Origin of the sequence: Pseudoalteromonas marina (genome assembly GCF_000238335.3) — a bacterium.
Taxonomy (GTDB): Bacteria; Pseudomonadota; Gammaproteobacteria; order Enterobacterales; family Alteromonadaceae; genus Pseudoalteromonas; species Pseudoalteromonas marina.
This window is the reverse complement of record NZ_AHCB03000007.1, coordinates 115,344-230,686: the sequence shown is the minus strand read 5'-3', so window position 1 is coordinate 230,686 and position 115,343 is coordinate 115,344. Positions and strand designations below refer to the sequence as shown.

The 115,343-nt window shown below is 40.3% G+C and carries 106 protein-coding genes, 10 tRNA genes, 1 other RNA gene and 1 riboswitch (1 of these 118 only partly in view); of the genes, 77 read left to right on the top strand and 40 right to left on the bottom strand.

What is annotated here, in order from left to right:
• Positions 1 to 112: 112 nt before the first annotated feature.
• The 4 genes from gshB to PMAN_RS12250 form a co-directional block, all read right to left on the bottom strand.
• Positions 113 to 1,063 (bottom strand): glutathione synthase, encoded by a 951-nt coding sequence (gene gshB / locus PMAN_RS12265; protein WP_008132396.1) that lies wholly within the window; start codon positions 1,061 to 1,063, stop codon positions 113 to 115.
• Between the two features lie 76 nt (positions 1,064 to 1,139).
• The gene (rsmE, locus tag PMAN_RS12260) at positions 1,140 to 1,874 is read right to left on the bottom strand and encodes a 16S rRNA (uracil(1498)-N(3))-methyltransferase (protein ID WP_008132394.1); all 735 of its coding nucleotides are present in this window, start codon (positions 1,872 to 1,874) and stop codon (positions 1,140 to 1,142) included.
• A gap of 74 nt (positions 1,875 to 1,948) precedes the next feature.
• Positions 1,949 to 2,425 carry a hypothetical protein gene (locus PMAN_RS12255; protein ID WP_006793185.1) on the bottom strand — a complete coding sequence of 159 codons (477 nt, stop codon included), beginning with the start codon at positions 2,423 to 2,425 and terminating at the stop codon, positions 1,949 to 1,951.
• 73 nt (positions 2,426 to 2,498) lie between these two features.
• Entirely contained in the window at positions 2,499 to 3,392 is an 894-nt protein-coding gene (locus PMAN_RS12250; RefSeq protein WP_006793184.1) for a DUF350 domain-containing protein, read from the bottom strand.
• Positions 3,393 to 3,469: 77 nt separating this feature from the next.
• On the opposite strand from PMAN_RS12250, the gene glnE reads away from it, so the two are divergent.
• Complete coding sequence (glnE, locus tag PMAN_RS12245; RefSeq protein WP_010556576.1) at positions 3,470 to 6,262, top strand: bifunctional [glutamate--ammonia ligase]-adenylyl-L-tyrosine phosphorylase/[glutamate--ammonia-ligase] adenylyltransferase; 2,793 nt, start codon at positions 3,470 to 3,472, stop codon at positions 6,260 to 6,262.
• Between the two features lie 96 nt (positions 6,263 to 6,358).
• Here glnE and PMAN_RS12240 read toward each other — a convergent pair whose 3' ends face one another.
• From PMAN_RS12240 to tolC, 3 genes are all read right to left on the bottom strand, one after another.
• On the bottom strand, positions 6,359 to 6,931 hold the full coding sequence (locus PMAN_RS12240; protein ID WP_006793182.1) for a toxin co-regulated pilus biosynthesis Q family protein: 573 nt from the start codon (positions 6,929 to 6,931) through the stop codon (positions 6,359 to 6,361).
• A 44-nt stretch (positions 6,932 to 6,975) separates the two neighbouring features.
• Positions 6,976 to 7,902 (bottom strand): LpxL/LpxP family Kdo(2)-lipid IV(A) lauroyl/palmitoleoyl acyltransferase, encoded by a 927-nt coding sequence (gene lpxL / locus PMAN_RS12235; protein WP_010556574.1) that lies wholly within the window; start codon positions 7,900 to 7,902, stop codon positions 6,976 to 6,978.
• 98 nt (positions 7,903 to 8,000) lie between these two features.
• Positions 8,001 to 9,341: an outer membrane channel protein TolC gene (gene tolC, locus PMAN_RS12230; RefSeq protein WP_010556573.1), complete on the bottom strand. Its 1,341-nt coding sequence runs from the start codon at positions 9,339 to 9,341 to the stop codon at positions 8,001 to 8,003.
• Between the two features lie 151 nt (positions 9,342 to 9,492).
• Between tolC and PMAN_RS12225 the strand changes: the two genes are divergently transcribed.
• The 9 genes from PMAN_RS12225 (at position 9,493) to rraB (ending at position 18,578) form a co-directional block, all read left to right on the top strand.
• Complete coding sequence (locus PMAN_RS12225) at positions 9,493 to 10,131, top strand: NUDIX domain-containing protein (protein ID WP_008110587.1); 639 nt, start codon at positions 9,493 to 9,495, stop codon at positions 10,129 to 10,131.
• Positions 10,132 to 10,164: 33 nt separating this feature from the next.
• Positions 10,165 to 10,623 carry a DUF1249 domain-containing protein gene (locus PMAN_RS12220; protein WP_008128954.1) on the top strand — a complete coding sequence of 153 codons (459 nt, stop codon included), beginning with the start codon at positions 10,165 to 10,167 and terminating at the stop codon, positions 10,621 to 10,623.
• A complete protein-coding gene (locus PMAN_RS12215; protein WP_010556572.1) occupies positions 10,610 to 11,395 on the top strand; it encodes a metallophosphoesterase in 786 nt (261 codons plus the stop codon). The genes PMAN_RS12220 and PMAN_RS12215 overlap by 14 nt, the downstream gene beginning before the upstream one ends.
• Positions 11,380 to 11,940 carry a YqiA/YcfP family alpha/beta fold hydrolase gene (locus tag PMAN_RS12210; RefSeq protein ID WP_010556571.1) on the top strand — a complete coding sequence of 187 codons (561 nt, stop codon included), beginning with the start codon at positions 11,380 to 11,382 and terminating at the stop codon, positions 11,938 to 11,940. Before PMAN_RS12215 ends, PMAN_RS12210 begins: the two co-directional genes overlap by 16 nt.
• 42 nt (positions 11,941 to 11,982) lie before the next feature.
• On the top strand, positions 11,983 to 13,872 hold the full coding sequence (gene parE, locus PMAN_RS12205; protein WP_010556570.1) for a DNA topoisomerase IV subunit B: 1,890 nt from the start codon (positions 11,983 to 11,985) through the stop codon (positions 13,870 to 13,872).
• A gap of 29 nt (positions 13,873 to 13,901) precedes the next feature.
• On the top strand, positions 13,902 to 14,996 hold the full coding sequence (locus PMAN_RS12200) for a PQQ-dependent sugar dehydrogenase (RefSeq protein WP_010556569.1): 1,095 nt from the start codon (positions 13,902 to 13,904) through the stop codon (positions 14,994 to 14,996).
• A gap of 10 nt (positions 14,997 to 15,006) precedes the next feature.
• Positions 15,007 to 17,304: a DNA topoisomerase IV subunit A gene (gene parC, locus PMAN_RS12195; RefSeq protein WP_006793173.1), complete on the top strand. Its 2,298-nt coding sequence runs from the start codon at positions 15,007 to 15,009 to the stop codon at positions 17,302 to 17,304.
• A gap of 225 nt (positions 17,305 to 17,529) precedes the next feature.
• The gene (locus PMAN_RS12190; RefSeq protein ID WP_006793172.1) at positions 17,530 to 18,243 is read left to right on the top strand and encodes a 1-acylglycerol-3-phosphate O-acyltransferase; all 714 of its coding nucleotides are present in this window, start codon (positions 17,530 to 17,532) and stop codon (positions 18,241 to 18,243) included.
• Complete coding sequence (gene rraB, locus PMAN_RS12185; RefSeq protein ID WP_006793171.1) at positions 18,243 to 18,578, top strand: ribonuclease E inhibitor RraB; 336 nt, start codon at positions 18,243 to 18,245, stop codon at positions 18,576 to 18,578. Before PMAN_RS12190 ends, rraB begins: the two co-directional genes overlap by 1 nt.
• Before the next feature lie 219 nt (positions 18,579 to 18,797).
• On the opposite strand, the gene PMAN_RS12180 is transcribed toward rraB, so the two are convergent.
• Entirely contained in the window at positions 18,798 to 19,769 is a 972-nt protein-coding gene (locus PMAN_RS12180; RefSeq protein ID WP_010556568.1) for a zinc transporter ZntB, read from the bottom strand.
• A gap of 266 nt (positions 19,770 to 20,035) precedes the next feature.
• On the opposite strand from PMAN_RS12180, the gene PMAN_RS12175 reads away from it, so the two are divergent.
• The 3 genes from PMAN_RS12175 (at position 20,036) to PMAN_RS12165 (ending at position 22,484) form a co-directional block, all read left to right on the top strand.
• Positions 20,036 to 20,458, top strand: coding sequence for an ATP-dependent zinc protease family protein (locus tag PMAN_RS12175; RefSeq protein WP_006793169.1), 423 nt, complete (start codon positions 20,036 to 20,038; stop codon positions 20,456 to 20,458).
• A 75-nt stretch (positions 20,459 to 20,533) separates the two neighbouring features.
• Positions 20,534 to 21,439, top strand: coding sequence for a 30S ribosomal protein S6--L-glutamate ligase (gene rimK / locus PMAN_RS12170; protein ID WP_006793168.1), 906 nt, complete (start codon positions 20,534 to 20,536; stop codon positions 21,437 to 21,439).
• Complete coding sequence (locus PMAN_RS12165) at positions 21,426 to 22,484, top strand: succinylglutamate desuccinylase/aspartoacylase family protein (protein ID WP_006793167.1); 1,059 nt, start codon at positions 21,426 to 21,428, stop codon at positions 22,482 to 22,484. The genes rimK and PMAN_RS12165 overlap by 14 nt, the downstream gene beginning before the upstream one ends.
• Before the next feature lie 60 nt (positions 22,485 to 22,544).
• Here the strand turns inward: PMAN_RS12165 and PMAN_RS12160 are convergent, their stop codons facing one another.
• The 4 genes from PMAN_RS12160 to recQ all read right to left on the bottom strand — a co-directional run bounded on the left by PMAN_RS12160 (position 22,545) and on the right by recQ (position 27,258).
• Positions 22,545 to 23,117: a mechanosensitive ion channel domain-containing protein gene (locus PMAN_RS12160; RefSeq protein WP_010556567.1), complete on the bottom strand. Its 573-nt coding sequence runs from the start codon at positions 23,115 to 23,117 to the stop codon at positions 22,545 to 22,547.
• A 120-nt stretch (positions 23,118 to 23,237) separates the two neighbouring features.
• Positions 23,238 to 24,947 (bottom strand): BamA/TamA family outer membrane protein, encoded by a 1,710-nt coding sequence (locus PMAN_RS12155; protein ID WP_010556566.1) that lies wholly within the window; start codon positions 24,945 to 24,947, stop codon positions 23,238 to 23,240.
• A gap of 195 nt (positions 24,948 to 25,142) precedes the next feature.
• Positions 25,143 to 25,427 (bottom strand): DUF3630 family protein, encoded by a 285-nt coding sequence (locus tag PMAN_RS12150; RefSeq protein ID WP_008128966.1) that lies wholly within the window; start codon positions 25,425 to 25,427, stop codon positions 25,143 to 25,145.
• A gap of 7 nt (positions 25,428 to 25,434) precedes the next feature.
• Complete coding sequence (gene recQ / locus PMAN_RS12145) at positions 25,435 to 27,258, bottom strand: DNA helicase RecQ (RefSeq protein ID WP_008128967.1); 1,824 nt, start codon at positions 27,256 to 27,258, stop codon at positions 25,435 to 25,437.
• A 107-nt stretch (positions 27,259 to 27,365) separates the two neighbouring features.
• On the opposite strand from recQ, the gene PMAN_RS12140 reads away from it, so the two are divergent.
• Entirely contained in the window at positions 27,366 to 27,821 is a 456-nt protein-coding gene (locus tag PMAN_RS12140) for a thioesterase family protein (RefSeq protein ID WP_006793162.1), read from the top strand.
• A gap of 51 nt (positions 27,822 to 27,872) precedes the next feature.
• Entirely contained in the window at positions 27,873 to 28,793 is a 921-nt protein-coding gene (rarD, locus tag PMAN_RS12135; RefSeq protein WP_010556565.1) for an EamA family transporter RarD, read from the top strand.
• An 8-nt stretch (positions 28,794 to 28,801) separates the two neighbouring features.
• On the opposite strand, the gene PMAN_RS12130 is transcribed toward rarD, so the two are convergent.
• Both PMAN_RS12130 and PMAN_RS12125 read right to left on the bottom strand, forming a co-directional pair.
• Positions 28,802 to 30,037, bottom strand: a complete 1,236-nt coding sequence (locus tag PMAN_RS12130) for a diguanylate cyclase (protein WP_010556564.1) — start codon at positions 30,035 to 30,037, stop codon at positions 28,802 to 28,804.
• An 85-nt stretch (positions 30,038 to 30,122) separates the two neighbouring features.
• Complete coding sequence (locus PMAN_RS12125) at positions 30,123 to 30,497, bottom strand: MaoP family protein (protein ID WP_006793159.1); 375 nt, start codon at positions 30,495 to 30,497, stop codon at positions 30,123 to 30,125.
• Between the two features lie 91 nt (positions 30,498 to 30,588).
• Between PMAN_RS12125 and PMAN_RS12120 the strand changes: the two genes are divergently transcribed.
• The 8 genes from PMAN_RS12120 to ung all read left to right on the top strand — a co-directional run bounded on the left by PMAN_RS12120 (position 30,589) and on the right by ung (position 38,223).
• On the top strand, positions 30,589 to 31,443 hold the full coding sequence (locus PMAN_RS12120) for a LysR family transcriptional regulator (RefSeq protein ID WP_006793158.1): 855 nt from the start codon (positions 30,589 to 30,591) through the stop codon (positions 31,441 to 31,443).
• Between the two features lie 185 nt (positions 31,444 to 31,628).
• Positions 31,629 to 32,558, top strand: a complete 930-nt coding sequence (locus PMAN_RS12115; RefSeq protein WP_006793157.1) for a porin — start codon at positions 31,629 to 31,631, stop codon at positions 32,556 to 32,558.
• 48 nt (positions 32,559 to 32,606) lie between these two features.
• Positions 32,607 to 32,745: riboswitch (cobalamin riboswitch) on the top strand.
• A 76-nt stretch (positions 32,746 to 32,821) separates the two neighbouring features.
• Entirely contained in the window at positions 32,822 to 33,622 is an 801-nt protein-coding gene (locus PMAN_RS12110; RefSeq protein WP_006793156.1) for an ABC transporter ATP-binding protein, read from the top strand.
• A gap of 1 nt (position 33,623) precedes the next feature.
• Positions 33,624 to 34,628: a FecCD family ABC transporter permease gene (locus PMAN_RS12105; RefSeq protein ID WP_021032394.1), complete on the top strand. Its 1,005-nt coding sequence runs from the start codon at positions 33,624 to 33,626 to the stop codon at positions 34,626 to 34,628.
• Between the two features lie 2 nt (positions 34,629 to 34,630).
• Positions 34,631 to 36,112 carry a cobyric acid synthase gene (locus PMAN_RS12100; RefSeq protein WP_010556563.1) on the top strand — a complete coding sequence of 494 codons (1,482 nt, stop codon included), beginning with the start codon at positions 34,631 to 34,633 and terminating at the stop codon, positions 36,110 to 36,112.
• Entirely contained in the window at positions 36,105 to 36,704 is a 600-nt protein-coding gene (gene cobO, locus PMAN_RS12095) for a cob(I)yrinic acid a,c-diamide adenosyltransferase (RefSeq protein ID WP_010556562.1), read from the top strand. The genes PMAN_RS12100 and cobO overlap by 8 nt, the downstream gene beginning before the upstream one ends.
• Complete coding sequence (locus PMAN_RS12090; RefSeq protein WP_010556561.1) at positions 36,704 to 37,561, top strand: cobalamin-binding protein; 858 nt, start codon at positions 36,704 to 36,706, stop codon at positions 37,559 to 37,561. Before cobO ends, PMAN_RS12090 begins: the two co-directional genes overlap by 1 nt.
• Positions 37,561 to 38,223, top strand: coding sequence for a uracil-DNA glycosylase (ung, locus tag PMAN_RS12085; RefSeq protein WP_010556560.1), 663 nt, complete (start codon positions 37,561 to 37,563; stop codon positions 38,221 to 38,223). The genes PMAN_RS12090 and ung overlap by 1 nt, the downstream gene beginning before the upstream one ends.
• Before the next feature lie 69 nt (positions 38,224 to 38,292).
• On the opposite strand, the gene PMAN_RS12080 is transcribed toward ung, so the two are convergent.
• Together PMAN_RS12080 and tal are read right to left on the bottom strand one after the other, a co-directional pair.
• Positions 38,293 to 38,481 carry a DUF3545 family protein gene (locus PMAN_RS12080; protein WP_006793150.1) on the bottom strand — a complete coding sequence of 63 codons (189 nt, stop codon included), beginning with the start codon at positions 38,479 to 38,481 and terminating at the stop codon, positions 38,293 to 38,295.
• 301 nt (positions 38,482 to 38,782) lie between these two features.
• Positions 38,783 to 39,733, bottom strand: coding sequence for a transaldolase (tal, locus tag PMAN_RS12075; protein ID WP_010556559.1), 951 nt, complete (start codon positions 39,731 to 39,733; stop codon positions 38,783 to 38,785).
• Positions 39,734 to 39,954: 221 nt separating this feature from the next.
• On the opposite strand from tal, the gene yaaA reads away from it, so the two are divergent.
• Entirely contained in the window at positions 39,955 to 40,734 is a 780-nt protein-coding gene (gene yaaA / locus PMAN_RS12070; RefSeq protein ID WP_010556558.1) for a peroxide stress protein YaaA, read from the top strand.
• A gap of 125 nt (positions 40,735 to 40,859) precedes the next feature.
• Positions 40,860 to 41,816: a mechanosensitive ion channel family protein gene (locus tag PMAN_RS12065; protein WP_010556557.1), complete on the top strand. Its 957-nt coding sequence runs from the start codon at positions 40,860 to 40,862 to the stop codon at positions 41,814 to 41,816.
• Between the two features lie 768 nt (positions 41,817 to 42,584).
• Here the strand turns inward: PMAN_RS12065 and PMAN_RS12060 are convergent.
• Complete coding sequence (locus tag PMAN_RS12060) at positions 42,585 to 42,905, bottom strand: BON domain-containing protein (RefSeq protein WP_006793146.1); 321 nt, start codon at positions 42,903 to 42,905, stop codon at positions 42,585 to 42,587.
• A gap of 240 nt (positions 42,906 to 43,145) precedes the next feature.
• On the bottom strand, positions 43,146 to 44,372 hold the full coding sequence (gene srmB, locus PMAN_RS12055; RefSeq protein ID WP_006793145.1) for an ATP-dependent RNA helicase SrmB: 1,227 nt from the start codon (positions 44,370 to 44,372) through the stop codon (positions 43,146 to 43,148).
• A 75-nt stretch (positions 44,373 to 44,447) separates the two neighbouring features.
• Between srmB and PMAN_RS12050 the strand changes: the two genes are divergently transcribed.
• Positions 44,448 to 45,149, top strand: a complete 702-nt coding sequence (locus PMAN_RS12050; RefSeq protein ID WP_010556556.1) for a tRNA1(Val) (adenine(37)-N6)-methyltransferase — start codon at positions 44,448 to 44,450, stop codon at positions 45,147 to 45,149.
• A gap of 151 nt (positions 45,150 to 45,300) precedes the next feature.
• Positions 45,301 to 47,310, top strand: a complete 2,010-nt coding sequence (locus tag PMAN_RS12045) for an alpha-amylase (protein WP_010556555.1) — start codon at positions 45,301 to 45,303, stop codon at positions 47,308 to 47,310.
• A 136-nt stretch (positions 47,311 to 47,446) separates the two neighbouring features.
• Here the strand turns inward: PMAN_RS12045 and fldB are convergent, their stop codons facing one another.
• Positions 47,447 to 47,968: a flavodoxin FldB gene (fldB, locus tag PMAN_RS12040; protein ID WP_006793142.1), complete on the bottom strand. Its 522-nt coding sequence runs from the start codon at positions 47,966 to 47,968 to the stop codon at positions 47,447 to 47,449.
• Positions 47,969 to 48,062: 94 nt separating this feature from the next.
• On the opposite strand from fldB, the gene xerD reads away from it, so the two are divergent.
• The 16 genes from xerD (at position 48,063) to PMAN_RS11960 (ending at position 63,390) form a co-directional block, all read left to right on the top strand.
• Positions 48,063 to 48,989, top strand: coding sequence for a site-specific tyrosine recombinase XerD (gene xerD / locus PMAN_RS12035; protein ID WP_033035088.1), 927 nt, complete (start codon positions 48,063 to 48,065; stop codon positions 48,987 to 48,989).
• A 62-nt stretch (positions 48,990 to 49,051) separates the two neighbouring features.
• Complete coding sequence (gene dsbC, locus PMAN_RS12030) at positions 49,052 to 49,780, top strand: bifunctional protein-disulfide isomerase/oxidoreductase DsbC (protein WP_006793140.1); 729 nt, start codon at positions 49,052 to 49,054, stop codon at positions 49,778 to 49,780.
• Between the two features lie 80 nt (positions 49,781 to 49,860).
• Positions 49,861 to 51,582 carry a single-stranded-DNA-specific exonuclease RecJ gene (recJ, locus tag PMAN_RS12025; protein WP_010556553.1) on the top strand — a complete coding sequence of 574 codons (1,722 nt, stop codon included), beginning with the start codon at positions 49,861 to 49,863 and terminating at the stop codon, positions 51,580 to 51,582.
• 144 nt (positions 51,583 to 51,726) lie between these two features.
• Positions 51,727 to 52,825, top strand: a protein-coding gene (prfB, locus tag PMAN_RS12020; RefSeq protein ID WP_096801177.1) for a peptide chain release factor 2 whose coding sequence is annotated in 2 segments (ribosomal slippage) — positions 51,727 to 51,801 and positions 51,803 to 52,825 — 1,098 coding nt in all. Because the reading frame shifts where the segments join, the coding sequence is not laid out codon by codon here.
• Positions 52,826 to 52,851: 26 nt separating this feature from the next.
• Positions 52,852 to 54,387, top strand: a complete 1,536-nt coding sequence (gene lysS / locus PMAN_RS12015) for a lysine--tRNA ligase (RefSeq protein WP_006793137.1) — start codon at positions 52,852 to 52,854, stop codon at positions 54,385 to 54,387.
• A gap of 279 nt (positions 54,388 to 54,666) precedes the next feature.
• On the top strand, positions 54,667 to 54,849 hold the full coding sequence (locus PMAN_RS12010; protein WP_010556551.1) for a hypothetical protein: 183 nt from the start codon (positions 54,667 to 54,669) through the stop codon (positions 54,847 to 54,849).
• A gap of 128 nt (positions 54,850 to 54,977) precedes the next feature.
• Positions 54,978 to 55,070: transfer RNA gene (locus tag PMAN_RS12005), tRNA-Ser, on the top strand.
• A gap of 35 nt (positions 55,071 to 55,105) precedes the next feature.
• Positions 55,106 to 55,182 (top strand) — tRNA-Arg (locus tag PMAN_RS12000).
• 47 nt (positions 55,183 to 55,229) lie between these two features.
• Positions 55,230 to 55,306 (top strand) — tRNA-Arg (locus PMAN_RS11995).
• Between the two features lie 49 nt (positions 55,307 to 55,355).
• Positions 55,356 to 55,432 (top strand) — tRNA-Arg (locus PMAN_RS11990).
• 666 nt (positions 55,433 to 56,098) lie between these two features.
• Entirely contained in the window at positions 56,099 to 57,274 is a 1,176-nt protein-coding gene (locus PMAN_RS11985; protein ID WP_010556550.1) for an exo-beta-N-acetylmuramidase NamZ family protein, read from the top strand.
• Positions 57,275 to 57,283: 9 nt separating this feature from the next.
• Positions 57,284 to 58,936: a penicillin binding protein PBP4B gene (gene pbp4b / locus PMAN_RS11980; RefSeq protein ID WP_010556549.1), complete on the top strand. Its 1,653-nt coding sequence runs from the start codon at positions 57,284 to 57,286 to the stop codon at positions 58,934 to 58,936.
• Between the two features lie 177 nt (positions 58,937 to 59,113).
• Positions 59,114 to 60,490, top strand: coding sequence for a Na+/H+ antiporter NhaC family protein (locus PMAN_RS11975; protein ID WP_006794362.1), 1,377 nt, complete (start codon positions 59,114 to 59,116; stop codon positions 60,488 to 60,490).
• Positions 60,491 to 61,026: 536 nt separating this feature from the next.
• Positions 61,027 to 62,307, top strand: coding sequence for a hypothetical protein (locus PMAN_RS11970; RefSeq protein ID WP_010556548.1), 1,281 nt, complete (start codon positions 61,027 to 61,029; stop codon positions 62,305 to 62,307).
• Between the two features lie 2 nt (positions 62,308 to 62,309).
• A complete protein-coding gene (locus tag PMAN_RS11965) occupies positions 62,310 to 62,627 on the top strand; it encodes a hypothetical protein (protein ID WP_010556547.1) in 318 nt (105 codons plus the stop codon).
• Between the two features lies 1 nt (position 62,628).
• Complete coding sequence (locus tag PMAN_RS11960) at positions 62,629 to 63,390, top strand: hypothetical protein (RefSeq protein ID WP_010556546.1); 762 nt, start codon at positions 62,629 to 62,631, stop codon at positions 63,388 to 63,390.
• Positions 63,391 to 63,469: 79 nt separating this feature from the next.
• On the opposite strand, the gene PMAN_RS11955 is transcribed toward PMAN_RS11960, so the two are convergent.
• Genes PMAN_RS11955 through PMAN_RS11945 form a run of 3 tightly spaced genes read right to left on the bottom strand, consistent with a single transcriptional unit; the run spans position 63,470 to position 65,308 of the window.
• A complete protein-coding gene (locus PMAN_RS11955; protein ID WP_010556545.1) occupies positions 63,470 to 64,081 on the bottom strand; it encodes a hypothetical protein in 612 nt (203 codons plus the stop codon).
• Entirely contained in the window at positions 64,068 to 64,658 is a 591-nt protein-coding gene (locus tag PMAN_RS11950; RefSeq protein ID WP_010556544.1) for a sigma-70 family RNA polymerase sigma factor, read from the bottom strand. The genes PMAN_RS11955 and PMAN_RS11950 overlap by 14 nt, the downstream gene beginning before the upstream one ends.
• A 14-nt stretch (positions 64,659 to 64,672) precedes the next feature.
• Complete coding sequence (locus PMAN_RS11945) at positions 64,673 to 65,308, bottom strand: energy transducer TonB (RefSeq protein ID WP_008129029.1); 636 nt, start codon at positions 65,306 to 65,308, stop codon at positions 64,673 to 64,675.
• Between the two features lie 146 nt (positions 65,309 to 65,454).
• Between PMAN_RS11945 and PMAN_RS11940 the strand changes: the two genes are divergently transcribed.
• The 3 genes from PMAN_RS11940 (at position 65,455) to PMAN_RS11930 (ending at position 67,040) form a co-directional block, all read left to right on the top strand.
• Positions 65,455 to 65,961, top strand: coding sequence for a DUF3087 domain-containing protein (locus PMAN_RS11940; RefSeq protein ID WP_008129031.1), 507 nt, complete (start codon positions 65,455 to 65,457; stop codon positions 65,959 to 65,961).
• 21 nt (positions 65,962 to 65,982) lie between these two features.
• The gene (locus PMAN_RS11935) at positions 65,983 to 66,432 is read left to right on the top strand and encodes a low molecular weight protein-tyrosine-phosphatase (protein WP_010556543.1); all 450 of its coding nucleotides are present in this window, start codon (positions 65,983 to 65,985) and stop codon (positions 66,430 to 66,432) included.
• Positions 66,433 to 66,527: 95 nt separating this feature from the next.
• On the top strand, positions 66,528 to 67,040 hold the full coding sequence (locus PMAN_RS11930) for a hypothetical protein (RefSeq protein ID WP_008129036.1): 513 nt from the start codon (positions 66,528 to 66,530) through the stop codon (positions 67,038 to 67,040).
• Positions 67,041 to 67,099: 59 nt separating this feature from the next.
• On the opposite strand, the gene PMAN_RS11925 is transcribed toward PMAN_RS11930, so the two are convergent.
• Complete coding sequence (locus tag PMAN_RS11925; protein WP_010556542.1) at positions 67,100 to 68,212, bottom strand: energy transducer TonB; 1,113 nt, start codon at positions 68,210 to 68,212, stop codon at positions 67,100 to 67,102.
• A gap of 646 nt (positions 68,213 to 68,858) precedes the next feature.
• Between PMAN_RS11925 and PMAN_RS11920 the strand changes: the two genes are divergently transcribed.
• The 6 genes from PMAN_RS11920 (at position 68,859) to csrA (ending at position 74,927) form a co-directional block, all read left to right on the top strand.
• The gene (locus PMAN_RS11920) at positions 68,859 to 69,482 is read left to right on the top strand and encodes a GTP cyclohydrolase II (RefSeq protein WP_006794352.1); all 624 of its coding nucleotides are present in this window, start codon (positions 68,859 to 68,861) and stop codon (positions 69,480 to 69,482) included.
• 77 nt (positions 69,483 to 69,559) lie between these two features.
• Positions 69,560 to 70,348, top strand: a complete 789-nt coding sequence (locus PMAN_RS11915) for a BPSS1780 family membrane protein (protein ID WP_010556541.1) — start codon at positions 69,560 to 69,562, stop codon at positions 70,346 to 70,348.
• Positions 70,348 to 70,800, top strand: coding sequence for a regulatory protein RecX (locus PMAN_RS11910; protein ID WP_006794350.1), 453 nt, complete (start codon positions 70,348 to 70,350; stop codon positions 70,798 to 70,800). The genes PMAN_RS11915 and PMAN_RS11910 overlap by 1 nt, the downstream gene beginning before the upstream one ends.
• Positions 70,801 to 70,819: 19 nt before the next feature.
• Positions 70,820 to 73,420, top strand: coding sequence for an alanine--tRNA ligase (alaS, locus tag PMAN_RS11905; RefSeq protein WP_008129392.1), 2,601 nt, complete (start codon positions 70,820 to 70,822; stop codon positions 73,418 to 73,420).
• A 6-nt stretch (positions 73,421 to 73,426) separates the two neighbouring features.
• A complete protein-coding gene (locus PMAN_RS11900; RefSeq protein WP_006794348.1) occupies positions 73,427 to 74,644 on the top strand; it encodes an aspartate kinase in 1,218 nt (405 codons plus the stop codon).
• 91 nt (positions 74,645 to 74,735) lie between these two features.
• On the top strand, positions 74,736 to 74,927 hold the full coding sequence (gene csrA / locus PMAN_RS11895) for a carbon storage regulator CsrA (protein ID WP_004587515.1): 192 nt from the start codon (positions 74,736 to 74,738) through the stop codon (positions 74,925 to 74,927).
• 51 nt (positions 74,928 to 74,978) lie between these two features.
• On the opposite strand, the gene PMAN_RS11890 is transcribed toward csrA, so the two are convergent.
• From PMAN_RS11890 to PMAN_RS11880, 3 genes are all read right to left on the bottom strand, one after another.
• Entirely contained in the window at positions 74,979 to 75,446 is a 468-nt protein-coding gene (locus tag PMAN_RS11890; RefSeq protein ID WP_010556539.1) for a YcxB family protein, read from the bottom strand.
• A gap of 130 nt (positions 75,447 to 75,576) precedes the next feature.
• Positions 75,577 to 75,768 carry a hypothetical protein gene (locus PMAN_RS11885; RefSeq protein WP_006794346.1) on the bottom strand — a complete coding sequence of 64 codons (192 nt, stop codon included), beginning with the start codon at positions 75,766 to 75,768 and terminating at the stop codon, positions 75,577 to 75,579.
• Positions 75,769 to 75,819: 51 nt separating this feature from the next.
• Positions 75,820 to 75,993 (bottom strand): DUF1328 family protein, encoded by a 174-nt coding sequence (locus PMAN_RS11880; protein ID WP_006794345.1) that lies wholly within the window; start codon positions 75,991 to 75,993, stop codon positions 75,820 to 75,822.
• 512 nt (positions 75,994 to 76,505) lie between these two features.
• Here PMAN_RS11880 and PMAN_RS11875 point away from each other — a divergent pair.
• The 5 genes from PMAN_RS11875 (at position 76,506) to PMAN_RS11855 (ending at position 80,988) form a co-directional block, all read left to right on the top strand.
• Positions 76,506 to 76,751, top strand: a complete 246-nt coding sequence (locus PMAN_RS11875) for an OadG family protein (protein ID WP_006794344.1) — start codon at positions 76,506 to 76,508, stop codon at positions 76,749 to 76,751.
• Positions 76,752 to 76,762: 11 nt separating this feature from the next.
• Positions 76,763 to 78,544, top strand: coding sequence for a sodium-extruding oxaloacetate decarboxylase subunit alpha (oadA, locus tag PMAN_RS11870; RefSeq protein WP_008129399.1), 1,782 nt, complete (start codon positions 76,763 to 76,765; stop codon positions 78,542 to 78,544).
• Positions 78,545 to 78,557: 13 nt separating this feature from the next.
• Complete coding sequence (locus PMAN_RS11865; RefSeq protein ID WP_010556538.1) at positions 78,558 to 79,688, top strand: sodium ion-translocating decarboxylase subunit beta; 1,131 nt, start codon at positions 78,558 to 78,560, stop codon at positions 79,686 to 79,688.
• Positions 79,689 to 79,827: 139 nt separating this feature from the next.
• Positions 79,828 to 80,799: an aldo/keto reductase gene (locus PMAN_RS11860; RefSeq protein WP_006794341.1), complete on the top strand. Its 972-nt coding sequence runs from the start codon at positions 79,828 to 79,830 to the stop codon at positions 80,797 to 80,799.
• 12 nt (positions 80,800 to 80,811) lie between these two features.
• A complete protein-coding gene (locus PMAN_RS11855; RefSeq protein ID WP_010556537.1) occupies positions 80,812 to 80,988 on the top strand; it encodes a hypothetical protein in 177 nt (58 codons plus the stop codon).
• A gap of 148 nt (positions 80,989 to 81,136) precedes the next feature.
• On the opposite strand, the gene PMAN_RS11850 is transcribed toward PMAN_RS11855, so the two are convergent.
• Positions 81,137 to 82,450, bottom strand: coding sequence for a peptidoglycan DD-metalloendopeptidase family protein (locus PMAN_RS11850; protein ID WP_010556536.1), 1,314 nt, complete (start codon positions 82,448 to 82,450; stop codon positions 81,137 to 81,139).
• A 323-nt stretch (positions 82,451 to 82,773) separates the two neighbouring features.
• Between PMAN_RS11850 and tyrS the strand changes: the two genes are divergently transcribed.
• The gene (tyrS, locus tag PMAN_RS11845; RefSeq protein ID WP_006794338.1) at positions 82,774 to 83,973 is read left to right on the top strand and encodes a tyrosine--tRNA ligase; all 1,200 of its coding nucleotides are present in this window, start codon (positions 82,774 to 82,776) and stop codon (positions 83,971 to 83,973) included.
• Positions 83,974 to 84,040: 67 nt separating this feature from the next.
• Here tyrS and PMAN_RS11840 read toward each other — a convergent pair whose 3' ends face one another.
• From PMAN_RS11840 to folE2, 4 genes are all read right to left on the bottom strand, one after another.
• On the bottom strand, positions 84,041 to 84,985 hold the full coding sequence (locus tag PMAN_RS11840) for a cobalamin biosynthesis protein CobD/CbiB (protein ID WP_010556535.1): 945 nt from the start codon (positions 84,983 to 84,985) through the stop codon (positions 84,041 to 84,043).
• Entirely contained in the window at positions 84,986 to 85,693 is a 708-nt protein-coding gene (mtnN, locus tag PMAN_RS11835; protein ID WP_010556534.1) for a 5'-methylthioadenosine/S-adenosylhomocysteine nucleosidase, read from the bottom strand.
• A 113-nt stretch (positions 85,694 to 85,806) separates the two neighbouring features.
• Entirely contained in the window at positions 85,807 to 86,400 is a 594-nt protein-coding gene (locus PMAN_RS11830) for a DUF2726 domain-containing protein (RefSeq protein ID WP_006794335.1), read from the bottom strand.
• A gap of 106 nt (positions 86,401 to 86,506) precedes the next feature.
• Positions 86,507 to 87,427: a GTP cyclohydrolase FolE2 gene (gene folE2, locus PMAN_RS11825; RefSeq protein WP_010556533.1), complete on the bottom strand. Its 921-nt coding sequence runs from the start codon at positions 87,425 to 87,427 to the stop codon at positions 86,507 to 86,509.
• 214 nt (positions 87,428 to 87,641) lie between these two features.
• Between folE2 and arcB the strand changes: the two genes are divergently transcribed.
• Positions 87,642 to 89,960, top strand: a complete 2,319-nt coding sequence (gene arcB, locus PMAN_RS11820) for an aerobic respiration two-component sensor histidine kinase ArcB (protein ID WP_010556532.1) — start codon at positions 87,642 to 87,644, stop codon at positions 89,958 to 89,960.
• 7 nt (positions 89,961 to 89,967) lie between these two features.
• Here arcB and arcA read toward each other — a convergent pair whose 3' ends face one another.
• The 4 genes from arcA to trmB all read right to left on the bottom strand — a co-directional run bounded on the left by arcA (position 89,968) and on the right by trmB (position 94,685).
• Positions 89,968 to 90,684, bottom strand: a complete 717-nt coding sequence (gene arcA, locus PMAN_RS11815) for a two-component system response regulator ArcA (RefSeq protein ID WP_006794331.1) — start codon at positions 90,682 to 90,684, stop codon at positions 89,968 to 89,970.
• A 452-nt stretch (positions 90,685 to 91,136) separates the two neighbouring features.
• Positions 91,137 to 92,741 (bottom strand): sensor histidine kinase, encoded by a 1,605-nt coding sequence (locus tag PMAN_RS11810; RefSeq protein WP_010556531.1) that lies wholly within the window; start codon positions 92,739 to 92,741, stop codon positions 91,137 to 91,139.
• A 147-nt stretch (positions 92,742 to 92,888) separates the two neighbouring features.
• Positions 92,889 to 93,914, bottom strand: coding sequence for a methyltransferase (locus PMAN_RS11805; protein WP_010556530.1), 1,026 nt, complete (start codon positions 93,912 to 93,914; stop codon positions 92,889 to 92,891).
• Positions 93,915 to 93,959: 45 nt separating this feature from the next.
• Entirely contained in the window at positions 93,960 to 94,685 is a 726-nt protein-coding gene (gene trmB, locus PMAN_RS11800) for a tRNA (guanosine(46)-N7)-methyltransferase TrmB (RefSeq protein ID WP_006794328.1), read from the bottom strand.
• Between the two features lie 162 nt (positions 94,686 to 94,847).
• Here trmB and mutY point away from each other — a divergent pair, with 162 nt between their 5' ends.
• Entirely contained in the window at positions 94,848 to 95,909 is a 1,062-nt protein-coding gene (gene mutY, locus PMAN_RS11795; RefSeq protein ID WP_010556529.1) for an A/G-specific adenine glycosylase, read from the top strand.
• Positions 95,910 to 95,943: 34 nt separating this feature from the next.
• Complete coding sequence (locus PMAN_RS11790; protein ID WP_006794326.1) at positions 95,944 to 96,216, top strand: oxidative damage protection protein; 273 nt, start codon at positions 95,944 to 95,946, stop codon at positions 96,214 to 96,216.
• Between the two features lie 63 nt (positions 96,217 to 96,279).
• Here PMAN_RS11790 and PMAN_RS11785 read toward each other — a convergent pair whose 3' ends face one another.
• Entirely contained in the window at positions 96,280 to 99,054 is a 2,775-nt protein-coding gene (locus PMAN_RS11785) for an ATP-binding protein (RefSeq protein WP_010556528.1), read from the bottom strand.
• Positions 99,055 to 99,393: 339 nt separating this feature from the next.
• Here PMAN_RS11785 and PMAN_RS11780 point away from each other — a divergent pair.
• From PMAN_RS11780 to PMAN_RS11740, 9 genes are all read left to right on the top strand, one after another.
• A tRNA-Phe gene (locus PMAN_RS11780) sits at positions 99,394 to 99,469 on the top strand.
• Positions 99,470 to 99,526: 57 nt separating this feature from the next.
• Positions 99,527 to 99,602, top strand: a tRNA-Thr gene (locus PMAN_RS11775).
• A gap of 211 nt (positions 99,603 to 99,813) precedes the next feature.
• Positions 99,814 to 99,889 (top strand) — tRNA-Phe (locus tag PMAN_RS11770).
• A gap of 57 nt (positions 99,890 to 99,946) precedes the next feature.
• Positions 99,947 to 100,022 (top strand) — tRNA-Thr (locus PMAN_RS11765).
• Positions 100,023 to 100,071: 49 nt separating this feature from the next.
• A tRNA-Phe gene (locus PMAN_RS11760) sits at positions 100,072 to 100,147 on the top strand.
• A gap of 78 nt (positions 100,148 to 100,225) precedes the next feature.
• Positions 100,226 to 100,301 (top strand) — tRNA-Thr (locus tag PMAN_RS11755).
• Between the two features lie 885 nt (positions 100,302 to 101,186).
• Entirely contained in the window at positions 101,187 to 102,602 is a 1,416-nt protein-coding gene (locus tag PMAN_RS11750) for an efflux transporter outer membrane subunit (RefSeq protein WP_010557866.1), read from the top strand.
• Positions 102,592 to 103,887 (top strand): efflux RND transporter periplasmic adaptor subunit, encoded by a 1,296-nt coding sequence (locus tag PMAN_RS11745; protein WP_010557865.1) that lies wholly within the window; start codon positions 102,592 to 102,594, stop codon positions 103,885 to 103,887. The genes PMAN_RS11750 and PMAN_RS11745 overlap by 11 nt, the downstream gene beginning before the upstream one ends.
• A complete protein-coding gene (locus tag PMAN_RS11740; protein ID WP_010557864.1) occupies positions 103,884 to 106,967 on the top strand; it encodes an efflux RND transporter permease subunit in 3,084 nt (1,027 codons plus the stop codon). The genes PMAN_RS11745 and PMAN_RS11740 overlap by 4 nt, the downstream gene beginning before the upstream one ends.
• 158 nt (positions 106,968 to 107,125) lie before the next feature.
• On the opposite strand, the gene ssrS is transcribed toward PMAN_RS11740, so the two are convergent.
• A non-coding RNA gene (gene ssrS, locus PMAN_RS11735) (6S RNA) lies at positions 107,126 to 107,308 on the bottom strand.
• A 193-nt stretch (positions 107,309 to 107,501) separates the two neighbouring features.
• On the opposite strand from ssrS, the gene PMAN_RS11730 reads away from it, so the two are divergent.
• Genes PMAN_RS11730 through PMAN_RS11715 form a run of 4 tightly spaced genes read left to right on the top strand, consistent with a single transcriptional unit; the run spans position 107,502 to position 111,788 of the window.
• Entirely contained in the window at positions 107,502 to 108,065 is a 564-nt protein-coding gene (locus tag PMAN_RS11730) for a UPF0149 family protein (protein WP_008131954.1), read from the top strand.
• A 33-nt stretch (positions 108,066 to 108,098) separates the two neighbouring features.
• Entirely contained in the window at positions 108,099 to 109,421 is a 1,323-nt protein-coding gene (gene pepP, locus PMAN_RS11725; protein WP_010557863.1) for a Xaa-Pro aminopeptidase, read from the top strand.
• Positions 109,422 to 109,437: 16 nt separating this feature from the next.
• Positions 109,438 to 110,625, top strand: coding sequence for a 2-octaprenyl-6-methoxyphenyl hydroxylase (gene ubiH / locus PMAN_RS11720; RefSeq protein WP_010557862.1), 1,188 nt, complete (start codon positions 109,438 to 109,440; stop codon positions 110,623 to 110,625).
• Complete coding sequence (locus PMAN_RS11715; RefSeq protein ID WP_010557861.1) at positions 110,622 to 111,788, top strand: FAD-dependent monooxygenase; 1,167 nt, start codon at positions 110,622 to 110,624, stop codon at positions 111,786 to 111,788. The genes ubiH and PMAN_RS11715 overlap by 4 nt, the downstream gene beginning before the upstream one ends.
• A 96-nt stretch (positions 111,789 to 111,884) precedes the next feature.
• Here the strand turns inward: PMAN_RS11715 and PMAN_RS11710 are convergent, their stop codons facing one another.
• The 3 genes from PMAN_RS11710 to PMAN_RS11700 form a co-directional block, all read right to left on the bottom strand.
• Positions 111,885 to 112,757 (bottom strand): hypothetical protein, encoded by an 873-nt coding sequence (locus PMAN_RS11710; protein WP_010557860.1) that lies wholly within the window; start codon positions 112,755 to 112,757, stop codon positions 111,885 to 111,887.
• Positions 112,758 to 113,027: 270 nt separating this feature from the next.
• On the bottom strand, positions 113,028 to 114,227 hold the full coding sequence (locus PMAN_RS11705) for an alpha/beta hydrolase-fold protein (protein ID WP_010557859.1): 1,200 nt from the start codon (positions 114,225 to 114,227) through the stop codon (positions 113,028 to 113,030).
• Positions 114,187 to 114,426, bottom strand: a complete 240-nt coding sequence (locus PMAN_RS11700; RefSeq protein ID WP_010557858.1) for a hypothetical protein — start codon at positions 114,424 to 114,426, stop codon at positions 114,187 to 114,189. The genes PMAN_RS11705 and PMAN_RS11700 overlap by 41 nt, the downstream gene beginning before the upstream one ends.
• 167 nt (positions 114,427 to 114,593) lie before the next feature.
• On the opposite strand from PMAN_RS11700, the gene rpsF reads away from it, so the two are divergent.
• The 3 genes in view from rpsF to rpsR are tightly spaced (at most 44 nt apart) and all read left to right on the top strand, a layout consistent with a single transcriptional unit that may run on beyond the window.
• Entirely contained in the window at positions 114,594 to 114,935 is a 342-nt protein-coding gene (rpsF, locus tag PMAN_RS11695) for a 30S ribosomal protein S6 (protein ID WP_006793724.1), read from the top strand.
• Between the two features lie 44 nt (positions 114,936 to 114,979).
• A complete protein-coding gene (gene priB, locus PMAN_RS11690; RefSeq protein ID WP_006793722.1) occupies positions 114,980 to 115,297 on the top strand; it encodes a primosomal replication protein N in 318 nt (105 codons plus the stop codon).
• 12 nt (positions 115,298 to 115,309) lie between these two features.
• Positions 115,310 to 115,343, top strand: the start of a protein-coding gene (rpsR, locus tag PMAN_RS11685) for a 30S ribosomal protein S18 (RefSeq protein ID WP_006793721.1). 194 nt of this gene lie beyond the right edge of the window; only the first 34 of its 228 coding nucleotides appear in the window; it begins with the start codon at positions 115,310 to 115,312; its stop codon lies off the right edge, out of view.

Here is a 115,343-nt window from a genome sequence, read left to right as displayed (position 1 = left end):
TAAATAAGTTAACTGATTTTATTAAAATATTAATACAGCAAGTGCTGCATTAATATTTAAACGTTAAACGCATTGTGTTCAGTCACTTTAACTTATTTAACCTGAGGCTAGACTATTTAGCTAATTTTCTCTCAATAGCATCAAAAAGAATACCTGTGATTGATATATCATACGCGGCTTCAATTTCACGCACACACGTAGGTGCTGTTACATTAATTTCGGTTAGCTTGTCGCCAATAATATCAAGGCCAACAAATACAAGGCCTTTTTCTTTAAGAGTGGGCGCAACGGCCTGTGCAATTCTCATATCTGACTCGCTCAATGGGCGAGCTTCACCACGACCGCCAGCTGCTAGATTTCCGCGAGTTTCACCGTTTTGTGGAATACGCGCTAAGCAGTAGGGAATGACTTCGCCGTCAACCACAAGAACGCGTTTATCGCCTTGTGTAATAGCAGGAACATAATTTTGTACCATGGCATAACGGCTGCCGTGTTCGGTCAAGGTCTCGCAAATAACACCTATGTTTGCATCATCTTCTTTTACACGAAAAATAGATGCGCCGCCCATACCATCAAGTGGCTTTAAAATAATGTCTTTATGCTCAGCTAAAAATTCACGAATTTGTTTTTGGCTGCGCGTAACTAAGGTGTCTGGCGTGTGTTCGCTAAACCATGCAGTAAACAGCTTTTCGTTAGCATCACGCAAGCTTTGTGGTTTATTAATAATTAACGTGCCTTCATCTTCAGCGCGCTCTAAAAGGTACGTTGCGTATATGTATTCAGTGTCAAACGGCGGATCTTTACGCATTAATATTACATCAAGATCGGCAAGGGCAATGGTGGTTTTTTCTTCTAGTTCGTACCATTTTTCTTCGTTGTTAAATACACGCGCTTTGGCAGCGGTGGCATACGATTTACCTTTACGAAGTGATAAATCATCCATCTCCATATAGTAAATTTCGTAGCCACGCTCTTGCGCCTGCATCATCATTGCAAAGCCGGTGTCTTTTTTGATGTTAAACCCACTAATAGGATCTGAAATAATACCTAATTTAATTGCCATGCGCTGTGCCTTAATCTATGTGTAATTACTACTAGAGTTTACTAATAGCTTTGATATGAGGGTGTTTTTAGCTATTTCAATTAGCTAAATCACCAAATTGTAGCTGTAATGCACTTAAGACCGTTAAAGCGGCGGTTTCAGTTCGTAAAACACGTGGCCCTAAACGAATATCAACAAATTCTTGTTGTTTAGTTTGTGCCATTTCTTCGTCAGTAAAGCCGCCTTCTGGGCCGACTAAAAACCGAACGCCATCTTTAGGTACAGTAATGGTTTTAATGCTGTGTTCTGCGCGAGGATGAAGCGTGAGCTTTATCGCGTTAGTTGATTGCTCAAGCCACTGTTTTATGTCTATAGGGGGGTGAACAACCGGTACATAATTACGCCCCGACTGCTCGGCTGCCGCAATCGCTATTTTTTGCCATTGTTGATGCTTTTTATCAAGGCGGTCGCCAATGAGCTTTACGCCACAGCGCTGACTAAAAATAGGGGTGATTTCGGTAATACCTAACTCAACGGACTTTTGAATTGTAAAATCCATTTTATCGCCACGCGATACGCATTGGCCTAAGTGAATTTTTAATGGTGATTCTACGTCGTGAGGATTAAACTGCTGTGGCATAACCACTACATTTTTTTTACTCACTTCTATAATTTCACTTAGGTATTCACCACCTTCGCCATTAAAAATAGACACATGTTCGCCTACTTTCATACGAAGTACTCTGCCTATGTGGCCAGCTGCATCGTCATCGAGTGACACGGGAGTGTTTAGTGTAATAGAAGACGCTTGGTAAATATGAGGAACTCGCATGTGATTTCACTTATAAGTTGGCGATAAAGTTATATACCGCTATGTTAAGTAAGCTGCGAGCTAGGTGCAATTATTTATTGTTTATTAAGTAACTCTGTTAACTCAATAATATCGACTGATGTATCGGCTATGTCGGTATGACAAGATAGGTGGTTTGAAAAGCCTTCGTCTTTTACAGGGCTAAAAGCAAAACCGCTTTCATCTTGAGTGACTAAAAAACGTTTTTCATGCAGTGAGTTATAAATAAAACGTTGTTTTTCATCAGCCAGTAAATAATCGGTTTGATTAAACAATACACCTTTAATGTCATGATGTTCATGCAAATAACTGGCAAGCTCAGAAACGCTAATTTCGTTTTCAAAATCGCAATAACAATAATCTTTAATGAGTTCATCAAACATCATTTTAACTAACTGGCGAGTATTGGCACCTGCAATGACTAAGGTACTTGGGGCATCTCGCTTTGCACTATTAAAATAGTGACCAGCAAACGCTCTGCTAAATTCGTTATCTATATCGATTAATAGATAGTTAGTAACTTCAAATGGCATAATGTCCCAGTGCAATTAAGCAAAGTGTTATGTAAGCAAGTTTTGTGTAAGCCCAAGCGAAAAATGTTTAATGTTAAATAGAAAACATGCTAATTAGTAAATAGCCTATTGCACAAAAAACAGCAAATTCAATACAAGCAATACCTATGTTGTCTTGATGATCAACTTCAAGTGCTGCATCAATATTGGGTAGTGATATTTTTTTTACAATAAATGTTAACGCATATAACAGTATCCACATTACACCGCAATGCATTACCAGTGTAAACAGGTTTTCAACCATTTTACCGTTTTGAAACGTAGCACTCGACAAGCCTGCATACGAGGCAAGCGCTAAACCAATTGATTTACCAGCATAACGAATACCAATAGAGGTATTTTCTAAATTAAAATTACTTTGTAGCGACGCGCCTTGATTGGCTTTTGCAAAACGGTGTTCGCGTATTTTACTATCAAGTGCAAACATACCTTGCAGTAAAAAAAAGCTGACTAACGCGATTAATAAGTTACTGAAGCCTTGAGTGTGGGTCCATGTGTAAAGGCCTAAGGTCATAATGAAATTAGCTATTAGCATGCCAGAGTCTACTAAGGCGGCGCATACATTTTGTTTTAAAATAGCCGCTTCTTCGTTAAAACGATGCAAAATCCACTTTCGGTGAATCAAATGTCCCACTTTTATAAATGAAAACAACAGCAACACTAATATTGCTACTTTAAGTGGATTAGATTGTGCGGTACTTACACTTATTTCATCAAATAAAAAGGCAATAGTTGCAATAACAACCGAAATCTCTGAAGCAAAATTGATCCCCATGGCAAAGTTATCATGCTGGGCTAATTCATCTTTAAGCGCTTGTTTTAATTTAATTTGAGTTATTATTCTTAATGAAAAAATAGTTAAGCAAATAACAGCAAAACTAATAGTAATCGCAACAAAACTAGTGTTAGATAAAGATAAATATGACATGGTTGTCCTAATTAGAGTTAACCTTAAAGGTTTTAATCATTCTAGTACGGTTACTGATGATATAAAAGAGAGGATTGATGAGTAACGCAATACAACTTCCTATTCAATTACAAAAACTTGGGTTTAAGCGCTATGAGCAGCTGTACCCGCAGCATCCTATAGAAAACGAAGTTGTAAGGTTATTAGCGTTAAGCGACTTTGCTTGGCGCTGTATTCAGTCTCAGCCTGATTTAAAAAGCGGGTTACTATGTGAAGACGAAATTAAAAGTAGAGACATACCTTCCCCCTTCGAAAACTTAACACTGGCAGATATAAACGAAGCACAGTGTCATCAAATACTTCGCAAATATCGTGAAAAATACTGGCTTAAAGTCGCTTTTTTAGATTTATGTTGTGAAAACCCAATTGCAGATAGCATTGAGTATATTAGCCAGCTCGCTGATAAGTTAATTCAAAGCGCTAACGAGTGGGCCCATGCGCAGGTGGCCACACTTAATGGTGAGCCTGTAGATGAGCAAGGGCAATCTTTGCCTTTAATGGTACTTGGTATGGGCAAGTTAGGTGGTAAAGAACTTAACTATTCTTCAGATATCGACCTTATATTTGCATACCCTCGTAGTGTTAAAACTCAAGGCGGCCGAAAAAGTATTGAGGCGCAGGTGTTTTACACAAAAGTGGCTCAAAAGCTAATAGCAGCACTTAACCAAACAACAGGGGATGGGCAGGTATTTAGGGTTGATATGCGCCTTAGGCCATTTGGTGAAAGTGGCCCATTGGTCATGAGTTTTAACGCTATTGAAGATTATTACCAAGAGCAAGGGCGTGATTGGGAGCGTTACGCCATGCTTAAAAGTCGTTTAATTGGTAAGCCCAATCACTATTGGGATGAATTTAATCAATTGCTTAAACCTTTCGTATACCGACGGTATATTGATTTTTCAGTTATTGAATCGCTTCGTAAAATGAAACTCATGATTGCTCAAGAAGTTCGCCGTAAACGTTTAACCAATAATATAAAACTGGGGGCTGGCGGAATACGAGAAGTTGAATTTATTGTTCAAGCACTACAAATGGTACGCGGCGGGCGAGAGGCTAATTTACAGACACAATCATTACTTAATGCGTTAAACCAGTTAGCACTAAACCAAGTTATTGATGACGACGAAGCAAAAGAGCTGAAAGGTAATTATCTTTATTTACGAAAAATAGAGCAATACCTGCAAATATTCGACGATCAGCAAACACAAACTTTGCCTGATGATGAAATAAACCAACAACGATTAAATTACCTATTATCGCAACAAGACTTTGCAGCGTCAGTAAATGAAATTGAGCAGGTAATGGCGCAAGTGCACAATGAGTTTATACAGGTAATAGGGGAAGAAACAGAGCCTCTAGACACGTGTGAAGGTGCATTTATAAGTGCGTGGGATCATTGTGATGTCAGTTTTTTAAATGAACCTAGAGACGAATGGCAAGAACCACTGCAAGACTTTAAATTACGTTTGTCTAAAGTAAAAGTTGGAAATCGAGGGCGTGAGATTCTTGATAAACTCATGCCAGCCATGCTTAAACAGCTAAGCGACTTTAATGCCAGTGCCATAGTATTTGGTACTGTGTGCCAAATTCTTAATAAAATTATTTCGCGTACTGCCTACTTAGAATTGCTATATGAAAACCCAGGCACGTTAAAGCAGTTAGTTTCTTTGTGTTGTCATAGTAAGTGGATTGGCGAGCATATTTCTCGTTACCCAATTTTACTTGATGAATTAATTGACCCTGCCGTGCTTTATAAACCAACACCACTTAGCGCTTATAAAGACGAAATACGTCAATATTTTTTACGCATAGAGCACGACGATTTAGAGCTACAAATGGAGTCGTTAAGGCAGTTTAAACAAACTCATCAATTACGGATAGCTGCCGCAGACGCCACTGGCGTTTTGGATGTTATGAAAGTAAGCGATCACTTAACCGCATTGGCAGAAGCCATAGTCGAGCAGGCCGTAAACATTGCATGGCATAACACGGTAAAGCGTTTTGGCATGCCGCCAAACACTGACAATGAACACAAGGGTTTTGCCGTTATTGCCTATGGTAAAACGGGTGGTTTTGAAGTGGGCTACGACTCAGATTTAGATCTTGTGTTTGTTCACAATCACGATGGCTCGAGTCAGACCAATGGCGATAAAGCGATTGATTCTCGCCAGTTTTATTTAAAACTTGCCCAACGTTTAATGCACTTATTTAATACGCGAACGGCGTCGGGTATTTTATACGAGTTAGATACACGTCTTCGCCCAGAGGGTGCTTCGGGTTTACTTGCTATCAATTTAGAGAGCTTTAATCACTATCAACAAACACAAGCATGGACATGGGAGCATCAAGCGTTGGTTCGTGCTCGTATTATTTTAGGTCAAAATGAGTTAGCAGAACGCTTTTCGCAAATACGTAAAAATATACTTTGCCAAGCGCGTGAAACGGCTGTGTTAAAAGATGATGTCATTAAAATGCGAGAGAAAATGCGAGGCCACCTTGCAAAAGGTAACACGCAGTTATTTGACCTAAAACAAGATGCTGGTGGCATGGCCGACATTGAATTTATTACGCAATACCTTGTTCTTAAAAATGCACATGATAACGAGCAACTAAGTGTATTTTCAGATAATGTAAGAATACTTACTGATGCTGCTAAAATAGGCTGTATTACAAAAGAGCAAAAGCAGCAGTTAATTAAAGCGTATATTGACTACCGTTCGTGTTACCACGTACTCAGCTTAGATCAGCAAGGAAAGTTAGTTGAACGCGAGCAGTTTTTACAAGACATCGCTAATGTGACTGCCATTTGGAAAGCGGTTTTTGAGCTGTAGGATTTGTTCAATCATATTTGTTTGCTTTATAAGCAAACACGCTCTGAGTGATGTGCTTTGATAAAAATCACGCAAAAGCGTGATTTTTTATATAACTCAAATGTTGAGTTTTAAGCAGTTAGCACGCACAAACTCAGAGGGCAATTCAGTAATTACTGCCGCTCTTTGCTTATTACAAAAGTAGGTGTAAACCTCGTGTTCAAAGTCATCATTTATAGCTCTGCCTACTTGGTACAGGGCTGAGGTGAAATTACTGTCGACCCTAAAATGATCTTTAACGACATAGTCTTTACTTAAGTACCAATAGAGCTCAATGCCTTCGCTTTTAGCATACTCAACTAAAACATCTTTCAATGTTGAACCGTTTTCGAAGCGCCTAGGCTCCACACTTCCTGTCCAACTTGCTGGCATGGGGGTAACAGTGCGCGTTCGCTCAGCTAAAACTCTATCGACAGTTTGATCTGGCTTTTTTAAACTCAATACGTATTGGTCGCGCTCTTTGTTGCTTTTAACTTGATTTCGAATCGAGGCATAAAAGCGAGATAATCCTTCGGCAGCGGCATTTTTAGATTCTTTTAAATCTAATGTTGGAACATTTCCCATTAAAAAGTACGCAGCAAGCGCTATTAATATAACTGCAAATGACAAGTACCTAATCCAAAACCACATTACAACAACCACCCTTATTTGTTCCTGTTATTGTTATACCATTACTATTTATAAAATGAAGGAGTATTTTTATCTGGTCGCGTTTTAAAACGGCGATGTAGCCACATGTATTGCTCTGGTGCGGCATTAATTGATAATTCCATGCGTTGATTAACACGCGTGACATCGGCTTTGTCATCACCGCTTGGGAAGTTTTCAAGCTCTGGAATAATTTCTAAATGGTACTTTCCACTTTCGTCTCGGCGGGTAATCAAACTCATAGTTTCGCAATTTTTACTGCCAGCGAACATCAGTGTACCTGTTGTAGTTGCGGTATCTTGCACTGCATAAAAAGGGACGAATTCGCAGCGGTTACGGCCATAGTCTTGATCGGGTAGGTAGTAGCACACTTTTTTATTTTTTAAGGCTTTTAGTAAGCCTTTTACGTCTTTTTTACCGACCAAGTATTCATTAGAGCGAAGGCGGCCATTAGTCGTAAAGTACTCCATTAGTGGGTTGTTGTGCGGGCGGTAAAAACCGATACCCATACAGCCCAACCCCATTAATCGGCCTGCCATTTCAAGGTGTAAAACATGAGGTACTAGTAACAGTACGCCTTTTCCAGATTGTTGCACTCGTTCAAAGTGTTCAAGCCCTTTTAAAGACCCTAAAGCTTTTTTCGCTCGCCACTGCGGCCACCACCATGCCATTCCGGTTTCAACCATCGCAATGCCAGTGTTTTCCATATTTTTTAGCACCAATGCTTTTTGATCTTCGTCGCTCATATCAGGAAAACAGCGTTTAATATTTACTTCGGCAATGTGTCGGCGGCGTTTCATGTATTTATGAACTAAACGGCCAAGTAGTTTGCCCAGGGCTAATTGAAGTTTTTGCGGAAGCCAAGAAATTAGGTATAAGAAAAAAACGCCAATCCACGTTAGCCAGTATCGAGGGCCTAAAAAAGATGCTTTAAAAGGAGATGAGGTGACCACAAAAATTGCTCTAAAATTAAAAACGCTAGTTTAACGCTAAGCGCTGTAAAATACAAAAAGCCAGCATTTAGCTGGCTTTGTATGTGTTTTTTGACTGTTTAGGCTGCTTTTAAACCCTGGTTTATAGCTACTAGGTCTTTGCTTGTTAGTGTACCCGCTGCTTGCTTTAAGCGCAAAGTAGACAGCACATAACGATAACGTACATCAGCAAGGTTACGTTTAGCATTGTATAAGTTTTGTGTGCTTACAAGTACATCAACAATTGTACGCGTACCAACCTCAAAACCTGCCTCTGTTGCTTTTAAAGCACTTTGGGCAGATACAACTGCTTGCTCTAGCGCTTTATAGGTTGCAATGTCAGACACTACTTGATTGTAAGACGTGATAACCGTGCGGGTAATTGCGCGGTAATTGGCTTCATAATCTTGGCTAGCTGCCACGTAAAATGCACGTGCTTGGTCGGTAGCTGCTACTGTTGCCCCTCCAGAGTATAAAGGCAGGCTAAAGTTAAGGCCTACCGAGGTTGAGTCTTCACGTGGCTTTTTAGTTAGGCTTGTACCATTTCTGTCTGCGTCTGTTAAAGAGTCGCCATAACTTGCGCTTAGGGTTAGCTTTGGATAGTGACCCGCTCTTGCCAGTTTAATTTGATCTTGCGCAATATCTACAGTTACTTTAGCTACTTGCAAGCTAATATTTTTATCTTTAGCAATATTTAAAAAGTCGCTAGAGTCTCGAGCTGGCTTAGTTGTAGAAAATGTCTCTGTATTTAAAAAGTCTAACTTAGCGTGGTATTTACCCGTAATTTCTCGTAGTTGCTCACGCGCTGTTTCTACTGAGTTATTAGCAATAATTTCTTGTGCAACAGAGTTGTCGAACTGTGCTTGTGCTTCGTGTACATCGGTAATTGCCGTTAAACCAACAGCATAACGTTGTTTAGTTTGTTCGAGCTGGCGTTCGATGGCGCGCTTTTCCGTTTTAATAAATTCAAGGTTATCAATCGCACTTAAAACGTTAAAGTAGCCTTCAGCAACACGAACAATTAAGTTTTGTTTAGCCGAGTCGTATTGAGCATTTGCTTGCAACGCTTGTTTGTCTGCAATGTCTAACGAGTTCCATGCGCCTAAGTCGAATAAGGTTTGGCTTAAGCTAAGACCACGGGTGAATTGATCAGAGTCGCTTTCAACTTTTTCATCCACACTTTCAAAAGAGGTTGAGTCACTTTTTGTGTAACCCATTGTTAAACCAATTTGCGGCAATAATGCAGCCATTGCAGTATCTGCTTGGTAAGATTGTGCATCTGCTTGGGCTTTTGCTTTTAAAACGGTAGGATCGTTGGCCGTTGCAATTTCAAAAACTTGTAGTAAATCTTCAGCGTTTGCTGCTGTTGTGCCTAATGCGCATGATAAACTAACTAGCGCCGCAAGAATGTTCTTTTTCATGTGTTGTTCGGTCCTTAGACAATTTTTATACTAAAACCATGGTAACCTGTTTTACGTAATAACTAAAAATAAAAAGAGTAAAACAGTGCGTCGAAATGTAACAGAATATATTAACGTACTTCAAAGTTTTTAATAAGTAGAGGATGCTTACGTGCCAGATAAAAAACTTGTTCAGTTTACGCATAAAGATGTCAGCGTAAAGCCGGTCAAAAATTTGTATAAAGGCTTTTTTCAGGTTGATTTGTATCAGTTTGAACATGCCTTGTTTGCGGGCGGTAAATCAGAACTTATTAGTCGCGAGATTTTAGAGCGTGGAGACGCCATTGCTGTGTTGCCTTACGACCCCATATCAGACACTGTGCTTTTAATAGAACAAATACGTATAGGGGCTATTAAAAGCAAACATTCACCTTGGCTACTAGAATGTATTGCTGGAATGACTGACGGTAGTGACGATTATGAATCGGTCGTAAAGAAAGAAGCGTACGAAGAAGCTGGGCTTAATTTAACAGAGCTTGAATTTATGCTTTCGTACCTTTCAAGCCCAGGAGGTACAACAGAGCGGTTACATTTATACCTAGCACGAGCCGATTTAAGTGACGTTGAGTCTGGTGTGTATGGCCTTGAAACCGAAGGTGAAGATATAAAAACTCACGTACTCAGCGTTGATGATGCGCTAACTCGCCTCAACAATGGTGAAATGGATAATGCTGCAACTGTTATTTGCATGCAGTGGCTTGCACTTAACCATGAAAAAATGAAACACAAGTGGACAGACTCTTCTTCATAGCTACAAATTGGCTCACAGTATAATGGTGGTATTTTGACAGTACAATTAGCAACAAATAGATATATCCAAAGCCTCCCAAAGTATTTAACGCTTTGTGAGCACAACTACTTACGACTTTTAAAATTGTTACCGGCTGAACGAGCGATTGGCTGCAGCCGAGAAGTGAAGTTGGGGAACAGTGAGTTTGCGACTAAGGTTGATGGCAGTGCAAAATACACTATGGATATTTCTATTAAGCAGCTAAGCGGCATGGTAAAGGGGATTGCACCGCTTTATTTAACTGTGAGGTTGTATCACGATGCTAAAGTGGCTGAAATTATCCATCACGATTACCATCAGCGTATTAAGCCTTCTTATGGTTACCCTAATCCAAAAATGCACCAAAAAGATGAAAAATATCAACTTAATGCATTTTTATACGACTGGCTTGTAGCCTGTGTAGAACACGGACAAGCAACGCTGAATTGGGATGTAAATAATGGCTTGGTTTGATGAACCTTACCTCATTGATAAGTCGTCGCTACGCATAGCACATATTACCGATTGTCATTTATTCTCAAATAAAGCAGATGAGTACTTTGGCGTAAATACGGCGAATTACTTTGAACAGGCGCTGGCTCATATGGCTAAGCAATCCCTTGATTTTGTAATATTTGGCGGCGACCTTACACAAGATCATAGCCCAGAGTCCTATTTTTTATTTAGTGAGCTGATTAACCAAAGTGATTTAAGATGCCCTGTTTTTTGGGTTCCAGGTAACCATGATGACATTACCCAGCTTAATCGAATGAGTGGTGGGCAAATAAATCGCGCTAAACATATAGTGGCAAATGGCGTTGAGTTACTTCTTATTAATTCTAAAGGGCCAACGCCTGCAGGGTGGGTAACAGGCACGCATTTGAATGAAATTACCGAACGGCTGTTTGCTTCGGCGAGTTCCAAAATTATGTTTTGTCACCATAACCCACTTCCTATTGATGGCTACCTAGACAAACACATGCTCGAAAACGGGCCGCAATTACTTAATATTTTAGTTAATAGCGAAAACGTTTTAGGCTTGTTTCATGGTCATGTTCATAACGAATACATTCAAACGTTTAGAGCGCTTCCCATTTACGCGACCCCAGCCAGCTCAGTGCAGTTTAAAAAACACAGCCCCGAATGGATACAGCAAGACCATGGGCCAGCATACAGGCTAATATGTGTAAGCACGAATAAAGAGAATATAAGCACAGATATGGAAGTAGTATGGCTAAACGGGTAATCTATATTCATGGTTTTAATAGCTCAGATAAATCATATAAAGCTGTGCGCTTTGGCGAGCTTATGGCACACTATGACGTTGACTATTGTGTACCGTGCCTAAACCATGAGCCCATACAAGCCATCATAGCGCTTGAGCAATTACTTACACCTAATACTGTTTTATTAGGTAGCTCATTAGGTGGATTTTTTGCCACGTATTTATCGCAGCGTTATCAAATTCCTGCTGTGGTTATAAATCCCGCGGTTGCGCCATACACTTTATTAAAGCCGTTGCTTGGTTTAAATTATAATCCGTATCAAGATTATCATTATGAATTGAATAGCAGCCACATAGCGGCTTTAAAAGCGTTGGCTGTTGATCACCTAAAGCACCCTGAATTACTGTATTTATTACAGCAAACAGGCGATGAAGTGTTAAATTTTCAACACGCAGTAAACTATTATTCGCAATGTAAGCAAAGGATCGAGTTTGGTGGCGATCATAGCTATCTTGGCTTTGAACAAACCTTTGCAAGTATTGTAGATTTTCTTAAAATCACGTAAAACTAGTTAAGCATAGCCTTAGCGCATATAAAGATAAAAACTATGAGTGATCAAAATTATAACGCCGAAGCCATTGAAGTACTTAATGGATTAGATCCGGTAAAAAGACGCCCCGGGATGTACACCGATACTGTGCGCCCAAATCATTTAGGCCAAGAAGTAATCGATAACAGTGTCGATGAAGCTATGGCGGGCCATGCAACTAAGATTGATGTAATTCTACACGAAGATAACTCGCTTGAAGTCAGTGATGATGGTCGTGGTATGCCCATTGATATTCACCCAGAGGAAGGTATTCCAGGTATAGAGCTTATTTTTACTAAGCTGCATGCCGGGGGGAAATTCTCAAACAAAAACTATCAGTTTTCAGGTGGTTTACATGGGGTAGGTATTTCAGTTGTAAATGCATTATCTACACGTGTAGAAGTAACGGTTCGCCGTGATGCACAGCAATACAGAATGGCCTTTGAAAACGGCGATAAAGTTGAAGATTTAAACGTTATAGGCACTGTTGGTAAACGTAACACCGGGACTACCGTGCGCTTTTGGGCTGATGCCAGCTATTTTGACTCTGCTAATTACTCTATTACCAAGCTTAATCATTTATTAAAAGCCAAAGCGGTACTTTGCCCTGGTTTACGTATTAAATTTGTTAATAAACAAACAAAAGAAACGCAAGAATGGTTTTACGAAACCGGCTTAAAAGATTATTTAATTGAAGCGGTTAAAGGTTTCGAAACGCTGCCACAAGACCCATTTGTAGGTGAGTTTAAAAGCGCTATAGAAGGTGTTGATTGGGCTGTTGTATGGCTGCCAGAGGGCGGTGAGTCGATAGCTGAAAGTTATGTAAACCTAATCCCCACTGCGCAAGGCGGTACACATGTTAATGGTTTACGCCAAGGCTTACTTGAAGCCATGCGCGAGTTTTGTGAATTTAGAAACCTATTACCTCGTGGTGTAAAACTTACCCCAGACGACATATGGGAGCGCTGTAGTTATGTGCTTTCGGTTAAAATGCAAGACCCTCAGTTTGCCGGCCAAACAAAAGAAAAACTGTCTTCACGCACGTGTGCGGCACTTGTTTCGGGTGTTGTAAAAGATGCATTTAGCCTTTGGTTAAATGAACATACCGATACAGCAGAATTGTTAGCTGAGCTGTGTATATCAAACGCACAAAGTCGTTTAAAAGCCGCTAAAAAAGTAGTGCGCAAACGCGTTACAGCGGGACCTGCATTACCAGGTAAACTTACCGACTGTAGCGCAGCAGATAACGACCGTACTGAACTATTTTTAGTAGAGGGTGACTCTGCTGGTGGCTCGGCTAAGCAAGCGCGAGATCGTGAGTTTCAAGCAATAATGCCGCTGCGTGGTAAAATTTTAAATACGTGGGAAGTTGAGTCAGGGCAAATATTAGCATCGCAAGAGGTACATGATATTTCGGTGGCTTTAGGGATCGATCCTGATTCAGCCGACATGAGCGGGCTACGCTACAATAAAATTTGTATATTGGCCGATGCTGACTCTGATGGTCTTCACATTGCCACACTTTTATGTGCTTTGTTTGTTCGACACTTTCCGCAGTTAGTAAAAACAGGTCATGTATACGTAGCAATGCCACCACTATTTAGAATAGATATTGGTAAAGAGGTATTTTACGCCCTAGATGAAGATGAAAAAACCAGTATTTTGGCCCGTATTGAAGCAGAAAAAAAACGCGGTAAAGTAAACGTACAGCGATTTAAAGGATTGGGTGAAATGAACCCACTGCAACTTCGCGAAACCACCATGGATCCAAATACAAGACGTTTAGTTCAGCTAACACTTGATGAAGAAGTTCAAACCATGGAAATGATGGATATGTTACTTGCTAAAAAGCGTTCGCCAGACAGGCGCCAATGGTTAGAAGATCATGGTAACAAGGCACAAGTATAATGATGCGTGTTGGCCACTAGGAGATAGAAATGAATAAACTACTAGCAAGTGTATTGTTACTGAGTTTAATAAGTGCGCCTGCAATGGCTAAAAACATACTAGACAAGCTTAGTGTTGCGCCTGGTTTTGAACTTAGTTTATTTGCAGACGACGTTGAAAATGCGCGCCAAATTGCAGTATCAAAAAAAGGCATTGTTTACGCAGGCTCGCGCAAAGCAGGTAATGTGTATGCGCTTATCGATCATAATAGCGATGGCGTAGCCGATAAAAAAATTGTGATTGCAGAGGGTTTAAATATGCCCTCAGGGCTGGCTATTAAAGATGGTGATTTATACGTAGGTGAAGTGCATCGTATTATTCGCTTTAAAAATATAGACACCCAATTAAAAGATCCAAAGTTTGATGTGATCTACAACGCATTGCCTTCAGAGCGCCACCATGGCTGGAAGTTTTTACGTTTCACACCCACAGGCGAATTGCTTATTCCTGTAGGTGTACCGTGTAATATTTGCGCCGAAGACGAGCGCTTTGGTCGTATTTTTTCACTAAACGTAGAAACCAAGCAAATTAAAACAATAGCGCAGGGCGTTCGAAATACCGTTGGTTTTGATTTTCACCCAAGCACTCAGGCTTTGTGGTTTAGTGATAATGGTCGCGACATGATGGGCGATGATATTCCACCAGATGAAATAAACCGCGTAAGTAAAGAAGGGGAGCACTTTGGGTTCCCTTATATTCATGCCGGTGCGATTAGTGATCCTGAATTTGGTAAAGGAAAAAATATTGCTGATTACACGTCTCCTGCGCTCGCATTGACTGCCCATGTGGCACCATTAGGTATTCATTTTTACAACGCAAAACAATTCCCAGCAAGCTACAAAGAGCAGTTATTTGTTGCTGAACATGGCTCATGGAATCGTAGTAAAAAAGCAGGCTACAAAGTAGCTATAGCCACAATAGAGCAAGGCCGTGTGACTAAATACACGCCGTTTATTACCGGCTTTATGAAAGACGAAACAACATTTGGACGCCCAGTTGCATTTGCAGAGTTAGGTGACGGCAGTCTGTTAGTAAGTGACGATTACGCCAATGTAATCTACCGCGTAAGCTATAAGAAAAACTAGGTAAGCTTTAATGAGTGATACAGATACCTTGCTAATGCAAGGAATAGAGCAACAAACAATGGGGCGCTTTACTGAAGACGCCTATTTAAACTATTCCATGTACGTGATCATGGATCGTGCTTTGCCACATGTCGGTGATGGCTTAAAACCAGTGCAGCGTCGTATTATTTACGCGATGAGCGAATTAGGTTTATCGGCCGCGGCTAAATACAAAAAGTCAGCCCGTACCGTGGGTGACGTACTTGGTAAATATCACCCTCATGGCGATAGTGCTTGTTATGAAGCCATGGTACTTATGGCGCAACCGTTTTCGTATCGCTATCCACTTGTCGACGGCCAAGGAAACTGGGGTGCTGCTGATGATCCTAAATCATTTGCTGCAATGCGTTATACTGAAGCGCGTTTATCTAAGTTTTCTGAAGTACTGCTTAAAGAGCTTGGCCAAGGCACGGTAGATTGGACACCAAACTTTGATGGTACACTAGACGAACCGGTTGTATTGCCCTCACGCTTACCACATATTTTACTTAATGGTATTACCGGTATTGCTGTTGGTATGGCAACTGATATTCCGCCTCATAACGTGAGAGAAGTAGCCAGTGCATGTTGTTTATTACTCGACAAACCAAAGACAGAGCTTGATGAATTATTAGAGCTAGTACACGCACCTGACTACCCAACCGATGCCGAAATAATTACCCCAAAAGCCGATATTCATAAAATATACAAAACCGGCCGAGGCTCAATTAAAATGCGTGCGGTGTATAGTGAAGAGCAGGGCGATATTGTGATCACCGCGCTTCCGCATCAATGTTCAGGCGGTAAGGTGCTTGAGCAAATTGCAGCGCAAATGAACGCAAAAAAACTGCCTATGATTGCTGATTTACGTGACGAGTCAGATCACGAAAACCCAACACGCATAGTGATTATACCGCGCTCTAATCGTATTAAAGCAGAGCCATTAATGGCTCACTTGTTTGCGACCACCGATTTAGAAAAAAACTACCGCGTAAACTTAAATATGCTGGGGCTAGATGGTCGTCCGCAGGTTAAAGATTTGCGTAGTATTTTAAGTGAGTGGCTCATATTTAGGCGCGAGACTGTTCGTCGTCGTTTGCAGTATCGTTTAGATAAAGTACTGGCGCGCTTACATATTTTAGAAGGCTTATTAGCTGCATTCTTAAATATTGATGAAGTGATTGAAATTATTCGCAGTGAAGATAAGCCAAAGCCTATTTTAATGCAGCGCTTTGATTTAACCGATATACAAGCAGAAGCTATTTTAGAGTTAAAACTCCGCCATTTAGCTAAACTTGAAGAGTTTAAAATTCGTGGTGAGCAAGACGAGCTTGCTAAAGAGCGTGATAAATTAGAACTCACGCTTGGTTCTGACCGCCGTATGTCAACGTTGCTTAAAAAAGAAATTCAAGAAGCGGCAGAAATGTATGGTGACGATCGTCGTTCTCCTGTGATCGAGCGCTCGGAAGCGAAAGCTTTAAACGAAAAAGACTTAATTCCATCGGAATCAGTGACTGTTGTTCTTTCAGACAAAGGGTGGGCACGCGTTGGTAAAGGCCATGACTTGGATGCGCAAGGGTTAAGTTACCGCTCAGGCGATGCCTACAGAGCTTCAGCTCGCGGTAAGAGTAATCAGCCCGCCGTATTTTTAGATTCAGCAGGGCGTGCATTTGCAACTGATGCACACAGTTTACCGTCGGCACGTAGCCAAGGCGAGCCAATGACTGGGCGTTTTAACTTAACAACAGGTGCAAATTTTGAGCACGTTGTTATGGCTGAAGATAGCCAAGTATTACTTATGGCATCGGACGCGGGTTACGGTTTTATCACTGATTTTAAAGACCTTGTGAGTAAAAACAAAAACGGTAAAGCGTTAGTGAGTGTGCCTAAAGGCGGTATTTTACTCAAACCAATTAGAGTGAGCGATGTAGCTAGCGATTACTGCATGGCTATTTCTAACGAAGGACGCATGCTTTTATTCCCACTACGCGATTTACCTAAACTAGGTAAAGGTAAGGGTAATAAAATTATTTCTATCCCTGGTGCGAAGGTACAGGCTCGTGAAGAGTTTGTGAAAGTACTGGCTGTTGTCCCTCTAGGAAGTAGCGTTACATTGCATGCCGGTAAACGCAAGCTAACCCTTAAACCAACAGATTTAGAGCATTACCATGGTGAACGAGGTCGTCGTGGGAATAAGTTACCGCGAGGCTTGCAGCGTGTTGATGAAGCCGTTGTTGAGCTAACGCCTCAAGATGAAGAGCCTGTTGAAAGTACAGCAGATGAATCATAAGCGTTGAGCTCACGTATTACGGCCTGCAATTGCAGGCCGTTTTTGTTTGTAGAGCCCAATTTTTACCATTTTATTGTTATGTGTTAAGCAATTAATTTTAGCATTGACTCTATTTCAGCGTACAGTTGTTCGCTATTATCTCGTCTGTGTCACAAAATAACGCTATAATAGTGTCATAGTGCGTAATGACATGCGCACCGCACACAATTGATTTGGAGAACGAGTTTGTTAGCTGTAATACGTGTTTTTATTATGTTTATGTTTATATTGTTGAGTTGTATTTTTGGTTTGTTACTTTCATTAGTCAGGCCTTTTCACCCAAATAATGTTCACATAATTGCAGGCTGGTTTGGTTCTATGGCCAAAATGATCGGTGTTAAATTAGTGCTGACACGCCATCAAGATGCCGAAAATATTGGCCCTGCAGTGTACGTTGCAAATCATCAAAATAGCTATGATTTATTTACAGTACCAGCAATGGTACCAAAAAACTGTGTAAGTCTTGGTAAAAAGAGCCTAAAGTGGATCCCATTTTTTGGTCAACTTTATTGGCTGTCAGGCAATATTTTAATAGATAGAGCAAATCGTTCAAAAGCGGCTGGTACTATTTCAAAAGCAGCTGAAAAAATTAAGAAAAATGGGCTATCTATATGGGTATTTGCAGAAGGTACACGAAGCTATGGGCGCGGTTTATTACCTTTTAAAACAGGTGCTTTTCATACCGCGATGAGTGCGGACGTGCCAGTGGTTCCCGTGTGTATGAATACAACGCATAAAACCATTAAGCTAAATCGTTGGGATAATGGTACAATTTACATCGAAATGTTAGCGCCTATATCACTTGATAAAAGTATAAGTGCGCGAGAGCACGCTCAAAACGTACATACTGTTATGGCTGCTAAAATAAACGAATTAGATGCTCAAGTGAGAGAGAAATAATGGAAAACTGGCGCGAAATAAGTGAAGACATCGTAAGTTCACTACTTGAAGATGGATCAGATCCTGAAATACTTTATGAAGTGGAGCACCACTTTGTGTGTGAAGACTTCCCTAAACTAGAGCAAGCCGCATTGGCTGCTTTTAAATTAGGCTACGATGTTGAAGAGCCAGCAGAGCTTGAGCTTGAAGACGGCAGCAAAATTTGGAGCTTCGACATAGTAGTAGAAGCTGAGCTAGACGTAGACGTCATTATGGAAGACGTTGATAAACTAGCAGCACTTGCTGTTGAATGCGACGTTGAGTACGACGGTTGGGGCACTTACTTTCAAGAGTAATTAGCGATTCAAGTATAAAAATTAAAAAAGGCGAGCATTTAACAATGCGCGCCTTTTTAGTTTTTAATTGATGGCTATATCAGGTTTATATCAATACTTAATAAACTTGAAGGGCTAAACCAGGGAGGCACTGGTTTAAACTTAGGTATTTAGAATAACAAAATATTTGCCCTGTCATCGACATGATTTTTTAGCCTCCAGATAGATCACTTAATACTATTAGAGCCACTTTTTATTTTTAAAATACACACCAATACCACCAGTAAGTATCACTAAAAACACAATAAATAGCGTAAATGCGTAAGGGTTGTCTGTGCCTGGAATTCCCCCAACGTTTACCCCAAGCAAGCCTGTTAAAAAGCCTAGCGGTAAAAACAAGGCAGCCACTACCGACATCACATACATACGTTGGTTTAACTGCTCAGAAACATGGTTAGTAACTGTTTGTTGAATAATTTGTGCACGCTCTATTGAGCTGTCTAATTCTTCAAGGTAGCGAATAAGTAAGTTAGTGGTTTCGTTTAGCTTTGCCTTATCGTCATCCAAAAGCCACTCATAATGACCGTTTACCATTGTAGTGAGCGCCTCTTTTTGAGGCTTTAAATAACGCTTAAGCGCAATAGTTTGGCGGCGTAACTGCGATAGCGCTTGGTTGTCAAAACGCTTACTTGGCTCGTCTATTTCTTCTTCAAAGCCATCAAGTGTTTCATCTAAAGAGTTAATAACACTTTGCATACGTGAAGTCAGCTTTTGTGTAATAGCACACACAAGCTCTGATATAGAGCACGGGCCTTTATTGTCTTTTAACGAGTTAAGTACATCGTCAATAGATAAAAGGCGACGCTTACGCGAAGTGATGACTATATTTTCGTTAATAAATAAACGTACCGACACCATGTCCTCGGGGCTTTGCGCTGGGTTTAAGTTTACACCGCGCAAAAACAGCATGTGTCCATTTGCAGACTGCGTGATACGTGGGCGTGTTTCATCCGCCGTAAATGACTCTAGCTCATAATCGGTTAAAAGCTCACAGTGTTTGAGCCAGTTGACTACGTCGGTTTGGCTGTAATCCATATGGACCCATAATTTACCTTGCTCAGGTTGCCAGTTGTGAAGGTCTTCGCTGCTTTTAACAGCACGTGTACCGCCTTTTTCATCAAGCACTAGGGCATGAAGCAAACCATTAATCATAATAAGATCTCAAAAGAGTGTATTTTTAATACAGTAAACTATAGTGTATCTACATACCCAAAACATATTTACTTTTAATAAGTTAAAACATATTCAATTTAAGTAGAGTCATAGTGCTGATTTAATTTTATGCTCAGCAAGGCGCGCATTGTGTGATGAGTTACCTTAAAAGATCAATTTAATTTACTCATCGACTAGATAAATTTATTTTGTTGGTGTTTTTTCACCCGTAGCGTATAAACCTCTTTTTTACTAAGGGCACATTTATGACGACAAAAATAACAATAGGTTGGCGTGAGTGGTTAAGTTTACCTGAGCTTGGTATTGAGCGGATCAAGGCTAAAGTTGACACTGGTGCACGCACTTCATGTATTCATGCAATTAACATTGAAGAATACGAAGTTGATGGCGAAAAGTGGGTTAAATTTACAGCTCAACCGTTACAAGATGACGAAGAAACTCAAATTACTTGTAATGCTAAAGTGAAAAAAATGAAATACGTAACCAGTTCCAGTGGTGAAAAACAGCTGCGTTATTTTATAGAAACAACATTACATGCGGGTGAACATAGCTGGCCTATTGAAGTCACCCTCACAAGCCGTGCAACCATGAAGTTTAGAATGTTGCTAGGTCGAACAGCCATGGAGAATCGTGTCATTGTTGACACGGCATTATCTCATTTATTATAAAAAGTATTGGGCTTAAGTTGCATAAAAAGCAGCTATTAAGCACTAATGCTATAAAATTTAGTTAAGGTTTTAACTATGAAAATCGGTATTTTATCTCGTAACAGAAAGCTATATTCAACACGTCGTTTAATCGAGGCTGCAGAGGCTCGTGGGCACGAAGTGAAAGTGATAGACGCACTTCGCTCGTACATGAATATAAACTCTGAACAGCCGGAAATTCACTATCGCGGTGAAAACTTAAAAGATTTCGATGCCATTGTGCCGCGTATTGGCGCATCGGTAACATTTTATGGCTGTGCCGTTTTACGCCAGTTTGAAATGATGGGGGTATACCCAGTAAACGAATCTGTGGCTATTTCTCGTTCACGCGATAAATTACGTTCGTTACAGTTATTATCACGCAAGGGTGTAGGCATGCCTGTAACGGGGTTTGCGAGCAAGCCTGATGACGTGAAAGATTTACTCGAAATGGTTGGTGGTGCACCGGTTGTGATTAAATTACTAGAGGGCACACAAGGTATTGGTGTTGTACTTGCTGAAACGCGCAAAGCTGCTGAAAGTGTAATCGAAGCTTTCATGGGCTTAAAAGCCAATATTATGGTTCAGGAATACATTAAAGAAGCGGGTGGTGCGGATATTCGCTGTTTTGTGTTAGGCGATAAAGTAATTGCAGCGATGAAGCGCCAAGCGCAAGAAGGTGAGTTCCGTTCAAACCTTCACCGTGGTGGTAGCGCTACACTAGTTCGTATTACGCCTGAAGAGCGTAAAACCGCCGTTGCTGCAGCAAAAGCAATGGGCTTAAATGTAGCGGGTGTAGATTTACTTCGCTCATCTCGTGGGCCTTTAGTGATGGAGGTTAACTCATCACCAGGTCTTGAAGGTATAGAAATAGCAACAGGTAAAGACATTGCGGGCATGGTGATTGATTTCATCGAAAAAAATGCCTCAATCAAAGGAACCGCAACTCGTGGCAAAGGTTAAAATTAACCGTCCTTTCACTTTATTAGGTGAAAGCATTGGTGTTGGTGAACGCAAAACGTTAGCTTTAGAAGCTGCAAAGCTTTATACCCACTCACCTCTTAACATACCTATAGAGGTTGTTAATGGCGTAATGGAAGGCCCTGTACTGATGGTATGTGCCGCTATTCATGGTGATGAATTAAATGGGGTAGAAGTTGTTCGTCAATTACTGGCTAAAATAGATCCAAGCCAGCTACGTGGCACGCTTATCGCGGTACCCATTGTTAACGTATTTGGTTTTATTCATAAGTCGCGCTATTTACCCGACCGTCGTGACATGAACCGCAGTTTTCCAGGTTCTGAAAGAGGGTCGCTAGCGGGTCGTATGGCGTATATGTTTTTTAATCAAGTTGCAGTGCATTGCACACATATTATTGACTTACATACTGGGGCTATACACCGAACAAACTTGCCACAAATACGTGCAAATTTGGCGGATGAAGCTACGGCGCAGATGGCCAAAGCCTTTGGCACACCAGCAGTAATAGATGCGTCATTGCGTAATGGTTCATTAAGAAGTGAAGCGGCGAATTTAGGCATACCGGTTATTACTTACGAAGCGGGTGAAGCACTGCGTTTTGACCCGATTGCAATAGCCGCAGGTGTACAAGGTGTTGATTATGTAATGCGTCATTTAAAAATGATGCGTGGTAAACGCCCTAAAAAAATACCTGAGCCTATCATTGCGCGTTCAACAAGTTGGGTGCGTGCTGAAGTAGATGGTATTGTGCGCGCTCAAGTTTCGTTAGGAGAGCGTGTTACAAAAGGGCAAGTACTGGCGTTTATAAGTAGTCCACTTGGTGATTCTGAGCTAGAACTGCGTGCGCCACGAAGTGGGATTATTATAGGTCAGCAAACTATGCCATTAGTAAATGAAGGCGATGCTGTATTCCACATTGCTTACTTTGCAAACGACAATAGCGTGGTTGAGCAGCAGCTAGAAACATTTATTGATGGAATAAATGATTTAGAAGATGAGCTAAAAACTGCAGAGCTAAATAACTAATACTTAAGTAATTAGTAAAAAGCCGCTTTAATCATTGAAGCGGCTTTTTTTATATAAAAATTATGACTTTTTAGGGCCTATAATACGTTTAACAGCAGGTGCTTTTGATGGTTTAGGCTCTGCGTTTAAAACCAAAACAGGGCGGGTAACAAATAAGTTATTAGGGTAAATGACGCGGTGCCCATCAATATGCTCAAGTACGACATTCATTAAGCCCATTTCGACAATTCGCCCTTCAATATGGTTTGCGCCATCGATAATGCGTACCCAAAAGCCAACACGGCAGTCGTTTTGAATAAACATTAATAAAAACGCGGTCAGGTTACTTAATAATGACCATGCTGCAAATAGCGCTACACCTAACATTGCAAATAGTGACGAGCCTAGAACCAATAATCCTCTTAGTTCAATACCCCAAAATACTAGCACTAAACATAACATGACAAAGGCAAGAATAATTTTAAGAAGTAACTCTGCGCGGTATTTACGGTGCAAATCAACTTTGCCTTTAATGGCTTTTTCAAGTAGCTTTTTAGTTAGCGTTAAAAGCACTGGAAACAGTAACAAGGCAATAATGGTGACTATGAGTTTATATTGATTGGTGAGTAATTCTAAAACATCTAAAAATTCCAAAATAGCGCCTTTTGTAGTTATGTAGTAGTTAAAAGTAGTAAATAAAGCAACACGTTAGGTTGAATTTCAACTAGCTTAAAGGCCTTAGTTTAGCGTGTTATTTTGGTGCTAAGTAGCTATTTAAAAAGATTTTTTTACACTGACAAGCCACTGTACAGAGTCGACATCGTCGGCGCTATCTATGGGGGCGGCTATATCAAGGTGGATCATAGTTCCTGCATTTGCTCTACTTGGTGCTAGGCGCAAACCAACGCCTACATTTTTGAGAACATGATTATTTTCACCATTTGTTTGGTCATTAAACCATGCCCTACCAATATCTATAAAGCCTGCGCCACCTACTTTAAATAGTTGTAGCAAATCGTACTCCCAGTAGTAGCGTTTTTCTAGGCTCACTAAAAAGCTACGGTCGCCATGTTGATAATCCATAGGGTAACCACGCAGGCCTGTCTCCCCACCTAAGGTAAGCTGTTGGTCGGCTGTTAGGTTTTTTGCATATTGCACGCGACCTTTTACATACCAAGACTGATCAACACTTGTATTTAGATAATATTGTACTTGCGAAGTTGCTTTAAAATTTTCGAGTTGTTTTTGTTCTTTGTTCCAAAATCCCTCTAGGTTCGTGCTAAAACGCCAAAGCGTATTATCGCCAGAAAAATGCGCTGTTTTAACATTAAGCGAATACACCAAGCGGCTATCGTCATCACTTAATGACTCATCTGAGTAACCGAGTAATGCTTGTGCATTCCAGCCTAGGTTTAAATCTTCAGTGCGATAAATACTGTCAAAATTTCGTACTTTAATAAAATTATCTTCAAACCAATGGCCGCTAATATAGGGATAACTGTAGCTTCTATCTTTAGCTAAAGGCTCAAACGTGGTTTGAATAGCAGTAAATGTATGCTGCTCATCTACATAACCTAAGCTAATTCGCTGGGTCCAGCTATTACTTAATGCTTTAGAATGACCAATAAAAATGCGATTGAGATCGGTTGTTTGATCAAATTCACTAATTTCTTTGCCACGCCGGTATAAGGATTCTTCTCGCTGCTCTGAGTAGCTTAAAATACCGTAGCTGTAAGGTGTGTCTATGGCATAAAATGGATAAGTAAGTTCAAGTAAATGACGCTTACCATCGCTGTTATCGGCATACTCTACGCGACCACGGTAACGGCTAGAAAAAATATTAGGATCGTCATATACAAATAAATAGCCACTACGATCGCTGTCGGTTGTACGAGAAAAAGACAACCTTTTACCCCACCCAAGCAAGTTTGATTCTCTAAAACCAATGCTCGATTTATTTTCGCCTCCGCTACGGCTAAAGTTTATTTCTGGTAAGAGCGTCCATAAATCACGGGTAATTACTTTAACATCTATATCGCCATCACAGTTTTCAGTTGCGCTAATTTGTGCGTCGTATAGGTAGTTTTCTTTTCGCAGCAGGCGCTCCGATTCAGAAAGCTTTTTAGCATCGTAAAGATCGCCAGAGTTAAAAAGCAGTAAATTTTTAATTACCTCAGGCTCAGTTTGAATGTGTGCGCGGTTAGCAAATCTAAACAGTGCGTTATTTTCTTCTTCCAGCGCAGTATTAAATACATTGAGTTGTTCTAGCGTAATAGTGGCAATTTTTGCATTTGGTTTTGTAGCAACGAGAAGCGTTTCATCGCTGAGTTGGCGACGTAGTTTTTCTTCACTCAAATGTATTGATGATTCAAGAGGGCAGGTACCTGTGTTTGAAGGTAATGGCTCTGCATAAGCATTAGACATTAATAGACACAGAACAAAAACCCCAACAAAATAGGGCGAAAACCACGTATTACTGATCATTTAACCCCTTATTTACTGCGTAGCAAACTACACCCGTAATATTAGCTTACATCATTGTTATTTAAATGTAAGTAAAAAGCATGGGGGGGAAATAATTAATTTATTATATTAAAAACTATTTGTTAAAAAGAGCCGTTTAGGTGTTAACTATTGCCCGATTATAAAAACAGTTCATTCATCCATCGCTAAAACGGGTTAATTTAAATAAAAAGCCAACGCGGCTAATAAATGTTCTGCTTCAGGCCCTTCGCCGTTAATCCAAATACTTTGACTGTAATGCTCGTAATTTAAATTAAACGTTTGTTGGCTATAAGAAAAACGCACCTGATGCCTATCGGCTCCCGCCGAATACTCGCTAATAGCGATATCGTCTGAATGTAGGAATAATGTACTCCACAGCTCAAAGTCTTCATCGTGAGGTGGCTCTGTCGGGGTAATGATGATGCATTGGTGTGTGTGGTCGTAATCTATTTTGCTCATATTATGCTTATTGTGTGGCTAAGTAGTTGCGAATTGCTGTTAAAAAAGCACCGCCGTATTTGTTTAACTTGGTAAAACCAACGCCTGACACTTTTAAAAACTCACTGTCGTTCGTGGGCATTAGCTGCGCCATTTCGGCTAACGTTTTATCATTAAATACCACATACGGTGGCACATCGTCGGCATCGGCTAGTTCTTTGCGTAATGAACGCAAGCGAGCAAATAGTTTTTTATCATAATTAAATTGCGCTAGTTTATCTTGATATACGTGTTTTGCTTGTAAGCGAGGCTCAGCTAATTGCAGCGCGTATTCGCTTTTTAATATAGCGCGGGCGGCTTCGGTTAAGCGCAAAGAGGCGCCTTGTGTTATATCTTGGCTTAGTAATCCTTGGTGGATTAATTGGCGTAAAATACTTAGCCAAAACTCACTGCTTCTGTCTTTACCAATACCATAGGTGCTCAACTGGTGATGATTGTTATCGCGAATACGACTCGTGTTGGCGCCACGTAATAGCTCTACAATGTATCCTAAACCAAATCGCTGTTCAGCTCTGTATACACACGAAAGCGCTTGTTGGGCAACAAGCGTACCGTCAAAGCTTTTTGGTGGGTTTAAGCAAATATCACAGTTACCACATTGCTCGCGTTGGTATTCACTAAAGTAGTTAAGTAGTATCTGACGGCGGCACGTTTGTGCCTCAGCAAAGCTTGCCATGGCATTAAAGCGCTGCTCTTCTACACGGCGACGTTGCTCGTCGTCAATATCTTCAAAAAAGCGTCTTACACGGCCTATATCGGCAGGATCAAAGTACATAATTGCTTCGGCGGCTAAGCCATCGCGTCCTGCTCTTCCTGTTTCTTGATAGTACGCTTCTATACTTTTGGGAATGTCGTAGTGCAAAACAAAACGTACATTGGGCTTATTAATCCCCATACCAAAAGCCACGGTTGCCACCACTATTTGAATATCGTCACGGGCAAACCCTGTTTGCACAAACTGGCGTTGTTCGTTGCTCATACCTGCATGGTAAGCGGCTGCATTAAGGCCTGCGTCGGCAAGTTTTTCTGCTATGTCGTCAACACGCTTTCGGCTAGTACAATAAATAATGCCACTTTGGTTTTTTTGTTCTTTTAAGTAGCGTAATAGTTGCACCATAGGTTTAAATTTCTCTTCTATGGTGTAACGAATGTTAGGTCTATCAAAGCTGCCAGTATGAATGTAAGGCTGCTGAAGTTTTAACTGTTCAACAATATCAAAGCGTGTGGCTTTATCGGCCGTCGCTGTAAGGGCCATCATAGGCACGTGGGCAAAGCGTTGCTTAAGTTCGTTTAAGCGAAAATAATGCGGTCTAAAATCATGACCCCAATGCGACACACAATGCGCTTCATCGATCGCAAATAAGCTTATTTTTAAATGCGATAATCGCTCTAAAAAATCACGTTGTAATACTTTTTCGGGGGCTACATACAATAGTTTAATAAGCCCTTGGTGAAGTTGCTGATAAACACGTTGCTGTTCTTCGCGAGCTAGGCTGTTATTAACATATGCCGCTTTTACACCCAAAGCTTGAAGCTGCGCGACTTGATCTTGCATAAGCGAAATAAGTGGCGATATAACAATGGTCACCCCTTCAAGAACTAACGCCGGAATTTGATAACACACAGATTTTCCGCCACCAGTGGGTAGCAAAACAAGTGTGTCCTGAGCATTTAAAGCGGCATCAATAACGGCTTTTTGGCCATCTCGAAACTCGCTGTAACCAAACACTTGTTTGAGGACAGTCTCGGGTTTTCGCACTAAGGTGCTTGAAGGTAGTGTAGATGTATTCATTGGCGGGTATTTTAGTGTTTTTTTTATAAGATGTCTTTAGCTTTACGCTCGTAGTTTTAAACAAGGTATGTTTTACTCGATGTACCTATTAATATCAGAGAATAATAATGAATAAAGAAATGTTAATTGAACAAGTGGGGGCGCTATTCGTAAATGGTATGCCGTTTAATCAATTTTTAAATATATCGGTAGAATCACTTAGCCCAGAACAAGCTAAAATTACATTCCCGTGGCAGGATGTTTTTATAGGTAACCCTGCCCAAAAAATTCTTCATGGTGGGATTATTTCAGCGGTGCTCGATAACGTCGGTGGTATGCTCGCAGCGGCGAGTGTGATAGATAAGCTGACCGATTTAGATATGAACAGTGTACAAAAAAAATTAGCAACACTGGGCACTATTGATTTGCGCACCGATTATTTGCGCCCAGGAAAAGGGGATGTGTTTACCGCCAGTGCCACGCTTATTCGTTCAGGTAATAAAGTGTGTGTGTGCCGAATGGAATTACATAATGAGCAATCTGTACAAATCGCTTTTGGCACGGGCACGTATTTAGTTGGATAAAACTTGTTTGGCGAGTAAACTGGCGACCTTTTAAATCACTAAGTGTTTACTATGCCAATTGTTACCGAGCAGCGTAAAGGCGCAATATTTGCCTGTCTTGCTTTTGTTATGTGGGGTCTTGCTCCCATTTACTTCAAGTTAATACAACATGTGACTGCATTTGAAATATTAATGCATCGTGTTGTGTGGTCAGTCGTATTTTTAATTTTAGTGGTAAGTGTTCTAAAGTACTGGCGTAAAATTAAGCACATTATAATACAGCCCAAACTGATGCTAATGCTGGTTGTCACCTCGGGGCTACTTGGTTTTAACTGGGGATTATTTATATGGGCGATTAACAATAACCATATGCTCGATGCAAGTTTAGGCTATTACATAAATCCGCTGTTAAATGTTTTATTAGGCATGCTTTTTTTAGGTGAACGCCTCCGAAAATTTCAAGGTGTGGCTGTTGGGCTTGCGTTCTCGGGTGTGATATTACAGTTGGTGAGTTTTGGCTCGTTCCCTGTTGTTGCTTTTTCACTCGCGATATCGTTTGCACTTTATGGCCTGTTACGAAAAAAGCTTCCTGTTGAGGCGTTGCCGGGCATTTTGCTCGAGGCGTTAATATTACTACCAGTGGCGTTGGTTTATTGGTGGATGATGGCACCTTCTGCTACTTCAAGCCTGCCAAATAACGATTGGCTTACTAATTTACTTCTTATTAGTGCTGGTATTGTTACCACATTGCCGCTGCTTTGCTTTACAGGTGCCGCTAAGCGCTTGCAATATACAACCCTAGGCTTTTTTCAATATATAGGGCCTAGTTTAATGTTTATACTTGCTGTGGTGTTTTACGATGAGGTATTTGATACAGAAAGGCTTATTACCTTTGCATGTATTTGGAGTGCTCTGGCTATCTTTAGTTGGGATTCTTATCATCAATCACGTAAGCGTAAAAAAGCGGCCATTACAGCCGCCGAAGTTGCTTAACTATTTATTTAGCTAGTTACTTGGTTGCGACCAGCTTCTTTAGCCTCATAAAGTTTTTGGTCGGCCTGTTTTAATAATGTATCCATTTGATAAACGGGCCCGCCAGAAAAACCTATTGAAATGGTCAGTTTTATTTTTTCTTTACTAAACTCTTGGCTGTTATTTTCTACAAAATACCTAAACCCTTCCAGTCTCTTTAGTGCTTCTGGGGTGTTTTCATCAGCAAAGTAAACGGCAAATTCTTCGCCACCTAAACGCGCGACTAAATATTTTTCAAAGTATTTTTTTAAGCAAATAGCCAGTCCTTTTAAAACCTGATCGCCTGCATCATGGCCATATGTGTCGTTAATAGATTTAAAGTGGTCTATATCAATCATGGCCAGCGCGCCGTTTGCCTTTTTGAGGCTGAGCGCTTTTAAAGACGTATTTGCTTGCTCAAAAAAGTAACGACGATTAGGTAGGTCAGTAAGGTAATCGGTATTCGCTTGGCGCTTAATTGTGGCTATTTGTTGAAGCATGTCGACGTTTTGGCTTAGTCTGCAATAAAACTCTTCGTTATTAAAGGGTTTATGAAGGTAGTCATTTGCGCCATTTTTTAAAAATAAAGTAGATAGCTCCGACGAGTCAGCGCCTGAAATACCAATAATTGCTTTTTCGTCGTTATTGTATAATCTGCGAATTTCACTGCATAACTCATCGCCATTCATGTTGGGCATCTCGTTGTCAGTGATGATCACTGAAATGTCGGGTGACTTTGCCAACATTTCAAGTGCTTGCTTGCCATCCTCAGCTTCAGATACTTGATATTTATGACGTAACAATAAGCTCACAATATAGTGGCGGGTAGATATAGAATCATCAACAACTAATACTTTTACACTTTCGTTGCGAGGCAAACGCTTAAGCTGTTTTTCAAGGTATTGATAAGCTTGTTTATTTTCTTTTATTATGTAATCAATTATTGGGAATTTTTCAACAGTATCACGTGTTTTTTTATCAATGCTACCCGTCATGACAATGGTAGGGATTTCTGCGTTAATTGTGCACGGTACTGCCTCACCATTAGGCGCATCAGGCAAAATAAAATCTACAACAGCGCAAAAGTAATTATTTTGACTAATTAGTATTTTTGTTTGTGCTAACGTTTCTGCTACATCTACTTCGTAGCCTACTTTTAGCGCTATATGTTTCTGCACAAGCGCTATAGCAGGTGTATCTTCAACTATTAATATTTTTCGCTTCACGGAACACCCAGTTTATATTATGCAAAAAAATTGCTTAATACACTTTGTAACTGTAAAAGCGCCAAAAAGCAAATAGCTGAGTGTGTTATAGGCTATCTGATTCTGAATAACTTTCATGATTTATTGGCGCAGGGCTCGATATTTTTGAGCGGCCAAATAAGGTATGAAACTTCGTTTTACAAGTAGTGAGCTTTAGGTATTTCAGCCATGCTCGTTCAATCGGATTAGTGGGTTCTTGTGAGCCTGTTACTACGGCTACAAAATTTTCTTGATGCTCATTTTGTGGTTCAATCGTCTTACTATATAAACCTTTTAAAACAATGCCATGTTGTTCTAGTATACTGGCTTCTAATAAGGTGAAATTTCCGCTGCGGCTAAAACCACGTGGAAAATTTTGATCATCATAAAATTGACGTTGGCTAACAAATGCTTGGCGTAGTAATGAAATGTTAATGCTCATAGCTATATCCTCATACCCTATTAATTAGTTGGAGTATGATGCAAGTTTGGCAATTTTTTAAACAAGTTATTTTTATCGTGAGGATAAAAAAGTGGATATCGATTTATTAAAAACATTTGTTGAAGTAGTGCGCACGCGTCATTTCGGTAAAGCCGCAGAGAACCTCTATATAACGCAGTCGGCGGTAAGCTTTCGTATTCGCCAATTAGAGCAAGGACTTGGCGTTAATTTATTTATTCGCCAGCGTAATAATATTCAATTAACAGCGCCTGGTGAGCGGTTATTACCTCATGCGCAAATGATCATAACAGGCATGCAGCGCGCCAAAGTAGATGTAGCCCTTGCTGATAATATGCATAAACAAATTAGCTTGGCAGGGACGCCTAATATTTGGGATGCCTTTTTGCAGTTTGGTATTACTAATATTGTGTCGGCTATGCCGGGAGTCTCTTTGGTGGCTGAAGTTAAAGCCCAACAAGAAAGCACGCGATTATTGCTTGAGCGCACGCTTGATTTAGCCATTTTATTTGATCCACCAAAAGTAGATGAGTTAGTTGTTGAGCGTATTTGTGAACTGCCTATTATTCCTGTAAGTGGGTATGACACGGCAACAAACGAAAACTTTTTTGATAATCAGTACGTGTATGTTGACTGGGGAACGACATTTTCACTTTGGCATGCACGCCAGTTTACCGGTAAAACGCCTCCTTACTTTAGAACAAGTACCGGACGAATTGCGTTAGATTTAATACTACAATGTGGTGGTAGCGCATTTATTCCACATGTTTTGGTTGAGCAACATTTAGAAAATGGTGAATTATTTCATGTAAAAAACGTAGAAAATACGTCAAGAGATATATTTGTAGCCTACCATAGAGATAACGAGCAAAAGGAACTGATAGAAACACTAATAAATTTACTTCCTACTATTGAGCCTAACGCTTAAACGTTGGAGGTTAAGTGGGTACACATTTGCTTGATTAGTGTTCGTGTCCTTTTGATTTCAAAAATAATGCAGTTTTATTAACTTTAAAAGTCAAAAATATTTCATTTGTAATATTTCTGTCATTTAGTGGTGACAAACTGCAGTCGTTTTAAAAATTAGTCTTTTGTGATTATCGAGGAAATAACATGAAATTTGTAAAATCGAGCTTATGTGTCGCTTTGCTAAGTGGTTTATCTTTTAATGTACTTGCAGACGTGGATGTTTACGGTAAAGCAAATGTAACTGTGCAGTCTACAGATGACGGTGAAGGATCGTTTACTGAAATTAAAAGTAACGCATCTCGCTTTGGTCTTAAAGGTTCTGAAAAAATTACAGATGGCTTAGAAGCAGTTTATAAGTTTGAGTTTCAAGTTGATGTAACTGATGCAGACTCAAAAGGCGACGACGATAATATTTCTGCGCGTAACCAATACGTTGGTGTTAAAGGCTCATTTGGTCAGGTAGTAGTGGGTCGTAACGATACGGCGTTTAAACAAGCGCAAGGTAAACTAGATTTATTTAATGACCTTGAAGGCGATATTAAAAACGTATTCAAGGGTGAAAACCGTTTAGGTGATTCAATCACGTATACTTCTAACTCATACGAAGGTTTTAAAGTACTTGCTACTTTTATTGCTGAAGACGATGTAGATGCAGATAACGGTTATTCAATGGCTGTAACATACGGTGATTCAGCGCTTAAAAAGAGTGCTATTTATGCCTCAATTGCAGCTGACAGCGAAGTAAACGGCTATGATGTAGTGCGCGCATCAATCCAAGGTAAAGTTGAAGACTTTAAACTAGGTGCTATGTACCAAACTCAAGAAAAAGTAGACGGTTCAGCTGAAGGTGACGGTTACTTATTAAATGCGGCATACAGCATGGGTAAAAATACATTTAAAGTTCAGTATCAGGCAATGGACTTTGACGATAGCGATGATAAGACAGCTATTTCGGTTGGTGTTGATCATAAGCTTAACAAAAACATTAAAGTATTTGGCTTTTACTCAAGCTTTGATATGGACAACAACGTAGACCAAGATTACTTAGGTTTAGGTATGGAATATAAGTTTTAACGACGAGTTAAAACACTCCCTTTTTAACCGCGCTGTAATTAGCGCGGTTTTTTTTTGCTTTAAATTATTTACTTACCCGCCCATAATAGAGCTTCATTTGGAATGAGGTGTAAGTCCTCAACTGTTCCCGCAACTGTAATTAGCACTTTGCTTTAAGTCAGATACAAATCAATTTTTAATGAGCGGGCCTACTCATGCTAATTTTAATGTACTCCTTTTTAGTGGTTGCATTACAAGTGGGTAATCGTGTCTAGGACAGAGTATTGCAAACTAAAGCACCATTATTAAACGTTCAAAACCTTTCGTGGGGAATAGCAAATAAACCTATTCTCAAACACATTAATGTGCAAATACCCGAAGGTAAATTTGTGGGCTTAATTGGCCCTAATGGTGCAGGTAAGTCGAGTTTACTGCGTTGTTTATATCGTTTTAATAAGCCTAATGAAGGGGTTATAGAGTTTAATAGCCATGATATTTGGCAGCTTAAAAGTGACGAATATGCAAAGTGCGTTGCTGTTGTTTTACAAGAGGCGCCATCGCATTTTAATTTGTCGTTATTTGATGTTGTGGCGCTTGGCCTCACTCCTCATAAATCGTTATTTAGCTCTACATCGCAAAGCGAAAAACAACAAATCACTCTAGCTATAAAAACGGTAGGGCTTGAGCAGCACACCAATCAAAATTTTGAATCGCTCTCTGGAGGAGAAAAACAACGCGCACTCATTGCACGTGCTATTGTTCAGCAACCTCAGCTGTTAATTATGGATGAGCCCACTAGCCACCTTGATGTTAAATATCAAATACAGGTTATGGAGCTGGCAAAGTCTCTTGGTGTTACAGTGTTTGCTTCGTTTCATGATCTTAATTTAGCCGCGGCTCTTTGCGATGAGCTCGTAGTCATTAAAAACGGAGAAATAACGCATACCGGTTCGCCCGCAGAAGTACTCACTGAGCACATGCTTGATGATGTGTTTGGTGTATGCGCTCAGGTTAGTAACCATCCTCAAGAATCTCAATTGGGTAAAGTTACGCCTCATATTACCTACTTTTATGGTTATAAATAATATGTTTGCCACGCATGTACGCCATTCAGTTGCACTGATTATTTGCATTACTATTGCCTTAGTCAGTTTATTTTTAGCATTGAGCTTTGGTGCTGCAGATACCTCAATACAGGATGTATTTAACAGTTTTATTTATTTAAATGATGCTTCATTCACCAGTCGTATTATTTTTGAATTAAGAGTGCCCCGTACATTATTGGCGTTTCTGGCCGGTGCGGGTTTAGCTATTGCGGGGCTAATTTTACAAACAGTGACACGTAACCCATTAGCCGATCCCTATTTATTTGGTATATCGTCAGGTGCTTCGTTTGGTGTAGTTGTACTTATGGCATTTGTGGGAATTAGCGCGGGTTTTATGCTTTCGGCCGCAGCCTTGCTTGGTAGCTTATTAGCAATGAGCTTACTTATATTAATTGCCACAAGGCAGCAGGGCGGGCAAGTTGAGTCTATGTTACTTGCTGGTGTTGCGCTTTCGTTTTTATTTAGTGCATTTACTAGTTTGTTACTTTATTGGAGTGAGCCGCAAGCCGTTGCTGCTATTTTATTTTGGACCTTAGGAAGTTTTGCACGTGCGCAGTGGGCAACACTATGGGTGCCATTTTTAGTGATTACACTGTGCACCTGCGTAATGATTAGTTTTAGGCGCCAGCTTAATGCCATGTTATTAGGTGACGAAAGTGCCATAACCCTTGGTGTTAAAGTGCATCGATTTAGGTTGCTGATGCTAATTTTAAGCTCATTAATAACCGCTGTGTTGGTGGCAATGTGTGGCGGTATTGGTTTTGTTGGATTAATGGTGCCACATATTGTGCGCTTTTTTATTTCACAAGGAACCGTTGCAGGGCTATTAATAACAAGCTTAGCAGGAGGCACATTTATGGTGTGGGTCGATGTACTGTCTCGTTCTTTACTTCGAAATCAAGAGTTGCCAGTAGGGGTGATCACGGCCGCTATGGGGAGTGCGTTTTTCTTAAGTTTACTCTTTTTTAGAAAGTCTAAGGTGTAGCCATGAAAACACTCATGATACAGGGTACTACCTCGGATGCGGGAAAAAGCACCTTAGTGGCTGCACTTTGCCGAGTATTTGCAAATCAAGGCATAAAAGTCGCACCGTTCAAGCCACAAAATATGGCACTTAATAGCGCAGTGACAAACGACGGTGGCGAAATTGGCCGTGCGCAAGCTTTGCAAGCTATTGCTGCTAAGGTAGAGCCCGAAACCGACTTTAACCCGATATTACTTAAGCCCAATAGCGATACAGGCGCCCAAGTTATTATTCATGGTAAAGCGATTAGCAACATGGAAGCCGGCAAGTACCACGATTATAAAAAAGTCGCCATGGACGCTGTCATTACATCACACGAGCGTTTAGCAAAACGGTTTGATCTTTTATTGGTGGAAGGTGCGGGAAGCCCCGCTGAAATAAACCTGCGTGAAAACGACATAGCTAACATGGGCTACGCTGAAAAAGTAGACTGCCCAGTGATTATTATTGCTGATATAGATAAAGGCGGTGTATTTGCTCATTTAGTGGGGACATTGGCATTACTTAGCGGATCTGAGCAAGCCCGTGTAAAGGGCTTTGTAATTAACCGTTTTAGAGGTGATATAAGTTTGCTTCAAGGAGGGCTTGACTGGTTAGAGCAATACACGGGTAAGCCTGTTTTAGGAGTACTGCCATACCTTCACGATTTAACTCTCGACGCGGAAGACGCTGTTGCAATAAACAATAACGTTACCCATGCAACTATTAATATTGCAATATTATTAGTGCCGCATATTAGTAATCATACCGATTTTGACGCACTGCGTTTACACCCAAATATTAATGTTAACTATATACGCCATACGCAGGTCATTCCTGATGTTGATCTTATTATATTGCCAGGTAGTAAAAACGTACTTGGCGATTTAACCTTTTTGATAAACGAAGGGTGGGATAATCAGATAAAACGCCACTTACGCTATGGTGGAAAAGTACTTGGAATTTGTGGGGGAATGCAAATGCTGGGTAATATAATTTACGACCCCGAGGGTGTTGAGTCGTCATTAAAAAGTGTGAGTGGGTTAGCCTTATGTGATTTTGAAACCACACTCACATCGCAAAAAGTATTAAGTAAAGTGACGGCCACTTTAAAGCTAAATAATCGACAAACTTTATGTAGTGGTTATGAAATCCATGGGGGAGTAAGTAAAGGCAATGCATTAAAGACCCCTTTAATTACCTTTAGTCAGCATCCAAATGGGTTTAAAACAGATGGTTTTATAAGTGACGATAACGCAATTGCGGGCACTTATTTACACGGTTTATTTGATGAGCCCAACGCCACGATGGAAATTTTAAAATGGGTAAAGCCAGATTTAAATATTGATCCAATAAGTATTGATACACACCGCGAACAGCAGTTAGCGCGTTTAGCAACCATGTGCGAAACACATTTAGATATAGCGCAAATTACCTCGATTTATAAAGGGCACAATAATGACTGAACAAACAAACGACAAACACAAACAGCGCCAGCAAAAAGTAAAAGAACACGTAGATGCCCGTGTTGAAGCCGCGCAAGAGGTTAAAGGTATTTTTCAGGTTATTACTGGCAATGGTAAAGGTAAATCGACTTCTGGTTTTGGCGTGGTAGCACGCTGTGTTGGCCACGGTCAAAAAGCCGCTGTGTGTCAATTCATAAAAGGGACATGGGAGTGTGGTGAGCGTAATTTATTACAAGGCGCAGGCGTTGAATTTGCTGTAATGAATACTGGCTTTACGTGGGATACACAAAATAAAGAAGCCGATACCTTAGCAGCGCAAGCAACATGGCAAGAGGCAAAGCGTATGCTTGCCGACAGCAGTATTAACTTAGTGTTACTTGATGAGCTTACCTACATGGTGACTTATGGTTATATCGACTTAGACGAAGTACTAAGCGCACTTAATAATCGCCCAACTATGCAGTCGGTTATTATCACAGGACGCGCAGCGCACAGAGCATTGACTGACCTTGCCGATACAGTGAGCGAAGTACGTAATGTAAAACACGCATTCGACTCAGGTGTAAAAGCGTTAGAAGGGTTTGACTACTAGTGTTTAAATTGCTTTTTATAGGTTTCATGCTGCTTAGTTTACAAGGCAATACTGTGGCGAACTCAGCGCCTGAGATTAAAAAACTACGTATAGTTGCGCTTGCCCCACACATAGTCGAAAACCTATTTGCCATTGGTGCAGGTGACAATATTGTGGGTACCGTTGACTATGCCGATTACCCATATGAAGCAAAAAATATAGCTCGCATTGGCGGGTACTATGGTATTTCTCTTGAGAAATTATTAGCCTTAAAACCTGATTTAGTGATTGCTTGGAAAAGCGGAAATCAGCAGGAAGATATCGCACAAATAGAGCGCTTGGGTATTAAAGTTCATTTAAGTAACCCTACAACCATAGAAGCCGTGCAAACTGAGCTACTAACACTTGGCAAACTAACAGGGTACGAAAAGCAAAGCCAACAGGTTGCTAAAGCTTTTAAGCAAAAGTTAACCGCTATTATTAAAAACCAGCAAGGGAAGCAGCCTATATCTGGTTTTTATCAGTTATGGGCTGAGCCTATGATGACAATCAGTGAAAGTACATGGATTGGCCAACTAGTAAATACCTGCCACGTAAATAATGTGTTTGCTAATAGCACGACCCCGTATCCACAAATCAGCATTGAAAATGTCATTGTTACTAAGCCTCAAATTATTATTATTCCTGACGAAAAATCTAATACCCCGCAGCCTAATGTTAATTGGCAGGCATGGCCAGAAGTGCCTGCGGTTACAAATAACCAGTTTATTCGCGTTAATGCCGATTTACTTCACCGTTTTACACCGCGTATGTTAGATGGGCTTGCTGATATGTGTGATAAAATAGACGCGTCACGAAAAATAATAAAGAGTATGTAATGAGCGACTGGGATACATTTTTACAAAACGAGCTACAGCACCCTTATATGCAGCAAACTTTAAATGCAGTTGAAAACCGCCGAGCTGAAGGTATTGCTGTTTACCCTCCCGAGTCGTACGTATTTAATGCATTTAATGCCACGCCGCTAAACAATATTAGGGTGGTAATTTTAGGGCAAGACCCTTACCACGGCGAAGGGCAAGCTCATGGGCTGTGTTTTTCTGTTATGCCCGAGGTAAAAAAACTCCCACCCTCGCTTAAAAATATGTACAAAGAGCTAGCTACAGATATTGATGGCTTTGTTATTCCTGAGCATGGTTACTTACAAAGCTGGGCAGAACAAGGCGTGTTTTTACTAAATACTGTTTTAACGGTAGAGCAAGGGCAAGCCCATTCCCATAAACATTTGGGTTGGGAGCAATTTACCGATAATGTTATTGCTCACATCAACGCGAACTGTGATGGAGTTGTGTTTATTTTGTGGGGAGCGCATGCGCAAAAAAAAGGGAAAGGCATAGATAGCACTCGCCACTCTATTTTGAGTGGGCCACATCCGTCGCCGCTGTCGGCTCACCGAGGCTTTTTTGGTTGTAAGCACTTTTCGAAAACTAACGAACTGCTGTTAGCGCAAGGTAAAAAACCTATAAATTGGCAGGTTTAGCTTCATAAGCTTAAGCATTAAAAAAGCCCTCATAAATGAGGGCTTTTGTGTAATTGGTGGGTATAGAAATTAAAAATCTAGCTCATCAATTGCAATTGTGTCTGCAAAGTAATCAAACTCCTCTAATTCTTTACGTAGACGTTGTTTATCTTTTATTGCTTCTATTTCGCGCCATTTTCTTTTTTTGTTCTTCTGAGAGGTTTTTCTTTTTTCATCAGGACCTTCTAGTATCTCTAATATATCGTTTAGGCTATCCATGAACTTCTCCTATTGATTTTATTGACCTCAAGAGTACCTATACCACAGGCCCAGCTAAAATAGAATAAAAAAGTGACAGAGATGTTACGAAGTTGTGATGTTTAAATGAAGGTTTATACAAGTAAAGTATTGCTTTTAAATACAAAAACACTTTGTATAAAATTTACAAACAAATTTAAGTCGATGAGAGTTATTTTGTTTACAGCTAAAATGTATGAGGGAGGTCGGGTTATTAGTCCGCACTTTACAGGCATAAAAAAACGCCGCAATTGCGGCGTTTTTTAAAGTACGTTCAAACCAATTACATTGCTTTAAAACGTGCTTCTAGCTGTTCTTGTGCATCAGCAAAAGAGCGAATACCTTCAGCTAGCTTTTCAGTTGCCATTGCATCTTGGTTATGTAACCAACGGAACTGAGCTTCTGTAAGCGGCTCAGGTTTCGGCTCTTTAGGAATATCACTTTCTAGTAAATATTCTTGTGCGCCTTCAAGGTTACCTAAGTCTTCTAAAAGGTTAGGGCTAATAGTTAGCTTGTCACAACCTGTTAGGGCAATAATTTCGCCCGTATTACGGAAACTTGCGCCCATCACTACTGTTTTGTAGTCATGACGTTTGTAAAATTCAAAAATGCTGCGTACTGATTGAACACCTGGATCTTGTAGTGGATCCGTTGGTTTTTCCATGCCGTTAGCAACGTGCCAATCTAAAATACGACCAACAAATGGCGAGATTAGAAATACATTTGCATCAGCACATGCACGGGCTTGGGCGTCGCTAAATAATAAAGTAAGGTTACATTTAGTGCCTTCTTTTTCTAACTGCTCAGCGGCTTTAATACCTTCCCACGTAGACGCAACTTTAATTAAAATTTTGTCTTTGCTTACACCTTCTTTTTCGTAAAGGCTAAGTAATGTGTGTGCTTTATCAATAGTTGCTTGAGTATCAAACGATAAACGTGCATCTACTTCGGTAGAAATATAACCCGGTACAATCTCACTAATTTCTTTACCAAGTAAAACAGCAAAGTAGTCACATGCAAGTTCTAGTTGTTTAGCTGGAGCTTGCTCGGTTTCTTTTGCATAGCTCCAAGCTTTATCTAGGTAAGGCTTATAAGCTTCAATCTCGCTCGCTTTTAATAAAAGCGACGGGTTTGTGGTTGCATCTTCTGGTTGATGCTTTTTGATCGCTTCAATATCGCCAGTGTCGGCTACGATAGATGAATGTTGTTTTAGCCTTTGTAGAGCTGAAGTCATTTGCTTTCCTCATTCCAAGCAAGTTAAAAGAAAAATCGACCCTTAATATATACCATCCATACTGCAACAGTGTGACAATGCTTGATAGGTCTTATGTCCTTATCAATTAAAAAACGGCAATGTATGAATTTTTAAGGGAGGATTTATATAAACAAAACGTGCTTTTCGTTTCATTTAATGTTGAAATTGACATTAAATAATTTACAAGTCAATAGCTAACTATGATCACTGTTATTTCACCTGCAAAAAATCTTGATTACGAAACGCCACCGGCAACCGATAAGTTCACTCAGCCTGAATTACTCGAGCACAGCGAGGAACTCATGAAAGTATGCCGTGAACTAACACCTGCGCAAATTGGCAGTTTAATGAAAATTAGCGATAAGCTTTCTGGCCTTAATGCTGCTCGCTTTAGCGAATGGTCGCAACCCTTTACCATTAATAATGCCAAACAAGCCGCGCTTGCTTTTAATGGTGATGTATACGGTGGGTTAGAGGCGAGCACTTTAACTGCAAGCGACCTTGATTACGCGCAAAGTCATTTGCGTATATTATCTGGATTATATGGCCTGTTAAAACCGCTTGATTTAATGCAAGCGTACCGACTAGAAATGGGCACTAAGCTTGAAAACTCTCGTGGTAAAAACCTGTATGAGTTTTGGGGTAGTATTATTGCTGATAAGCTAAATGAAGTAACAAAAGCACAAGATGCACAATACCTCGTTAACCTAGCTTCAAACGAATACTTCAAAGCGGTAGATAAAAAAGCGCTCAACGCGCAAATTATTACGCCGCACTTTAAAGACTGCAAAAATGGTCAATACAAGGTAATTAGCTTTTATGCTAAAAAAGCGCGCGGCATGATGGCGCGTTACATTATAGAAAACCAAGTAACGCAACTAAGTCAGCTAAAAGAGTTTACTGTAGCGGGTTACTATTTTAGCGCTGAGGTAACAACGAAAGAGTTAGAGCCGGTATTTATGCGCGACGAGCAAAACTAACGCGTTTAATTAAAGCTAAACACATACCCAAAAAGCCATGCATTGCATGGCTTTTTATATGCTGGCGCTAAACTTGCAAACATGAGTTAAGTATTCACATTATTATTTACTCATAGGTGCAAAAAATGATCAGCATACCCTCGATAACAGAAGCTGAAAAACTTATCGAAGAAAAACTCGGCGGTTGGTTTGATGTTGTTATAAGTCACATTCCTAATTTTATAGTGGCGGTTATTATTGCCATTATATTTTCAATGCTAGCGCGCTTTGCTGGCAACCTAATGAAAAACATATTGCGCCGTTCACTCGACTCTCAACAAATAGCCGATTTAATGGCTTCAATATTTAAGGTTATTGTGCTGTGTGTTGGGGTATTTATAGCGCTGGATTTTGTGGGTTTAAAAGGTACGGTTACCTCTTTATTAGCCGGTGCGGGTATTGTTGGTTTAGCCATAGGTTTTGCGTTTCAAGATATGACCGAAAACTTGATTGCGGGCATAGCAATGGGTATACGCAAGCCCTTTAAAACAGGAGACGTAATCGAAACCGACGACGTGTTTGGTTCAGTACACTCAATAAACCTGCGTAATACGCTAATAGAGAGCTTTTACGGGCAGTTAATTTTAGTACCAAACAAGGTATTATTCAGAAATGTGTTAAAAAATTACACCACACTTGGAGTTAGACGCATAGAGGTACCGGTAGGCATTTCGTATGGTGACGACATTGAAAAAGCGAAAGAAGTTATTGTAGATAAGATTAACGATTTGGACTTTGTCATTCGTAAAAACGAAACCGATGTTTATGCTGAAGGCTTTGGCGACAGTAGCATTAATTTATTGGTGTGGTTTTGGATTAAATACCCAGGTGAACCAGACTTTATGACAGTGCGTCATAAAGGCGTAGTTGCTGTTAAACAAGCGTTGGATGAAGCTGATATTAGTATTCCATTCCCTATTCGCACGCTCGATTTTGGTATTAAAGGCGGTGAAAAACTCGATGCCATGATCAGCGATAAAATTAACCAGCAATCATCAAATAAAGGCAACGCTGGTGGAGCTGATTCAGGCCAAAACGAATAAATGAGCCATTAATACCAGTGGGAATTATTTACTCACTCGCAACGCAATTTTACATTTAAATGCGCGTTGTGGGCTTAAATAAAAATGACTTATGGTTCACAACGACTAAATGCAGCTTTATAAAGCTGCATTTTTTTATGGCTATTTAAGTGTTTGAGAAGGTGAGAGCAACGTTAATCGATTATTGATTAAGGCCTATTTACCTTTTGGGGTGAAATTGAAAGCGGGCTATGTGATATATCGATAAGGCTAAGCCTATTGTGTAGTTACTTCCCGAAACCGACGATAACGCAACATAAATATAAAACATGCAGTAACTTTTGTGTTCCTCTCATAGGTTGCTTTTCCTTGTTGCCTTAATAATAGGAATAAAGAGCAAGTAGGGCGTATAAGCTGTATACGACTTTAAGTTATACCTACATAGGCGAAGTCATTAAAATAATGCAGGAGTAGGTACTTAGCTTACTGGGTCACAAATCGCGCACCGTAATTATGTTGCTCCTTGATAGAACACGCTTTAATAATGGCAGTTAAACAGGCCTAGGCTTAATATAAATTTATTATTTAAAGAGCGGATTATTTTGGCAAATATTAGGTTGTAATGTATGCAATTTACAATTGGTATTAGGCGTTAAGTAAGAGGTAATTAAAGCGAGTTTTTTATTGTAGTTAATGCGAGTTGCAAGTAAATACTGGCACAAAAAAGGCGCAGCGTGTGTTGGAGTAACATGCTGCGCCTAGGACCAATTGAGTTAATAAAAATGCGATTCAAATAACACTAATTTTGTTACGGATGATTTTAACACCATCCATATTTTCTAAAAACTTTTGAGCAAGCGCACGTTCAAAACCGGTTTGCGCTTGACCATGTAATACTACCTCGCCATCTTTAACCTGTACGCGAATATTGCTTAATGCAAAGTTGGGGTTAGTACGAAGCGTGCTTGTAATGGTTTGTTGAAGGTTAGGTTGAGTTGCTACGCTGCTGACTACGGCTAGGTGTGTTGCTGCACTCACTTTGGTAGCGCAGGCTAACAAAAATAAACAACAAAACGAAACTAACGCAATAGTTAACTTTAAGCGGTTCATAACTCAATCCTTTTATATCAATTAAAAATTTAGCCAAACCATTAAATATTCTGGCTATTCTGTGTTTAATATTACAAGTTCAGTGCCAGTTTTAATTTATTGAAATATAAGGTTATTTTATTAAGTGGGAATTCAGGTGGGCAATAATTACATTTAAATGGGTAGGTGTTACATGCACCGGTTACATATGTTACACGCATTAAAAAGCCGGCATACGCCGGCTTTGGTAAATATGCTAAGTTACTTTTTCTTTTTAACTTTCGCTTTTTTCTTTGCTTTCATTTTTACCGGATCTTTGCGCTTTTTAACCGGTGGCTTAGCCTCTTTATGCTGAGGCTCAATGCCTTTAATTACACGGCGTTTAAGCTTCTGTTCAATGTAGCGTTCTACTTTGTACAAAATACCAATATCATGCGCTTCAACTAATGAAATAGCGATGCCTTTTTTACCTGCACGACCAGTACGGCCAATACGGTGAACATATACGTCGGCGGTACGTGGCATATCAAAGTTAATAACGTGGCTAATGTCAGATACGTCAATACCGCGAGCAGCTACATCTGTTGCAATTAATATTTTAGTGCGGCCACTATGAAAGTTTTCCATTGCTTTCATGCGCTTGTCTTGTGGCATTTCACCTCGCAGCCAAGCGGCTTTTACACCGTTATTAGTTAATTCACCAATGAGAGTTTCTAAACGTTCACGGGTTTTAACAAATACAATGGCTTTACTCACGTCTGGGCCGTTAAGGGTGTTGACTAAAAGCTCGAGTTTATGGTGGTAATCATCAGCAAGATGAACCCACTGGTGAATTTTAGCTTTTTCTTTACGAGACGACTCAGCTTCTAACAAAGCTGGATCGTTTAATGTGGTTTCTGCAAATCGCTCTACGCTGTCACCCTCAAGGGTTGCTGAGAATAAAAAGCACTGACGGCGATTTTTAGCTTCGTCACAAATACGGCTCATTTCTTTTTTGAAACCCATGTCTAGCATACGGTCGGCTTCATCAATAATAAGCATTTCGACATGTTCAGCATGAAAGTTTTCAGTTTCAAGGTATTCCATTAATCGCCCTGGAGTGGCAATTAACACGTCGTTATTTTTTTCAAAAATTTCTTTATGCGTTCCGTAGTTAATACCGCCGGTCACGACACCAATTTTTAGGTGCGTACGTTTGGCTAGTAACTCACATTGCTCATGAATTTGATAAGCCAGCTCACGTGTTGGCGTCATAATTAATACGCGGGCAAAACCAGGTTCACGGCGCGGAAAATCCAATAAGTATTGAATCGCAGGAATTAAAAATGCCGCTGTTTTACCTGTGCCAGTTGGCGCAGACGCTAAAATATCACGTCCCTGAAGAGCTTCAGGAATAGCTTGTTGTTGAATACTGGTTGGCTTCTCGTAGCCCATTTTATCAATGGCATCGAGTAATTTGGTATCAAGATCAAATTCAGAAAATTGCATAGAGTGTCTAAAATAGTGGACAATTACCTTGATTATACGCGCTATGCTGCGCTTGGTGAATGAAAAGGTGAAAAAATGTCTGGTTTTGCATTTAAACAATTTAAGGTTGAACACGACATCTGCGCAATGAAGGTTTCAACCGACGGCATTTTGCTTGGTGCGTGGGCAAACTTAGCTGGTGCAAACTCGTTACTAGACATTGGTACAGGCACGGGATTATTGGCGTTAATGTGTAAACAGCGCAGGCCAGCATTGAGTATTACTGCGGTTGAAATAGATGAAAACGCATACAATCAAGCATTACAAAACGTAGCAAATAGTCCGTGGCCCAATATAGCTATTAAGCATCAAACTATTCAAAGCTTTAATAGTGACGCTCCCTTTGATGTCATCATTTCTAATCCGCCTTACTTTAATCACAGTTTAAAAGGCAATAATGCCGCCCGAAACACTGCGCGTCACACCGATGGTTTGGGCTTTGAGGAGCTAATTAACGCGTTTAAGCGGCTTAGCCATTCACAGTCACGGTTTAGTTTAATACTGCCAAACACTGAGGCTTTAGTATTTATTGAGCTTGCTACTCAAAAAGGGCTTTATTTAAATGCACATTGCCAAGTAAAAGCGACACCTAGCAAACCCATAAGCCGCAGTTTAATGACGTTTAGTTATCTAGAATCACAAACCGACAATTCAACGCTATGCATTAGAGAGTTAAACAATAATTACACTACTGATTACATTACTTTGTGTAAGGCATTTTATTTAAAGATGGCGTAATTGTGAGGGGTATTATCTAATAATAAAGGATAGTTTACCCATAATGCATACGTATTCAGTTGTTATTTAATCAATCTCAGGACTAGTGTTAACCACTTGTAAATAACGTTGGGCATGTTGTTTAGCCCGCCAACATTTGGAAACACACACTATGAAGCTGAATAAAATGGTCACCACCGCCGGTTTAAGCCTAGGTTTGCTTTTGCCTAATCTTGCAGCTGCTGCACCCACTACGTTTGTTCATTTATTTGAATGGAGTTGGCCCGATGTTGCACAAGAATGCGAGCAGTTTTTAGGGCCAAAAGGGTATGCTGCTGTACAAGTGTCTCCGCCTAACGAGCATATTACAGGCAACCAATGGTGGACTCGCTATCAACCTGTGAGCTACCAACTGCAAAGCCGAGGCGGTAACCGAACGCAGTTTGTAGATATGGTTAACCGTTGTAAAAGTGCAGGGGTCGATATTTATGTAGATACCTTAATTAATCACATGGCGGCTGGCAGTGGTAATGGCGTTGCGGGTAGCACGTTTGGTAATAAACAATACCCAATTTATAGCCCACAAGACTTTCATGAAAGCTGTAGTATAAATCCAGAAGATTACGGTAATAATCGTTACCGCGTTCAAAACTGCGAGTTAGTAGGACTTGCTGATTTGAATACGTCTTCAAATTACGTGCAAAATACTCTCGCTGCTTATATTAACGACCTTCAGGCTATTGGAGTAAAAGGTTTTAGATTTGATGCGGCTAAACACGTAGCAGCTAGCGATATTCAAAGCCTTATGGCTAAAATAAATGGCTCGCCGTTAGTGTTTCATGAAGTGATTGATCAGGGAACAGAAGCCGTTGATGCCTCTGAGTATTTAGGTACAGGGCTAGTTACCGAGTTTAAATACAGTACACAACTCGGTAATACATTTAGAAACGGCTCGCTTGCATGGTTAAGTAATTTTGGTGAAGGGTGGGGCTTTATGCCAAGCTCGTCAGCGGTCGTATTTGTAGATAATCATGATAATCAGCGGGGGCATGGTGGTGCGGGTAACGTAATTACCTTTGAAGATGGCCGCTTATACGACCTAGCTAACGTATTTATGTTGGCGTATCCGTATGGCTATCCAAAAGTAATGTCGAGTTACGATTTCCATGGTGATACCGATGCGGGCGGGCCGAGTGTTCCCGTTCATAACAGCGGTAATTTAGAATGTTTTGCAAGCAATTGGAAATGTGAGCATCGTTGGTCATACATAGCGGGTGGCGTCGATTTTAGAAATAACACCGCCGACAACTGGGCTGTGACAAATTGGTGGGATAACACTAATAATCAGATTTCATTTGGCCGCGGTAGCTCAGGTCATATGGCCATTAACAAAGAAGACGCAGCGCTCAATGCCACTGTGCAAACAGACATGGCGCCTGGCCAATATTGTAATGTATTAAAAGGTGAATTATCGGGCGATGCTAAAAGTTGTAGCGGTGAGGTTATTACAGTTAATAGTAACGGCACTATTAATTTAAATGTGGCGCCTTGGGATGCGATGGCAATTCATAAAAACGCTAAGTTATCACAAGGTTCGACTTCAAATCCGAGTGGTGATTGGCAGCGTACCGTCATTTTTATTAACGCACAAACTCAAAGTGGGCAAGACATGTTTGTACGCGGCGGAATAGATCATACCTATGCAAATACAAATTTAGGTAGAAACTGTCAAACAACTAATATGGAATGTGCGATGCCTATTCGTCATAACAATTTAAAAAATGCCACTACAAGCCCATGGAAAGTAAACGATAACTATCTAGATTGGTACGGTATTGAAAGCGGGCAAAGCGCCCAGGCAGAAGGTACCGCAGCCGATTGGACTACAAACGTGTGGCCAAGTACATATGGTGCCCAAAAAACAGTGACTAATGACGGCTTTGGCGTTACGCCGCTTAATATTTGGGGCGAACACTATTGGATGCTGGATGTAGACATGGATTGCAGCAAAGCAGTAAATGGGTGGTTTGAGGTAAAAGCATTTGTTAAAAATGGCCAAGGCTGGGAAAGCGATATAAACCAAGCCAATACACCCTTTGCCAGCACTAACCATGTGGCACAATGTGGAAAAATAAATATGTTTGAATTTAATAGCTCAAATGTAGATATTCGTAACTTTTAAACTTATTCGTTAAATTTAGCGTTGCGCATTAAAACTAAAGCCAAACACCTAAGCGTGTTTGGCTTTTTACCACAAATAATATTGGTAATGTGTTAAATCGCGGTTTTATAGCGCGGCAAGTAGTGCTCTCAAGCAGTTAAAGCGTTTCGCCGTACTCGGTCATTACTTGCTCAACCCAGCTGGCTATGCGCTCATCGCTCAGCTCATATTGGCTGTCTTCGTCAAGGGCGAGCCCTACAAACTGTTTGCCATCTGGGGTGAGTGCCTTTGAGGCTTCAAATTCATAGCTGCTGTCGTTCGGCCAAAAGCCAAGTTGTGTAAATGTTTGTGTGTTTATTTCGTCGTGCAGCATACCTAGAGCGTCTTGAAACCACTGTCCGTAACCTTGTTGGTCGCCCATGCCAAATAAAGCAATGGTTTTACCATTTAGGTTTACGTCTTTTATGTCGTCCCATTTAGACTCCCAGTCTTCTTGTATTTCGCCAAAGTCCCATGTTGAAATACCAAAGATGATAAAGTCGTACTGCTCTGCATTTTTTAGTGGTTCGTCTTTAATATTGTGAAGGCTAACTATATCGTCACCAATAAGGTCACGTATTTTTTCTGCTGCCATTTCGGTGTAGCACGTAGTAGAGCCAAAAAATAAACCAATTTGCATCGTATTTATCACTGTGTAATTGCCTGATATGATAGGCTCAAGTTTACCGTAAGGTATTTTTAATTGATACCTTAGCAAAGCATGAGAGCATAATGTGACAACGCTATCTGACGATTTTTCAGAAAATAAAAGCAGTATGAGCACCAATAGCGACTACCTAGAAACCTTTTTAGATAGCCTTTATTTAGAGCAAGGTGTAAGCGAAAACACATTAAGTGCTTACCGAAGCGATTTAGATAAGTTTTGCCAGTTTTTAAAAGGCGAAAACTTAATGACGGTAACAGGGCACGACATTGAAAGCTACTTAGCGCATCGGGTTGATTTAGGCCTAAAGCCGCGCAGTACAGCGAGAAGTATCAGTGCGCTAAAACGGTTTTATCAGTACTTTGTGCGTGAAAAAATGATTACCGACACACCAATGCTAAATATTGCCCAACCCAAAGCGGGGCAATCTTTACCTAAAACACTTTCTGAAGCTGAAGTAGAAGCGCTTCTTAACGCCCCCAATACTGAAGAACCCATGGGGTTACGAGACAAAGCCATGCTTGAATTGCTTTATGCCACAGGCCTGCGTGTCAGTGAGTTGGTTGGGCTACGTATGGAGCAAATTAACTTACGCCAAGCGGTTGTGTTTGTAAAAGGTAAAGGCAACAAAGAACGTTTAGTGCCGCTGGGCGAAGAAGCCATGCATTGGCTTGAGCTTTTTTTAAAAGTGGGCCGCGCACAAATGATCAAACACGCCACCGACTTTGTATTCCCGTCAAAACGTGGTGTAGGCATGACTCGACAAACCTTTTGGCATAGAATCAAACACTATGCTATTTTGGCATCGGTTGAATCGCCATTATCACCCCACACATTGCGCCATGCATTTGCTACGCATTTATTAAATCACGGGGCCGATTTACGTGTTGTGCAAATGATGCTGGGACACAGCGACCTATCAACAACGCAAATTTATACTCATGTTGCTAATGAACGGTTAAAATCGGTACACGCGCAGCATCATCCGCGCGCTTAATTTGAAATTAAATAGTATTAAGCCGGTCAATATATTAAGTATTTTTAGGATAGAGAGAAGTTATGAAAAAATTAATGTTAGCAGGTGCCATGTTGTGCACAAGTATGAGTGCATTGGCAAATGACGTTGCAGTAACGCCAAATGCTAATGATCCTATTGTTACTAAGTTTGCGGCACTTGGCGTTACGGTTAAGCAAATAAATCCAAGCCCAGTAGCTGGTTTAAAAGAGCTAATTACAAACAAAGGCGTGTTATACGCAAGCCCAGACGGCCAGTTTTTAATGCAAGGCACGTTAATCGATTTAGACAACCGTAATAACCTAACAGAACAAGCTTTAAATAGCGTACGTGCTGAAGGTATTACAGAATACGAAGAGTCGATGATTGTGTACAAAGCACCAAACGAAAAACACAGCATCACTGTATTTACCGATATTAGCTGTGGTTATTGTCGTAAATTACACCGTGAGCTAAACGATTTACTTGATGCGGGTATTACCGTTAAGTACTTAGCGTTTCCCCGTGGTGGCCTACAAGGTTCAGGCTATGCAGATTTAATGAATGTATGGTGTGCAAAAGATCAGCAAGAGGCGTTAACAGAAGCTAAAGCTGGTGAGAGTACCACGGCAGTTGCAGGTTGTAGTGCACCCATTGCTGAACACTACCAGCTAGGCCAAAGCTTTGGTATTAGTGGCACGCCAGCCATTATTTTAGACGATGGCACAATGATCCCAGGTTACCAACCTGCTGCTGCATTAAAAGCAGCGTTAGATGCTAATAAAGCATCTTAATAACGTGTTTACGTTTACAAAAAGGCCTTAATGGCCTTTTTTTGTCTTTTTAATACGATTTAATAAGTTAAAAAAACTGCATGAAAAAACTGATCATTGCGCGCGAAAACGTTAACGACTCGCACTTACCGAGTCATTTGCATCCGGTAATAAAACAAATTTACGCGACTCGTCGTGTGGTTGATGCCCAAGAGCTCGATAACGGTGTTGCTACGCTTCACGATTATAAATTGTTTAAAGACATCGACAAAGCAAGTGCATTACTAGTCGATGCGCTTAAGGCGCAAAGTCACATTTTAATTGTGGGCGACTTTGATGCCGATGGCGCAACCAGTACTGCAACCTTAATGCAGGGGTTGCAAATGTTTGGTTTTCAAAATTTAGATTACCTCATTCCAGACCGCTTTAGCTTAGGTTATGGCTTAAGCCCCGCGCTGGCCGAACAAATAGTACAAATAAAGCCCGATTTAGTGATCACCGTAGATAACGGTATATCCTGTATTGCCGGTATTGATATTTTAAAATCGGTAGGTATAAAAGTGTTGGTTACAGATCACCATTTACAAGGTGAACAGCTTCCCAATGCCGATGCCATTGTAAATCCAAACAGACACGAATGTAACTTTCCGTCAAAGTCTATTGCTGGTGTAGGCGTTGCGTTTTACTTATTAATTGCACTAAGAAGCCTAATGCGCGAACAAGGTTACTTTACGCAACAAACACCGCCTAACTTAGCAAACTTATTAGACATAGTTGCACTGGGTACAGTCGCTGATGTAGTTGCACTTGATGCAAATAACCGAACATTAGTACACCAAGGCTTAGCGCGTATTCGCAGTGGTAAAACACGCCCAGGTATTACAGCACTTATTGAAGTGGCCAACAGAAATGCAGCGCGTTTAAGCGCCAGCGATTTTGGTTTTTCACTTGCGCCACGTTTAAACGCAGCAGGGCGACTAAACGACATGAGTTTGGGCATAGCGTGTTTACTGAGTAACGATATAAACCAAGCAAGGCGTATCGCAAGCGAACTCGACAGCTTAAACCATGCAAGGCGTGAAATAGAGCAAGGTATGCAAGCTGAAGCACAAGCCGTGCTTGATAGGCTTGCCTTTACCGACGATAACATTCCTGATGCTATTTGTTTGTTTCAAGATGACTGGCACCAAGGCGTAATTGGTATTTTGGCTGGCCGTTTAAAAGAAAAGTACCACCGCCCAACCGTTATTTTTGCCGGTGGTGAAAATGGCGAAATTAAAGGCTCGTGCCGCTCTATTGAAGGGCTACATATGCGTGACCTACTCGAAGGGTTAAATACCGCCACGCCCCATTTAATAAATAAGTTTGGTGGCCACGCAATGGCTGCGGGTTTAAGCATAGACGAGCAAAATTTTAACGACTTTAAAAACGCGTTTGATGCCGCAGTAAGTGCGCAATTAAGCGAAGAAAGTAAGCGTTGTATTGTATTTACCGACGGCGAGCTGCCAAACGACTGCTTTACCATGGAGTTTGCCCAATTATTAAAGCAATCAGGCCCATGGGGGCAGCAATTTCCAGAGCCTGTGTTTGAACATACCTTTGAATTAATTCAGCAACGTATTGTTGGTGAAAAGCATTTAAAACTGGTGCTTAAACATCAATCAGGGCGATTAGTTGACGCTATTGCTTTTGGTATAGACGTAAAAGAGTGGCCAGATACCGAAGCACGCTTTGTTAAAGTGGCTTATCAACTTGATATAAACGAGTTTAGAGGTAAATTTAGCTTGCAGCTAATTGTACGAGAGCTTGAAAAAGTGCACTAAAAAATATGCACAATACATGCATAAAAGGCTAATAAAGCGCGCGATTTTTTGTTAAAATCGGGCGTTTTTATCATTTGACGATAATTTATTGCGGATATTCCTCAAGTCGGGCCGTAATAATCTAGCCATTTTGGAGTAATGTACATGTTTGAAGTGAATCCTGTGATTAATCAAATCAAGGAAATTCGCGATCGTACTGAACTGCTTCGGGGGTACCTTTGACTACGCTCTTAAACAAGAGCGCCTAGAAGAAGTTAACGCCGAACTTGAAGATTCAGCTGTATGGAATGAACCTGAACGCGCACAGGCACTTGGCCGTGAAAAGTCAGCATTAGAGGCGGTTGTTGAAACAATCGACAACTTAGTTGCTGGCGCTGATGACGTTGAAGGTTTGCTTGAGCTTGCAATAGAAGCGGAAGACGAAGACACCTTTGACGAAGCAAATGCAGAGCTTGAAGGCCTAAACGAGCAATTAGAAGGTTTAGAGTTTCGTCGAATGTTTTCGGGCACTCACGACGCAAATGATGCATACCTTGATTTACAATCAGGTTCAGGCGGCACTGAAGCTCAAGACTGGTGTAACATGTTACTTCGCATGTACCTACGCTGGGGCGAAGCAAAAGGCTTTAAAGTTGAGCTAGTAGAAGCAACCGATGGCGATGTGGCCGGAATAAAAGGCGCAACAGTTCGCTTTGTTGGTGAATACGCTTACGGTTGGTTACGTACAGAAACAGGCGTACACCGTTTAGTTCGTAAAAGCCCATTTGACTCAAGTGGCCGTCGTCATACATCGTTTGCCTCTGCGTTTGTATACCCAGAGATAGACGACAACATTGAAATTGATATTAATCCGTCTGACTTACGTATAGACGTGTACCGTGCATCGGGCGCAGGTGGTCAGCACGTTAACACCACCGAATCGGCAGTACGTATTACTCACGTGCCTACAAACACGGTAGTGCAATGTCAAAACGAGCGTTCGCAGCATAAAAATAAAGCCCAAGCAATGAAGCAATTAAAAGCTAAATTATTTGAGCTTGAGCTACAGCAGCAAAATGCTGAAAAACAAACGCAAGAAGATGCAAAATCAGATATTGGTTGGGGCAGTCAAATTCGTTCATACGTTCTTGATGACTCGCGTATTAAAGATTTACGCACCGGCGTTGAAAACCGCAATACCCAATCGGTACTTGACGGTAACCTAGACAAATTTATTGAAGCCAGCCTTAAATCTGGCCTATAACCACCAAGCTAATAAAGAGCTAAAAAATGACTGATAAAATCCAAGACGAAAACAAGTTAATCGCTGAGCGTCGCGGCAAGTTAGATGCTATTCGCGAAAATTGCCCAGCCAACGGTCATCCAAACCAATTCCGTCGTGAACATTACACGGCTGATTTGCAAGCTGAGTTTGGTGATAAAACAAAAGAAGAATTAATTGAGCTACAGCACGTAGTATCAATTGCTGGTCGTATTCTTGCTAAGCGTGGTCCATTTATGTCTATTCAAGATATGAAAGGCCGAGTACAAGTTTACGCATCAAAAGACGTACAAAAAGACTTAAAAGCAAAATATGGTCAGCTTGATATTGGCGATATTATCGGTGTTAAAGGTCCACTTAATAAATCAGGCAAAGGCGATTTATACGTAGATATGGCCGAGTACGAATTACTTACTAAGTCACTACGCCCATTACCAGAAAAATTTCATGGCCTTTCAGACCAAGAAACAAAATACCGCCAACGTTATGTTGATTTAATTACTAACGAAGCAACGCGCGAAACGTTCCGTATCCGTTCACAAGTAGTTGAAGGTATTCGTCGTTTCTTAGCAGATCGTGACTTTATGGAAGTAGAAACGCCAATGCTGCAGGTTATTCCTGGCGGTGCATCTGCGCGTCCATTTGTGACTCATCATAACGCGCTTGATATCGACATGTATTTACGTATTGCGCCAGAGCTTTACCTTAAGCGTTTAGTGGTAGGTGGTTTTGACCGCGTATTTGAAATTAACCGTAACTTCCGTAACGAAGGGTTATCAACGCGTCACAACCCAGAATTCACTATGATTGAGTTCTACCAAGCATACGCCGATTACATCGACCTGATGAACATCACCGAAGACATGCTACGCACCGTTGCAACAAACGTTTTAGGCAGCCCAATTGTTGTTAATACAACGAAAGATGAAAACGGCGAAGTAATCGACTCAGTAGAGTACGACTTTGGTAAGCCGTTTGAGCGCCTAAGCATGGCTGATGCTATCTTAAAATATAACCCTGAGTTTGATGCTGCGGTATTTAATGACCCAGAAAATCACTTTGAAGAATTAAAAGCGTACGCGAAACAAGTGCACGTTAAAATTCCTGAAAACTGTGTTTGGGGCCCAGGCAAGTTTTTATGTGAAATATTTGAAGAAACGGCTGAGCACATGCTTATCCAACCTACATTTATTACAGGTTACCCATGGGAAGTGTCGCCGCTTGCACGTCGTAACGACGACAATGCATTTGTTACCGACCGCTTTGAATTTTTTGTTGGCGGACGTGAGCTTGCAAATGGTTTCTCGGAGCTTAACGATGCACAAGACCAAGCAGAACGCTTTACTCGCCAAGTTGAAGAAAAAGACGCAGGCGATGATGAGGCAATGCATTACGATGAAGATTACATACGCGCACTAGAGTACGGTTTACCACCTACTGCTGGTGAGGGTATTGGTATTGACCGATTAGTAATGTTGTTTACTGACTCATCTACAATTAAAGATGTTATTTTATTCCCGCATATGCGTCCGCAAGCTGACTAAGCTTAACGAAAATAACACCTTGAAACGCCGCTTAATTGCGGCGTTTTTGTTTTTACTTTGTTTATTCATAGCTAATAAGATCATTATTCATATATTAAGCTGTTGATATTTAGTTGTAATTTTTTATGAAAATTTTTATGTGTATATAACAAATTAATGAGTAACATTTAAACATTATGTTGTATTTTTGTAACTTTGTTAGCTACAATGCGGCCAAATTTTAAACGACCTAACTTTTAGGTGCTGTAAATAATAAAAACGGATTTACAAAATAATAAAATGACAGATAAAACTATCGAAGAGTCGGAAGAACTCAGTCAAACAGAGCGAGAGCGAGAAGCTTTTTACCGAGCATGCATTGCAGAGTTTCAACAACTAGGTTATCAAGAGCAGTACCTAGCTAGTTTAAAAGATAAATGCGTACCAACCGACGACACACATACGCCTAACGAAGAGAGTTAATTAGCTTAAAAATTAGGCTTCTTTAATATAAAAACATAACATATGTGTGTTCTGTAACCATATAGACACTTTTGATAGAAAAGTGTTTGACATATTTTCTGAAATCTTTATTATACGCCCCACAAGACGGAGAGGTGTCCGAGTGGCCGAAGGAGCTCCCCTGCTAAGGGAGTATAGAGTTTGTAGCTCTATCGAGGGTTCGAATCCCTCCCTCTCCACCATTTTTTAAATGGCGAAATCTTGTAAACGTAAAGATGGGCGCATAGCTCAGCTGGATAGAGTACCTGGCTACGAACCAGGCGGTCGGAGGTTCGAATCCTCCTGCGCCCACCACTCTTTACACACTCTGCTTAGAGTATAAAAAAGCAAATAGTAAAAGTGGGCGCATAGCTCAGCTGGATAGAGTACCTGGCTACGAACCAGGCGGTCGGAGGTTCGAATCCTCCTGCGCCCACCACTTTTACACACTCTGCTTAGAGTATAAACAAGTAAAAAAGAATGAAAGTGGGCGCATAGCTCAGCTGGATAGAGTACCTGGCTACGAACCAGGCGGTCGGAGGTTCGAATCCTCCTGCGCCCACCACTTTCTATTACTATTAAAGTTAATAGAAAAGAAACCGACGAAAGTCGGTTTTTTTATGCCTGAAATAAATCAAAGCGTGGATGTGGATAAAGCAACCTACTGCGAATCAAGCAGTCGGAGGTTCACTCTTAGAAGGTACGTCCTGCGCCCACCACTTTCATACATAAGCCGACGCTAAGTCGGTTTTTTTGTGCCTGAAATTTGAGAAAGTTTTCAGATTTCAGTTAAACCAAACAAACACCCCCGTTAAAAACTTCAGCGTAGACGCAGAACTTGTTCGCGTGAGAGGCGAAGCTTCTAGTTACTTACGTATCTACCCAAAACCATTTACGAGCGATGCTCGTCGCGCCAGCAAGCTAAGCGCCTTCGGGTTAACCTTAAACTGTGAGGTAAATTATTGTAGACGCAGAACTTGTTCGCGTGAGAAGCGAAGCTTCTAATTACTTACGTATCTACCCAAAACTATTTACGAGCGATGCTCGTCGCGCCAGCAAGCTAAGCGCCTACGGGTGACCCTTAAACTGTGGGTTAAATTATTGTATACGCAGAACGTGCTCACGTGAGAAGCGTAGCTTCTAATTACTTATGTATCAACTCAAAAGCATTCGCTGCTCTTTAACTTAAGCTGTGGTATTTTAAACACCTTGTTTAAAAGGATCTTGCTGTATGTTTAAAACCGTATTTTTTATATTTTTATTGAGTTTAAGTGCGCTTTTTACTATTACCACACACGCGAATGAAGCAAAGGATTCAGTAACCGTAGGGGCTGAACAGCCGGCAGTGTACTTACCGCAATTACAAAATAAACGTGTTGGGTTAGTGGTAAATCAAACCTCTTTAGTAGGGCAAGCACACTTGGTTGACAGCCTGCTTAGTAAAAATATAAACATAATCAAAATTTTTGCACCCGAGCACGGCTTTAGAGGCGATCACGACGCCGGTGCTCATGTTAAAAACGCCATAGATAGCAAAACCGGTATCCCGCTTGTTTCTATTTATGGCAAAAATAAAAAGCCAAGCGCTGAAGCTCTTAGTAATGTAGATGTTATTGTTTTTGATATTCAAGATGTAGGCGTGCGCTTTTATACCTACATAAGCTCTATGCATTACATGATGGAGGCTGCTGCTGAACAAGGTGTTGAATTTATAGTGCTTGATAGGCCAAACCCCAATATTGCCTATATTGACGGGCCAATTCTTGAGCGCGAATTTAAATCGTTTGTAGGCATGCACCTAATCCCAGTATTGCATGGAATGACGGTAGGCGAGCTGGCTTACATGATCAAAGGCGAGGGCTGGATCAATAAAGCCACCGATCTAAAGCTCACCGTGATCCCCGTTTATCGTTACACACGCACAACCAGTTATAGCTTACCTGTAAAACCCAGCCCTAATTTACCAAACGATCAATCAATCGCGCTTTACCCATCGCTGTGCTTTTTTGAAGCAACTCCTGTGAGTATTGGCCGCGGCACCGATTTTGCGTTTCAAGTTATTGGTTATTCGCCGGTAAAATTAGGGGATTTTAATTTTACACCGCGGGCTATTAAAGGCGCCGCTTTAAACCCTAAATTTAAAAATACAACAGTACATGGCCTTGATTTAAGACAAGTAAACGCCGAAGGGCTAAATTTAACGTACTTAATAAACGCCTACGCCACCCTTAATAAAGATAACGTCGACTTTTTTGAACGCGCTGGTTTTATGGATAAGTTGGCAGGTACTAATAAACTGCGTTTAGCTATAGAGGCAGGGCAGTCGGTTGAGCAAATAAGGCAAAGCTGGCAACGCGGCCTTACACAATTTAAAGCGCAACGAGCGCCTTATTTGTTATATGAGTAAGGCTTAACCATGTTATTTATTTTAAAAAATACTCGCTTCATAAAAAACGCATGGTTAGCCGCTTTGAGTTTAATTATTGTAGGCTGCAGTAGTACACATAATTCATTAAAATCGCAGCCATTGCTGACTAAAAGTCAGCTAATAGAGCTGCCAAACGCACAAGTTGTAGCCAGCTTTCCTGAGCCAAATCCAAGTAGCCGGTTTTATGTAAATAACCGTGGCACATTTAAAGCGTATAAAGGGCGCGGCCAATTATTAATACAAAACCACAGCGCCGAAAGTGCCGATATTTACATAAACAATCAAAAACTTGCTACCAATACGTTAACCACTAATACGCTTTATAATTACAGCTTAGCGGCGCATACTCATAATGGGGTAAACACATTTAAGGTAGAAAATATTTTACCTAAAGGCGCAAGCTTAACGCTGCGTTTTGCATTTCCTACACTAAATTTAACGCCTAATAAGCCAGTTGATTTTACTGACGTTGATGAACTCATTGAGCGTGATATTAAAGCGGGGTTTCCTGGTGCGGTGCTGGCGGTTGTTAAAAATGGCGAGCTAATAAAACTCACAGCTTATGGTGATGCAAAGCAGTACCAGCAAAACGATCTAATGTTACTTCGCCCAGAGCCTATGCAAACCAATACTCTATTCGACTTAGCTTCAAACACTAAAATATTTGCCACTAACTTTGCACTCATGAAACTAATAAGCGAAGGGCAACTCAATATAAACAACCCCGTGCAAAGTTATTTAACAGAATACACCGGCGGTGGGCGAGAGCAACGCACAGTAAAAGAGTTACTTACTCATAGCGCAGGCTACCCACCCGTGTTTGATTTTCACCGAAAAGATACACAGCAAGGCGATGCATTTTATTCTCAAAATAGCCAAACCACTAAACAGCTTTTGCTCACCAAAGTGCCGCTTAATAACAAAAAACCAATGCAACATGTGTATTCTGATATTGATTACATGATTTTAGGTGTATTGGTTGAGCGCATAACAGGGCAGCCACTAGACGAGTACTTAGAGCAGCACGTTTATACACCTCTTGCACTGAGTAACACGCTATTTAACCCACTTAAAAAAGGCTTTGAGCGTAGTCAATTTGCAGCCACCGAACTTAGCGGCAACACCCGCGATGGGCGTATTACTTTTGATAATATTCGAACACATGTGTTGCAAGGCCAAGTTCATGACGAACGCGCATTTTACTCGTTTGGCGGCGTTGCTGGGCATGCCGGGTTATTTAGTAACGCCCACGACTTAGCTGTACTTTGCCAGCTATTATTAAATAATGGCGGCTACGGCGAACAACAATTATTTAGTGCAAGTGCCTTAGCGCAGTTTTTAACGCCGCAAAGCACTAACGAAACGTACGGCCTAGGTTTTAGGCTTGCAGGTAATAACCAAGCACGGCGTTGGCACTTTGGCCCTTATGCCAGCGCACAAGCGTATGGCCATACCGGTTGGACAGGCACCGTAACAGTAATCGATCCCGCTTACGACTTGGCCATTGTTTTGCTTACTAACGCGCGCCACACTGCAATTAAAGGCACACAAAAACGTTATGAATTTACAGGCAAACAATTCGAAACCGCACAATACGGATCTGTGGTATCGCTTGTTTACGAAGCGCTGTTAAATCAATAAATTATCGTATAGGTTAAAATGGGCTAATACAGTTACGCCCAATGGCTTATTTGCAGGTGACTTGGCAACATCAATCCATTAAGCTAGGCGGTTTACTCCATTAAGCCACTTTTTAAGTTTTGGGCTTAACATATAAGCGTTTAAGCGCGGGTTGTTAATAATTAAGGCTAACTTTTTATGCATTGGTATTCTATTTTACCGCCGCTAATTGCGATTGCTATCGTGTTTTGGCGCAAAGAAGTCATTATGGCGCTGCTAGTTGCCGTGGCGTCTTCTGAGTTTTTACTTGCCCTACAAGGGGAAGGAAATAGCGTATTTACAACATTTTTAAATACCATAGAGCGTATTATTTCTGTGGCAAGTTCGCCGGGTAACAGCCGCATACTCATATTTAGTATTTTAATAGGTGCTTTACTTGCCTACATTCGCGAATCTGGCGGTGTGGCGGCAACGGTTAACTTATTAATGAACAAAGGGGTTGCAAAAGGTAAACGCCAAGTTGGTTTTTTAACTATGTTTACTGGTGTTGCGGTGTTTATAGAGTCAAACCTAAGTGTGCTTACGTCGGGTATTTTGTCGCGCGGCCTATTCGACAAATTTAAAATGAGCCGTGCTCGCCTTGCTTATATTATTGATAGTACCAGCGCGCCTGTGTGTATTTTAATACTACTTAACGGCTGGGGGGCATTTGTACTGGGCTTATTAGGTAATTACGAATTGGGCGAATCGGCGGTATCGGTATTGTGGGGCAGCGTTGGGTATAACTTTTACGCCATAATTACCTTGGTTATTGTTTTTTACACCATTGCATTTGATAAAGTACACGGCCCAATGAAAGAGGCCGAACAAAAATTAGAGCTACAAACAAACGAGCTAAAAGAAGAAGTAAAAGGCTCTAAAGCGCGCTTTATGTTAGTGCCATTATTTACGCTAATTGCCAGCATGGTAGGCTTTATGTTTTACACTGGTAACGGTGTGTTGGCAGAAGGTAGCGGCTCTAAATCGGTATTATATGCAACTGTGCTCGCGATTGTGGTTGCTTACTTACTAATGATTAGTTCGCGCCAATTTACCCACCACCAATTGGTTGATACTGGCTTTAAAGGCATGGGTGAATTACTCCCGTTAGTAAGCATTGTTTTGCTTTCGCTTACGCTAGGTGCAAGCTTAAAAGAGCTAGGTACGGGTGTGTTTGTTGCGTCATTGGTGGGCGACTACTTACCTATTTACTTAATAGTGCCTGTGCTGTTTTTAACAGGGGCGGTTATGTCGTTTACTACAGGCACATCGTGGGGCACGTTTGCCATACTTATTCCTATTGGCGTACCGCTCATACAAGCACTGGGTTTACCACCTTCATTGGTGGTCGGTGCTATTTTAGGCGGCGGTATATTTGGCGATCACTGTTCGCCTATATCCGACACCAGCGCTGTGTCGGCGCTTGCATCGGGGTGTGACCTACTCACTCACGTTAAAACCCAGCTACCGTACGCGTTATTTGGTGGCGCACTGACCTTTATTGCTTATTTGGTTATTAGCATTATTGTGCTGTAAAAACTCGGAATTGAAATATTTAAAAGCCTGCTTAATCGCAGGCTTTTTTGTTGCGCTGGCGACCACAGCCAAAGAGGGGGGGGCCGCTGGCCCCTCTCTGAACTCTCCTAGCGCCACCCGAGCATCAAGCTTAATCCTTCAAACTGTAATAGATGTGAACGTAAACGGCGAAGATAGGCCATCCATGGCCTAGTTTCGCCTTATCGCGCATTGCCTACATGGATGTAGGTACTTAGGATTTGTCGGGAACAAAACCCTGCCATGCGCGATATTACTCATTAATTACTTATTTTCAGGGCGTGATGGCGGGGGAAGGGGTTAAACGTGAGTCTGGTTATTGGTTTTGGCTAGATACAAGATCTGCTCTTTGTATGTTAAGTTACTTATATGGTTACATCTTTACTTTCAATTGATGTAAAGTGAGTTAAAAGGTAAAACATGTACCAAAAAACATTCACCTTAAGTATTCTTAATGTGTAAATCAGTCATATTAGATAAGGATATTAATGCTCGTTTTAAATTGAGTAGCTAATTTTATGAAAAAAAATATAGATAGTGACCGTTTTTACGTGAACAAAAGAGCTAAATCACCAAAGCCTTTGAAAAATAAAAGTTCTTCAGATTCACAGTATGAGGAAATAAGGAAAGAAGTACTTAAGTACTTCAATAAAATGATTCCGCAACTGGCTATCAAAAATTTTAAAAAGCAGCAGACGGTAAATTTGGAAATTGATCATGATTTTTCAATGTTTGTAGATGCCGAAAAAGTTTTGTCTATTATTGGTTCCTTAACACAATATGGCTTATTAAAAAAAGTTTCTGAAATTAATATAGATCAATCATCAATAACGGAGCATGACTTAACTTCAGAGGTCCTAATTGCGCAAGCAGCTCTTTCTTTAAAAGCGTATAAGAGTAAAAATAACAAGAAAATCGCTGTGAATGGTACTTTTCCTAATAATGTGGATTTTGCGAAATTAATAAAAGGGATAGGTATTGTTAAGCAAATTAGTTCAATTAAATATTTTTCAGATAGCACCGAAGATAACGCTATTTTTAGTGCTAAAGGAAAAATATTTCAAGACTCTGGTTTGTTAGATGGGGATAAAAAAGCATCGGTAATTGAAGCATTTATAGAGCACATGAATGAGAGCTTATCTATGGTTCATAAAAAATTAACAGATAAAGCTGAAACTGACTTGATAGAAATTATTAGTGAAATAATTGGTAATGCAGAAGATCATTCAAATTTTTCAGATTCTCATTGGCAATTCTATGGTTATACTGATAAAAATTCCAAGGGAGAAATTTTTCAACAACTTTCTATTTTTAATTTTGGAGAATCTATTTCTGAGTCTCTTTGTAAATCTATGGACAAGCCTATTGTTTATAACCGGGTTAACCCATATATACAAAAGCACAAGGGGAAAGTGCCCGAGAATATTCTGTATACAATAAGCGCTTTACAGGAAAATATATCCTCAAAATTAGATGAAGAGCCTGATCGTGGGCAAGGTTTTACTGATTTATTGTTGTTTTTTGAAAATGTTGCAAAGGAATGTTTAGGTGATGAAAATAACCATGTTAAAATGTCGATTTTAAGTGGAAATGTTAGCATTTATTTTGATGGTAAATATGTCCCGAAGCTTGATGATGTTTCAGGTCGCCATTTAATTTACTTCAATAGTTCTAACCAAGAAAGCATCGTTCCAGATAATAATTACGTAAAAATTATGAGGGAAACTTATTTTCCTGGAACTATAATTACTTTAAAATATCGCCTCCGAGAAGAGGACTATGAGTTAGATGAGGTTTAGTTATGTCCGTTATCAATTTTAATGAATTACCTGGTCGAATTTATGCTGGAAGACCTAATGGTAGACAAGCTCGCAACCTATTTAAATTAGAAACATTAGATAAAGATGGTGAGTCTGTTGAAGTGCGGTTTCCAACTAATGCAAAAAGTATTTCAAGCTCTTTTTTTCTTGGAATGTTTGGAGACAGTATTCGTTACGCTGGCACACGTGAAAAGTTTTATAGTTTGTATCGGTTTAATGCTAATGAACAAATAAAAAAACAAATAGATAAAGCAATTGAGCGTGCATTGGTTGCAGCAAAGTTCACTGGTATGAATTGAAATGAAGCTACTCTTAATCCTGTCATTATCACTGTGTTCATGGGGGGTATTTGCTACAAATGAGGCCGTGGAACCAGACAGGACTAACGATGCTAAAGGGTGTTCTCCAACCAATAATATAGAGTTAAATATCCCTAATGAAGCCTTTTTAATCAAAACACCCCCGCCAGAAATTGTGGTTCAGCCAAAGCTAACTTTTGAAAATAGCAGTGATCTTGGGTTTAGAGAAGTAGTTCTTTTTTTAGCATTCATTATCGCTCTTGGGAATTTTATCTACACTATTTGGAATAATAGCCAAGAGAAAAGGAAAGCTTCGCATCAAAAGGCAAATGATGAAGTTGATAAGTTTTGGTTTAAAGAAATTATAATACCCAAGGTGATAGAACCTTGTTTAGGTTCACTTGAAAGTTACCATAAAAAATCGGGTTGCTGTGAACTCGTAGACCTTATAAATTTAGTTGGTAGTGATTTAACTGAATTACAGATCTCTTTTAATACAGTAAACTCAATGCCTATAGTAGAGTCACCTAATGAAATGAAAGATATCTTAACATCAATATTTGAAGATCTTGAAGATAACTTGAATCATCTTATGTCAAAGACTGAAAATATTGATGAGTATGAAGCCAACGAAAACCTATCAAAGAAAGATGTCCCAAGTTCTGAATATGCAGCCATTTCAAAGGCTCAGGATGATTTTATTAAGTTTATATCAATTTATAGAGAAAAAGCTTTCGCATATTCCACATCAAAAATAAGCTAAGCGAATTAAAGATGAATTCTAGTTAAATTAAAAGCGTCAATTCATTTATTTGCTAAAAAATTAAACTTCTTAAACTATTTCACCCCCTACAAACCTTCACCCCATTCCCAGCATGTTTAAGTGCGATGATCTGGCCTTGGCTGTTGTGGGCCATGGCGAGCATGTCGCCCATGGTGATGCCGCTTTCAATGGCGTGTTTGGTGTTTAGGTCATTCAATAACGAGTCTTTTATTTGAATGAGTACTTCACTGTGGCAGCTGGCGATGTACCAGTCGTCATCTACGCTAACTAATTTACCGTATTCAATGTAGCGCTGCTGGTGCAAGCGTAGGTCGGCGGCGAGTTTATCGTCGAGCTGTTGCTTTTGTGTTGTTATTTCACTTAAATAGCTACCAGCGCTGTCGACTTGGTGAACTTCTATAAAATGATAGTTACTTTGCTGCGCTGCATAGGTGTTAAGTGTCGTTTGCTTTTCATTGGTGTTAAACATGGTAAAGCCTAGAACGACCAGCGCGCAGGCAAGGCCGTTCATTTGTAAGGGAAGTAAAAAGCGGGTGGGCTTTTTGTGTACTGCGCTTTGTGAGAGTTGCGTTAATGCGTCGCGTTGCTCTGCACTGAGCGTATGGCGTTTTTTACGCTCGCTAAAATGCTTATCAAGTTGGTGTTCAAATTGCTCGTTATGCTTGGTCATTGTCAGCTCCTAGTATGATTTTTAAGTTTTGTTTTGCATAACGTAGCCGTGTTTTTACGGTTTCATGATTGCTTTGCGTAATATGTTGTATGTCGTCAAGCGAAAAACCTTCTTGTTGTAAGGTTATGGCTTCGCGCTGCACAAAGCTCAGTTCCTTGAGCGCCGTGTTGAATGCTTCGTAGCTTATGTGTGTGTCACCTATGTGCGAGTCACTATTTGTTAATTCGCTTTGATTGGCACTTTGCAAAGGTTGTAGGCTGTTTTCGTCTAGCTCCACAAAATGTTGCTGTTTACGGTATTCGTCTATTAGCGTGTTACGTGCGAGTTTAAACAACCACGCTTTAGGCGTGGTTTGCGCTTGGTAAAGGTGGCGCTTTTCAATTACTTTTAGCCACGTTTGCTGGCTTACGTCGTATGCTAAGTGAGTATTAGATTGCGTAACTAGGTAGTGGTATAAATCGTTACTGTAGAGGGCAATAAGCTGCTCTAAGTGACGGTTTTCTCCACTTTTTGCATAACGCGCCATGCAGTCTTTGCTGGGCGTTTCAAATAACCAGGTTTTAATACTCATTAGCATAGGCGTTTAGTCCGTTAAATAGAGTTATCTAATTTAAAATCAAGTTGAACCGTTTGATCTGTTTGTAATTGTGCCACACCTTCAATTACTTTTGGGCGGTATTTCCAACGTTTAATAGCGCGTAGTGCTTCGCGGTTAAAAATACGTTTTGGTTCGGCGTTTAAAACTACCGCGTCAATTACTTCGCCAGTGGGCGAAATATTAAAGCTAAGTTGTACCCAGCCTTCTATGCCATCACGCGCAGCGGTGGTTGGGTACTTTGGATTTATGCGCACAATGGGTGAGGCATCTCCCGTTGGGCGGTTAAGGGTATTGTTAATGCCGTCACCAAAGTCATCCATTATTAATGGCGGCGCCGTGTTGATTGCCATAACGGGGTCGGCACTCGGTGTTACACGCGGTGGCGCTTTAGGCGGCATTTTTGGTGTAGGTGGTTCTGGCATTTTATCTATGTGTCTTACTTTTGAATCTTCAGGCACTTTAAATATTTCAACCGTTATTTCTTTGCCAGGGTCTAGTGGTGCGCGTTGGTCGCCACTGATTAGGTATTGCATAAATGCAAAGGCGGCAAAGGTCATTGCTGCACCACCAATAACGGCGGTTGATGTTTTTATAAATGTTGGGTTATTTGGGGTTTCAAGTGTGTGCATAAGCCGCTCCTAGTTAACTCATTATGTGGTTTTCAGAGCTATAACGGGTGGCAAATCAAAAAGGGGTGAAATATTTTTATAAAAAATGCGGGGTTTAGTTACAATAGCGTTTCGCATTCTTTTACTTATTAACTTTTTAGGCTGTTATGCAACTCATTGAAATAAATAAAGCGCGTTACCGTAAGCATTTAAATCGTGTCATTGTGGGCTGTGCAGCCTCGCTTGCGGCGGGGAGCTTAGCTATATCGCAAACGCTGATTGCGTTGTTTCCGGATGAAAGCGGAAGCCATTTTCATTGGAACTTAACTGGTGTGGTTATTACAAGTTTAGCCATAGGGTGGTTGTTAAATAAATACCGCACTCATCCTTACATGACCGAAGTGGTTTATGTATGGGAGCTAAAACAGGCACTTAATAAAATAACCCGTAAAATGCCAAAGTTAAAAGCGGCTGGTCGCGAAGGTAACCCCGCTGCACTATTAGCCATTCATTACAGTTATGCGGGCTCGCGTTTATTGTGGCAGCTAGACGACAACCTTATAACAATGGAAGACCTAGCCATTAAACAAGCTGAGTTAGATTCGGTTGCTGCGCAGTTTAATTTAACGCTAAATGCTGACGATTACGAAGAGAGCATATTAAAACAGTTTTGAAGCCTAATTTAAGGAGCCGCAATGAAAAAAGTACTGATTGTATGTTTAGGTAATATTTGCCGTTCACCTACTGCTGAGGCGGTTTTAAAAGCGCGTGCAAAAGCCTTGGGTGTAAAGGTGGTGGTCGATTCTGCAGGTACAATTGGCTATCACGAAGGAAAATCGCCCGATAGCCGCTCAATGGCGGCGGGTGAAAAGCGCGGCTATAGCTTTAAAGGAATACACTCGCGTAAAGTTCGCACCAGCGACTTTACCGAGTTTGATTTAATTTTAGCAGCCGACAAACAAAATTTAACAGATTTAAAAGAGCAGTGCCCAACGCATTTACACTATAAGTTAGCGTTGTTTTTAGAGTATGGGGAGCAAAGCACAAGTGCCATACCTGATCCCTATTACGGTGGTGACGACGGCTTTGAAAACGTACTTGATTTAATAGAAGCGGCCAGCGATAACATACTTGCTAAAATGTAAGCGCCTCTTATCAGTTTGTTACATTAACGAACATTTGTTTTATTGCCCTTTGTTCCTTAATTGAGTACGATTTATCCTTACTCAAAAGGAATATTATGAATACAAAAATATTACTACTGGTTTTATCACTTGGTTCGGGTTCTGCTTTTGCTAATGATGTGAGCTTTTCGATTGGGGGTGGCTACCCTTACTTGGTTGTACCTGAAGTGTCTTTATCGGCAGATAACAATTCTCAACGCTGGTACGCAAACTATAAAATTGGCCTAGATGATGGCTTTTCAGTGGGTTTTGAACACGCAGTTAGTGATAACAATAAACACGCATTGGGTGTGTTAGTTGGGGCTATTGGCGCACGTGATACCGACCAACCATGTGAAAGCACAAACACTGACGACATTGCTAGCGAGCTAGGTAATATTTTTGGATGTGCGCTAGGGCAAATATTTGATGATGAAACCACAAATGGTATTGGGCTTACATACAGTTATAACTTTAACGGCTTAAATAATAGTGGTTTTAGACTGATACTTGATGCGGGCTATGGTAAAACAAGTGACAGTAACGAAAAAAGAGCCGATGGTGCTATTCGTATTAGTTACGAATTTTAGGGCGTCGTGAGTAAAAATAAAAAAGGCGCTAAATAGCGCCTTTTTTATTTGTAAAACCGCTAGCGGTTTATTTTAAAATCTATTTGCACCTGGGTGCTTGCTACTACGGGGCTTCCGTTTTCAAATTTGGGTGCGTAACGCCATTTTTTAAGTGCCTCTAATGCTGACTTTTCAAATGCGTGGCCACCTTCTGAGCTTATTACTGATGAGTTTTTTACAAATCCGGCAGTGTCTACATCAAACTGAAGAACAACAATACCATCTGTATTTTGGCGTGCTTTATTCACTGGGTACTTAGGTGGTTGGCGGTATACCGGTGTTTGTTCTTGTGAGTCTTTCCATGGCACCATTTCGGCAATAGCTAAACAATGTTTAGTTGCTTGTTCGCTTTGACCTGTTTTTTCGTAAAGGTTTACAAGTTTTGAGTGCGCGGTAAGTTCGGCGTTATGATCAAAGCTTAGGTTGCTATCAAATACCGAAACAACATGATTTAAACGCTCAATCGCTTTTTTATATTTTCTCTTACTTTGCGCAAACGAGGCGACTAAAAAGTCTGTTTTGATTCGCTCAACCGTGTTTTCGTCTAAATTTTCACGGTAGTATTCATCAGCTTCGTTCAATAACTTTTGCGCTGCACGAAACTTTTTATGTGCAAACTTACTTGCTAACAACGACGCGGCTTCAAATTGCATATCGGCAACAAATTTTGGTTTATTTTGTGCTTTAGCAATATCGATTATACGTTCGAGATGATCTTCTGCCAAAGACGCTGATTTAGCATTTTCGGCTTTACCTAAAAGTGCGTCGAGCGTTTGTAATGCATTTTTGCCGTGGTTATCCGCTAAAATTGTATACGCTTGCGAGTAAAGGCTGTAACGCTGCTGCCTTATGTTTTTTTTGTTGCTTGTTGTTCTTGGCGGTGTAATGGCTTTAGCATAATTAATAGCAAGGTTTGCTGTGTTGTCGCTTTTATCGCCGTAAAAAGTAAGGCCTGTAGTGTAAGCTCGTTTTGCGGCTTGCTCAATATCGTGTTTTGTTTCTACTGCGTTTAGGTAACTTTGATAGGCAGTTGAAAAAGCCGCTTTAGCGTTGTCAGTTTGGCTAGCAAGTGCATTATTTGTAAAGGCAGATAAGCTTAATCCAACAAATAGGGCAAGGTGTTGTGGCTTCATAATGATCCTTATTAATTATTAACCTGAACTTTGAATAATAACTCTATGCTAAGTGGTAATTACAGCGCTAACTACATTGAATTTATTTGCAAAAGATATGTAATTTTACAAGTAGATTTAAATTTTATTCACTAAAAGCGTTGGTTAAAAAGCAGTAGACTTAAATGTCATTACTCTCGTGTTATTAAACGTTTTATTTAAAATTCAGATAAATTTAACTAAAAATAACTTACTACAGATGATAGTTATTGTCATTAAATAGGTACGAAAAGCCAATATTATATGTTGATTCAATGTGTTTTTTACTTAACAAGAACGCTGGTTAAGAGACTTGCTAAAATATTGACTAGTGGTGATATTTTAAATTTATTCTCTCTAGCCAGATGTTTTCAATGAAAACAAGGCGAGTTTACGCGTCAATAGCTGGCCTATTGCAAGTACATTCAACGCAGTTAGCGCTGAAAATAGCTGCTAGAGATAGGTTTATTATCCCGAGTTCGGGTTAATTAAGGTTAGTCATTGAAAACAGGCGCTGTCGTCGCCATATAATTGCGATAAACAATGTTGTACTACGATCTAATTTTACTCTTTTGTGATATTATCACTTTATTGTCGTGTCGTAGTTATTTAAATATTTGGATTTGTCGTGGCGCAAGTAAGAGCAAGAGTCCAACTTAATGTTGGCAAAAATAGTGATATCCCTGCAGAAATAGTGTCATTTACTGACCTAAAAGATGGCCAAGAACATATTGCTATGGTGTTTAACAACGCCGATACCGAGCAAGATGTACCGCTTATTCGTATGCATTCGGAGTGTTTAACGGGGGATGTTTTTCATTCGTCACGCTGTGATTGCGGCGAACAGTTAAACGAATGTATTGAAATGATGCACGAGCAAGGCGGTATTTTACTTTACTTACGCCAAGAAGGCCGTGGTATTGGTTTATACAATAAAATTGATGCTTACGTATTGCAATCGCAAGGTATGAATACCTACGAGGCCAATAACCATTTAGGTTTTGCAGACGACTTACGCGACTTTTCGGATGCGGTATTAATGCTTAATGCGCTTAATTTAAAGCATGTTAAATTAATGACCAACAACCCTAAAAAGCTCAATGCCTTAAAAGACGCGGGTATTGAAGTTGATACGGTTATTGGTACACACGCACACATAAAAGCGGGTGTAGCAGGTAACAAAGCCTACTTAGAAACCAAAATAAAGCATGGCGCACATATGCTAGATATTAAAAAAATTAAAAAACCTTAATATTACTTGTCTGCCTCTGTGATCCCACCCAACGCCAAGTTATACTTGGCGTGTTTCGTTATAAATTAAGAGCAAGTATGTCTACACAATTACGAGTATTTAAAGCAGATGCCGGGCTAAAGTGGCTAAAAGCGGGATGGCTTATTTTTAAAACCCAGCCAATGACGTTTATTTTTATGCATTTATTTATTGGCATTGTGGGCTTACTGTCGTTGTTTTTACCTTTACTGCAAGTGGTTGCAGCACTGGCTACGCCTTTTTTAACTGCCGGCTTTTACCAAGCAGTGCTGACCAAACAGCAAGGCGGTAAAATAATGTTGGCTGACATTCTTAAGCCATTTTCAGCTAAAGGAAACCGTTTAGGCTTGGTCCGTTTGGCGTTATACCAAATGGGTGCGGGTATTTTAATGGCGTTATTAGCAAACGGTTTATTTGCCGATGCCGTGGCAATTATGAGCCAGCCAGGGCTTGAACCTCAAGATGCACTTGAGCAAACTATTGCGAGTATTTCGGGTGCGAGTGTTATTTTATTTTTTATGGCCATGCTTATTTATTTAACGGCCTTTGCCTATGCGGTACCGCTTGTTTATTTTAATAAAGAGCAACGTATTTTAACGGCGCTTAAGCAATCGCTTATGGTTTTTTATCATAATTTGTTTCCGTTGAGTGTTTTTGGCGTTATTTGCGTACTATTTATGGCGGTTTCTATGTTCTTATCGTTCTTACCACTGTTGATTTTAATGCCGATTTGCTACATTAGTTTTTTTGTTTCTTATCAGGCGATTTTTATGCCGATTGTCCCGCCAAGTGACGACAAAAATGTTAAGCCACTAAGCAGTGAAACAAGCGGACGCTTTGACGCTTAATGGATGATAAGTTAAAACAAAAATTAAAAAATTATGTACTTTGGTTACTCGGGCGCCAAGAATACTCGCGTCGTGAGTTAACCTTTAAATTACAGCAAAAAGAAGCCACAGATGAGTTTATCGAAAACTTGCTTGATTGGTGCGAAAAGCACAATTTTATAAACGAGCAACGTTACTGTGAAGGCTTTGTAAGAAAACACATTTTTAAATGCCATGGGCTTAAGCGAATTCAAAGCGAGGCCATGGGTAAAGGGATTGACCGTTCGCTACTTGAAAGAGTAGTTGAAGAGCTTGAAATAGACTGGTTTGAGCTTGCGCAGGATGCGTATAACAAAAAATATTCAAATACACCGGCAAACCTCGATTACAAAGACAAGGCTAAGCGCGTGCGCTACTTAATGTATCGAGGTTTTAGCTACGAACAAATCGATTTTGCAATGCAATCACAGTAAATACAGGTGAGATTTTCACATGCAGCACATGACTACCGCACAAATTAGGCAACAGTTTTTAGACTTTTTTGCCAGCAAACAACACCAAGTTGTTCCTTCAAGCTCGCTTATACCGGGTAACGATGCCACGTTATTGTTTAACAATGCCGGTATGGTGCAATTCAAAGATGTATTTTTAGGCGCAGAATCTCGCCCATATACACGTGCAACAAGCTCGCAGCGTTGTGTTCGTGCCGGTGGTAAACATAACGATTTAGAAAACGTGGGTTACACGGCGCGCCATCACACATTTTTTGAAATGTTAGGTAACTTCAGTTTTGGTGACTACTTTAAGCAAGAAGCAATTAAGTTTGCGTGGGAGTTTCTAACTGAGGTTGTTAAATTACCTCAAGAAAAACTGCTTGTTACTATTTACCACGATGATGAAGAAGCGTTTGAGTACTGGTCAAAAGATATTGGCTTAAGTGAAGATCGCATTATTCGTATTGCTACCTCAGATAACTTTTGGTCTATGGGTGATACAGGCCCATGTGGTCCGTGTTCTGAAATATTTTACGATCACGGTGAGCATATTTGGGGTGGTCCTCCGGGCTCTCCAGAGGAAGACGGCGACCGTTTTATCGAAATTTGGAACCTCGTATTTATGCAGTACAACCGTCAAAGCGACGGTACTATGCTGCCATTACCTAAGCAATCTGTTGATACGGGCATGGGCCTTGAGCGTATTTCTGCTATTTTGCAGGGCGTGCATTCAAACTACGAAATCGACTTATTCCAAGGCTTAATTGCAGCGGCGGCGAGTGTCACTAACGCGCAAGATATGGACGATAAGTCGCTTCGCGTTGTAGCGGATCATATTCGCTCATGTGCGTTTTTAATCTCCGACGGTGTTATGCCATCTAACGAAGGCCGTGGTTACGTACTTCGTCGTATTATTCGCCGTGCGGTACGCCATGGTAATAAGCTTGGCGCACAAGGCGCGTTTTTCTTTAAATTAGTTGCTGCACTTATTGAGCAAATGGGTCAAGCGTACCCAGAGCTTGCTAAGCAACAAGAAATTATCGAAAAAGTACTGCGTATTGAAGAAGAGCAATTTGGTAAAACACTTGAGCGTGGCTTAGCTATTTTAGAAGAAAGCTTAAGCGACCTTAAGGGCGATGTGATCCCAGGCGATTTAGTATTTAAACTTTACGATACGTATGGTTTCCCTGCCGATTTAACCGCCGATGTTGCGCGTGAGCGCCAAATGACCATTGATCATAAAGGCTTTGAAGAATGCATGGCTGTACAGCGAAAAACTGCGCAGCAAGCTGGTAAATTTGGTGCCGATTACAACGAGCAGTTAAAATCAGATAAACACACTGACTTTAAAGGCTACGACAGCACGCATTACAGCGCGACAGTGGTTGAAGTGTTTGCCGGTGGTGAGGCCGTACAGTTATTAGAAGATGGCCAAGAAGGCATTGTAATACTAGATCGCACACCGTTTTACGCAGAATCTGGTGGCCAAACGGGTGATACCGGTACAATTACAGTGGCTGGTGGCGAGTTTAATGTGACTAACACTACTAAACTAGGTAATGCATTTGCGCACCACGGTACAGTACAAGGCCGTATTGGTGTTAACGATAAAGTGGATGCCACTATTGATGATGCTCGTCGTGAGAACATCAAGAAAAACCACACAGCTACACATATTTTACACGAAGCATTACGTCAGTTATTAGGTGAGCATGTAAGTCAAAAAGGCTCGTTAGTTCAAGCGGATCGTTTACGATTTGATTTCTCGCACTTTGAAGCGGTAACTAAAGACGAACTACGTGACATTGAGCGTGTAGTTAACGACGAAATTCGCCGTAACTTTGCACTTAATACTGAGCTTATGGCTATTGATGATGCTAAAGCGAAAGGTGCAATGGCGCTGTTTGGCGAAAAATACGACGACGAAGTACGCGTAGTAACCATTGGTGATTACTCAATTGAGCTTTGTGGTGGTACACACGTTGAACGTGCGGGCGATATTGGCTTATTCAAAATAGTATCTGAAAGCGGTATTGCTGCAGGTGTTCGCCGTATAGAAGCAGTAACTGGCGCAGATGCGGTTGCTTATGTAAGTGAGCAAGAGCAACAGCTTAGCGATGTAGCAGCGCTTGTGAAAGGCGATAGCGCATCAGTACTTGAAAAAGTAACTGCGCTTCTTGAGAAGTCTAAAGGTCTTGAAAAGCAAATTGCTCAGCTTAACGATAAGTTAGCGAGCGCTGCAGGTGCATCGTTACTTGATTCGATTGTAGAAATTAATGGCGTTAAGCTATTGGTTGCAAATGTTGAAGGCACTGAGTCTAAAGCGCTTCGTGGTATGGTTGACGACCTTAAAAACAAGATTGGCTCAGGTGTTATTGCCCTCGGTGTTGCCAGCGGTGACAAAGTAAGTCTAATTGCGGGCGTGACTAAAGACTTAACTGGCAAAGTAAAAGCCGGTGAGCTTGTAAACCACATGGCTTCTCAAGTAGGCGGTAAAGGTGGTGGTCGCCCTGACATGGCACAAGCAGGTGGTTCTGAGCCACAAAACCTTGCTGCTGCACTTGATAGCGTTACTGCTTGGTTAACTGAGCGTACTTAAGCCTAAGTGGCGTTAATTGTACAGAAGTATGGCGGCACGTCGGTTGGCTCAATAGAGCGAATAGAAGCGGTCGCCGACCTTGTTGTTAAAACTAGGCAACAAGGTCATCAAGTGGTTGTAGTGCTCTCGGCTATGTCGGGAGAAACCAACCGCTTAATTAACCTTGCCAAACAAATAGATTCCCGTCCTAGTAACCGCGAGCTCGACGTACTAATTAGTACCGGCGAGCAAGTATCGGTTTCGTTATTGGCTATGGCTATTATCAAACGCGGCCATTCAGCCGTTAGCCTATTAGCTGATCAAGTTAATATTCAAACCGATAATATGTTCGGTAAAGCCCGCATTACAGACATTGCAGCTACACGTTTAAAGCATGAACTTGAGCATAACCGTATTGCTATTATTGCCGGATTTCAGGGGCGTGATGTTGAAGGCAATATAACAACCCTTGGCAGAGGCGGTACTGATACGTCGGCTGTAGAAATAGCGGCGGCTATAAAAGCTGATGAATGTCAGATCTATACTGATGTTGACGGCGTATATACTACAGATCCTCGGGTTGAACCTAACGCACGAAGAATGAGCCAAGTGACCTTTGCTGAAATGCTAGAGTTAGCAAGCTTAGGTGCTAAAGTATTGCATATTCGTTCTGTTGAGGCGGCAGGTAAACACAATGTTCCATTAAGGGTGCTTTCGAGCTTTAACCCCGATGAAGGAACATTGATTACGTTTGAGGAAGACGATATGCCAAGTAAAGTTGTTTCGGGTATTGCATTTAATGCTGATGAGTGCTTAATTAAGGTACAGGGTGTGCAAAGCGGCACTCAAAATCTTGTAAAAATATTGAAACTTTTTGCTGATAACGGCATCGAAATAGATATGATTAATCAAGTTAATCATATCTTTGAAAAAATAGACTATGCTTTTACTGTGCACTCGAACGACTACCCGCAAGCACTTGAGTTACTAACCGAGCAAAAGGTGTCTTTAGGTGCTGAAAATATAATCGGGCTAACAACCATTGCAAAAGTATCTGCTGTTGGTATGGGAATGAAATCGCACTGGGGTGTTGCTAGTTTATTTTTTGATGCCTTAGCAAATGAAAATATTAATGTAGTTTTAGTGTCTACATCAGAGATTAAAATTTCAGTTTTAATAGATGAAAAGTACCTCGAACTGGCTGTTCGTGCATTACATAAAGTATTTTTAACGGAAAGTAGATAGATAGTGAGTTTTTACTTACTTTTTAGTCTATTTTTCATTAATATGGATAAGCGGAATCTTATAATTTTTATTGGAACATGGGAGCAAGAGAATGCTAATACTAACTCGCAGAGTAGGTGAAACCCTTATGATCGGTGACGAAGTAACAGTGACCGTTTTAGGAGTTAAAGGAAATCAAGTTCGAATTGGTGTAAATGCACCAAAAGACGTTTCAGTGCATCGTGAAGAGATTTACATGCGTATACAAGCTGAAAAGTCTAACCCTAATCCGGGCAATGCTTAATCAACACGTATACTTAACTAAATAATTTATTTAGCTAAGCCAAAAAGCCACTCATTGAGTGGCTTTTTTGTTTATAAAGTCGAGCATTTCATCTGTGAGTATTTGCTTAGAGATATATTGCATGTTGTTTTTATTTTTTATCAATAAGCCCTGTGGTGTTTCGATTACTTCAGTGATGTCTTGCCAAGCGAGCTGGTAGCTTTTGTAATGGTTTGCCGATTTAATGCCTTCATCATCAAAAGTGAGCGTAACCTCTGAGCCTGATGCTCTGCTAAACATTTGTCTGGTTACCCACCATGGCCTGCGATAATAAAAAGCAACGCATTCGAGTACAGCAACCATGATCAAAAATGTTCCTAAATAATGATCAGCTAAACCGTAAATGCTAAATAAACCAAGCGAAACTAACAGTACCAGTAAAAAATACTTAGGCTGAGCGCGTTTACTGTAAGGAAGTGACTCGTCAAAGCATTCATAAAAGTAGGGTTTATCAAGTGTGTAGGTTGTTGAAAATGACATAGTGCCTTGCTTTAAAAATCGTTTTGTATATTTTAGCAAGTTCGCTTATAAATGAGCAGCATTATAATGCGTGCATTTATTTCGGGCACAAAAAAACGGCCTGGAGGCCGTTTTTTTAATATATTAACTATTAACAGTTAGTTTCTTCAGCGTTTACGCCTTCTTTTACTTCCTCACACGTATCTTCAACAGAGTTTTGTACATCTGTTACTACTTCATCAATACGTTCACCTGCTTCTTCTGCGTTGTTATCTTGGCAACCCATGATGAAAAAACTTGCGAAAAGACCAATTAGTGCTGCTTTTAAAGTTGTAGAGTTCATAATGTAATTCCTTGTAAATAAATAAAATTGTAGTGTTAGTTGAGTATATGCCTACCTGGGCGATTTACCACGCAGCGCACCTGAAACTAACGAAATAACTAAAAGTACTATAAAAATAAAGAATATAATTTTTGCTATACCAGCTGCGGCACCCGCGATGCCACCAAAACCTAACACTGCAGCGATTAAAGCAATAACTAAAAATGTGATTGTCCAGCGTAACATTGTTTTCTCCTTGGTTATCAAATTTGTACACAATAGTTAATGCTAGTTGCGTGCCATGATGTATTTTTGTTTAATATCAGTTGTTTACGTTTTTTCTTTGTGTTTTTGAGTTTGCTTGATTGGTAACTTTTACGTTGGGTTGTGTAACTTATTCACACACAAAAATATATCGCCACCGAAAAGCTATGCTTGGTAAGACCAATTAACAAATTTTATTTTCTCTACATTTTATGAGTCACAGTAGGCTTAGTAGAGTACGCAATAATAGGCTTTGTTTAAACTTTACCTATAGCTTATAGATATAGTGAGTATTTTTTCTGTGTATTATGGGGTGTTGATGAGTAAGGGTTTTTACTGTGGTTAATAAATTTGGTTATATGTTATTTTTATTTTAATTGGTTTTACCAATTTACAATGGCTAGACAAAGGTATTTGTTTTGTTATTATCTAGTGAATAAATATTTAACTAAATCGATTTTTTATTTTTCGATATGGGTTTCAAGGGGAGAAGAATGGATATAGGTGCTGTACTTGCAACTGCTGGTAGCTTAATGCTAACAGGAATGGTTGGGGTGTTTGTCTTTCTTTCAATATTAATTGGCGCAGTTACAATTATGTCTAACTTGGTGGCGCGTTTTAGCCCTGCTGACGTTGCGGCTCCAGTTAAATCACCATCATTTAAATCTCAAGGTGTGCCAAATGAGCATATCGCTGCTATTAGTGCTGCCATTGCTCAGTACAAATCAAATAACAAATAAGGGGCTCACACATGGCTAAATTAAAATTAACAGAATTGGTTCTACGTGACGCTCATCAGTCATTACTTGCCACTCGTATGCGTTTAGACGACATGCTACCGATTGCCAGCAAACTAGATGATGCAGGTTATTGGTCAATTGAGTCGTGGGGCGGAGCAACATTTGATTCGTGTATTCGCTATTTAGGTGAAGATCCATGGGAACGTATTCGTGCGCTAAAAAAAGCGATGCCAAACACTAAACAGCAAATGCTATTACGCGGTCAAAACTTATTAGGCTACCGCCATTATGCTGATGATGTGGTTGAAAAGTTTGTAGAGCGAGCTCATAAAAATGGCGTTGACGTGTTCCGTATTTTTGATGCAATGAATGATGTGCGTAACTTAGAAACTGCGATTAAAGCGGCTGTAAAAGTAGGTGCTCATGCTCAAGGTACTATTTCGTACACGGTAAGCCCTGTTCATACACTTGATATGTGGCTAACTTTAGCTAAGCAACTAGAAGAGCTTGGCTGTCATTCAATTTGTATTAAAGATATGGCGGGTTTATTAAAACCGTACGATGCAGAAGAGCTTATAAAAGCGCTTAAAGAAACGGTGTCTATTCCAATCGCTATGCAGTGCCATGCTACAACAGGTTTAAGCACCGCTACATATCAAAAAGCTATTGATGCCGGTATTGATATGCTTGATACCGCTATTTCATCTATGAGTATGACCTACGGTCATTCAGCAACAGAAACAATTGTAGCGATTGTTGAAGGCACCGCACGCGATACCGAACTCGATTTAAACCAACTTGAAGAAATTGCTGCTTACTTTAGAGATGTACGTAAAAAATACGCTGCATTCGAAGGTAGCCTTAAAGGGGTTGATGGACGAATCTTATTGGCTCAAGTACCTGGTGGCATGTTAACTAACATGGAAAACCAGCTTAAAGAGCAAGGTGCAGCCGATAAGCTTAACGAAGTGTTACTTGAAATACCGCGTGTACGCGAAGATTTAGGCTTTATTCCACTTGTTACGCCAACGTCGCAAATTGTGGGTACGCAGGCTGTGCTTAACGTACTAACCGGTGAGCGTTACAAAACAATCACAAAAGAAACCGCAGGTGTATTAAAAGGTGAGTACGGTTTAACTCCAGCTCCAATGAACAAAGAGCTACAAGAGCGAGTACTTGATGGTAGCGACGTTATTACGTGTCGCCCAGCTGACAATATTGCGCCTGAGCTTGAAACGCTTGAAGCTGAGCTATTAAAAGAAGCGCAAGAACAAGGTTTAACACTCGCTGATGATAAAATTGACGACGTACTTACTTATGCACTGTTCCCGCAGGTTGGTTTGAAGTTTATCAAAAACCGTAACAACCCAGATGCGTTCGAACCAGTCCCTAGCGTAGAAGATAATTCAAGTAAGTCACCAGCTAAGGTGTCAGCCAAAGGTAACAATGTTAAGGCTGAGCAATATAGCGTTAAGGTAGACGGTAAGGTTTACGACGTTGTCGTAGCGCAAGGCGGTGAGCTTAAAGAGGTAACGTTAAAAGATTCTGAGCACTTACCTCAATCTGCTTCAGTGGCTTCGGGTGAAACGTTAAATGCACCTTTAGCAGGTAATATTTTTAAAATAAAAGTAAAAGCCGGCCAAGTTGTAAACGAAGGTGATGTTGTTGTGATTATGGAAGCCATGAAAATGGAGACTGAGGTTCGCGCAATGCATACTGGTACCATTGCTGAAGTGCTTGTGTCTGAGGGTGACTCAGTGACCACGGGCGACGCAATTATTGCGCTGGCTTAAGGAGTAAATGTAAATGGAAGGTCTTTTAAACCTTTGGCAGGCTACTGGCCTTGCTAACTTTACGTTTCCTGGCTTGATAATGATTGCAGTAGGCTGTTTGTTATTGTTTTTAGCGATATCTAAAAACTTTGAGCCACTGCTTTTATTACCAATTGGTTTTGGCGCGATATTAACTAATATTCCGGTTGCTGGACTATCAGACCCTGGTGGGCTTTTGTACTCAGTTTACTATGTGGGTATAGATACCGGTATTTTTCCACTATTAATATTTATGGGGGTTGGTGCACTAACTGACTTTAGTGCGTTAATAGCAAACCCTCGTATGTTATTGCTGGGAGCTGCGGCTCAGTTTGGTATTTTTGCGACCTTATTTGGCGCAATTTTACTTAACTTTATTCCGGGTTTTGAGTTTACTCTTCAAGATGCATCGGCTATTGCTATTATTGGTGGCGCTGACGGCCCAACGGCAATATTTTTAGCCTCAAAATTAGCGCCTGATTTATTAGGTGCCATTGCGGTAGCTGCTTATTCATACATGGCGCTAGTTCCAATTATTCAGCCTCCTATTATGCGTGCACTCACAACACCAGAAGAGCGCCAAATTAAAATGCCTGAGCTACGTAAAGTATCTAAAAAGGAAAAAATTATTTTCCCACTTATGGTGCTTACTGCAACAGCCATGTTTTTACCAGCGGCAATACCGCTAGTAGGTATGTTCTGTTTGGGTAACTTAATGCGTGAGTCGGGTGTTGTAGACCGCTTAAGTAACAGTGCGCAAAACGAAATTATCAATATAACAACTATATTTTTAGGATTGGCGGTTGGCTCTAAGCTCGCTGCAGATGACTTTTTGACAGTAGAGACTATTGGTATTTTAGTGCTGGGTGCGCTTGCTTTTGGTATTGGTACAGCATCAGGTGTGTTTATGGCTAAAGGCTTAAATAAAATATCTAAAACACCTATCAACCCGTTAATTGGTGCCGCTGGTGTGTCAGCCGTTCCTATGGCTGCGCGTGTAGTTAATAAAGTAGGGCTTGAAAATAACCCACATAACTTTTTACTTATGCACGCAATGGGCCCTAATGTGGCGGGCGTTTTAGGCAGTGCTGTTGCTGCAGGTATTTTGTTGGCACTTGTTGGCTAAATTGATTTTAGATTTCAACCAACCATTGAGCGCAGTTTACTGCGCTTTTTTTTGTCCGAAACTTCTGTTCGTTAATGGTTTCTTGTTTTGAGGTTTTTGTTTAAAGTGGTGGCTCTTCGCAATTTTAAGGATAGTCATTATGCTTCACACTCCATTAGCTCACTACTTACCTAATGTTAGTAAACTTGTATTTGGATGTATGGGGTTGGGAGGCGGTTGGAATAAAGACCCGATTACCAGCACGCACCTTAAACAAACCCACGAGTGCATTGATAACGCTATTGAAGGCGGTATTAATTTTTTTGATCACGCAGATATATACACTTTTGGCAAAGCAGAGCAGGTCTTTGGTCAAGCACTCAGTGAGCGACCAGAGCTTAGAGAGCACATATACATTCAGTCTAAATGCGGTATAAAGTTTGCTGATGAAAAAGGGCCTAAGCGATATGACTTTTCAGCCGATTGGATTGAACAGTCTGTAGAAAACTCACTTAAGCGATTAAATACGCAATACCTTGATGTACTCATGTTACATCGCCCAGATCCTTTGATGGAAGTTGATGAAGTTGCACGTGTATTTAGCTGTTTAAAAGAAAGTGGCAAAGTAAAACATTTTGCCGTATCAAACATGCAGCAACACCAAATGAACTTTTTGCAGCATGCTCTTGATATGCCTATTGTAGCTAACCAAATAGAGGCCAGCTTACAAAAGCATCAATTTATAGATGAAGGCTTGTATGCTGGCAATAGCGACGGGAAAGACATTAACTTTACGCCTGGTAATATTGAATATTGCCGCAGCTTTGACATTCAAATACAAAGTTGGGGGAGCTTGTGCCAAGGTTTGTATACCGGCGGTGATTTATCAAATGCGTCGCAAGCCGATATCAACACAAGTATTTTAGTAAATAAACTTGCTGCAATTTATGGTACCTCTGCAGAGGCTATTGTACTTGCATGGCTACTGCGCCACCCAGCGTCGATTCAACCCATTATTGGCACTACTAATGCTAAGCGTATTAAGGCATCGTGTGAGGCTATAAATGTTCATTTAAGCCGAGAGCATTGGTATGCCTTATACGAAAGCGCTAAAGGCTGCGAAGTACCATAAAAAGGCTTTCTAATGAATGTAATTATTATTTTAGTTTGTTTATTTGTAGCATTGGCATTACTGATCCCATTACTTGAAAAATATCAAAGCAAAATGGGGCTGGAAGGGGCAACAAAATACAGCAAGTATATTTGGCCATTAGTGATGGGTTCTTTAGTTATTCAGCTTATTTATGTGTTAATGAATTAGGCATGTATCGCTATTGCAGGAAAATTAAGATTAGAAGCCTTTAATATAGAGCACCCTGTGTGAGCTAACTATCGTTAATAAACAAAAAGCACAAAAAAGCCCTTGCAGGTTAAACCTGCAAGGGCTTTTTAATACAGTGATAGCCTGATTACTTAAGTGCCAGTTGTAACTCGCGGTTACGCTCTAACTGAGCAATAAAGTTATCAGCAATAGGTTTAAACTTAGCAAGCTCAGAGCGTGGTAAAGGCTCTGACTTTGGTAATTTAACTGTTTTAGGATTACGGTGAACACCGTTAACCAAAAACTCATAATGTAGATGCGCGCCAGTTACGCGACCTGTAGCACCTACAGTACCAATTTTATCACCCTGTTTAACCTTTTGACCTGTTCTAACAAGCTTTTTATTAAGGTGTAAATACTTAGTGACATACTGTGTGCCATGGCTAATAAATACATAGTTGCCGTTGTACTTGCTGTAACCTGCCTTAACAACCTTACCATTACCCGATGCAACAACGGGGGTACCAGTTCGTGCAGCGTAATCAATACCACGATGTGCTTTTACTTGCCCAGTAACTGGGTGTAAGCGACGTGGATTAAAACTCGAGCTAATATACTTAAAATTAACGGGGGCACGTAAAAATGCTTTTTTCATACTGCGGCCTTCTGGGGTGTAGAAGTTTCCATCAGTATGTCTAATTGCTGTAAAGCGCTGTCCTTGGTTAATGAACTCAGCCGCTATAATTTTACCAGTACCTATAAATTCGCCTTCAACATAGTGAGACTCGTAAATTAAGCCAAATTGATCGTTTTTACGAATGTCGTTAGCAAAATCCACATCCCAGCCAAAAATGTCAGCAAAGTTCATAATTTGGCGTTCGCTTAAACCCGCTGCAATTGCAGAAGTCCAAAAGTTGCTAGAAATTTCGCCGCCAGCTGTTTTGGTCAGGGTTTCTATTTCTTTACTATCTATCGCTGTATTGTAGTTACCTTCGTCGTCTAAGGTTACATACAGCGTATCTGTTTTAGAAATAACGTAACGCAATTGTTCAAGTGCGCCGTCTTTACCTGTTGCAAAGCTCAGTACTTCGCCTGGGTGAATTTTAGTTAGCTTGCGGGTTTCTGCGTTTGTGTTGATTAGTTTATGAAGCGTTTGCGCTGAAAAGCCCGCGCGTTTAAATATAATTGCTAAGTTGTCACCCGTTTTTACTTTGTGGTCGACTAAATCATACTCTGGAAGCTTTTCTGCTGCTTGCTCTGAGTTTAACTCGGTAAGTTTTTCGTTGTCATCGACTTTAACTTGGAGCTCGTAGCGTTTGCCAATCTCTAATGCATTTGCATTGTTGTCTTTGGACGCTGTTGCTTTCTCAGATGGAAGAAACGTTAAAGCGGCAATAGCAGAAACCAAACATAAGATAAGCAATTTGTGTTTTTTGGGGAGGGTATTAACCACGTGAACCATAACGTGCCTTTTTCTGCTGTCAAGATAATAAATACATAATATTGCAGGATATACCTAATATTGTGCGAATACCAGTGCTTTGTAGATTTTAAATCGCGCTGAATTACGCTAAAATCGGGCTTTATATGCCTTTTTAGCGCTTAATTTATCTCAGACTGTGCGCATTTTATTTAGTTGCATTAATCACTTAAAAAGTTGTTTTAATTAGGTAGAAATTTGTTATGTTAGTTGCACATATAAGTTTGATTTAGCCCTTGTTAAACTAAGGTTATACAAAACAACTAGTAGCCCTCTTTGTTGGCAGAATTTTGGAGTAATAGACTGTGGATTTACAAACCGCTCTTGCAGAGATAAAACGCGGTGCAGAAGAAATATTAATTGAAGACGAGTTAGTTGAAAAACTAAAGTCGGGCAAAAAGTTAAAAATCAAAGCGGGTTTCGATCCAACAGCGCCAGATTTACACTTAGGGCACACAGTACTAATTAATAAAATGAAAACTTTTCAAGACTTAGGTCATGAAGTTATTTTCTTAATTGGTGATTTTACAGGAATGATTGGTGATCCAACCGGTAAAAATGTGACGCGTAAACCGCTTACCCGCGAAGATGTTCTTGCCAATGCCGAAACGTATAAAGAACAAGTTTTCAAAATTCTAGATCCGGCAAAAACAACCGTTGCTTTTAATTCAACGTGGATGGAAAAGCTGGGTGCTGCAGGCATGATTAAATTAGCTGCAAACCAAACAGTTGCGCGTATGCTTGAACGTGATGACTTTAAAAAGCGTTACAATGGCGGGCAGCCAATTGCAATACATGAATTTTTATACCCGTTAGTGCAAGGTTGGGATTCGGTTGCATTAGAATCTGACGTAGAACTGGGTGGTACCGATCAGCGCTTTAATTTACTAATGGGTCGTGAGCTTCAAAAAGTTGAGGGCCAAAAGCCACAAACTGTTTTAATGATGCCATTACTTGAAGGTACTGACGGCGTTCAAAAAATGTCTAAATCTTTAGGTAACTATATTGGTATTACTGATGCACCAAATGACATGTTTGGTAAAGTTATGTCGATTAGTGATGTATTAATGTGGCGCTACTACGATTTACTAAGTGGTCTTTCGATTGAGCAAATAGCAGCACAAAAAGAACGTGTAGAGCAGGGGACTAACCCGCGCGATATCAAAATTGAACTTGCTAAAGAGCTAATTGCACGTTTTCATAGTGAAGAAGATGCACAAGCTGCGCACAACGATTTTATTCAACGCTTTCAGAAAAAAGCGCTGCCAGATGAAATTCCTGAGCTGACAGTAACCATTGCAGAAGACACTATTTTAATCGCTAACTTATTAAAAGAAGCTAATTTAGTTGCAAGCACATCAGAAGCTATGCGCATGATAAAACAAGGTGCAGTTAAACTGAACGGTGAAGAAAAAATCACTGATACCAAACTAGAAATAGCAAAAGGCACAACCGCTATTTATCAAGTAGGTAAACGTAAGTTTGCAAACATTACCGTAGCTTAAGTGTGTGGGTAATAAAAAAAACCAGCTTAGGCTGGTTTTTTTATACTCAATTTTTACTAAGTAAAGCTCAAATGCTTTTTAGAATTTCAATACACACAATAACGAGTACCCAAAAGGCGCGCGCCTGATTAAGCCGATTTAAAACCGCTGGTACATCGTCAGCGTTAGGTAACCTATCAGTACCAACCCGCATTTTGTTATGCCGCTTATTAAAGTACATAGCGGGTCCACCTAGTTGCACGCCAAGTGATGCAGAGCATGCACTGAGTAACCAGCCTGTATTTGTTTGATAGAAGTGTTGGCCATAGTGTTTTATGTAGTGAACACTTTGCTTTGTGGCCTTACTCGCAGCAATTGTGAGTGTAAGTAAACGCACCGGGATATACTCAATAACAAATAAAACAAGCTTTAATGGTCTTAAAAATTCGCTGTTTGGTGAAATATCACCACGCCATGCTTGCTGCATCAAGGTAAGTAGTCGGTAACCAAGTGCTGCAACTGGCCCTAAAAGTAAAAAAACAAATATAACCACAAAGTAATAACGAGCAGTACGAAGTATTAAGCTTTCAATGAGGGCTTTAATAATGCCTGTGGTTGAAAGCTTGCTGACTTCACGAGCAAGCAGTGGTTTTAATAGCTCGCGTGCGGCTGACTTTTGGTTTTGTTTAGTGAGCTTTGCAATACGAAGGGCTTTTTTATTGAGGCTTTGGCTTTCAAGGCAAAGGTATAAAATAAGGCCCGCAAGTAGCTCTGGGTAAAATGCAAATTCAAGTAGCAAGGTAACAATTAGTAAAATAACACTGAGCACCAGCACGCTTGCAAGTATGGCTGCTAAATAGTGGTAGCTGTTTGTATTTTGTTTATTATAAATACGTTTGCCCATGGCGCTAAATACGGCCACTAAAACGGTATTCGGGTGGTACCAACTAACAAGTGGTAAAAAGCGCTCAGCAAGGAGCGCTATTATAAATACAATAAAGTCCAAATGGTTTTGAACAATATTGCTAAGCATTTACAGTGTTACAGCTGTTAGCTTTTCAAGTAGAGCAACAACCATTTTAGATGAGTTGATTGATGCTGTTTCTAAGTATTCTTCAAACGACTGTGGCGATTCTTTGCCAGCAATATCAGACATTGAACGAATAACAACGAAAGGAGTTTCAAGCGTATGACAGGTTTGCGCGATAGACGCACCTTCCATTTCTACAGCAAGCATTGAAGGAAAGTCGCTGCGGGCTTTATCAATACGAACAGGATCACACATAAAGGTATCGCCAGTACAAATAAGGCCAACTAACGTTTTAACTTCGCTAATTTGTGCAATAGTTTGCTCGGCTGCTTCAACTAATTTAGGGTGTGCAGCAAAACCTGCAGGCATTTGTGGTACTTGGCCAATTTCGTAACCAAATGCAGTTACGTCAACATCGTGGTGACGAACTTCTGACGATATAACGACATCGCCAACACTTAATGATGGATCAAAACCGCCAGCAGAGCCGGTGTTAATTACGCAATCAGGCTTAAAATTATCAATAAGTAATGTAGTTGCAATGCTTGATGCTACTTTACCAATACCTGATTGAACAAGAGTTACTGTGCAGCCCGCTAATTCACCAGTGTAAAATGTAAAACCTGCTTTAGTTAAAGTAGCTGGGTTTTGCATTGCTTCACGCAAAATTTTAACTTCTGGCTCCATTGCGCCAATAATACCAACATTCATAGTGTTTGATTCCTGAGTTTGAATAGCTTGATTATACGTGAAGTTAGCAATAAAAAACAAAAAAGCGAGACATTTAAAATGCTCGCTTTAATGCAAATTTAGTCACCTGATAATTATATTTCGGCTAATGCTGTTGAATGGGCTTTAGCTTGTGAGGGAGATAAAACAGCAGGTTTGTGAACTCGGTTACGTAATGGGCGCTGTGCTGTTGGTGCTGGTTTACCCAGTTTGAACATAATGGCATCGCGTACTTCTGATGGGCGATAGCCCGCTTTTACCTTCATGCGAATGTGTGGAATGCCTGCAGCTTCTAAGGCGCCATTTACAAACCAGTCGCGCTGGGCTTTGTGGCCATCTTTATTTGCGTTATTTACTAAATCAACAGCTGCTACGATGGTCATTTTTTCTTTGTCGATTAACACAAAATCAAGCTGCTTATTTTTGGCTTTAGCAATAGCGGCACGTTTTGATTTAGGTGATAAACCTTCTTTACAGTCGATCACATCAATAAGCTTAACTCGACTCACTATTTTATATTGATCGCCAATAGCGCGTTCTAACAGGTTTAAAAAGGCGCTTTCTACTTGCGTAAATACACTTTGTTTACGTTTAAAAGGATAAGGATTACCACCGTCGTCACTAAATTTTGACGCGGCAATTGATGCACCTACCACTAATACTAAAATCGACAATAAAGCGAATTCCATACGGTAACTCCATAACAACAAATTGACACTGTTTTGTTAAAGCAAGTACCGTGCCCAAATATTGTATGTGATTTACCGAATGGAGATTTAAGTTAACGCAGGTGTTTTATGCCTTATACCCGCCATTAATACCTTTAACAGCAACCGCCACAGCGTCGTGGGCGTGAAGCGATTCGTAATGGTTTATTTGTAGCCAGTAATCTGCGTAACCGTCTGTTTCTAATATTGCTTTAATTTTACGCGCGGCATCTTCGCAGAACATTAAATTTTGCCCATTTAAACGGGCAAATTCTTGTTCATCTTCACGCTTTACTGCCGCTTGCACTGGCGTCTTGAGCTCGCCTTCAAGGGTATTTATTAAGTTAACTACATCAAACTCATTAATGTTGCTATTGAGTTTAACTTTTACGTTAGCAATTGAGCGCTGCGAGTGAGGGGTCGCCACAATGCCTTGTGTTGTGCCAAGCCACTCAAGTACCTCTTTTTGGTTGAGCGTGTCTTGGTTAAATTTTTCGCTAAATGCATTTTGTATTAGCTGGCGTGCAAGAGCCGCCGAGCAAGGGCAAGTTGATGAATAGGTAACATCAACGGTTAGCTCGTAACTAATGATATTATCTTCAATTGTACTTGTAAGTGTGATTGGATAGCTTTTCCAGCCAGCTTTGCCACTCAATAGAGACTTACGGCGAAGTGGTAGCTCAAACTTAAACTCAATCTGTGCCTTATTACTCAACCCTTCATGGCTAGATATAAACGTATTTAGTGCTTGGCTAATTGTTTGAGGATTTACTTGTTGCTCTGTTGAGAGTAAATCAAGCGCTAAAAATAAGCGCGACATATGAATGCCTTTGGCGTCTTCTTTGTGCAAGTTAACAAATGCGCGGGCTTTGGCATTAACAGTAACAGGGCTTAAATCACGCGATTCAAAAATAAATGGCAGTTCAATTTCACCCATGCCAACCCAGTCTAATTTACCTGTTTGTAATGCAGGAGCGGTGTCAGCTATATCGGGCATATTGGTTTGCATGCTATGTTACTCGTTATTGGCAATGATAAGGCGCATTATTTTACACGAAATAATCAATGGCTGAAACGAGGACTTTACTGCCCGCTAAAATTGCGTATGAATATTTTCTGTTTTTGTCGCACAACATGAAAATAGCGAATAGAAAAATGCTAAAATCTGTAAATAGCATTGCCTTTCTTATATTTAAGCAAACAGCAAAGAGATAAAACTACGTATGACCGATTATTCTTTGAGCCCTTGGGTTCGGGTGCTTTCAAGTTCAATAGCGCGATTTGGTGAGTTAAAAACAGCTGCCATTTGTTACGCTTTATTTTTAGCGGCATCTCTTATTTTATCGAGCATGTTTTACTACGTAGCTATAGGCGAATTGTTTCTTGTAGATATTTTGGCCGTGGTATTTTTTTCAGCTGTTGTGTCACCTTTAATTATAAGCGTACTTATTAATTCAATTCGTCAGTTAGATGCTTCCTACGCCTACTTAGATAGCGCAACTAAACAAGAAAAACTATTAAACCAAACACTTAAAGATAATATTAGTCGGCTTAATATTGAAATAGATGAACGTAAAATGGCTTTTCATGCTAAGCATCGCGCCATTGAAGAACTGCGTAGAGAAATTGCCGAGCGTAAAAAAACACAGCAAGAGCTTGCTCAGCAAAGCATGTTGCAACGCTCAATTGTTGATTCATCCCCCGATCTATTTTATTACCGCGATAACAATGGGGTATTTGCTGGCTGCAATAAAATGTTTGAAGAAGTAATGGGTAAATCAAGCAGTGAGCTTATAGGTAAAACGGTTGAACAAATATTCCCAAACGACTTTTTATCTGAAGTATTGCGCACAGATAAAGAGGTAGAGCAAACTCACAAAGCACTCACCATCGATGTAGGTTATGAAGTTGATGGTGCAACGCGCTGGTTTGAGCTACGAAAACTTCCCTTTATAAACGATGAAGGCGACTACATAGGTTTACTTGGTTTTGGGCGTGATATTACGAGCCGTAAAGAAGCGGCTGAGGCGCTTGAAACCGCATATAAAGATAAAGGGAAATTTATAGCCACATTAAGCCATGAGTTGCGTACCCCGCTTAACGGCATTGTGGGCTTAACACGTATGTTGCTCGATACCGATCTAAACAAGCAGCAACGCAGTTGGTGTAACACGGTTTTTTCAAGTGCTGAAACGCTCGGTAATATTTTTAACGACATCATAGATTTAGATAAAATAGACAGAGAGCAGCTCGATATTGCCGCCAACTCTATTAATGTATCTGATTTTATAAACGATGTTGTGAATTTTGCAGGGCTAATAACTGAGCAAAAAGGGCTTGAGTTTGATATTGAGCGAAATGGCATGCTTGATATATATGCACTGCTTGATCCTACTCGTTTACGCCAAGTGGTTTGGAACCTGATAAACAATGCAGTGAAATTTACCCAGCATGGCAAAGTCACACTTGAATGTAGCCGTGAAAATCGCCCTGAAGGCCCATGGTTAGTTATTAAAATCTCAGATACAGGGCAAGGTATTCCACAAGAGCAGCTTTCTCGTATTTTTGATATGTACTATAAAGCACCTGATTTACAAGGCACTAATGCAATAGGTTCAGGTATTGGTCTTGCGGTAACTAAAGCGCTAGTCACGGCTATGAAAGGCAGTATTACAGTAAACAGTACAGAGGGTGAGGGCAGTTGCTTTACAGTGCAAATACCGCTGAGCTTATGTATTGCGCCTACAGAGCAAAGCTATGTTGGCCGAGAGCTTTATATTTTACTCGTTGAAGACGTACCACTTAACGCCGAAATAGCCACTAATTTATTGGAGCAACGCGGACATGAAGTGCTATGGGCTGAAACGGGCGAAGATGCACTTTCGTTTGTTGATACCGAAGACGACCTAGATTTAGTATTACTTGATATGCAGCTACCCGATATAAATGGCGATGAAGTTGCAAGGCAAATCCGTGCTGATAGCCACTTTGATAACCTGCCTATTGTTGCACTAACCGCTAATGTGAGAAGTGCAGAAGAAGAACTTGAAGGTATTTCTATTCAAGGCGCTTTAGCTAAACCTATTAATACAGTAAAGCTTGATAAAATGCTCGCTGACTTATTTGATATTAAGCAAGCTCAATGCAACGAGCCACAGCTAAAAGTAACCGACGAAGCACTTAAAAGTATTGATGCGCATTTGCTAGATATTGAAACAATAGAAGACTTTGTTAATTCTATGGGGTTAGTTGTGTTTAGGCGCAGCAGTCAGTTGTTTGAAAAGCTAAATCCGCAATATCAACAAGAATTGCTTACATCATTAAATACAGGCAACAGGGAAGAGTATAAATCGGTTGCGCATAAGCTTAAAGGTGCCGCAGGTTCTGTTGGTTTGAACGATGTTCAACTGCATGCAAAAGTAATGGAATATGGCGCGATAGATGAGAGTGATGAAGTGCTTGAGGAGTGGCTGCTGGTGTTGGCAGATAAAATAAATGAAGGACAACGTGCCCTTCATTTATTTCTACAGCAATTAGAATAAACGCTAATTAGCTGTCGATTTTACCAATAAAGCGGTAGCCTTCACCATGAATGGTGCTGATAAGCTCTGATGTAGAATTATCGCTTTCAAAATGCTTACGAATACGGCGAATAGTTACATCAACAGTACGGTCGTTTGCACGTAGCTCACGGCCTGTCATATGTTTAATTAGTTGTTCACGGCTAAAAATACGACCTGGAGAATCAAGCATTAATCTCAGTGCTCTGTACTCACCTTTAGGCAAGCGCTTAGCATCGCCATTAGGAGATGTTAAACAGCGGCTATTTTCGTCTAATTCCCAACCGTTAAATGTAATAACACCATTAGTTTCAAGTGCTGATTCATCATCGCTTAGGCCAGTACGTGTAATAAGGTTACGCGCTCTAATAGTCAATTCACGAGGGTTAAATGGTTTAGTAATGTAATCATCAGCGCCAATTTCAAGCCCTAAAATACGATCAACATCGTTATCACGACCTGTTAAGAAGATAAGGCCTACTTTGCGTTTTTGGCGTAATTCACGGGCTAATATAAGGCCGTTTTTGCCTGGAAGATTGATATCCATAACTACGAGATTAACGTCGTCGTTATTTGTAAGCTTGTCATGCATGTCATCGCCATCAATGGCTTCAATAACTTTGTAACCTTCAGCTTCAAATAAACTAACGAGGTTTAGTCGAGTTACGTCTTCATCCTCTACGATTAGAATGACTGGCGTTTGCATTATTAATTAACCTTTTTGGAATATTTTATTTACAAAAAATCGGTATTTAGTATAAATCCGACTACTAGAGATTATAGGATTATATCCAATTGTTAACAAGAAAAAACAAGTTGGATAAAAATAAAACAGTAAGAGTTCAAAGTTTGCTCAAAAAGCCCGTGCAAAAACTACTGTTAAATCGATCAATACACGTATGAAGTTCATTTACTTTGATAATTTATGGACCGGCTGACTACGCAAAGCTGTTAAATAATCAGACTAATTCAAAGTTAAATTATATCACTATCTAATCTTTCATCAATGTATGTGATATCGCAAAAGTAATAAAGTTCAAAAAATTGCGCTATATAAACGATAACTATTACACTTGTTTACCACATGAAGCATAAATAGGGTCAATAAGTAGTAATTCAAGGAATACAAGTAAATATATGTGTTTGGTTACTTCACTTTTAAGGGATGGTTATGATGAATCGCGCACCGCGTTTTTTTTCTAAATCAATTAATATATGGCCGCCTAAAGCTTGGGTTACTAAATTGTAAACTAAGTGCATGCCTAAGCCACTTGCCCCTTGTCCTCTTTTTGAGGTTACAAATGGGTCGAATATTCTGTGTTTAATTTTTTTATCTACGCCTTGGCCGTTATCGCTGTAAATAATAGTGAGTTTTTTTCCTGTTAACTCTACATCAAATTGTATTTCATTATTTTCATTACCAACGAACCCGTGTAGTAGTGAGTTTGTTATTAGTTGTATAAGTACTTGTTGTAATGGTTCTGACTTGCTTTCTACGGTTAAATCGGTTGCACAATTTATGTTTATAACCGGTTTTTTCTCTTCAAGCTCTGAGCTTATTGATGTCAAAACATCTGTTATTAACTTATGAATATTAATGTATGTAGTTACGTCATCATCTTGAATAACCGCTACCTTTTTAAAGGTTGAAATTAAGTCGGCTGCACGGTTTAAGTTACGGTAAATCAAATCTAGGTTTTCAATACCGTCGTCAATAAAGCGTTTTAATTGATTTGAAGTCAGTTTTTTATCATCAAAGCTAATTTGTAAATCGGCTAACTTATCGCGCAGCAAAGTAGAGCTTGTAATACCAAGGCCTATTGGTGTGTTAACTTCATGTGCAACACCGGCAACCATTTGACCAAGCGATGCCATTTTTTCATTTTCAACAATCTGCGTTTGATACTGATGCATACGCTCAAGGGTTGATAATAACTCCTGATTTGCCTCTCGAAGGGCTATGGTTCGTTGGTTTACTTTTTCTTCTAGCCCTTGGTTAAGCTGTTTAATTTCTTCTTTGTCTTTTTCATGGCGAGTCAATTGTTTTTGGGTGCGTGTAAGCATGATATTTAAACTGTTAGAAAGCGCTGATATTTCTTTTACGTCGGTTACTGGTGCGCGTACATCGTAGTTATGATTTTTTGATACGTCTTGTAATAGCATGCTAAGCCGCTCTATCGGTCGAGCTATTCTTTTTTGAACATTTATTGCGATAAAATACACAACAACAAGTATTAGTAAAGTCAGTAAGATATCTACAACTATTTTTTGTTTTATATAATCGTCTAAGCTTTCAAGACTTCCACGCATGTATACATGACCAACAACCTTTTCATTATGAAAAATTGGCTTTATTAGTTCGATATCTTCGTGGGTTATACGTGGTGTTTTTAGTTCTTCAATGCTGTCGGTTCGAAGGGGGACTGGTGGCGTTTTTTTTGCATTAAAACTTATAAAAAAAACAGGTTTTTGAGATGCTTGCTCAATAGAATATACATGTATGTTTTTAACTAAAGGAGTTTTTTCAAAGTATTTAAGGCGTTTCTCTTCTGTTTTTCTGTCATCTTCAAAAACTGATTTTCCAGCGTCAAAAGCAACTATTTCCGCCAAAATAACGAGCTTACTCACTATTAATTGTTTTTGTTCTTTAACACTTAAATAAGTTGATATAGAAATCGATAATGACAAGCAAATAGCAGTTATAAGCATTATTAGATTTATGAGTGCTTTACGAATACTGCTTTGATGAACTTTTCTAGGCATTATTTGAGTGTCGCCTGAGTCATTGAGTTTTATTATTTTATTAGTCTAGCAAAGAAGAAACACTGTGGTGCAAAAAAATAAAAATAATAGGAAATATTTTATTGCTAAGTTGAGCACGCAGAATGCTCAACTTAAAATATAAAAAATTTAGCTACTATAAACGGCAAATTTATTGTTTTTGAAAACAGTTTGATAAGTTTCAAATTGTGTTTCTAAAATTGGCGGATATTTTAAAAAGCTGTTTGCCACAATGGTTAGTTTTCCGTTTTTAGTTAAATGTTGTTTTGCGTTAGCTAAAAACGTTTCAGCAACGCTGTAGTCTGTTGCAATTCCTGTGTGAAACGGCGGGTTGCTCACTATTAAATCAAACTTACCACTAATATTTTTAAGGCCATCACTGAGAATTGCCTCACCAGTTACCCCGTTTAACTTTAAAGTTTGAGTTGTTGCATAGGTTGCAAGTGCGCTTACGTCACTACATACAAATTCAAGAGCTGTATTTTTTAAACCCAGAAAGGTCGCAATTAAGCCAGCACCGCAACCAAAGTCGAGTACTTTACCTTGTTTGGTTGAAGGGGCATTTTCGAGTAGCATTTTGGTACCAGCGTCTAAACAGCCATGGTTAAACACGCCAGGTACGCTGATAGCTGAAAATGATGTATCGGCAATACTAACGGTAAATGTTTTATGGTAATGGCTAATATCAAATTGCGCATTAAGCTCAATTTGAGAAAATGAGTAAAGTACGCAGTGTTTAGCCGAATCAATCTTATTACTATATTGAGCTTTGCCTGCTAATTGTTTTTCAATCGATTTAACACCACTCTTATTTTCGCCAACCACTAATAACTCGGCATCGCTTGTTATTACCGCGCGTATATTATCAAGCGCCATTAGCAATTCTGGTTTTGACTTAGGGTAATAAAGAATAACTAAGTCATAGTCGCTACCGGTAATGGTGTGGTTAACGCTCACATCAACGCCATGAGTGTTTTTAGCAAATTCACCATTAGCATGGTTATAGCTAAACGCTGTAATTTTGCTATTTGGATTCAGCGTTTTAAGCTCAGCTAAAAAGCCATCTTGAACAAAGTTGACCACCAATATAGATTTACCCGTTAATGCCTCGCTATTTCGAAGTAACAGTAAACTTGGGTTGGTTAATACGCTCATAAATGGCTTTGCCTTACTAAGTGTTAAATTAATATAAAAGTGTAATTACTTGGTGCGCTCAAACATTAAGTCCCAAACGCCGTGACCTAATCGGTGGCCGCGTTGCTCAAACTTGGTAAGAGGGCGTAAATCAGGGCGAGGTACGTAGTCGTTTGTTTCTGATTGGTTTTTATAACCCGGAGCCGCTTGCATTACTTCTAGCATATGTTCTGCGTAGTTCTCCCAATCAGTAGCCATATGAAAAACACCGCCTATTTTTAATTTTGAGCGAAGCTTTTCAGCAAATTCAGTTTGTACAATACGGCGTTTATGGTGGCGCTTTTTGTGCCATGGATCTGGGAAGAATAATTGCAATGTAGTTAGGCTTTCATCGCTTAAGCAATCAGCAAGCACTTCTACAGCATCGTGTTCAAACACGCGTAAATTAGTTACGCCCGCTTCGTCGGCATCCATTAAACATGCACCAACGCCAGGGCGGTGTACTTCAATACCAATAAAGTTTAGGTGTGGAGCATTTTTAGCCATTTCGACAAGCGACTTGCCCATACCAAAGCCTATTTCTAGGACTACATCATTGTTGTTGCCGAATACTTGGCTTAAATCAAGCATGCCGTTTTTATGCTCTAAGCCCATTGTTGGCCAGCATTTTTCGATTGCAGCGGCTTGGCCTTTGGTTAATCGACCTTCGCGTTTTACAAAACTGCGAATGGTGCGGATGTATTTACCTTCTTGCTTAGCTTGCTCTAGGTTGGTATTGCTTGATTCACTCATATCTAATTGGCCTGACAAAACAATGTGTTTAAAAATGGTTGCATATTATCCCTGACGATGGCCTCAATCACAAGTATTAGCTGGTTTTACAGCCTCTATAGCTTGATCTTTTTACTCACTGCAATAGACTGACCCGCCATTGAGAATGAGTAAAAGTATAATATGTTGGACTTAAATAAAGAGCAGTCTCACTGGTTTTCAAAGCAAGTAGTTGATTGGTATCACCTTCATGGCAGAAAAACACTGCCGTGGCAATTGGGTAAAACACCTTATAAAGTGTGGGTTTCTGAGGTTATGCTCCAGCAAACTCAAGTTGTTACTGTGATCCCATACTTTGAAAAATTTATGAAAAGCTTTCCTGATATTATCGCTTTGGCGAATGCCGAAGAAGATCAGGTTCTTCACCACTGGACTGGTTTAGGTTATTACGCCCGCGCGCGAAACCTTCATAAAACAGCAAAGATAGTTCGCGATAAATACAACGGGCTGTTTCCTCAAACGCTTGAGGAAGTTATGGACTTGCCCGGTATAGGGCGTTCTACAGCAGGGGCTGTATTGTCATTGTCGCTTGGCCAGCATCACCCCATTTTAGATGGTAATGTAAAGCGAGTATTGGCACGCTATTTTATGGTGGAGGGCTGGTATGGGGTAAAAAAAGTAGAAAACCAGCTTTGGCATTTATCGTCGCAATTAACACCTAAAAATAATGTGACTGAATTCAACCAAGCTATGATGGATTTAGGTGCAAGCTTATGTTCACGTAGCCGCTTTGATTGTGAGCCGTGCCCGTTAAACAGCCGCTGCGGTGCGTTTAATGCTAGTAAGGTTAAAGAATTTCCTCATTCGAAGCCAAAAAAAGTAGTGCCTAAAAAAAGCTGTCATCAGCTAATTATAAAATGTGACGATAAGGTCCTTATGGAAAAACGCCCTAGCTCTGGTATTTGGGGGGGATTGTTTGGTTTTTTTGAGTTTGCTGAGCGTAAACAGCTAGATGACTTTTTAGTTCAACATGGCTTTAAATCAGAACTTGAGCCATTGGTACCATTCACCCATGTATTTTCTCACTTTGAGCTGACTATTAACCCACATATATTAAATCTTAAACAAATCCCGGATGTGATTAACGAACGGCAGCTAGTTTGGTACCCGCTAGATCAATCAGTAGAAGTGGGTTTGGCTGCACCAACTAAAAAGTTGGTTAAACAAATTGCACCAATAGGTTAAACTGTTTGCATTTAACGCTTAAGAGAAATTAATTATGGCACGTACTGTATTTTGTCAAAAGTTACAAAAAGAAGCCGAAGGCCTTGGTTTTCAACTTTACCCGGGTGAGCTTGGTGAAAAGATCTTTAATAACATCTCTAAAGAAGCTTTTGCTCAATGGCAACATAAACAAACTATGCTAATTAACGAAAAGCATTTAAATATGATGGATCCAGAGCATCGTACATTTTTAGAAGAACAAATGGTTGGCTTTCTGTTTGAAGGTAAAGACGTAGAAATTGAAGGCTATAGACCGCCAGAAAAATAAATAACTTATTAAAAAAGGGGCTAAAAGCCCCTTTTTTATTGCTAATTATTTAGCTATTAAGTGCTAAAACTCTTCGTTTTCTTCCTCAGCCTTTCTAACTTGCTCTTTTAAAAACTGAGCCGCTTTAGAATATTCAATTTCTAACTGGTCGCGTAAATCAATTAATTCATCAGTTGTTAGTTCGCCCGCTTTGCATTTATCTTCAAATGCGCCGGCAAGCTTACCAACTGTTTCTGCCCCAATGGTTTTAGAAATAGATCTGAGTTGATGACAACCCTCAATTATTTCTGCTAGGTCGTTAACCATAACGCCTGAATTTATTGATTTAATTAAACTTTGACTTTGCTCTAAATACATTTTGAAAAAGCGAAGTTGTTTTGCTTTATCGCCATTTACGTATTTGGCGACTGCATCCATATCTATTGGCAAGGCAGTGTTTTGTTGAGGAGCTAGCGCTTGCTTAGGAGCTTGCTTGTCGCTCCAGCGTTTTAAAGTATCTTCAAGCGCATTGAGTTCTATAGGCTTTGTAATAAAGTCATTAATACCTACTGCTAAACAGCGTTCTTTTTCACCTTTGAGAGCGTTAGCGGTAACTGCAACTATATAAGGTTGTGCGTCTATAGCTTCTAGTAATTCAGCTTCGTTACGAATTTTTTCAACCATGTCGTATCCCGACATTTTTGGCATGTGTAGATCGGTTAAAATAAGTGAGAAATTATTCTTTCTCCACATATCTAGGCCTTCTTCGCCATTGTTGGCAACCTCTACGCCATACCCCAATATATGCAATTGGTCAGTTAAAACTTGCTGGTTTAGAAGGTTGTCTTCAACAAGCAAAATTAATTTATTTGATTCTCGAGCTTGCTCAATATTTAAATAGTTATTTAGCGATTTTGCTTTTTTAATTTGTTTTGGTTGATGTAAGCCTGCTGCAACCAAAATAGAAAGCATAAAGTTGGACTTACAAAGCGGAGATGCATTTATGTAAAATATGTTTTTATGATTAATGGCCGCTTCATCTAGTTTGCTTAATACGACTACTTGCTGATTGTAATCCTCGAGTGAGTACAATAACCGCCTCAATAAAGAGTTAATATCATCAATATTATCTATGCCGTCAGCAACCCAAATAGCACCCTCTGTGTTTTGGTGTTGTTCAATTTCTTTTTCTGTGTGCGCATAAATAACTTTTGCACCCATAAACGATAAATAACGGTACATTATTTTTTCGCGTTGAAGGTTGTTACTTACAACAATAATTGGTTTGCCGTCTAAGGCATTTTTATGAGCATATTTTATTTTACCAGAGGTGCTAAAAGGCAGCTCAACGGTAAATTCACTGCCAATACCTGCATGGCTATTTACATGAATAGTACCTAACATTAACTCTGTTAGACTCTTACAAATAGAAAGCCCTAACCCTGTGCCACCAAACTCTCTGGTTATTGAACTCTCAGCCTGAACAAATGGGCTAAATATGTCTCTTAGCTGAGCTTGTGTCATCCCTTTGCCGTTATCGGTTACGCAAAAGCGCAAGGTAAAATGGTCGGCGGTGTTATGCGCAACCTCAACCGAAATTCTCACATGGCCTTGGGTTTTTTCATCAGTGCTTGTGAATTTAATTGCATTGCTGCATAAATTATAAAGTACTTGGCGCACACGTACGCTGTCACCGACTAGATTTACTGGAATATCAGGCGCAATTGATAATTCTAAATCGAGTTCTCGTTTTTTAGCTACCGACGATAAAACGCGAGTTACTTCTTCTAGGGTATCGCTCACTGAAAAAGGGATTGGGTCTATGTTGAGCTTACCAGCTTCAATTTTAGAAAAATCTAAAATATCATCCAAAATACTCAATAGTGAGAATGCTGATTCGCGAATAATAGTACTTAAGCGATGCTGAGCACCATCAAGGTCTGTTTGACGAAGCAAATCGATAGTACCAATAACACCATTCATAGGCGTTCTGATTTCGTGGCTCATAGTAGCCAAAAAGGTGGTTTTAGTTTCGCTAGCTCTTTGTGCTTTTAAAGTTTCTCTCTCGAGTGCAATAGTGCGGTTTTGCACCTCTGACTCTAAACCATTTTGTAGTTTTTTCAGTTCTTTTTGTACCGACTCGTTATCGCTAAGGGCTGTTTGTACTTGCTTAAGGAGTACATTTATACTTTGTGCTACAGAGCCTAAACCAATATCTAGCTGTTCATTAACATTACTATTATAGTTACCTTGCTCTGTAATAGCCTGAAGTTCTTGCGAGAGTGAGTCAGTGCTTTTACGTAAACGGCCATTAATGTATACGTTAAAAAGTAACGCGAAGATAAATAAAGAAATAACAGTTGCGATTGCAACGCCATATGCAATTACCTGAGAGTCTTGCATGCTTAATGGTGGTGGAGCTAACTCTTGTTTTATAATTAGCTCACCAATTGGCTGATCGTTAAGTAAGAGAATATGATGCAACACACCTGTGCTCTCATTATATTGTGTAATTTTGATGGAATCAGGTGCGGTCTCGCTATTGCTATAAACGAGTTGTGTATCAGAAGTCGCGCTGAAACGATAAAGAGTATATTCAAATTCATCATCTAAAGAGGATGTTAAGTCGAGTAATTGCTTAACCTTGTCTTGGCCATACATTGTTAGCGCGTCGATCATAGGCTGATTTAATGTAGATGCGAGTGTTTTAATATTTACCGATGGCTCAGGTTTAACTGTTTGTGTATCGTTTTTGATGTAGAACGAGTAACCAAATACAGCAAGAGCGGTAATTGCAATATTAAATATAAAAAAAAGTGGTAATAACCCTTTTACCGGCGAAGAGAATTTACTCTGCATTGAATGTTCCCATTGATGTGTTTTTGCTACTTTAGCTATTAGCATAGGTATCTGAACTAATCGTACCATTTACCAAAAATAATTCACTACGGTTTTAGTCTGATTTAGTTATAATATTTCATATATATAGACTGGTTTGTGGTAAAAATGTACGTTATCAATAAAAAATGTACTGAGTTGCTTGAAAACCGTTCAAACAGTCGTAAAGGATAAAAAAAAAGTTGACTTGTAAGGGCAAAACTCGTTTAATACGCCGCACGCCCAGACAGCTGATTTAGTAGATGTTGTTGGGAGTTACATTAAAAATCGGTTAAGATTTTTAATTAGCACTGTTTAAGTGCCTCGATAGCTCAGTTGGTAGAGCAGAGGATTGAAAATCCTCGTGTCCCTGGTTCGATTCCGGGTCGAGGCACCATTTATAAGTTTATCAATCTTTAAAATTGATTAAGTGCCTTAGCACACAGTTTAGTGTGCCGACTTAGCTCAGCTGGTAGAGCAACTGACTTGTAATCAGTAGGTCAACCGTTCGACTCGGTTAGTCGGCACCATTCATCAACTTATTTCTATTATCAAAACACTAAATCAGTAGTCTGTACAAGTTACCCGTTCGACTCGGTTAGTCGGCACCATTCATCAACTTATTTCTATTATCAAAATACTGAATCAGTAGTCTGTACAAGTTACCCGTTCGACTCGGTTAGTCGGCACCATTTATTTTAGTTAAGTGTTTTAACAACATTTAATTAGCACTGTTTAAGTGCCTCGATAGCTCAGTTGGTAGAGCAGAGGATTGAAAATCCTCGTGTCCCTGGTTCGATTCCGGGTCGAGGCACCATTTATAAGTTTATCAATCTTTAAAATTGATTAAGTGCCTTAGCACACAGTTTAGTGTGCCGACTTAGCTCAGCTGGTAGAGCAACTGACTTGTAATCAGTAGGTCAACCGTTCGACTCGGTTAGTCGGCACCATTTATTTTAGTTAAGTGTTTTAACAACATTTAATTAGCACTGTTTAAGTGCCTCGATAGCTCAGTTGGTAGAGCAGAGGATTGAAAATCCTCGTGTCCCTGGTTCGATTCCGGGTCGAGGCACCATTTATACAAAGCCTTGCTTATGCAGGGCTTTTTTGTTTTTGACCCCTGTTCAAAACTGCCTTTCAAATAATTTAGTGTGCCGACTTAGCTCAGCTGGTAGAGCAACTGACTTGTAATCAGTAGGTCAACCGTTCGACTCGGTTAGTCGGCACCATTTATCAACTTACTTCAATTATCAAAACACTAAATCAGTAGTCTGTATAAGTTACCCATTCGACTCGGTTAGTCGGCACCATTTATCAACTTATTTCTATTATCAAAACACTAAATCAGTAGTCTGGACAAGTTACCCGTTCGACTCGGTTAGTCGGCACCATTTATCAACTTACTTCAATTATCAAAACACTAAATCAGTAGTCTGTACAAGTTACCCGTTCGACTCGGTTAGTCGGCACCATTCATCAACTTATTTCTATTATCAAAACACTAAATCAGTAGTCTGTACAAGTTACCCGTTCGACTCGGTTAGTCGGCACCATTCATCAACTTATTTCTATTATCAAAATACTGAATCAGTAGTCTGTACAAGTTACCCGTTCGACTCGGTTAGTCGGCACCATTTATCAACTTATTTCTATTATCAAAACACTGAATCAGTAGTCTGTACAAGTTACACGTTAGACTCGGTTAGTCGGCACCATTCATCAACTTATTTCTATTATCAAAACACTAAATCAGTAGTCTGTACAAGTTACCCGTTCGACTCGGTTAGTCGGCACCATTTATCAACTTATTTCTATTTATCAAAACACTAAATCAGTAGTCTGTACAAGTTACCCGTTCGATTTGGTTAGGCTGCACTACCTCGTTTACAACACTTTATTTTTTCCTGATAAATTAATTTTAATCTACATAAATAATGTTGTGATCTGATAGTGTTTATATTTGCAAAGTTGCTGATCATTTAACTATACCTGCCGTATAACTCACTTATTAGTTCACTCATCGCTAGCTATGTAATGTTATGTAAAGTAAGTTGAGCAAAATTAGCCAAGGTGCTTGAATTACATTCATAAATAGCAGTAATTCAGGTTAAATTATGATTTGGCAATACAAGCCAACTTTATTGGCACTTAGTGTGATGCTGCTCAGTGGCTGTGCGAGTAATATAAATCCACAGGAGCGCCAACAAGCACCAAGTGGTGTTCCTAAGCAGTGGCAACAACAAGCAGCAAGTTCAGTTTTGCAAGTGGATAATGAATGGTTAACGCAATTAAACACGCCATTGCTGAAAAAATATGTTACCCAAGCGCTTAAAAACAATCAGCAACTATTACAAACCAGCTACGATGTTGCCATTACTAAGCAGCAACTTATAGCGTCCGGGGCAGACCTTTGGCCTAGCTTAGATTTATCTACGCGTACTAGCCGAAGTAAAGATAATCGGCCTGTTAGTTATAATAATGCTAGCTCCGTAAGCTTAAACTTAAATTATGAAGTTGACTTATGGGGCAAACTGTCAGATTCAAAACATGAAGCTAACCTTTCATATTTAGCTCAAAAAGCGCGTTTTGAACAGGCTAAACAGCAGCTTGTTTCGGATGTTGTTCAAGGATGGTTTGATGTTGTGTCTGCACAGCAGCTACTCGATTTATATAAACGCCGTGAAGAAAATGCTAAGCAAAATCTCGATATAATTGAATCGGGTTACCGCCAAGGTATAAACGAAGCGCTCGATGTTTATTTAGCCCGCAATGAGCTAAATAACGAACGTTCACGCATAGCTACTCAAACAGCCAGCCTATCCAGTGCTGCAAGACTACTGGAGCGTTTATTAGGTGAGTACCCAAAAGGAGCAATTTCTGCAAGTAATGACTTACCGGTTATTAACACAGAAATTCCACTGGGAATTCCATCTGAACTTATTACCCGAAAGCCTGCATTACTTGCTAGTTGGTACGAACTATTGGCGACGGATGCGTCATTGGCTTACGCACATAAACAGCGCTTTCCTAGTTTAAATTTAACTGCAAGCTTAAGTGATAGCACAGACAGAGTGAGTGATTTATTTTCTCCTTCAAGCCTTGCATGGTCTTTGCTAGGAAGTATTTCGGCACCTATTTTTGAGGGGGGACGTTTACAAGCCAATGAAGAAATTGCACGCCTAAATACACAAAAGCAAGAACAGCAATATCTGCAAACCTTGTACGATGCATTTGGTGATGTAGAAAACGCGATTTCGCAGCAGCAATCTTTAAAGGCTCAATATACCAGCACACTTGAAGCGCAAAAAAATGCACTTGCTGCCGAGCAGCTATCGTTTGAGCAATATCAAAGCGGCTTGGTCACTTACACCACAGTATTGGATGCACAAGGGCGCTCATTCGATGCGCAAAGTTCATTAATACAAATTAAGAATCAATTAATTGCAAATAGAATCAACCTACATGTTGCCCTTGGTGGTGATTTTGAAAAACCATCAAGCGACCTAAAGAGTAACAACGATGAAAACTAAAACAGCTAAAATTATTATTCCAGCCGCGGTTGTTGTTACCGCTCTTTTAATTGTGTTTTTTATCAAAAGTAACCCGCCAGAAGCGAGGCGCTTTGGCTCTGCACCAAAAGCAGCTATCAGCGTGTCGGTACTAGAGGTTGTGCCTCACAGTTACCAAGTAATGATAGACAGCTACGGTACAGTAAAGCCTCGCACACAAAGCTTACTTGTTGCTCAAGCATCAGGGCAAATCATCGACGTGAGTGATGAGTTTAGAGAAGGTGGTTTTTTTGAAAAAGGCGACGTGTTACTAAAGCTTGATGATAGAGATCATCAGGCAGAGGTTAAATCTGCACAAGCAAACTTACTCACAGCAGAACAAAGCTTGCTAGAAGAAAAAGCCCGCGGGCAACAAGCACTGACTGATTGGAAGCGCCTTGGTGGTTCAAGTCAAGCCAGCAGTCTTGTATTACGTGAGCCGCAATTAGCAGCGGCGCAGGCACAAGTGCTATCGGCTCAAGCTACTCTTGAAAAAGCAGAGCTTGATTTAGAGCGTACAAAAGTGACTGCACCTTATGCTGGGCGCATACTGAGTCGTAGTGTCGATTTAGGCCAAGTAGTGAGTAACAATACCCAACTTGCCACTATTTACGCTATTGATAGCGTAGAAATTCGTTTACCAATAAAAAATAAAGACCTTTCGTTTGTAAACCTGCCAGAACAATACCGTGATGGTGCTAAAAACCAAGCCGGTTCGTTAGTTAAATTTAGCTCTGATTTAGTGGGCGAACAAACATGGCAAGGCCAACTTGCACGCACTGAAGGCGCAATTGACGAAAACGCGCAGCAACTTTACGTGGTAGCAAAAATAGACGACCCATATAAATCAACCGAGAGTAACCAATACCCAATTAAAATAGGCCAATACATTAAGGCACAAATTGCAGGCAAAACGGTACAAAATGCGTTGATCATTCCCAACAGTACAATTTATCAAGGCACCTATGTTTACGTAGTTGAGGGTGATGTACTAAAACGTAAAGACGTTACTTTTGCATGGCAAAACGCAAACCAAGCAATGATCAAGACAGGATTAAAAGCAAACGACAAGTTGGTTATCACGCCACTTGGTCAAGTGAGTTCGGGCACTAAAGTGAGTATTTTAGGTGAAGAGCCAAAGGAAAAAAAACCTAAAGGTATGCGCCCGTCGCGAGAGCAACTTGAGCAAAAAGCAAAAGAGCTTGGTATCAGTGTTGAAGAGTTAATAAAAAAACGTCACGCAGCCAAGCAAGGAGATAAAGCATGATTGCTTGGTTTACCAAAAACCATGTTGCTGCCAATTTATTGTTAGTAACTTTGTTGTTGTCGGGGCTATTTAGTTTATCGAGTAAAATACCACTTGAGGTGTTTCCGTCTTTCGAAACAGACATGATAAGCGTTGGTGTTAGCCTACGAGGTGCAACCCCTGAAGATGTAGAGCAGGGCGTAACAATTCGTATAGAAGAAGCGGTGCAAGACCTAGAGGGCATTAAACAAATATTTAGCCGCTCGTCAGAGGGGTCAGGCTCTGTAACAATTGAGGTTGAAAGTGGTTACGATCCTCGTGAGCTGTTGGCTGATATAAAAAGCCGAGTCGATGCGATTAATACGTTTCCTGGCGATGCAGAGAAACCAATTGTTGCGCTGGCTGAGCGCAAAAGAGAAGTAATAGCTGTTACTGTATCAAGTGATTACGGCGAAAAAGAAACGCGTGAATACGCAGAAACAGTGCGAGATCAAATACTGCGTTTGCCTAATGTAACGCAGGTAGAGCTAAGTGGTGTACGAGACTATGAGTTAGCCATTGAAGTTAGCCAAGACACACTTCGCCAATATAACCTAAGCCTTGCGCAAATATCGAGTGCGATTGCTAATTCAAGTTCTGATATTTCTGCTGGTAACTTAAAAACTGAAGGTGGCGATGTACTGATCAGCTCAAAAGGGCAGGCTTACCGCAAAGACGAATTTGCTAGCATAGTCGTCAAAAACCAAGCCGACGGAACAATTATTCGCCTAGGTGATATTGCTACAATAAAAGACGACTTTGAAGAAACGCCAGTGCGTACCCGTTTTAATGGTAAGCAAGCGGCGTTTATAGACGTTTACCGAATTGGCCCGCAAAGCGCGATAACCGTGGCAGACGATGTTAAAAACTATATTGAAGAACAGCAGGCCACGCTACCACAAGGTTTTAAACTAAGCTATTGGGATGACGATTCAGAGTTAGTTAAAAGCCGTATCGCAACCTTAACCAGTAATGCTCTACAAGGTGGTATTTTAGTTTTGGCACTGCTCACGCTATTTTTGCGCCCAGCAATTGCATTTTGGGTGTTTATTGGTATTCCTGTATCGTTTATGGGCGCGTTTATCGCGATGCCAATTTTTGGTGTAACGCTAAATATAATGAGCTTATTCGGCTTTATTTTAGTACTCGGTATTGTAGTAGATGACGCCATAGTAACCGGCGAAAACGTGTATACCCATTTAAAAACGGCAAAATCGGGTGAGCAGGCTGCTATATTGGGTACTCAAGAAGTGGCTACTCCCGTTACCTTTGGTGTACTGACTACGGTTGCTGCCTTTTTACCTTTAGCATTCATTGAAGGGGCACGCGGCGCCTTATTTGCGCAAATTCCGGTAGTCGTCATTCCGGTGTTATTGTTCTCGCTAATTGAATCTAAATTTGTGTTACCAGCACATTTAAAATACATAAAATTACGCCACCAAAAGGGTGAACCATCGAAGCTTGAAGCAATTCAACAACGCTTTGCAGATGGCTTTGAAAGTGCAATTTTAAAATATTACCAACCTATATTAAACACTGCTTTACGCCATAAATTAGCAACGGTCAGTTTATTTGTTGGGGTATTTTTTATTATTTTAACCATGATCACCAGCGGTTGGACTAAGTTTATCTTTTTCCCACGAATTCCGAGCGAAACCGTACGGGTTAACCTAACACTGCCAACGGGTACGCCGTTTGAAGTAACCAATAAATACGTGATTGATATGTCTGAAAAGGCCCAGCAATTACAAGATAAATATCGCGACCCAGATACAGGGGAAAGCGTTATTTTAAATATACTCGCCACTACAGGCGGGCGCGGTGGTGTATCCAACTCTGGGGCGGTACGCTTTGAAATTACACCTGCAGAAAAGCGTGAATCAGACATAGGCTCACGCGAGCTTGCAAGTGAGTGGCGCGATTTAATAGGTGTGATTCCTGGCGCTGAAAGCCTAACATTTAGAGCTGAAATTGGTCGAAGTTCAGACCCAATAGACGTTCAATTAAGTGGCACCTCGCTTACAATACTCCAAGATGTGGCTGATAATATTAAAAACCGTTTAGCAACGTATCCAACGGTGTTTGATATTGCCGATAGTATGTCTGATGGTAAAGAAGAATTACGTATAGAGCTTACACAACAAGGTTTAGCGCTTGGTTTGAATCGTGTAAATGTAGCAGGGCAAGTGCGAAATTCGTTTTTTGGCTCGCAGGTTCAACGTATTCAACGCGGACGAGACGACGTGCGTGTAATGGTGCGTTTACCTATTGATGAGCGCCGCTCCATAGCCGATTTACAAAATATACTAATAAACACCCCCGATGGCGGTTCTGTACCATTGTCGCATGTGGCAACGCTTACGGCAGGGCAAAGCCCATCGACCATAAACCGTATTGATCGTTACCGCACACTAAACGTGACGGCTGATATAGAAAAAAACAACACCAACATGACGGTGCTTCAAGCCGACCTCGCACAATACTTAGACGAGCTAATGCAACAATACCCGGGGGTTGATTATAAACTTGAAGGTGAAGCTAAAGAGCAAAGAGAATCATTTGGCTCACTGGCTTGGGCGTTAGTGTTTGTATTTTTTATAATTTATGCGTTATTGGCTATTCCGTTTAAGTCATACATGCAACCAATTATTGTTATGAGTGTTATTCCATTTGGCATGATTGGCGCAGTAGTAGGGCACTGGATAATGGGGATGGATTTAACCATTATGAGCCTACTAGGTATGCTTGCGTTAATAGGTGTCGTAGTGAACGATTCGCTTGTATTGGTTGATTTTATTAATAAAAAACGCAGCGAAGGTGGCGATTTAATAGAGGCAGTTAAACTTGCTGGCGCATCGCGCTTTCGCCCAGTTATGCTCACCAGTTTAACCACTTTTATAGGTTTAATGCCGCTGCTGTTTGAAAAAGCCACACAAGCGCAGTTTTTAATACCTATGGCGGTAAGTTTAGGGTTTGGGATTATTTTTGCGACCTTTATTACTTTATTACTAGTACCAGTCAATTATATGTTGATGGAACGATTTCAAGGCTGGTTTAAATAATACAAAAACGTGTTGATACAAAAGCTGTAGGTATTCAATTGCCTGCAGCTTTTTTGTTTTTAGCTATGTAAAATTGAAAGTTATTTAAGGCGTTAAATGGATATACGTGGATATATAAAGAGGTTTGAGTGTGCGTGTTAAAACGCGAGTAGATGATGGTGTTCCCCAAGATACGGTACTCGGTTTCAGTCCTGAAACCAGAAGGTTTCAGGGCGGGAATCTGCGGTTTACCGTAGGCTTCTCGGTACATGCCAAGCTTGCACAATAGTAAACGAACAGAAACCCTGGTATAAAATTTATCGGCTCAGGGACTTAACCCAGCTCCAGTATCCCAGGGAACAAATTAAGTATATAAGACATATGCCAATCCTTAAACCCAAAACGTAAAAAATTAAGTCGTTCGCTTAGTTTTCCCACACCTTTAACTCGCTGTTTACTTTATTGCGTAGTTTTTGAGCGTGATCATACAATTAATTGGAGTTGCTTTTTATCGAGTGGTAGCATTGCTTTAACTAGCAAAGCGAAGGCTTGATTATGAACGATTTACCAGATTACGAAAAAGCTCAACTACTTTTAGAAAAAAATGAAATATTTGTTTCTCCTGCCGAAGCGCATGGTGTTATTAGTGGTTTATTAGCATGTGGACTAAGTATTGACGACAAGGAGTACCTAGGCCTTTTAAGCGATGTATTCAACGATGGTGAATCGTTCGGTAATGGTTTAAAAGCATTTTTTGGCACTATTTATAAGCAAGTTGTTGCAAGCTTTAATGATGAAGAGTTTCAGTTTGATTTATTTTTACCAAGTGATGACGAAACACTCATCGATCAGGCTAATGGCCTCGTATCATGGGTATCGGGATTTATGCTTGGTTTTGGTTTAAAGCAAAAAGATTACGGTAAGCTGTCGGCTGACGTGAAAGAAGTAATTAGCGACTTTAGCGAAATAACACGCCTAGATACCACTTTTGAAGAAACCGAAGAAGATGCTAACGCACTTCACGAAGTTATTGAATATGTACGTGTATCGGCACTACTTTGTTTTGCTGAGCTAGGTAAAGAGCAAAGCAGCCAAAGTGATAAAAAAACGCTTCATTAAACTTAATTAAAAAGTACAACGGGTTAGCTAATAATGGTTGAAATAAAAAAGTCAGAGTTTAAAGCACGCAGAGAACGCTTACTTGCACAAATGGACGATAACAGCATTGCGCTTATTCCGGCTGCTAGTGAAGTAACGCGAAGCCGCGATACTGACTATGCTTTTAGACAAGACAGCGACTTTTTTTATTTAACCGGTTTTAACGAACCTGATGCTGTATTGGTGCTTTGTAACAACAGCGATACACCCAGCACCTTATTTTGCCTTGATAAAGACAAATTAGCCGAAATTTGGCATGGCCGACGTGTTGGTTTTGATAAAGCCAAAAGCGACTACTTATTTGACGAGGCCTACCCATTAAGTGATTTAGAAGAGCAACTGCTTGAGCTACTAAATGGTAAAAATGCGATTTATTTTGCACAAGGCGCTTATGATTCATTTGATAGTAAAGTGTTTACGCTTTTAGGTACACTTCGTGGCGGGGCTCGCAAAGGCCTTAAAGCACCGAGTACGTTAAAAGAAATTCGCGGCCTTATCCATGAAATGCGTTTGTTTAAATCGCCAAGCGAAATAGAAGTAATGCGCGAAGGCTGTGAAATTAGCGCCCGTGGCCACATGCGAGCTATGCGCTTTTCACATGCAGGGGCAACTGAGTTTCAATTAGAAGCAGAGCTTCATCATCATTACGCAATGAACGGCGCACCTCATCCGGCTTACGGCACAATTGTAGGTAGCGGCGATAACGCGAATATTCTGCATTACACGCAAAATAGCGATGTACTTAAAAATGGCGATCTAGTACTTATTGATTCAGGTTGTGAGCTACAAGGCTACGCAGCCGATATAACACGTACATTTCCGGTAAATGGCCAGTTTAGTGAAGAACAATCCGCGCTTTATAATATTGTTCTTAACGCACAACTGGCTGCCTTTGAAGAAATTAAACCCGGTGGTTACCTGTCCCACGCTAATAAATTAGCAATGGAAGTACTAACGCAAGGCTTACTTGACTTAGGTATTTTAACTGGCGACTTTACTGAACTAATGGCGCAACAAGCCTGTAAAGAATATTACATGCACGGCCTTGGGCATTGGCTGGGGTTAGACGTGCATGATGTCGGTGATTATAAAATAAATAACGTTGAGCGAGCATTTGAGCCTGGTATGGTTTTAACCATAGAGCCAGGACTCTATATAAGCGAAGACTCAAACGCGCCACAAAAGTACAAAGGTATTGGTATTCGTATAGAAGATAATTTACTCGTTACCGAGTCAGGCCATGAAAACCTTACTTTAAGCGTGCCTAAAACCATTGGCGATATTCAAGCACTTATGCAACAAACTACAAGCGCATAACAAGTTGGAGAGCACAATGGCTAAGCAGTTTGATGTTGTAGTAATTGGTGGCGGTTTAGTTGGCGCAAGCTGTGCACTTAGCATTGCTAAAATAAACCCCTCAATAAACATTGCCGTGGTAGAAGCAAGCCAAGTAACCGATGAATACCACCCAAGCTTTGACGACCGAAGTATTGCGCTTGCTCAGCAATCGGTAGAGTATTTACAAACACTTAATTTATTTGACCAAAATGCCCCTTACACCTCTGCTATTAAAAAAGTGAGCGTATCTGATAGAGGCCATTTTGGTAAAACCCATATTCAAAGCACTGAATTTGCAAAACCTTCTTTAGGGTATGTCGTTGAGGTTAATCCATTTGGGCGCGCGCTTCATCAGCGGTTAGTGCAATCAAGCATTCGCTTATTTTGCCCCGATAGCGTAATCGAAATAAAACAAACGTTGCATAGCAACGCACTGACTTTACAAAGTGGCGAACAACTTAATGCCAAGCTAATTGTTGTAGCCGATGGTGCGCAATCTCCTACACGCCAATTACTGGGCCTTAATTTTGATACTCAGCCTTATGAGCAAGGCGCTATTATTGCCAATATAGAAGTAGCCGAAGGGCATAATAACCATGCCTTTGAACGCTTTACTCAGCATGGCCCTATGGCACTATTACCAATGAGCAATAACCGATATTCATTGGTGTGGTGTATGGAAAAAGAGCAAATTAATTCATACATGGACTTAAATGAAATCGAGTTTTTAAGTGCATTACAATCAGCCTTTGGTTACCGCGCAGGGCAATTTGTTAAAGTGGGTATGCGCGCAAGCTACCCGCTGGTATATGGGCAAGCCGAATCGTTAATAGCTCATCGAACGGTGGTTATTGGTAATGCTGCTCATGCTATTCATCCCATTGCAGGGCAAGGCTTTAATTTAGGCTTGCGTGATGTACAAGTACTGAGTGATTTAATTGCCAATAGCCCTAATGAGTTAGGGAGCTATGCGTTTACACGCGAGTATGGTCAGTTACGCTGCCAAGATATAAAAACAGTGATGACCTTAACAGATGCCTTAGTAAGGTTATTTTCAAATTCATCTCGAGTATTAGCACTTGGGCGAAGCATTGGCTTGTTTTCAATGGATTTATTCCCCGCATTAAAAGCCCCGTTAGCAAAACAATTAATGGGGCAAGTTAAACAAGGTTCACGTTTATGAAGCAAACACAGGTGTGTATTGTTGGTGGTGGTTGCGTGGGGCTGACGTTAGCCCTTGGTCTAGCTAAGGCTAATATTAGTGTTGTGGTACTCGATGCAGCATCAACACAAGCCCCTCCAACTGATGAATACGGTTTACGTGTAAGCGCACTTAGTATTGCAAGCCAAACGTTATTAGAGCAATTAAACGTTTGGCCTGAAATTATTGCTCAGCGTGCATGTGCATATACCCATATGGATGTTCGCGATGCCGACAGCTTTGGTAAAATAACCTTTAATAACAAACAACTTGAGCTCGACCATTTGGGGCATATAGTTGAAAACGATATTATTCGCTTTGCACTTATCAAACAGCTAGAGCAGCAAAGCAGTGCTACGTTAATGTTTGATACCGAATACCAACAAATACACCAAAGTGAATCAGACGTATTTATAACCCTTAAAAGCGGCGAGCCTATTATTGCTAAGCTGCTGGTGGCGGCTGATGGCGCAAATTCAGCTATTCGTAAACAATTTAATATGGCGCTGACCTTTAAAGATTACGATCACCATGCATTGGTTGCTACAGTAAAAACAAAAGAGCCACACGCAAATACTGCGCGACAAGTGTTTTTACCAACGGGGCCATTAGCATTTTTACCATTGAGTGACGCTAACACTCATTCAATAGTGTGGTCTACCAGCCCCCACGATTGCGATGAATTGCTAGCAATGGACGACACTACTTTTAATAAAGCCGTAATGGCTGCCATAGATGGCCAATGCGGCCAGTGTGAAGTGCAAAGTAAACGCGCAGCATTTCCACTTAAAATGCGTTACGCCCAGCAATGGGTAAGCGGCAAAGTAGTATTAATGGGTGATGCAGCGCACACCATTCATCCATTGGCAGGGCTGGGTATGAACCTAGGCCTAAAAGACGCCGCGTATTTAATTGAGCTACTTACAAGTGAGAGTAAAGAATTTGCAAGCACCCGCACACTTCGTGATTACGAGCGTACCCGCAAGCTCGACGCGCAAAAGCACATAGCCATGATGCAAGGGCTTAAAGAGTTATTTGAAGGCGCAAACCCAGTTAAAAAGCTAATACGCGGAGTCGGGCTGTCACTTGTTGATAACCTAGGCCCAATAAAACACCTATTCGCCAAAGAAGCGATAGGGAAGTGATAAAGACAAGCGGTTAGTTTTTTAGCTGTCAGTTTTTAGCAAAGAAAAACCGATGTTTAGTTTAAACATCGGTTTAAATGGTACAAAGGAACGTTCTTAACTTTTTAGATTATATTCCACTAGCGCTCGTAATACTGTTTCTAGCAATAAATCTCTCTGGGCATATATAGCTGTCCACTGAGCTTCTTTCCATGTGTTTTCTAACTTTAAATATGAGCCATGGGCAAGAATATTTCTAAGTTCTTCAACTTTCTTTGCTCCTATCACTTCATTTTGTTCAATAATTTTTTTCCTTATGGATACTACACGAGGATCTTTTTTCATTGCACCTGGAAACCTATCAATTCTGAGCATGTTTGATAAGGATTGATCTAATACGCTATCACCTATGTTTGTATTCCAAAAGCCTTCTATGAAGGCCCATAAACATAAAGCTTCTATAAAGACGTCTCCAATTTCGGCTATTTTGAATATTTCTTCAAAGTAGGGATATCTATAATCAGGCTTAGCATTAAAACTAGAGAGTAGTTTAGTGAATTTATCTAACTCATGATTATCAAGTTTTACTTGACTAGTTCTCAAGGGATTGGGGATATTATTCCAGATAGGGTTTATAATTACTGCATTTTCAATATAAGTACCTGCTTTTGAAATTACTACAGGTGGAGGAAAAGAAAGCCTTAAGCAAAGAGTAATTAATTCAACTATGTATTGTGAGTTTTCATTTGAATATGAGTTTTTTATAACTAAGTAATTACAACTCATTGGGGGTGGGTTACCTGATGAGATCCAACCACCTGGCTTAAATATTTTATCTGAAATCCAACTTCCAATAGGGTTTTCTATTTGCTGGGCATCTTCAAAGTTAGTAAAGCAAAGCTCTATTTTTTCGTTGTTCAGTTCAATAAAGCGAGTTAAAGCAACTTCCATTTTTTGACAGTTGTATATCATCCATATTGATGTTCGCATATAAATGCCTCCTTATTTAAAAATTTAAGACGCTTAGTAGTCTCAGGTAAATTCCTTAAAATCATTGCACGAATTTAGGCTAAGTAAATGATTGTATTTTTTGTAAAATTTAGGGTTTAAGTAATTAAATACAACATTTTTCAATCTCAACGCCTACATGCAAAGTTTAACACTGAGCTTAATTTCACCTGTAGGCGTGCAGCTTGGCGGCGCGACAAGCATAGCTCGTGATTACTATCGTTAGTTAAAAAGCGCTTTATGTAAAATCAGCTACAAATTGGCTTGGGCTTCATTGACCATATCTTTGAGCGCATCAATTAACAGTGGATCTCGCGAGTTTTGTTTAGCAAGTTCTAGTGCGTGTTTCATGCTGGTAACAGCCTCCTTAAATTGTTTGTCAGCCGTGTAGCCTTGCGACAATCGCATGTGGGAGTAGGCTGCATTTGGGTAATCGCGAGTAAAGTGTTTAAGCGTTGTTATCGCTTTTTTAGTATTACCAAACTTTTGCTGGCGGTGGGCAAACTCTACGTACACATCTTGTGGAATTTTAAGCTCAAATCCGTACTTATCGCTCAGTGCTTGGTAGTAACCTGTAATAAGCGATACATCAGCAAATTTTCCATGCTCGTCAGTCACTTTAAATATTAGGTCACTAAACAAGTGAATCAGGCTATCGCTAATTGCTGGAAGTATGGTGCCCATATGACTAAAAGTAGGGTAATGCTTATATTCCCACTTTAGCTGTGTGGGCATTTGTTGTTCTAAATTTACTAACGTATTTAATGCGCCTGTATAAAAACGTGCGCCTTCACTCGCTACACTAATAAATAACTCTTGAGCACCTTTAGGGTTTTTAGTGTATTTAATAATATTATTTTTTAACTCTTCGTCACTCCACCAACTATTTGGGCTAATAGCTATGTAGTTGTTAAACAATTCAGGCTGATTAACTAAAGTATAAAGCGCTAATGTACCAGCGTTAGAGTGACCAATTAAAGTGTTGTAGCCGTTAGTTGAGTAATTATTGTTTATGTATGGCATGAGTTCGTCAGACACAAACTTTAAAAAGTTGTCGGTTTGCCCAGCGTCAGGCCATTTATTTTTAACAAAGGTTTGAAACTCCGTTTTAGGCTCGCCTTCTACTTTGGGTAAGTAATCACGAATACGGTTAGTTGTATCAATAGCAACAAGCATGGCATTAGGTATTTGCTCGTAATCAACAAGGGACTTTATAACGCCAGACGCCGTATGAAAGTGCTCAACACCATCAAGTAAATAAATAACATAAAGCGGCTGGTCGTCTTTTACAGTGTCAGGTATGAAGATGCTGATTGGCCTATCTTCGTTAAGTATTTTTGATTGTAGAATAACTTTTTTACCAACGGTTATGTCGGTTGTAGCGGTGTTTGAATAGCTAAAAAAAGAGGTGCTAAAAGTAAGTATCAAGGCAAGCGATAATAAAAGCTTCATAAATATCCTTATTTAATAATGTGTTGCTTAATAATTGCACGGCTTTAGGCTTGAGTAAACGTTTATATTTTAGGAGCACATACAGGGCTTTATTAATTAAAAGCTTTGATTTTTTTGTGCGAGCAAGCTCAGCGACTTCCAAAAAAACGAAGGCACTTACTTTCAATTTACTTATTGATAGCGGGGCATCGAGTACCATCACCCAATAGCTTTAACACTTATCTATTAAAGCTTAAAAAACCTGCTTGCTTAATTATCCTACTAAGCGTAAAATGCGCGCTCATTTCGGCTTTTAAACTATTAATTCCTTGCCTTAAACCGACCGGCCGAAACGGTAGAAGGCTCTATTAACCGTAAGGAATATCCATGCGTCATTACGAAATCGTATTCATGGTTCACCCAGATCAGAGTGAGCAAGTTGCTGGTATGATCGAACGTTATACTGGTTCTATCACTGAAGCTGGTGGTTCAATCCACCGTCTTGAAGATTGGGGCCGTCGTCAATTGGCTTACCCAATTAACAAGCTTCATAAAGCTCATTATGTTCTTATGAACGTTGAAGCACCTACTGAAGTAATCAGCGAGCTAGAAACTACTTTCCGCTACAACGATGCAGTGCTTCGTAACTTAGTTATCCGCACTAAATCTGCAGTAACTGAAGCGTCTCCTCTTGCAAGAGAAGAGAAGAAAGAAGCACCAGCTGCTTAATTGTTTTGAGTCCAAGCATGGCGTTTAACTGGCGGTAAATATAAATGGTTAGCCCTTTTATGAATCAGCTGGTTTTATCTGGGGTAGTTTGTAAAACACCCAAGTTAAGCCAAAGCCCTGCTGGCATCCCGCATTGCATTTTTGTTTTAGAACATAAATCGATGCAAACCGAAGCAGACCTTAACCGTAATAGTTATGTAAAGCTTCAGGTTGTTGCCAGTGGAAAGCAAATGCAACAACAGACTCAACATTTGCACGTTGGGCAGGCATTGCAAGTGAGTGGTTTTTTAAATCGCCACGAAGGTCGTAACGGCCTTAGCCAATTGGTTTTGCATGCTCAGCATATAGAAAGAATTATTTGAGGAATTAATCTCATGGCACGTTATTTCAGACGTCGTAAGTTCTGCC

What these genes read in the sequence shown, in the direction of transcription:
- PMAN_RS11805 (WP_010556530.1), bottom strand. Translation starts at nt 93,914, where the DNA reads ATGAGCGTATTAACCAACCCAAGTTTACTGTTACTTCGAAATAGCGAG.
- srmB (WP_006793145.1), bottom strand. Translation starts at nt 44,372, where the DNA reads ATGCAATTTTCTGAATTTGATCTTGATACCAAATTACTCGATGCCATT.
- ung (WP_010556560.1), top strand. Translation starts at nt 37,561, where the DNA reads ATGAGCGACTGGGATACATTTTTACAAAACGAGCTACAGCACCCTTAT.
- PMAN_RS11785 (WP_010556528.1), bottom strand. Translation starts at nt 99,054, where the DNA reads ATGCAGAGTAAATTCTCTTCGCCGGTAAAAGGGTTATTACCACTTTTT.
- dsbC (WP_006793140.1), top strand. Translation starts at nt 49,052, where the DNA reads ATGAAAAAATTAATGTTAGCAGGTGCCATGTTGTGCACAAGTATGAGT.
- rarD (WP_010556565.1), top strand. Translation starts at nt 27,873, where the DNA reads ATGCCAATTGTTACCGAGCAGCGTAAAGGCGCAATATTTGCCTGTCTT.
- pepP (WP_010557863.1), top strand. Translation starts at nt 108,099, where the DNA reads ATGGTTGAAATAAAAAAGTCAGAGTTTAAAGCACGCAGAGAACGCTTA.
- PMAN_RS11930 (WP_008129036.1), top strand. Translation starts at nt 66,528, where the DNA reads ATGAATACAAAAATATTACTACTGGTTTTATCACTTGGTTCGGGTTCT.
- PMAN_RS11730 (WP_008131954.1), top strand. Translation starts at nt 107,502, where the DNA reads ATGAACGATTTACCAGATTACGAAAAAGCTCAACTACTTTTAGAAAAA.
- PMAN_RS11855 (WP_010556537.1), top strand. Translation starts at nt 80,812, where the DNA reads ATGAATGTAATTATTATTTTAGTTTGTTTATTTGTAGCATTGGCATTA.
- rpsF (WP_006793724.1), top strand. Translation starts at nt 114,594, where the DNA reads ATGCGTCATTACGAAATCGTATTCATGGTTCACCCAGATCAGAGTGAG.
- folE2 (WP_010556533.1), bottom strand. Translation starts at nt 87,427, where the DNA reads ATGCAAACCAATATGCCCGATATAGCTGACACCGCTCCTGCATTACAA.
- PMAN_RS12180 (WP_010556568.1), bottom strand. Translation starts at nt 19,769, where the DNA reads ATGATTAATGGTTTGCTTCATGCCCTAGTGCTTGATGAAAAAGGCGGT.
- cobO (WP_010556562.1), top strand. Translation starts at nt 36,105, where the DNA reads ATGACTGAACAAACAAACGACAAACACAAACAGCGCCAGCAAAAAGTA.
- PMAN_RS12140 (WP_006793162.1), top strand. Translation starts at nt 27,366, where the DNA reads ATGAATAAAGAAATGTTAATTGAACAAGTGGGGGCGCTATTCGTAAAT.
- fldB (WP_006793142.1), bottom strand. Translation starts at nt 47,968, where the DNA reads ATGCAAATTGGTTTATTTTTTGGCTCTACTACGTGCTACACCGAAATG.
- ubiH (WP_010557862.1), top strand. Translation starts at nt 109,438, where the DNA reads ATGGCTAAGCAGTTTGATGTTGTAGTAATTGGTGGCGGTTTAGTTGGC.
- parC (WP_006793173.1), top strand. Translation starts at nt 15,007, where the DNA reads ATGAGTGATACAGATACCTTGCTAATGCAAGGAATAGAGCAACAAACA.
- PMAN_RS12100 (WP_010556563.1), top strand. Translation starts at nt 34,631, where the DNA reads ATGAAAACACTCATGATACAGGGTACTACCTCGGATGCGGGAAAAAGC.
- rimK (WP_006793168.1), top strand. Translation starts at nt 20,534, where the DNA reads ATGAAAATCGGTATTTTATCTCGTAACAGAAAGCTATATTCAACACGT.
- PMAN_RS12210 (WP_010556571.1), top strand. Translation starts at nt 11,380, where the DNA reads ATGGCTAAACGGGTAATCTATATTCATGGTTTTAATAGCTCAGATAAA.
- tal (WP_010556559.1), bottom strand. Translation starts at nt 39,733, where the DNA reads ATGACTTCAGCTCTACAAAGGCTAAAACAACATTCATCTATCGTAGCC.
- oadA (WP_008129399.1), top strand. Translation starts at nt 76,763, where the DNA reads ATGGCTAAATTAAAATTAACAGAATTGGTTCTACGTGACGCTCATCAG.
- PMAN_RS12240 (WP_006793182.1), bottom strand. Translation starts at nt 6,931, where the DNA reads ATGTGGTTTTGGATTAGGTACTTGTCATTTGCAGTTATATTAATAGCG.
- recQ (WP_008128967.1), bottom strand. Translation starts at nt 27,258, where the DNA reads ATGAATACATCTACACTACCTTCAAGCACCTTAGTGCGAAAACCCGAG.
- lysS (WP_006793137.1), top strand. Translation starts at nt 52,852, where the DNA reads ATGACTGATAAAATCCAAGACGAAAACAAGTTAATCGCTGAGCGTCGC.
- PMAN_RS11880 (WP_006794345.1), bottom strand. Translation starts at nt 75,993, where the DNA reads ATGTTACGCTGGACAATCACATTTTTAGTTATTGCTTTAATCGCTGCA.
- rraB (WP_006793171.1), top strand. Translation starts at nt 18,243, where the DNA reads ATGGAAAACTGGCGCGAAATAAGTGAAGACATCGTAAGTTCACTACTT.
- PMAN_RS11740 (WP_010557864.1), top strand. Translation starts at nt 103,884, where the DNA reads ATGATTGCTTGGTTTACCAAAAACCATGTTGCTGCCAATTTATTGTTA.
- parE (WP_010556570.1), top strand. Translation starts at nt 11,983, where the DNA reads ATGAGTGATCAAAATTATAACGCCGAAGCCATTGAAGTACTTAATGGA.
- PMAN_RS12010 (WP_010556551.1), top strand. Translation starts at nt 54,667, where the DNA reads ATGACAGATAAAACTATCGAAGAGTCGGAAGAACTCAGTCAAACAGAG.
- gshB (WP_008132396.1), bottom strand. Translation starts at nt 1,063, where the DNA reads ATGGCAATTAAATTAGGTATTATTTCAGATCCTATTAGTGGGTTTAAC.
- PMAN_RS11955 (WP_010556545.1), bottom strand. Translation starts at nt 64,081, where the DNA reads ATGACCAAGCATAACGAGCAATTTGAACACCAACTTGATAAGCATTTT.
- PMAN_RS11925 (WP_010556542.1), bottom strand. Translation starts at nt 68,212, where the DNA reads ATGAAGCCACAACACCTTGCCCTATTTGTTGGATTAAGCTTATCTGCC.
- PMAN_RS11710 (WP_010557860.1), bottom strand. Translation starts at nt 112,757, where the DNA reads ATGCGAACATCAATATGGATGATATACAACTGTCAAAAAATGGAAGTT.
- mutY (WP_010556529.1), top strand. Translation starts at nt 94,848, where the DNA reads ATGTTGGACTTAAATAAAGAGCAGTCTCACTGGTTTTCAAAGCAAGTA.
- pbp4b (WP_010556549.1), top strand. Translation starts at nt 57,284, where the DNA reads ATGTTATTTATTTTAAAAAATACTCGCTTCATAAAAAACGCATGGTTA.
- PMAN_RS12175 (WP_006793169.1), top strand. Translation starts at nt 20,036, where the DNA reads ATGACGACAAAAATAACAATAGGTTGGCGTGAGTGGTTAAGTTTACCT.
- PMAN_RS11865 (WP_010556538.1), top strand. Translation starts at nt 78,558, where the DNA reads ATGGAAGGTCTTTTAAACCTTTGGCAGGCTACTGGCCTTGCTAACTTT.
- PMAN_RS11940 (WP_008129031.1), top strand. Translation starts at nt 65,455, where the DNA reads ATGCAACTCATTGAAATAAATAAAGCGCGTTACCGTAAGCATTTAAAT.
- PMAN_RS12150 (WP_008128966.1), bottom strand. Translation starts at nt 25,427, where the DNA reads ATGAGCAAAATAGATTACGACCACACACACCAATGCATCATCATTACC.
- PMAN_RS12215 (WP_010556572.1), top strand. Translation starts at nt 10,610, where the DNA reads ATGGCTTGGTTTGATGAACCTTACCTCATTGATAAGTCGTCGCTACGC.
- arcA (WP_006794331.1), bottom strand. Translation starts at nt 90,684, where the DNA reads ATGCAAACGCCAGTCATTCTAATCGTAGAGGATGAAGACGTAACTCGA.
- arcB (WP_010556532.1), top strand. Translation starts at nt 87,642, where the DNA reads ATGACCGATTATTCTTTGAGCCCTTGGGTTCGGGTGCTTTCAAGTTCA.
- yaaA (WP_010556558.1), top strand. Translation starts at nt 39,955, where the DNA reads ATGATCACTGTTATTTCACCTGCAAAAAATCTTGATTACGAAACGCCA.
- PMAN_RS12065 (WP_010556557.1), top strand. Translation starts at nt 40,860, where the DNA reads ATGATCAGCATACCCTCGATAACAGAAGCTGAAAAACTTATCGAAGAA.
- PMAN_RS11875 (WP_006794344.1), top strand. Translation starts at nt 76,506, where the DNA reads ATGGATATAGGTGCTGTACTTGCAACTGCTGGTAGCTTAATGCTAACA.
- PMAN_RS11810 (WP_010556531.1), bottom strand. Translation starts at nt 92,741, where the DNA reads ATGCCTAGAAAAGTTCATCAAAGCAGTATTCGTAAAGCACTCATAAAT.
- PMAN_RS12080 (WP_006793150.1), bottom strand. Translation starts at nt 38,481, where the DNA reads ATGGATAGCCTAAACGATATATTAGAGATACTAGAAGGTCCTGATGAA.
- PMAN_RS11850 (WP_010556536.1), bottom strand. Translation starts at nt 82,450, where the DNA reads ATGGTTCACGTGGTTAATACCCTCCCCAAAAAACACAAATTGCTTATC.
- PMAN_RS12155 (WP_010556566.1), bottom strand. Translation starts at nt 24,947, where the DNA reads ATGATCAGTAATACGTGGTTTTCGCCCTATTTTGTTGGGGTTTTTGTT.
- csrA (WP_004587515.1), top strand. Translation starts at nt 74,736, where the DNA reads ATGCTAATACTAACTCGCAGAGTAGGTGAAACCCTTATGATCGGTGAC.
- PMAN_RS11910 (WP_006794350.1), top strand. Translation starts at nt 70,348, where the DNA reads ATGGATGATAAGTTAAAACAAAAATTAAAAAATTATGTACTTTGGTTA.
- PMAN_RS11715 (WP_010557861.1), top strand. Translation starts at nt 110,622, where the DNA reads ATGAAGCAAACACAGGTGTGTATTGTTGGTGGTGGTTGCGTGGGGCTG.
- trmB (WP_006794328.1), bottom strand. Translation starts at nt 94,685, where the DNA reads ATGAGTGAATCAAGCAATACCAACCTAGAGCAAGCTAAGCAAGAAGGT.
- PMAN_RS11985 (WP_010556550.1), top strand. Translation starts at nt 56,099, where the DNA reads ATGTTTAAAACCGTATTTTTTATATTTTTATTGAGTTTAAGTGCGCTT.
- PMAN_RS12050 (WP_010556556.1), top strand. Translation starts at nt 44,448, where the DNA reads ATGTCTGGTTTTGCATTTAAACAATTTAAGGTTGAACACGACATCTGC.
- PMAN_RS11830 (WP_006794335.1), bottom strand. Translation starts at nt 86,400, where the DNA reads ATGGAATTCGCTTTATTGTCGATTTTAGTATTAGTGGTAGGTGCATCA.
- PMAN_RS12045 (WP_010556555.1), top strand. Translation starts at nt 45,301, where the DNA reads ATGAAGCTGAATAAAATGGTCACCACCGCCGGTTTAAGCCTAGGTTTG.
- PMAN_RS11705 (WP_010557859.1), bottom strand. Translation starts at nt 114,227, where the DNA reads ATGAAGCTTTTATTATCGCTTGCCTTGATACTTACTTTTAGCACCTCT.
- PMAN_RS11970 (WP_010556548.1), top strand. Translation starts at nt 61,027, where the DNA reads ATGAAAAAAAATATAGATAGTGACCGTTTTTACGTGAACAAAAGAGCT.
- PMAN_RS12125 (WP_006793159.1), bottom strand. Translation starts at nt 30,497, where the DNA reads ATGAGCATTAACATTTCATTACTACGCCAAGCATTTGTTAGCCAACGT.
- PMAN_RS11950 (WP_010556544.1), bottom strand. Translation starts at nt 64,658, where the DNA reads ATGCTAATGAGTATTAAAACCTGGTTATTTGAAACGCCCAGCAAAGAC.
- recJ (WP_010556553.1), top strand. Translation starts at nt 49,861, where the DNA reads ATGAAAAAACTGATCATTGCGCGCGAAAACGTTAACGACTCGCACTTA.
- alaS (WP_008129392.1), top strand. Translation starts at nt 70,820, where the DNA reads ATGCAGCACATGACTACCGCACAAATTAGGCAACAGTTTTTAGACTTT.
- PMAN_RS11790 (WP_006794326.1), top strand. Translation starts at nt 95,944, where the DNA reads ATGGCACGTACTGTATTTTGTCAAAAGTTACAAAAAGAAGCCGAAGGC.
- PMAN_RS12250 (WP_006793184.1), bottom strand. Translation starts at nt 3,392, where the DNA reads ATGTCATATTTATCTTTATCTAACACTAGTTTTGTTGCGATTACTATT.
- PMAN_RS12255 (WP_006793185.1), bottom strand. Translation starts at nt 2,425, where the DNA reads ATGCCATTTGAAGTTACTAACTATCTATTAATCGATATAGATAACGAA.
- PMAN_RS11975 (WP_006794362.1), top strand. Translation starts at nt 59,114, where the DNA reads ATGCATTGGTATTCTATTTTACCGCCGCTAATTGCGATTGCTATCGTG.
- PMAN_RS11885 (WP_006794346.1), bottom strand. Translation starts at nt 75,768, where the DNA reads ATGAACTCTACAACTTTAAAAGCAGCACTAATTGGTCTTTTCGCAAGT.
- mtnN (WP_010556534.1), bottom strand. Translation starts at nt 85,693, where the DNA reads ATGAATGTTGGTATTATTGGCGCAATGGAGCCAGAAGTTAAAATTTTG.
- PMAN_RS12060 (WP_006793146.1), bottom strand. Translation starts at nt 42,905, where the DNA reads ATGAACCGCTTAAAGTTAACTATTGCGTTAGTTTCGTTTTGTTGTTTA.
- PMAN_RS11915 (WP_010556541.1), top strand. Translation starts at nt 69,560, where the DNA reads ATGTCTACACAATTACGAGTATTTAAAGCAGATGCCGGGCTAAAGTGG.
- PMAN_RS12105 (WP_021032394.1), top strand. Translation starts at nt 33,624, where the DNA reads ATGTTTGCCACGCATGTACGCCATTCAGTTGCACTGATTATTTGCATT.
- rsmE (WP_008132394.1), bottom strand. Translation starts at nt 1,874, where the DNA reads ATGCGAGTTCCTCATATTTACCAAGCGTCTTCTATTACACTAAACACT.
- PMAN_RS11750 (WP_010557866.1), top strand. Translation starts at nt 101,187, where the DNA reads ATGATTTGGCAATACAAGCCAACTTTATTGGCACTTAGTGTGATGCTG.
- PMAN_RS12115 (WP_006793157.1), top strand. Translation starts at nt 31,629, where the DNA reads ATGAAATTTGTAAAATCGAGCTTATGTGTCGCTTTGCTAAGTGGTTTA.
- tolC (WP_010556573.1), bottom strand. Translation starts at nt 9,341, where the DNA reads ATGAAAAAGAACATTCTTGCGGCGCTAGTTAGTTTATCATGCGCATTA.
- glnE (WP_010556576.1), top strand. Translation starts at nt 3,470, where the DNA reads ATGAGTAACGCAATACAACTTCCTATTCAATTACAAAAACTTGGGTTT.
- PMAN_RS11860 (WP_006794341.1), top strand. Translation starts at nt 79,828, where the DNA reads ATGCTTCACACTCCATTAGCTCACTACTTACCTAATGTTAGTAAACTT.
- PMAN_RS11745 (WP_010557865.1), top strand. Translation starts at nt 102,592, where the DNA reads ATGAAAACTAAAACAGCTAAAATTATTATTCCAGCCGCGGTTGTTGTT.
- PMAN_RS11965 (WP_010556547.1), top strand. Translation starts at nt 62,310, where the DNA reads ATGTCCGTTATCAATTTTAATGAATTACCTGGTCGAATTTATGCTGGA.
- PMAN_RS11890 (WP_010556539.1), bottom strand. Translation starts at nt 75,446, where the DNA reads ATGTCATTTTCAACAACCTACACACTTGATAAACCCTACTTTTATGAA.
- PMAN_RS11840 (WP_010556535.1), bottom strand. Translation starts at nt 84,985, where the DNA reads ATGCTTAGCAATATTGTTCAAAACCATTTGGACTTTATTGTATTTATA.
- PMAN_RS11935 (WP_010556543.1), top strand. Translation starts at nt 65,983, where the DNA reads ATGAAAAAAGTACTGATTGTATGTTTAGGTAATATTTGCCGTTCACCT.
- PMAN_RS12200 (WP_010556569.1), top strand. Translation starts at nt 13,902, where the DNA reads ATGAATAAACTACTAGCAAGTGTATTGTTACTGAGTTTAATAAGTGCG.
- PMAN_RS11700 (WP_010557858.1), bottom strand. Translation starts at nt 114,426, where the DNA reads ATGGTACTCGATGCCCCGCTATCAATAAGTAAATTGAAAGTAAGTGCC.
- PMAN_RS11945 (WP_008129029.1), bottom strand. Translation starts at nt 65,308, where the DNA reads ATGCACACACTTGAAACCCCAAATAACCCAACATTTATAAAAACATCA.
- priB (WP_006793722.1), top strand. Translation starts at nt 114,980, where the DNA reads ATGGTTAGCCCTTTTATGAATCAGCTGGTTTTATCTGGGGTAGTTTGT.
- PMAN_RS11960 (WP_010556546.1), top strand. Translation starts at nt 62,629, where the DNA reads ATGAAGCTACTCTTAATCCTGTCATTATCACTGTGTTCATGGGGGGTA.